Below are 115,343 nucleotides of genomic sequence, written 5' to 3'. Positions count from 1 at the left end.
CCGCCGTCAGGTCGTAAAAACGCACCAGCGCAGCCAATGCCAGGATCGGCAGCAGCCAGTGCTCCCGTGCCCATCGCAGCAAGCGGCGGGCAGCCGCCCACGAGCCCGGTGTCGCGTGCGGATCCTGAGTGTCACCCAGCGGTGTTTCTCTACGCGCCTCCATTGCCTCCCCTTGCCACCACCCAATGAATTGCGAAGTTTCTCAAGCACTGTAGGACAGGCTCAGGCCCGTCGTCGATGCTGGCTTTACGACGGACGACGTCCGGCAATCATTCCGATCAGCGTCTACGCTTTGGCGTGGCGTGACCCAGCCACGGAGATGAACGGAGTCGGCTGATCACTGCGATCCGCCCGGATAACCGGGCCTGCAATGTGACATATCAGACACTAACCTGAGGGATGAGGAACTATGGAAGTCTTCATGGGCACTATCCAACCTTTCGCCTTTAACTTCGCCCCCAACGGCTGGGCCCTGTGCTACGGCCAGACGCTGGCGATCTCGCAATACCAAGCGCTGTTCTCACTGCTGGGAACCTACTATGGAGGCAATGGCACCACCAATTTCATGCTGCCCAACCTGCAGGGCCGCATGCCGATTGCCCAGGGCAATGGCCTGGGCCTGACCCCGCGCGTCATCGGCGAAGTCTCCGGGACCGAGAACGTCACCGCGACCATCAATAACCTGCCCAACCACACCCACGCCCTGTCCGGGCTCACGGCCACCACCACCCTGCAACTGGCCAGCCCGGCGAGCAACCCGGTCACCAACCCGACCGCGACCAATTCGTACATCGGCGCCTCGGGTGGCGGGCCCGGCTCGGCGAGCATCTACTCCGATCAGCAAGGTGCCGCGGCCGTGCCGCTCAAGGGTGTAACCAGCACGGTGACGGGGGAAATCTCGTCCGCCGGCAATGGTTTACCCATGACGGTGATGAACCCGTTCCTGGTGCTCAACTTCAGCATCGCCCTGAACGGATTGTTCCCTTCGCGTAACTGATGGGCTGGCCGGGGGATGCACACCCCCCGGCCACTTTTGCTTGATGGAGGGATGCCATGCTGCAACAGGTTCAAAGCCACCATTTTCAAGCACTGCTGGGCAAGACCGGGACGCTGCGGCTGCCCGATGGCAGTGAATTACCGATCCATATCGACACCCTGAAAGAAACACCCCATTCACAGATGCCCAAAAGCGAGCGCATGCCCTTCAGCGTCGAGCTCAACAGCCTGCAACCCACCGACTTTGTCGATGGCTTGTGTGCGCTGGAGTTGCCGGAACTGGGCCAGGTGGAAAATATTTTCGTTTCGCGAGTACCGACCATGGGGCGGGATCCCGACGTGGGTTATTTCTACATCGCCTTCAACTGAGAACTTTGTGGGAGCGGGCTTGCTCGCGAAGGGGGCGTGTCAGTCGACAACCATATTGACTGACACGCCCCCTTCGCGAGCAAGCCCGCTCCCACAATAGATTGGAGGTGGATTCAACCCTGCGGGTACCACACCAACCGCTCCGCCGCCGGGTTGCGCTCTTCGACCTGAAACCCCAGCGCCAGGTAATGCTGGCGCGCATGGGAATTGTTGGCCCAGACCACCGTCGCCACCGGGCAACGGATTTGTTGCGCGGCTTTTTGCACGCCTTGCAGCACCGTCCGCCCGTAACCCCGGCCTCGGGCCTGGGGGATGAACGCCAGGTACAGCACGCGAATTTCATTGGGACCGAAGTCGGTGGTCAGCGCGCCGATGGCCGTGTCGAGTTTCTCGATCACGTAATGCATGGCGTTGGGAAAGTTCTCCCCCAGCCCTTGTTCCTGCACATTGAATTGCTGGGCAACCACCTGTTGGACCGCTTCCTGCTCGCCGTCGATCCATTGCAGATCCGGCCGCGCCGCCTGGTAAAGGCTGTGCAGAAAAGGTCCATCGCTGGCCCGCGAAGGCCTGACCACCAAGCCGTCCGCTGCCACTGATTCGGTTTTCGCCATCGCTGTTCTCCCTTAGAAACCGCTTTCCCTGACCCCCAGGGCCGCCAGGCGCCGCCAGGCAACGCCCAGCAACGATTCGCCGCTGCCCTGCAACACCACAATGCCGCGCAAAGGTTGCACCGGCGTCGGCGTCTCTTCGAGGATCCCCAGCCGCGCGCCGTACTGTGCCTGCACCGGCTCGGCGCGCTGATGCTGATCCCGGCGCACGGCAATCGGCCCATGGTGATCGGAAGTCAGCGCCTCTTGATCGACATAAGCCGCGCCGTTGGTATCGATTTCGCTTAATTGCACGGCGATCGCCGGGTGCATCGGGTCATCGGCGATGAAACGCCCGCGAGCACCCGGAGTGACACGCCAGAGCTCGGCTTCGGCCAGATAACCGCGCAACCGCGCGCCGTCTTCGACCACCCGAGCCAACGGATCTTTGGTCGAAAGCCAGCGCCCGACCGTCAACTGTGGCAGCAGATCGCGTACCTTGCCGGCGTGAGGCGCACGCAACAGCAGCCGCTCGCGCTGGGCGACCAGGCCTCGGTATTCAGCCACTGCTTCCGCCAGGCGCTGCTCGACGATTCCGGCGTCGGCCGCGGTTTCGCTGCGACCGGCCTGACGACGCATCTGTAATTGCTGAATCTGGATCTCGCGACGGACGATGGCCTGGCGTGAGTCCAGGTCCGGTGACTCCAGCTCGATCAGCACTTCGCCCTGGGCGACAACCTGGCCGTCATGCACATTCACCGTTTTGACCCGCGCCGCCACTGGCGCGTGCAGAGCGCTGGCGCGCCCGGCCTCCAGCATCGTCGGCAACTCCACCGCGCTGCGCCACGGCACCGCCAGCAGCAACAACAGCCCAAGCAAGGTCAAACCGCTAAGCAGCACCCGAGGCGCATGTGCTTGTTCGCGACGGCTCCACCATTGCCGCCACTCGCTCAGGATCGGCAGAAAGATGAACCACACCAGTTCCACCAGCATCAGGAAGATCCCCAACACCTTGAAGAACAGGTGATAGACCGCCAGCGCAATCCCGAAAAACAACGCCGCGCGCCACAGCCACGAGCCGTATCCCCAGATCAATAAACGCCGCTGCATCTTCGATGACCACGGCTCCGGCGCCGGGGCCCCGTAGCCGAACAGAAATTCGCGCAGCCGCCAGCGACACAAGGCAAAGGCCCGGCCCTGAAGGTTGTCCACTTCCCAGTAATCGCTGAGCAAGAAGTAGCCATCGAAGCGCATGAACGGGTTGAGGTTGATCACCAACGTGGTGATCCAGGTCGCACTGGCGAGCATGAACGCCGCCGTGCGCCCGGGGCCATCGGGCAGCAGTGACCAGGCAAGCAGCGCGATACACGCCAACACCAGTTCCGCCAATACCCCGCCGGCACCGATCAGCAACCGCGCTCGTCGATCATTGACGCGCCAGGCATCACTGACATCGGTGTAGAACATCGGCAGCAGCACCATGAACGCCACGCCCATGCTCTGCACCCGACAACCGGCGCGCTTAGCCATGAAGGCGTGGCCGAACTCATGGCACAGCTTGGCGAAAAAAAGCGCCACGGCGAACGCCAACGCACCGCCGAGGCTGAACAGGTGCGGAAAGGTGGCGATGAATCGCTGCCAGTCCCGCGACACCAGAAACACTCCGAGCCCCAGTGTCGCGGGCAATCCGTAGCGCAACGCGCGCGGGCCGAAACGCTCCAGCCACGGCCAGGCGCGATTGAGAAAAGCGTCCGGTCGCCACAGCGGAATCCGGAAAAACAGGTATTGATGCAGCAGGATTTTCCACAGGCTCTGGCGCTGAGCCGCGGCCTTCAGGCTGTAACTGGCACGCTGCGATGGGTCGAGGGCGCTGATCAGGTCGTGGCCGCGCAAAAACTCCAGCAATTGCTCAAGCGCCGCGCCGTCCAGTGGCAGCCCTGGCTCGCGGTTGGCGGCACGTAGCACCTGCTCGGGATCACCCAGGGACCAATGACGCAGCAAGCGCATCGCCGCCGCGCCGAGTTTGAAGTAACGCCCACGCACCGGATCGGCCAGGGTCCAGCACGGTGACCCGTCGAGGGCAGGCGCCGCCGTCGACAATTGCAGGTCTGCCCGCAGGCTCGGCAGGCTCATCTAAAAGCCCACACTCTGACGCAACCCGGCCAGCGGTCGACGCAACAGGTACAGCGCCAGTGGCGCACGGTCGCCGAAGACCTTCGCGGTGCCACGCAAACCGATGCGCGGCGGTGCGCCGTCGAACGTCGCATCCAGTCGATAAGCCAATTGCCCGGCAGCCGTTGGCTGCGCTTCATAGGCCGAACGTTCGAGTCTGGCCTGGTGCCGCTGCAGCGGATCGCTGTCGAGAAACAGTGCGACCTGCGCCCCCGGCTCCAAGGCAATCGCATCGCCGACGGCCAATTCGATGCGCAACTCGGCCTGATTCGGGTCGGCGAGCTCCATCAGCCGCTCGCCAGTCTGCACCGGTTTGCCGGTCCAGCGCTCGGCGTCGGCGAACACCGCGATGCCGTCCCGCTCGGCACGCACTTCGCTGCGCTTGAGCAGTTCACGGGCGTAATCCCGTTCGGCGCGTTTCTGCTCCACGCGAGCCGCCAGCAGATCGATTTTCGAACTGGATTCGGCATCGGCGAAGGAGCGTTGAGAATTGGCCTTGAGTTCCGCCTCGGCGACGCCCAAGGCGCGCTCGGCCACATCGGCCTGAGCCTTGAGCGTGGTGCTTTCGAAGCGCAGCAGCAGATCACCGGTTTTCACCGTCTGGTTGGGTTTGACTAGGAACTCGGCGATCACCCCGTCCAGCGGCGCCGCGACCACCCGGCCGCCCAACGGGACGACTTCGGCGGGTGCCAGCACCGATTGGCGCACCGGAATCAGCAATCCGAGCAACAACACGGCGACCAGTGCCACCTGACGCTTGCGCGTCCAGCGCAGTCGCCAGGGCTTGCGCGGTTGCAGCGCCAGCCAGGCATGGCTGTAGGTGTCGCCGAGTTGCGACAGCAATACTTGCTCGGACGGGTTCCACGGCACATCCCGCGCCAGCCACAGCCCGCCGAAAATCTCGCCTTGATGATCAATCAGTGGCAACCAGAACACCTGAGCGGCCGACAGACTTTGCCAATCGGCCTGAATCGCTTCGCCAAGCAAATCGGGCGCGATCACCCGCGCCTGTTTCAGCACATCGAGCTTGAACAGCTGCGCGACCGCTTGCTCGACAAACGCCACGAACGGCGCATTCGGCTCCACCGCACTGACACCGGTCACCGCCTGCACCTTGCCGGCGATTAACAACGCGGCATGGCGAAAACCGAACAGCGCCTGGCCGTCATTGACCAGGCTGTAAGCCAGTTGCGCAGGATTGCGAGCGGCGCGGGTCTGGCGTTCGAGGTCGAGAAATCTGGCGAATACCTGCTCGGGGCCGCCCGTCACCGGCGCGTTCATTTGAGCTCCGCGAAACGCGCCGTTCCGCTCATGCCGGCCAACAGGCCGCTGGCGTTGGGCAGCGTCGCCACCAGCAGCAAGGTCTGGCTGCCTTCGTCGATCCGCGCGCCGAGGCGCTTGACCGTGGCATCCAGCGGCCGACCGGTTTCATCGGGGACAAAACTGAACGTCTGGCCGGGCTTGAGCTTGCCCATCCAGCGTGACGGCACCAACAGATGAATTTCCAGGGTGCGGTTATCGACCACGTCCAGCAACGGCGTGCCGGCGGCAACGCTTTCATAGCGCTTGACCTTGCGTTCGACGACCTGGCCATCAAACGGCGCGACCACGCTGCAACGCTTGACCTGAACCTGATAAACCTGAGATTGCGCCTGGGTTTCGCTGACCTTGGCCTCGGCCCGCGCCACTTCAAAGCGCCCCACCGAATTCAGCGCCGCCAGTTGCCGATTATGGGCCAACTCCTCACCGGCACCACGGTTGGCGGCCTGAGCCGCGTTGAGCTGAGCCTGATAAGCCGAACAGTCAAACCGCGCCAGGGTGTCGCCCTTTTTGAACGACTCGCCCTCACTGAATGGCAACTCGACAATCCGCCCGGACAACTCACTGGCGAGCACCGCCTGATCCCGGGCTCGCAACACACCACGGGCCTCACTGCTGGCTGACGCGTTACCGCCGACCGCGTTGCTTTCCAGCAACGGATCGTCTGGCGCAGGCGTTTGCGCCTGTACTACGCACGTTACAAAGGTTAATCCCGCAACCCAAATACGAAAACGCCGCATAACCGTAACTCCCTGACGGATGAGCGGAGTCTACGACAGCGGGGGGGCGCGTCAAGCGGATGGCCATCATTGGTTGGAGCGCGCGTTGGCGGATAGGTATTAATTTCCATACAAATCATCCATATCAACGCTGCGCCATCTCCGCCACCGGATACACCGACTCCCATCCCCCACCCAACGCCTTGTACAACCCGACCATCGCCAACGACACCCCGGTCGAGCTCTCGACCCACTGCTGCTGGGTCGCCAGCAATTCGCCTTGCACGGTCAGGACGTTGACGAAATCCACCACTCCTTCGACGTATTGCTGTTGCGCGGTGCGCAGGGCGATCTGGTTCTGGCGCACAGCTTCGGCGAGGCTGTCGCGGCGCAATTGGCTGGCGTTGTAGGCGGTGAGTTGATTGTCGATTTCATGCCAGGCCCGCAGCACGGTTTGCTGGTAAGCCAGGGCCGCTTCCTGTTGTTGGGCTTCGCGCAGGTGCAACACGCCCCGCAGCCGACCGCCGTCGAACAGCGGCAGGCTCAATTGCGGACCGATGCTGAACGAGCGCGAGCCCCAGGAGCCGAAATCGCTCAGTTGCAGGGCTTGCGAGCCGATGTTGCCCGACAGGGTGATCCGCGGATAGAAGTCGCCTTTGGCCACGCCGATGCTGGCGGTAGCGGCATGCAGTCGGGCTTCGGCCTGGCGGATATCCGGGCGGCGCTCGGCCAATTGCGACGGCAAGCCGATGGCAACCTGGCGCGGGGTTTGCGGCACGGGAGCGTCTGTGGATAACTCGGCGGACAACGCTTGCGGCGGTTCGCCCATCAACAGGCTCAGCGCATTGATCAGTTGCGACTGACGCTGCTCCAGCGCGGGTAAACGTGATTCGATGGCCGCGACTTGCGCAGCGGCTTCGGCAATGTCCAGATCCGTCGCAACACCATCGGCCAGGCGCAGTTGCGAGAGTTTCAAACTGTGCCGGGCGACGTCGAGGTTCTGCTCGGTGACGGCACGGGTGCTTTGTACGCCGCGCAGCTGAATATAGTCCTGAGCGGTTTCGGCGAGCACCGACAGCAGTACGCCACGGCGATCGTTTTCCGCCATTTCCAGGGTGGCATTGGCGGCTTCGGTTTCGCGGCGCACCCGGCCCCAGAAATCCAGTTCCCAAGAGGCGGAAAAACCGGCGTCCCACAGGTTGTACGCCGAGTCGCCGTTGTTGCCCGACGGATCGTTCAGGCCTTCCCCGCTGTTGCGTTTGCGCCCGTAGCTGCCGGTGGCGGCGGTGTTGGGATAGCGCTCGGCGGTGATCACCTGGCGTGCGGCGCGGCTTTGCTGCAGGCGGCTGCTGGCGAGTTTCAGGTCAAGGTTGTCGGTCAGGGCGCGTTGGGTCAGGGCCGAGAGTTTCGGATCGTGAAACACTTCCCACCAGCGTTCGTCCATTTCGGCGGGAGCGACCTGACTGGCGGCGGCTTTGGTTGGTTTGGACCATTGGGCCACTTGTTGCGGCTGAGGTTTTTGGAAGTCCGGGCCGACGGTGCAAGCCGAAAGGCTCATGACCAGCAAGGCATAAAGGGGGATGTGAGGCCACTGGCCTCTTCGCGAGCAAGCCCGCTCCCACACTGGATCTCCTTTCGAGCATAAAGCCTGGGCACCCAGCAGATCGACTGTGGGAGCGGGCTTGCTCGCGAAGACGTCAGCCCTATCAACAAAAATCTTCATCGTTGCGCAACCTCATGCTCGCCAGCGCTGGCAGTATCAATACTCGCCTCCACCGACATCCCCACCCGCAACCGCTCGGCCAACGGTTGCCCCGGCTCCAGAACGATTTTCACCGGAATCCGTTGCACCACCTTGGTGAAGTTGCCGGTGGCGTTGTCCGGTTTGACCGAGGCGAAGGTCACGCCGGTGGCCGGTGCGATGCTCTCGACGCGGCCCTGCAGGGCTTCGCCACCAAGGCTGTCGACACGCACCTGCACGTCCTGCCCCGGCTGTACGTCGGTCAGTTGGGTTTCCTGAAAATTGGCGACCACATACGCCCGTTCCAACGGCACCACGGCCAGCATCTTGCTGCCTGGTGTGACATAGGCGCCGACCCGCACCGCACGCTCGCCGACCATGCCGTCCTGGGGGGCAACGATGCGCGTATAGGACAGTTCATAACTGGCTATTTCCAGCGCCGCTTGCGCTCGTTTCAGTCCACCTTCGGCGGCATCGCGCTGGGCAGTCAGGATCTCCACTTGTTTGCGCTCCGCCGCCAGCACCGCTGTGGCATGGGCCAACCGAGCGGTGGCCTGATCGATGCGCGTGCGCGCCTGCTGGGCATTCTGCACCGTGCCGGCGCCCACCCCGGCGAGGTGGTTGTAGCGGTTCAGTTCATGCTCGGCGAAAGCCATTTCCGCCTTCTCCGAGACTACCGTAGCCTGGGCCTGCGCGATCACCGACGCCTGGCGCTCCAGGGTCGCCCGGGCGTTCTGCAGCTGTGCCCTGGCCACCAGAGTTTGCGCGTCGGCAGCCTCGGCGGCGGCGCGCAGGTCGCGGTCGTCGATCAACGCCAGCAACTGCCCGGCCTTGACCTGTTGGTTGTCCTCCACCAGCACTTCCTTGATGAACCCCGCTACGCGCGGCGCCACCAGGGTGAAGTCCGCCGAAACGAATGCATCGTTGGTGTTCTGCTGCGTGCGTTTGCCGAACACGCCCGGCGCCAGCAGATAAATCAACACGCCGACCGCCATCGCCGCGGCAATGCCAACAGCCATTTTTTGCCTGGATTGAATCGTCATAAAAACCTTCTGTTTCAGTGAAGCGTTCAAGTTGGCGCGCGCGGTGGATAGATCCGCGTCGGCAGCCAGAAAATCAGCAGGATCAGCGCCACAACGACACCGGCCATGCACAGATAAAGATCGGAAGAGGTCAGCACCACGGCTTGCTGATGCAGTCGATGAGCAAGACTCGCGCTGGCGTCATCAACCAGAGGCGAGTTACCGAGGTTGTCCACCAGCATGCTCGAGTGAAAATGCAGCCTTGCGGTGGTCAGTGCCTCGATTACACCAGTGGCGATCACCGCCGCCAGGCCTTTTACGGTGTTGAACCAGGCCGAAGCGAACGGCCCTTCCATCGGCGTGATGCTGCCGGTGGAGAGCATCAGCAGCGGCAGCACGGCCATGGGCTGACCGAAAATCTGCAGCCATTGCAGGACGTAGAAATCGTCGCGAATCCAAACCGATGTCAGTTGCGAGCCACCGAGGCAAGACAGCGCCAGCATGCTCAAGCCAATCCCCAGCACCCAGCGGCAATCGACCCAACGCAGGTTGCACAGCGCCGCCACCAACGGCAGCGCAATCAACTGAGGCAACGCCGCCAACAGCATGATTGGCGCCGTCTGTATGGGGCGATATCCCTGGACCTGAGCCAGGTAACTGGAGGGAATGATGACCACCGCGAGCAACACCACCAACACGCCGGCCAGGGTCAACAATGCGAACGACAGGTTGCGGATGCCGAGCATTTGCAACTTGAAGAACGGAATCGGTTGTGACCACTCATTGATCAGGAACAGCACCAGCAACAGCAGCCCGCCACCCAGCAGCGCGCAGATCAGGCTCGACTCGAACCAGTCCAGCCGATTGCCTTGCAGGATGCCAATCACCAGCATGCAGATCGCCGCAAACCCCAGCAGCAAGCCACGCCAGTTGAATGACTTGAAGCGCTCCAGACGCAGCGGATCCTGGGGCAAACCGTAAGCCACCGCTGCCATGGCAATCAGGCACGGCACGATGATTTGCCAGAAGGTCCATTGCCAACCGACGTACTCGGTCCACAACCCGGCCAGCGGTGTGCCGAGACCGGGGCCGAAGGTCGCCGTCAGGGCATAACCGGCCAGGCCGTAGAGTTTCACGTTGGCCGGCAGGAATCGCAGGGCAACGGTCATCAGCATCGGCGGCAGCGCGCCGCCGGCCAGCCCTTGCAGGGTGCGCATGACCAGCAGGCTTTCGTAATTCGGGGCAAACGGGCACAGCACGCCTAACAGGGTGAAGACGCTGATGGCGCACAGGGTGAAGCGCCGCAACGAGAATGTCACCGAACACCAAGGCGCAAACGCCATGGCGGCCACCGAGGTCGCGGTGTAACTGGCGACCAGCCAGGTGCCTTCGTCGTAACCGATGGCCAACGCACCGCGAATGTCGGCCAGGGCGACCTTGGTCACCATCTCGTTCAAGCCCGACACCAACACCGCCAGCAACACGCCCACCAGGCCGATGATGATGCGCGGACCGAAGACCGGGGGCGTGATGGCGATCGCTGGTTTGGCCGCAGCGAGAGGCGCCGTGACCGTGAGGGAAGTCATGTACTGCACACTCCGGAAGGGGGATACCGAAGCATTTTATGAAGCGCGATGCCTTACGAAAATTGACTTATTGGCAGCTTATAAGTGTGTTTCATGCAGCAATTAGATCTGGGAAAGCAATACAGATCCCTGTGGGAGCGGGCTTGCTCGCGAAGGGGCCATCACCCTCAACATCAACGCTGACTGACACACCGCTTTCGCGAGCAAGCCCGCTCCCACAGGGTCAGTGTTCAACCTCAGGTGGGCTGTGCGGCCAGCCAAGTCTCATCACAACAGGCCTTGAGCGTTTCGCGCATCCAGCGGTGCGCCGGATCCTTGTCGAAACGCGGGTGCCAGGCCTGGGTCAGCATCAGGGTCGGCAGCGGGATCGGCAGGGTGAACGAGCGCAGCTTCAAGCCCAGGCGTCGCACACTCAGCAATGCTTCTTTGGGCACCGGCAGGATCAGGTCGGAATCCGGCAAGGCGAACATCGCCGCATGGAAACTCGGCGCAATCACCGCCACCCGCCGCTCCAGCCCCAAGGCGTTGAGCGCCGTGTCGATCGGCCCGCGGGCGATCCCGCGACGGGACATGCTGATATGGGAAAAGCCGGCATAACGTTCGGCGGTGATCTCGTCATCGAACAGCGGGTGATCCTCGCGCACCAGGCCGACAAAGTGGGTGGAGAACAGGTTCTGCACCTTCACTTCCGGCATCAGCGGTCGATTGTTGCTGACGCTCAGATCGATGCGCCCTTCGCGCAAGGCTTCATCGTCCCCGTCGCCCTCGGGGACAAAGCGCAGTTCGCAATGCGGAGCCTGGCGCTCCATCGTGTCGAACAGCTTGCCGCCGTAGACGCCCACAAAAAAATCATTGGCGCGAATGCTGAACCGCCGGCGCAAGCTGCCCAGGTCCACGTCATCGGCGGAGCGGAACAGCAAGGCGGCCTGCTCCACCAGGTCCCGCACCTGCTCGCGCAACTCCAGCGCCTTGGGTGTCGGCACTAGGCCACGGCCGGCACGTACCAGAATCGGATCGCCGATGGCCTCGCGGATCCGCGTCAGCGTCCGGCTCATTGCCGCCGGGCTGAGGTTCATCCGCCGCGCGGCGCCCACCACACTGCCCTCGTCGAGCAAGGCGTCAAGGGCGACCAACAGGTTCATGTCCGGGAGTTGCATGCTGAGCACTCATGACTGATCTGGATTGATTCAGACGCAATGCTAGCAAACATCCCTGGATGAGGTGGTGATCGGGCCGGCCTCTTCGCGAGCAAGCCCGCTCCCACATTGGTTCGTTGTCGTGCACATAATCTGCAGCCACTGAAGATCAACTGTGGGAGCGGGCTTGCTCGCGAAGAGGCCAGATCAGACACCGCGAAACTCAGCGCTGCATCCCCCACCGCTTCACCGTCACCCGCTCCAACGTATCGAACACCAGATTCTCCACCAGCAACCCAATCAGAATCACCACCGCCAACCCGGCAAACACCTTGTCGGTGTACAGCTCATTACGGTTCTGGAAGATGTACCAGCCTAAACCGCCTTTACCGCTGGTAGCGCCGAATACCAATTCGGCGGCGATCAATGTGCGCCAGGCGAAAGCCCAGCCGATTTTCAACCCGGCGAGGATCGACGGCAACGCGGCCGGGATCAGAATGAACAATACGAAACGCATGCCCTTGAGGCCGTAATTGCGCCCGGCCATGCGCAGGGTTTCCGAAACGCCAAGAAACCCGGCGTAGGTGTTCAACGCCAACGCCCAGAGCACCGAATGCACCAGTACAAAAATCAGGCTGTTCTGCCCCAGCCCGAACCACAGCAGCGCCAGCGGTAACAGGGCGATGGCCGGCAACGGGTTGAACATCGAGGTCAGCGTGCTCAGCAGATCGCGACCCAATTGTGTCGACACCGCCAACGTGGTCAGGGCAAACGCCAGCACAATCCCGATCAGATACCCCTTCAACAACACCACCAGCGAAATCCACACTTTGCCCAGCAGTTCACCGCTGAGCAGGCCGTTGTACAGCGCGCTGGCGGTTTGCAGAAAACTCGGCAGCAGCAGGTCGTTATTCTGGTAACGGGCAACGGTTTCCCAGAGCACCGCGAGCAAAATCAGGATCAGGCTTTTGCGCAGCCAGCCCTGCTGCCAAAGACGCTGGCCGAGGGGTAGTTCGCGCTCCAGCGGGACGCTCGTCAGCGGCTGCAAAACGGTTTCAAATTCTTGACGCGCAGAGGGTAACTGGCTCATCGAGCACTCCTTTCAATGTCTCAATAAGCGATGCGAATATCGGCGAAGTCCAGCTCACGGGCGGTTTCCGGGGACTGGCCTTCATCGAACAACAGCCGATGAATCCGCCGCGCCGATTCCTGGAACGCCACACCGCCAAGACTGTGCAAATCATATTGATGGCTGTGGACTTCGGCTCGTACCCGCCCCGGATGAGGCGACAGCAGCAGAATCCGGTTGCCCACCACCAACGCCTCTTCGATGGAGTGAGTGACGAACAGCAGCGTGAAACGCACCTCTTCCCAGAGCAGCAGCAACTCTTCCTGCATCTTGCGCCGGGTCAGAGCGTCGAGGGCGGCGAAGGGTTCATCCATCAACAGAATTTTCGGTTGCATCGCCAACGCCCGGGCAATCGCCACCCGAGCTTTCATGCCGCCAGACAAGGTATGCGGATAGGCATCGGCAAACGCCGCCAGACCAACCTTGTCCAGATAGTGCAGCGCCCGCTCTTCAGCCTCTTTACGCTTGAGGGTTTTGGACGCGAGCAGCGGAAACATCACGTTCTGTTTGACGGTTTTCCACGGCGGCAGCTGATCGAACTCCTGGAACACCACGATCCGGTCCGGCCCCGGCGCATCGACCCGCTGGCCTTGCAGGCAAATCTCGCCCTCACAGGGCTGGATGAACCCGGCGACCGCCTTGAGCAACGTCGATTTGCCGCAGCCGGACGGACCGAGCAATACAAAGCGGTCCGCCGGATCGACCTCGAAACTGACCTGATGGGTCGCTCGAACCACACGTGCCGGCGTGCGGTATTCCAGGCTGACCTGGTCGACCGACAGCAGCGCTTGTGCGGCCGCGATCGGATTGCTGGCCGTGTGGCCTTGCAAGGGGGCGTTCATGTCGGTCAGCTCCCTTGCAGCGGTTTGGTGTCCTGGAAGAAGTAATCCTTCCACGAATCCGGTTTGTTTTTGATCGCGCCGACGCGGTAGAGGAACTCGGCCAGCGGGTAAGTGTTTTTCGGCGTGACGGTAAATTCGAACTGCGGGTTGTCGATGATTTTCAGCAACGCCGCGCGATCGATTTTTGCCTTGGTGACGCGGATGTAAGTGTCGGCCGCCGCACCTTTATCGTTCTGAGCGAACTCGGCCGCTTCAGTCAGCGCCGCGATGAAGGCTTTATAGGTTTTCGGGTTTTCGTTACGGAATTTCTCGGTGGCGAACAACACGGTCGGCGAGTTCGGGCCGAGCAGGTCATAGGTGTTCAGCACCACGTGCACGCTAGGGTTTTCCAGCGCCTGATCCTGGAATGGCGGGTTGGAGAAGTGCCCGGTCAACTCGGTGCCGCCAGCGATCAGTGCCGCAGTGGCATCCGGGTGCGGAACGGCGATGGTGTACTTGTCGAGGCGATTGAACTCTTTGTCGCCCCATTGCTTGGCTGCTGCGTATTGCAGGAAGCGCGACTGCACCGACACCCCGACCGCCGGCACCGCAATGCGGTCCTTTTCGGTGAAGTCAGCGATGGTTTTGACCTTTGGATTATTACTCACCAGGTAGTAAGGGAAGTTTCCCAGGGAAGCCACGGCCTTGACGTTCTGTTTGCCGTGAGTGCGGTCCCAGATGGTCAGCAGCGGCCCGACGCCGGCACCGGCAATGTCGATGGAGCCGGAGAGCAACGCATCGTTGACCGCCGAGCCGCCGGAGAGCTGGGTCCAGTCGACCTTGATGTCGATGCCTTCCTGCTTGCCGTACTTCTCGATCAGGTTCTGATCGCGCACCACGTTGAGCAGCAGATAAACGATGCCGAATTGTTCGGCGATACGAATTTCACCCTCGGCGTGGGCTACGGTCGGCGCCAACAGGCTGCCGGCGAGCAGGCTGAAACCCAGGCCGATAGCGGCGGCCAACGGTGCAAATGGAAGACGTTTGGACATGAGGGTTCTCCGAAATCAGAAAGGCGCGTCGCCCTGGATGGTGGTGCGATACAACTTGCGGCGCAGATGGCTGGGGCATCCGGCGGCGAGGTGAATCAGCGAGCGGTTGTCCCAGAACACCAGGTCGTGGGCCTGCCATTGATGGCGGTAAATGTTTTGCGGCAACACGCTGTGGGCGTAGAGCTCGTCGAGCAATTGTTTGCTCTCGTCTTCCGGCAAACCGACGATGCGGGTGGTGAAGCCCTCGCTGACGAACAACGCCTTGCGACCGTTTTCCGGGTGGGTGCGGACGATCGGATGAACAACTTCAGCGACCTGAGCCAGTTGCTCCGGCGTCAGGGTCGGACGCCAGTTGCCCTCGAATTTGCTCTCGCTGTAGCGCGCCGTGTAGGAATGCGCGGCCGAACGACCTTCGACGGCTTTACGCAGCGCCTCGGGCAGGCTGTCCCAGGCTTTGTGCATGTCGGCGAACAGCGTGTCGCCGCCTTCGGACGGCAGCTCCTGGGCATGCAGCATCGAGCCCAGGCTCGGCAGTTCTTTATAAGAAAGATCGGAGTGCCAGAACTTGCCGGCATCACCGAGGCCGATGGATTGGCCGTTTTCGATGATGTTGGAAACGATGAGGATTTCCGGATGCCCGGCCAGCAGGAATTGCTTGAGTACATGGATCTGCAACACGCCGAAACGGCGGCTGAAGGCGATCTGCTGTTCGGGGGTTATGCGTTGGTCGCGGAACACCACCACGTGATGATCCAGGTGCGCACGATGGACGCGGGCGAAGTCCTGGTCATTGATTGGGCGGGACAAGTCCAGACCGATGATTTCGGCACCGACGGCGCCACTGAACGGGCGGACTTCGAAGGTTTGCGACGCGAGGGTGGCGGCGCTTGCTGATGCAGGCTTTGGAGAAAAAGAGACGGCTGACATAAAAATCACTCCCACGCACGGCGCGCTCAAGGGCGCGCGTCGATCAGAAACTCACGGAGGTCCCGTGTTGGTTCGTGTCGTGCGGCGCGCCGATTGGTCGGCAGGTACGCAGGAAAGTGACTTTATAGGTATAAGAATTTAAATTTAAATACCGTTAATGAATAACGATATGGCTTTTGGCGTGCAGCGTCTTTGAGGCCGCCTTCGCGGGCAAGCCCGCTCCCACATTGGATTTGTGTCGACCACAAAGCCCCCTGTGGGAGCGGGCTTGCCCGCGAAGAGGCCATCAGCCTCGCCCGAGAATTACCGCTCGTGCAACGCCTCCGCCCGAGCCCGGATAATCGGCTTGAGCAAATAACTGAGCACGGTCTTCTTGCCGGTAATGATGTCCACCGACGCCACCATCCCCGGGATGATCAGCAACGGCTTTTCATCCGTACCCAGATGGCTGCGCTCGGTGCGCAGTTTGATGATGTAGTAAGTGGTCTTCTTGTCTTCGTCGGTGATGGTGTCGGCGCCGATCTGTTCCAGCTTGGCCTTCAGCCCACCATAAATGGTGTAGTCGTAAGCCGTGAACTTCACCGTGGCGTCTTGCCCCGGATGCAGGAAGGCGATGTCTTGCGGGCGAATCTTGGCCTCCACCAGCAAGGTGTCGTCCAGCGGCACGATTTCCACCAGGTCGCTGCCCGGCTGGATCACGCCACCGATGGTGTTCACCAGCAACTTGTTGACGATGCCGCGCACCGGCGATGTCACCAGTGTCCGGCTGACCCGGTCTTCCAGCGCCTTGCCGGTGGCCTGGGCCTTGTTCAGATCGGTGCGCGCTTCGTTGAGTTGGGTCAGGGCTTCGCTGCGGAATTTGCCGCGAGTCTCATCGATCTTGCGCTGCACTTCCTTGATCGCCGATTCCGCGCGCGGGATCGCCAGGGTGGTGGCGTCCAGTTGGCCGCGGGTTTCGACTTCGGCACGCTTGAGTCGCAAAACCTCAACCGGGGACACCGCGCCCTGAGCCACCAATGGCTCGGACATGGCGATTTCCTGACGCTGCAATGACAGACCGCTGCGGTACTGGGCCTGTTTGGAGGTGAACTCGCGCAGCTCCTGCTGCTTCTGGATCAACTGCTCCTGCAAGCCACCGATCTCATCGTGCAGTTGCTGACGACGACTGATATACAACGACTGTTCGCTGGCGGCCTGGCCGGGCACGGCTTTGAGCACATCGGCGGGGAAATTCAACGGACGGTCATCGACCTCGGCGCTCAAGCGCTCCACGCGCAACAGCATCGACAGCCGATCGGCCTCGGTTTCGCCAACATTGGAGGCGAACCGTGTGTCGTCCAGACGGATCAGCGGCGCGCCAGCCTCGACGATTTGCCCTTCCTTGACGAACAACTCGGAAACGATGCCGCCCTCAAGGTTCTGGATTTTCTGGATCTTCGACGACGGAATCGCCTTGCCGTCGCCCTTGGTGACTTCATCGATCACCGCAAAATTGGCCCACAGCATCAGGAACACGAAGAAGCCGATGATCGCCCAGATCGTCAACCGCACCACGCGCGGGGCGTCTTCGATCAGCGCTTTGTTGACCTCGGGAAGGGGCTGGCCTTGCAGCGACGCGGAGCCTTTGAAGTAGCGGCGGATGGATTCTTTGACCCCGGACTTAAGCAACACTGATCTGCCCCTTTTTCAACGCTTCCATCACGGCGGCTTTCGGGCCATCGGCGAGAATCTGCCCGCGATCGATCACCAGCAGGCGATCCACCAGCGACAACAGCGAAGCCCGGTGCGTCACCAGCACCACAGTCTTGTTTTCCACTACGGCAGCGAGACGTTGCTTCAGGCGTTCTTCGCCGGTGTTGTCCATGGCGCTGGTGGGTTCGTCCAGCAACAGGATCGGCGGGTTGAGCAGCAGCGCTCGGGCCAGGGCGACGTTCTGGCGCTGACCGCCGGACAGGTTCTGCCCACGCTCACCGACTTGCAGCTCATAACCTTGCGGATGCAGGCGGGCGAACTCGTGGACACCGGCCAGTTCCGCGGCTTGCAGCACCAGTTCGTCTTCGACATAGCGCGCGCCCGACACCAGGTTGTCGCGCAACGTACCGGCGAGCAACTGGATGTCCTGGGGCACATAGCCGATGTTGTGGCGCAGCTCGCTGACGTCGATCTGGCGGATATCCACCCCATCGACCAGCAGCGCGCCGTCGTCCGGTTGATAGAGGCCCACCAGCAGTTTGGCCAGGGAGCTTTTGCCCGAGCCGCTGCGACCGATGATGCCGATCTTCTCGCCGGGCTTGATGGTCAGGTTGATGCCCTTCAGCGCGGCGTTCTGCTGATTCGGATAGGTGAAGGTCAGCTGACGGCATTCAATGGCGCCTTGCAGGACCTTGCGGCTCAGCGGGCGCTCGTCGAAATTGCGCTCCTGGGGCAGCTCCATCATCTGATCGACCGAGGTCATGGTCACCCGCGCCTGCTGGTAACGGGTCAACAGCCCCGACAGCGAAGCCAACGGGCTGAGGGCACGACCGCTGAGCATGTAGCACGCGATCAAACCGCCCATGCTCAAGTTACCGGCGATGATCTGGTACACACCGAAGACGATCATGATCACCCCGGCCAGTTGCTGGATCAGCAAGGTGATGTTCATCGCCAGGCCGGACAGCATTTTCACCCGCAACTCGAGGCGGCTGAGGGTGCCGATGGTCTGTTCCCATTGATACTGGCGTTCGCTTTCGGCGTTGTTGACCTTTACCGCATCAAGGCCGGCGAGGGTTTCGATCAGGCTCGACTGGCGTTCGGCGCCCAGGGCCATGGTTCGCTCCATGGTCGCCACCAGCGGCTTCTGCAAGGCATAACCGATCAGCAGCGCAATCGGGAACGCCAGCACCGGAATCCACACCAGATGCCCACCGAGGATCGCGATGACCAGGAAGATCAACAGCGTAAACGGCAGGTCGATCAGGCTGGTGAGGGTGAGCGACGCAAGGAAGTCGCGCAGGCTCTGAAACTCATGAATGTTCTGGGCGAAGCTGCCGACTCGCGCCGGACGGTACTTCATGGCCATGCCGACGATGCGCTCGAACAGCGTGGCCGAGATGATCAGGTCGGTTTTCTTGCCGGCCAGGTCCAGGCACAGACTGCGCAGGCTCTTGAGAATCAGGTCGAACACATAAGCGCCGGTGATGCCGATGGCCAGCACCCAAAGGGTCGACTCGGCCTGGTTCGGCACCACGCGGTCGTAGACATTCATCACGAACAGCGGCGCGGCCATGGCGATGATGTTGATCAGTAGACTGGCGGCGATGGCGTCGGCGTACAACCAGCGGGAACGCTTGAGGGTGTCGCGAAACCATGAACGCGCGCGCGGGATCAGCGTGCCATGGTTAACGTCGAATTTGTGCTGGGGTTGGGCAAAGAACACTTTGCCGATGTAGTCGTCGGCGAGCAGTTCACGACTGACGCAGACTTCACCGCCATCGCTTTCGCTGAGCAGCAGGCGGGCCTGGTCTTCACCTTGCCAACCGAGCAGCACCGCACTGCGCCCGTCCTTGAGCAGCAACAGCGCCGGCATGGCAATCGCCGGAATCTGCTCCAGCTTGCGTTGCAGCACCCGCCCCTGCAGCCCGGCGCGAGCAGCCGCGCGGGGCAGCAGCTCGACACTCAGACGCTGCTTGGGCAACGGCAGGCCAGTGGTCAGCATCGCCGCGCTGGCCGGCTTCTGGTGCAATGTGCAAAGGGCTAGCAAGCCATCCAGTAATGGATCGTCATGCAGCGCGCGTGGATCATGAATGAGTTGAACTCGACTGACTTCTGATTCCACGCTCGACACTCTTGGCTAACAGTTGAAATGGGGCAGGACTCAATTCATCCCAGGCAGCTGGACCTTGGGCTTCACGTCATTTTGCACAACGGATGCCAACGGTGCGACTACGCCCTGACTTTTGAGCAATTCGCCCATGGTCGCCTTGATTCGGTACTGAGTAAATAACTGAATGTTTTTGATCTCGACCAGCCGACGGGAAGCGGTGAACAGCTCGTTTTCACTGTCGAGCAGGTCAAGCAGTGTCCGCTCGCCGAGGCTGAATTGCTTCTGATACGCGCCGCGCACGCTGGCGCTGCGATCGACATATTGCTGGGCGATCGGCACCTGGGCGTTGGCGTTGTTCAGGGCATTCCAGGCCAGGCCCAGTTCTTCATTCAACACGCGCAGGGCGTTGTTGCGAATATCCAGCGCCTGGTTCGACAGGTAGGACTTGGATTCCAGATCGGCCTTGTTGCTGCCACCGGCGAACAAATTGAAGCGCATGCGCAGCATGGCCTGCCATTCGTTGTTGTGCCCGTTCTGCCCATCAAGGTCGTTGTCGGCGGTGCGGCCCAGCTCGGCATCGAAGCGCGGATAGAAGCTCGACTTGGCGGCTTCGTACTGTTTCTCGGCAGCAGCGATATCGGATTCGGCGGAACGCAGGATCGGGCTGTTTTCCAGCATCTGCGCCCGTGCCTCATTCAGGTTGGCCGGCAACAGCGCCATGAAATCGGCAGGCCGCTCCAGTTGATCGGGCATCTGGCCGACGGCGCTGAGGAAGTTGGTCTCGGCGTCAGCCAGGTTGGTCTGCTCGGTAATCAGGTTGTTGCGGGCCTGGGCCATACGCGCTTCGGCCTGATCGAGGTCGGCGCCGCTGCCCACGCCGCGCTGGGTGCGCAACTTGATCTGATCAAAAATCCGTTCGTGGTTTTTCAGGTTGTCTTCGGCCAGACGCACGAATTCGCGGCGGGTCAGCACGTCGAGATAGACCTGCGCGACAGTCAGCGCGGTGCGTTCCGAAGTGCCCAGCAAGGAATAAGCGCGGGAATTAACGGTGGCTTGTTGACGCCCGACTTCACTGGACGTCGCAAAACCGTCAAAAACCATTTGCGACAGACGTAAACTTGACTCGCTACGGTTCAGCGTTTCCCAGTGATTGCTGTTGCCAGCGGCACGGGTGGTAACGCTGTCGGTGCCTTCACGACCATAACCGCCCAGCAGGTCGACCTTTGGCAGGTATCCACCTTTTGCAGCCTTTAATTGATAATCCGCGGCCAGCCGACTGTTGACCGCTGCCTGGATTTCCGGGTGGACATCCAGTGCCTGTTGCATGGCCTGCGGAAGGGTTTGCGCCTGAACAACGCTGGCGGCAAAGGCGAAGGGTAGAACCTTGAACAGGTGCAAACGCATAGTTGGAATTTCCCGGGACTTCTTGTCTTGAATCACTGCAGAACATGGCGCTGCATCGCATGATGGCAACCGGAATGACCGTATGTCGGAAAGTTCAAAATCGGAACTGGATCACACGCTGTAGGACAGGTCGCCGCTTAAATATCAATGTGACATTACCTGGACGATTGTTTAGGATGGCTCCCATAAGGTCAATAGTTTGGCATAAAGTTAATTTCGAAAAAATATAGCCAAATTATTGACAGTTTTATCGTCAAAGTTATGTATCGAATTTTGTAAGAACGTCCAGCCCGATCGGCGAACCCGCCCGAGCGGTTCATGGAAGTCAACTGAACGTGACACCCGGAGAGTCTTCAATGAGCAGTGTTGTTGCCGTCGTCAAAAGCATTGTTGGTCAGGTTTTCGCGGTGTCCCCAGAGGGCATCCGCCGCGTACTCGTTGAAGGCGACCGATTGTTTGTGGGCGACCAGGTGGACACCGGTGCCGCCGGCGCCATCACCCTCGAACTGGCTGACGGCCGGACCCTGGACCTGGGCCGCGACACTCAGTGGAGCGGCAGCAATCCGGACTCCAGCACCGACCTTGCGCAAGCCACCGCACAAGCGGCGCCATCGGTTGACGAACTGCAGCAAGCCATCGCCGCCGGCGCCGACCCGACCACCGCGCTTGAAGCCACCGCAGCCGGCCCGACCGCCGCGAGCGCGGGCGGCGCTGCCGGTGGCGGCCACAGCTTCGTGGCCCTGGAGGCAACCGCTGCCCGGGTTGACCCGACCATTGGCTTCCCGACCGCAGGCCTCGCCACTGCGGCTTCGGCAACACAAAACACTACCGGCGGCCAGACGGCCGATACCAGCACCAATGCCCTGCGTGAATCAACCCTGAGCCTGAGCGCCACGCCGACCATCACCGAGGCCGGTGGCGTGCTGGTTTACACTGCGACCCTGACCCAGGCGCCGCTGACCGACCTGACCATCACCCTGTCCAACGGCGCGGTGATCGTGATCACCGCTGGCCAGACCACCGGCACCGTCAACGTTCCGCTGGCGCCGAACGACACTGTTTATAACGATCCGACCCAGATCGACGTGACCGTCACCGGCACCACGGGCGGCAGCGGTATCGTGGTCACCCCGCCGACCGTTCCGGCCGTGACCCAGGTTACCGACACCGTCGACACCACCACCGTCACACTGACAGCGGGCGCAAACGTCACTGAAGGTGGCCAGATCACCTACACCGCCACCCTGACCAATCCGGCGCAAACGCCGGTTACCGTCACCTTGTCCAACGGCTCGATCATCACCATCGCCGCTGGCAACACCACCGGCAGCGTGAACGTTCCGACGCCGGCCAATGACGTCTACAACAACGGCAGCACCGTCAGCACCACGATCACCGGCGCTACCGGCGGCAACTTCGAGAACCTGGTGCCGAACCCGACGCCGGCGGTCACCACCATTACCGACTCGGTCGACAGTACCGGCCTGACCCTGACCGCCACCGGCAGCGTCACTGAAGGCGGCCAGATCACCTACACCGCCACCCTGACCAACCCGGCGCAGACGCCAGTCACCGTCACCCTGTCCAATGGTTCGACCATCACCATCGAAGCCGGAAAAACCACCGGCTCCGTGAACGTCGAAACCCCGGCCAATGACGTCTACAACAACGGCAGCACCGTCAGCACCACGATCACCGGTGCGACCGGTGGCAACTTCGAGAACCTCGTACCGAGCACCACGCCGGCCGTCACCACCATTACCGACTCGATCGACAACACCGGCCTGAGCCTCAGCGCCACCGGCAGCGTTGTCGAAGGCGGCCAGATCACTTACACCGCTACCCTGACCAACCCGGCTGGCACGCCGATGACCGTGACCTTGAGCAATGGCTCGGTCATTACCATCGAAGCGGGCAAGACCACCGGCAGCGTGACCGTCGATACCCCGGCCAACGACGTCTATAACAACGGCAGCACCGTCAGCACCACGATCACCGGCACCACCGGCGGCAACTTCGAGAACCTCGTACCGAGCACCACGCCGGCCGTCACCACCATTACCGACTCGATCGACAACACCGGCCTGAGCCTCAGCGCCACTGGCAGCGTTGTCGAAGGCGGCCAGATCACCTACACCGCCACCCTGACCAATCCGGCCGGCACACCGATGACCGTGACCTTGAGCAATGGCTCGGTCATTACCATCGAAGCGGGCAAGACCACCGGCAGCGTGACAGTCGATACCCCGGCCAACGACGTCTACAACAATGGCAGCACCGTCAGCACCACGATCACCGGCACCACCGGCGGTAATTTCGAGCAACTGACCCCGAGCACCGAGCCGGCACTCACCACCATCACCGATTCGAAAGACGACACCGGCCTGAGCCTGTCGGCGTCCACCGAAGTGGCCGAAGGTGGTCAGATTCTGTACACCGCGACCCTGACCAATCCGGCGGGCACGCCAGTCACCGTGACCTTGAGCAACGGGGCCGTGATCACCATCGCTGCAGGTGCGACTACTGGCAGCGTGAGCGTCGCCGCCCCTGCCGATGACGTTTATAAAGATGCCGGCCAGGTTGAAGTAACGATCAAGGATGCGACGGGCGGCAATTTCGAGAATCTGGTGCCTAGCACTGCCCCGGCAGTCACCACCGTCACCGATACCATCGACACCAGCACCGTTTCGCTGACTGCGACCGCGAACGTGGCTGAAGGCGGCACCGTGGTGTACACCGCGTCCGTCACTGCTCCGGTGACTGGTTCGCCAGTGGTTGTGACCCTGTCCAACGGCCAGACCATTACCATTCCGGTCGGCGCCAGCAGCGGCTCTGTCAATTTTGTTGCACCCAACGATGCGTTGGCCGGTGGCGGCTCCTTGAGCGTCAAGATCGACGACGCCAAGGGCGGCAACTACGAGAAGCTGGAAGTCGACGGCAAGTCGGCGGATACCTCGGTGACTGATACCCCGGACACCACTAACCTGTCGCTCACTGCGACCGGCACTGTAGATGAAGGCGGTCAGATCACCTATACGGCGACCCTGACCAATGCCGCCGGCACACCGGTCACCGTGACCCTGAGCAATGGCGCCGTGATCACCATCGACGCCGGCAAAACCACCGGTTCCGTAACCGTCGATGCGCCGAAGGACGACGTCTATAAAGATGCCGGAACCGTTGAAGCGACCATCAAAGACGCAACCGGTGGCAACTTCGAGAACCTGGTAACCAGCAATACGCCTGCGGTCACTACCGTCAACGACACCATCGATACCAGCACCGTTTCGCTGACTGCGACTGCGAACGTCGCCGAAGGCGGCACCGTGGTGTACACAGCGTCCGTATCGGCACCGGTCACCGGTTCGCCAGTCGTCGTGACCCTGTCGAACGGCCAGACCATCACCATTCCGGTCGGCGCGAGCAGCGGCTCTGTTAACTTTGTTGCACCCAACGATGCCCTTGCCGGTGGCGGTTCGCTGAGCGTCAAGATCGACGATGCCAAGGGCGGCAACTACGAGAAGCTGGAAGTCGACGGCAAGTCGGCGGATACCTCGGTGACCGACACCCCGGACACCACGACCCTCAGCTTGTCGGCGACCGATTCGGTCGCCGAAGGCGGTTCCATCGTTTACACCGCTACCCTGACCAACGCCGCCGGCACACCGGTCACCGTGACCTTGAGCAACGGTGCCGTGATCACCATCGCTGCTGGCGCCACCAGCGGCAGCGTGACCGTCGATGCACCGAAGGATGACGTCTATAAAGACGCCGGAACCGTTGAAGCGACCATCAAAGACGCAACCGGTGGCAACTTCGAGAACCTGGTGCCAAGCACCACCCCGGCAGTCACCACCGTCACCGATACCATCGACACTTCGACCGTGAACCTGACCGCAACGTCTGCCGTTGCTGAAGGCGGCACCGTGGTGTACACCGCGTCCGTGTCGGCACCGGTCACCGGTTCGCCAGTCGTCGTGACCCTGTCCAACGGCCAGACCATCACCATTCCGGTCGGCGCGAGCAGCGGTTCTGTCAATTTCGTTGCACCCAACGATGCGTTGGCCGGTGGCGGTTCCTTGAGCGTCAAGATTGACGATGCCAAGGGCGGTAACTACGAGAAGCTGGAAGTCGACGGCAAGTCGGCCGATACCTCAGTAACTGATACCCCGGACACCACCACCCTCAGCCTGAGCGCCACCAACTCGGTCGCCGAAGGTGGCCAGATCACTTACACCGCGACCCTGACCAACGCCGCCGGCACACCGGTCACCGTGACCTTGAGCAACGGCGCCGTGATCACCATCGACGCCGGTAAAACCACTGGCACCGTGACCGTCCCGGCTCCATCTGATGACGTTTACAAAGACGCGGGCACGGTCCAGGCGACCATCTCCACCGCCACCGGTGGCAATTTCGAAAACCTGGTGCCGAGCACTACCCCGGCAGTCACCACTGTCACCGATACCATCGACACCAGCACCGTTTCGCTGAGTGCCACGGCGAACGTCGCTGAAGGCGGCACCGTGGTGTACACCGCGTCCGTCACTGCTCCGGTGACTGGTTCGCCAGTGGTTGTGACCCTGTCGAATGGCCAGACCATTACCATTCCGGTCGGCGCGAGCAGCGCCAGCGTCAATTTCACCGCGCCGAACGATGCGTTGGCCGGTGGCGGTTCCTTGAGCGTCAAGATTGACGATGCCAAGGGCGGTAACTACGAGAAACTGGAAGTCGACGGCAAGTCGGCGGATACCTCGGTGACCGACACCCCGGACACCACCACCCTCAGCCTGTCGGCGACCGACTCGGTCGCCGAAGGCGGTTCCATCGTTTACACCGCGACCCTGACCAACGCCGCCGGCACACCGGTCACCGTCACGCTGAGCAACGGTGCCGTGATCACCATCGCTGCTGGCGCCACCAGCGGCAGCGTGACCGTCCCAGCTCCATCTGATGACGTTTACAAAGACGCGGGCACGGTCCAGGCGACCATCTCCACCGCCACCGGTGGCAACTTCGAGAACCTGGTGCCGAGCACCACCCCGGCAGTCACCACCGTCACCGATACCATCGACACCAGCACCGTTTCGCTGACTGCCACGGCGAACGTCGCTGAAGGCGGCACCGTGGTGTACACCGCGTCCGTCACTGCTCCGGTGACTGGTTCGCCAGTGGTTGTGACCCTGTCGAATGGCCAGACCATTACCATTCCGGTCGGCGCGAGCAGCGCCAGCGTCAATTTCACCGCGCCGAACGATGCGTTGGCCGGTGGCGGTTCCTTGAGCGTCAAGATTGACGATGCCAAGGGCGGTAACTACGAGAAACTGGAAGTCGACGGCAAGTCGGCGGATACCTCGGTGACCGACACCCCGGACACCACCACCCTCAGCCTGTCGGCGACCGACTCGGTCGCCGAAGGCGGTTCCATCGTTTACACCGCGACCCTGACCAACGCCGCCGGCACACCGGTCACCGTCACGCTGAGCAACGGTGCCGTGATCACCATCGCTGCTGGCGCCACCAGCGGCAGCGTGACCGTCCCAGCTCCATCTGATGACGTTTACAAAGACGCGGGCACGGTCCAGGCGACCATCTCCACCGCCACCGGTGGCAACTTCGAGAACCTGGTGCCGAGCACCACCCCGGCAGTCACCACCGTCACCGATACCATCGACACCAGCACCGTTTCGCTGACTGCCACGGCGAACGTCGCTGAAGGCGGCACCGTAGTGTACACCGCGTCCGTCACTGCTCCGGTGACTGGTTCGCCAGTGGTTGTGACCCTGTCGAATGGCCAGACCATTACCATTCCGGTCGGCGCGAGCAGCGCCAGCGTCAATTTCACCGCGCCGAACGATGCGTTGGCCGGTGGCGGTTCCTTGAGCGTCAAGATTGACGATGCCAAGGGCGGTAACTACGAGAAACTGGAAGTCGACGGCAAGTCGGCGGATACCTCGGTGACCGACACCCCGGACACCACGACCCTCAGCTTGTCGGCAACCGACTCGGTAGCCGAAGGTGGCCAGATCACTTACACCGCGACCCTGACCAACGCCGCCGGCACACCGGTCACCGTGACCTTGTCGAACGGCGCCGTGATCACCATCGACGCCGGCAAAACCACTGGCACGGTGACCGTTCCGGCTCCATCCGATGACGTTTACAACGACGCGGGCACTGTCCAGGCGACCATCTCCACCGCCACCGGTGGCAATTTCGAAAACCTGGTACCGAGCACTGCCCCGGCAGTCACCACCGTCACCGATACCATCGACACCTCGACCGTCACCCTGAACGCCACCGCTTCGGCGGCGGAAGGCGGCACCGTCACTTACACCGCGACCGTCGGCGCGCCGGTGACTGGCAGCCCGGTCACCGTGTCCCTGGCCAACGGCCAGACGATCACCATCGACGTCGGTAAAACCACCGGTACCGTGACCACCGCCGCGCCGAACGACGCATTGACCGGCCATGCTCCACTGACCAACTCGATCACCAACGTCAGCGGCGGCAACTACGAAAATCTGGTGGCAGACAAAACGCCGGTCAGCACCACCGTGACCGACACCGTCGACACCACCAACCTCAGCCTGAGCGCCACCAACTCGGTCGCCGAAGGCGGTCAGATCACTTACACCGCAACCCTGACCAACGCTGCCGGTACACCGGTCACCGTGACGTTGAGCAACGGCGCCGTGATCACCATCGATGCCGGTAAAACCACCGGCACGGTGACCGTCCCGGCTCCATCTGATGACGTTTACAAAGATGCGGGCACGGTCCAGGCCACCATCTCTACCGCCACCGGTGGCAATTTCGAGAACCTGGTGCCGAGCATTGCCCCGGCAGTCACCACTGTCACCGATACCATCGACACCAGCACCGTTTCGCTGAGTGCCACGGCGAACGTCGCCGAAGGCGGCACCGTGGTGTACACCGCTTCGGTCACTGCTCCGGTGACTGGCTCGCCAGTGGTTGTGACCCTGTCCAATGGCCAGACCATTACCATTCCGGTCGGCGCGAGCAGCGGCTCTGTTAATTTTGTTGCACCCAACGACGCGTTGGCCGGCGGCAACTCCCTGAGCGTCAAGATCGACGATGCCAAGGGCGGCAACTACGAGAAGTTGGAAGTCGACGGCAAGTCGGCGGACACCTCGGTGACCGACACTGCTGACACCACCAACCTCAGCCTGAGCGCCACCAACTCGGTAGCCGAAGGTGGCCAGATCACTTACACCGCGACCCTGACCAATGCCGCCGGTACGCCAGTGACCGTCACGCTGAGCAATGGCGCCGTGATCACTATCGACGCCGGTAAAACCACCGGCACCGTCACCGTCCCGGCTCCGTCCGATGACGTTTACAAAGATGCGGGCACGGTCCAGGCGACCATCTCCACCGCCACCGGTGGCAATTTCGAGAATCTAGTGCCGAGCACTGCCCCGGCGGTCACCACCGTTACCGACACGATCGACACCAGTACCGTTTCGCTGACTGCAACCGCGAACGTCGCCGAAGGCGGCACCGTCACTTACACCGCAACCGTCGGTGCACCAGTGACCGGTAGCCCGGTCACTGTGTCCCTGGCCAACGGCCAGACGATCACCATCGATGTCGGCAAAACCACCGGTACCGTGACCACCGCCGCGCCGAACGACGCGTTGACCGGCCATGCTCCGCTGACCAACTCGATCACCAACGTCAGCGGCGGCAACTACGAGAACCTGGTAGCGGACAAAACGCCGGTCAGCACCACTGTGACCGACACACCGGACACCACCACTCTCAGCCTGAGCGCGACCGACTCGGTGGCTGAAGGCGGTTCCATCGTTTACACCGCGACCCTGACCAATGCCGCCGGCACACCGGTCACCGTGACCCTGTCGAACGGCGCAGTGATCACCATCGCCGCCGGCGCCACCAGTGGCAGCGTGACTGTCGATGCACCAAAGGACGACGTCTACAAGGACGCTGGGCAAGTCGAAGTCACGATCAAGGATGCCGCAGGCGGCAACTTTGAAAACCTGGCCACCAGCCCAGCGGCAGCGGTCACCACCGTTACCGATACCATCGACACCAGCACCGTTTCGCTGACTGCGACCGCGAACGTGGCCGAAGGCGGCACCGTGGTGTACACCGCGTCCGTGTCGGCACCGGTGACTGGCTCGCCGGTGGTTGTGACCCTGTCCAACGGCCAGACCATTACCATTCCGGTCGGCGCGAGCAGCGGTTCTGTCAATTTCGTTGCACCCAACGATGCGTTGGCCGGTGGCGGTTCCTTGAGCGTCAAGATTGACGATGCCAAGGGCGGTAACTACGAGAAGCTGGAAGTCGACGGCAAGTCGGCGGATACCTCGGTGACCGACACCCCGGACACCACGACCCTCAGCTTGTCGGCAACCGACTCGGTAGCCGAAGGCGGCTCGATTGTTTACACCGCAACCTTGACCAATCCGGCGGGCACGCCAGTGACCGTGACGCTGAGCAACGGCGCCGTGATCACCATCGACGCCGGCAAAACCACCGGCACCGTCACCGTCCCGGCTCCATCCGATGACGTTTACAAAGATGCGGGCACGGTCCAGGCGACCATCTCCACCGCCACCGGTGGCAATTTCGAGAATCTGGTGCCGAGCACTGCCCCGGCGGTCACCACCGTTACCGACACGATCGACACCAGTACCGTTTCGCTGACTGCAACCGCGAACGTCGCCGAAGGCGGCACCGTCACTTACACCGCGACCGTCGGTGCACCAGTGACCGGTAGCCCGGTCACTGTGTCCCTGGCCAACGGCCAGACGATCACCATCGACGTCGGCAAAACCACCGGTACCGTGACCACCGCCGCGCCGAACGACGCATTGACCGGCCATGCTCCACTGACCAACTCGATCACCAACGTCAGCGGTGGCAATTACGAGAACCTGGTGGCGGACAAAACGCCGGTCAGCACCACCGTGACCGACACCGTCGACACCACCAACCTCAGCCTGAGCGCATCCAACTCGGTAGCCGAAGGCGGTTCGATCGTTTACACCGCAACCCTGACCAACGCTGCCGGCACACCGGTCACCGTGACCTTGTCGAACGGCGCCGTGATCACCATCGACGCCGGCAAAACCACTGGCACGGTGACCGTTCCGGCTCCATCCGATGACGTTTACAACGACGCGGGTACTGTCCAGGCGACCATCTCCACCGCCACCGGTGGCAATTTCGAAAACCTGGTACCGAGCACTGCCCCGGCGGTTACCACCGTCACCGATACCATCGACAAAACCGAAGTCAGCATCAGCGGCAGTACCTCGGTGACCGAAGGCCAGACCGCCAGTTACACCGTCAGCCTGACCCACCCGGCGCAGACCGAAGTGACCCTGAAAATCGTCTACAGCGGCACCGCCGCCGACGGTTCGGACTTCACCGGCGTGTACACCGTGAAGATCCCGGCCGGCGCCAGTAGCGCGAGCTTCAACGTCGCGACGCTGGACGACAAGCTCACCGAGGGCACCGAAAACTTTGTGGTCAAGATCGACTCGGCCACCGGCGGCAACTTCGAAAACCTCGCGGTCAGCAGCACCAACGGCAGCGTCAGCACCTCGATCATCGACAACGATGCCGCGCCGGTTCTCGACCTGGACGCCAACAACTCCAGCGGCGCCACCGGGGCCAACTACAACGTGACCTTCACCGAAGGCACCACCGGCCAGGGCGTCTCGATCGGCGACACCGACCTGAGCATCACCGACCCGGACAGCACCATGCTGACCGGCGCCACCATCGTGCTGACCAACCGTCAGCCGGGCGATGCGCTGAACCTGGGCAACAGCGTCAATGGCATCAGCATCAACGCCAATAGCCAGAACGGCACGGTCACCCTGACGCTGTCGGGCAACGCGACGCTGGCCGACTACATGCAGCAGATCAAAAACATCAGCTTCACCAACAGCAGTGAGGATCCGAGCACCGTGCCGCGGATCATCACCGTGACGGTGACCGATGGCAGCAATTACTCCAACACCGCGACCACCACCGTCAACGTGGTGGCCGTGAATGACGCACCGACCGCCGCGCCGGTTAACGTCACCGGCACCGAAGACACACCGTTGATCCTCGGCTGGTCGACCTTCGGCGTCAGCGATGTCGACAGCCCGACCGCCAACCTGGGGGTGAAAATCACTCAGCTGCCGGGCGACGGCAAATTGCAGTACCTGGACGGTGCGACCTGGAAAGATGTAACGACCAACCAGACCATCAGCAAGGCCGACATCGACGCCGGCAAGTTGCGCTTCACGCCGGATGCCAACGAATCGGGTGTTGATGGCTATAACGGCAGCGGCGTGGGCAATAACCAGGCGGACTACGCGCAGATCAAGTTCCAGCCCACCGACGGTCAACTGTTGGGCAACACCGGCACGGTGAAAATCGACATCACACCGGTTGCCGACGCGCCATCCCTGAGCGTCGCGGATAACAGCGTCAAGTCCACCGGCCTGATCAAGGAAGTCTGGACCGGCCTGTCAGGCCTGGGCACCGATGGTAGTGGCGCGCCGTCCGGCACGCTGAAATCGGTCATCGACGCCGCAGGCACTCCGAACTCCACCGGCACCGTGACCAACGTCCAGTCCGACGGCGGCGTCACCGCCGGCACGGCCTCGAAAACATCCGGCCTGATCTACCTGGAAGCCGGCAAGACGTACACCTTCAGCGGTACCGGCGATGACAGCCTGTTGGTGACCATCGGTGGCCAGAACGTGGCCGCGACGACTTGGGGTGCAGGTGGCAAGCTGAATGGTTCGTTCACCCCGACCACCAGCGGTTACTACACCCTGGACATCTACCACCACAACCAGAGCGGCCCCGGCAGCTATGACGTCAACCTGTCGGTCAACGGCGGTACAGCGGTCGACCTGAGCAGCGCCGGCGTGCCGCTGTACACCGGCGTCGCGGATCTGGCCGCCTCTGGCGTGACGGTTTCCGACCTGCACGGCACCAATGGCGAAGGCTACTACAACGGCTACAAGCTCAACGAAGGCGCCGAAGGCACCAGCGTTCACCTGTCCGCGATCAAGACCGCACTGACCGACACCGACGGCTCTGAAAGCCTGAACGTGAAGATCAGCGGCATGCCGGCGGGCTCCGTGCTCAGCGATGGCGCGGGCCACACCTTCACCACCACCAACGGCGAAGCCAACGTTACCGGCTGGAACCTCGGCAGCCTGACCGTCACCCCGCCGCCGTACTACAACGGCCAGTTCACCCTGACCGTGACCTCGACGTCCACCGAAGCACTCGGCGGTTCGGCACTGAGCACCGCGCAGATTCCGGTCACGGTATACCCGGCGGTCTACAACGCCGTGACCGCCACGGCGGCCGACGACACGGTCACCGGCACCGACGGCAACGACATCATGGTCGCCGACATCGGCGGGCTGACCGTGGTGCCGGGCACCAATTACAACATCGCGTTCATGGTCGACAGCTCGGGCAGCATGAGCAGCACGTCGATCAACGCCGCCAAGGATTCGCTGACGGCGGTGTTCAACACCCTCAAGCAAAGCCTGGGCGGCAACTCCGGGACCGTGAATATTTTCCTGGTGGACTTCGATACCCAGGTCAACAAATCGGTGTCGGTGAACCTGAACGACCCGAACGCGCTGACCTTGCTCAAATCCGTTCTGGATTCGATGTCGTCCGGCGGCGGCACCAACTACGAGGACGTGTTCAAAACCACGGCCAACTGGTTCCAGAGTGCCGACGCCCTTGCCAACACCGGTGCGAAGAACCTCACGTACTTCATCACCGACGGCAAGCCGACCTACTACCAGAGCGGTGAGCAGACCAACCCGACCTTGTATGGCAACGTGAAGCTCGATGACGTCGTCACCACCACCAACTACAAGTTGGGGCAGACCTATTCCAACTACCTGGACAGCACTCACTACCTGAGCATCGACAGCGCCGGCAACGTCACGCTGCAGACGCTGAAAAATTCGGGGCGTTGGAGCAGTTCTGAACTGGGCACCCTGCATGCCGAGGGTAACGGTACGTACGAACTGTCCTACCGCGATGGCACCGGCGGCAGCACCGATTCCACTACCATCGACAACTCCAGCAGCAGCTTCACGTTGCTGAGCAACGTGTCGACGGTGGAGGCCATCGGCCTGAACAAGGACGTCACCCTCACCGACCTCAAACCGTACGACTCGGATCAAACGCCACAAACCAACATCGACCCCAAAGACCTGGCCAACTCGATCATCGGCCATACTGAAGCGACAATGCCGGGTGCCGATACGGTCAGCGGCGGTGACGGCAACGACATCCTGTTCGGCGATCTGGTGAGCTTCAATGGCATTGCCGGCGAGGGTTATCAGGCGATGCAGGCGTTCGTCGCCCAGCAAACCGGCGTCGACGTCAGCAAAGTCACCACCAGCAACGTGCACCAGTACATCACCGAGCACTACACCGCGTTCGACGTGTCTGGCGCCCACGATGGTAACGACACGCTGCTGGGTGGCGCGGGCAATGACATTCTCTTCGGCCAGGGCGGCAACGACCTCCTCGACGGCGGCAAGGGCAATGACATCCTGCTCGGCGGCACCGGCAATGACTCGCTGATCGGCGGTCAAGGCAACGACATCCTGATCGGCGGCTCGGGTGCCGACACCTTCATCTGGAAGGCTGGCGACACCGGCAGCGACGTGATCAAGGACTTCAAGGCCAGCGAAGGCGACCGCATCGACCTGCGTGATTTGTTGCAGGGTGAAAGCGGCAGCACCATCGACCACTTCCTGAAGATCACCACCGTGGACGGCGTGTCGTCCCTGCAAGTCAGCTCCGCCGGTAAGTTCAACGGCGCCGACGCCGCAGCGGCCACCCCGGATGTGACGATCAAACTGGAAGGTAACAATTGGTCCAGCGCCAGCATCAACTCGCTGATTGCCGGCAGTGACCCGACCATCAAGATCGATCACAACAACAGCTGATATGCAGGCTGACGGCCGCCCATACCGGGCGGTCGTCAAGTATGCGCACACCTCACGGGTGACGATTTCGTCGTCGCACCGCATACTCGCCTGCGTTGGCCTATGCTGCTGACAGCACGACGCTGGTCCATTTCCGAGGGATGCTCAATGTTTTACGTGCAACGCGATGCGCAAGGTCAGTTAGTGCGCGTGGAAGCCACGGCCTACGCCGAGGCCACGGAAACGCTGCCGGCCGACCACCATGAAATCCAGGCCTGGTTTGCCCACGAAGTGGTGGAAACCAGCCTCAAGCAGCTCAAACAGAGCGACCTGGAAATGATCCGGGTACTCGACGACTTGATTCAGGTGCTGACCCAAAAAGGCGTGATCCGCGTCACCGACCTCCCGGCCGCCGCGCAGGCCAAGCTCATGGACCGAACCCAGGCCCGTGAAGCGCTGGGTGGGTTGAGCCAGTTGATCGATGATGATGAGACGGGGTTGATCTAACGCCCCTTCGTCGGCGCCTGCACTGGCGTCTTCGCGAGCAAGCCCGCTCCCACATGGGTTCTGTGTTGATCGCATGATTGCGGTTCGACATAAATCCAGTGTGGGAGCGGGCTTGCTCGCGAAGGCGATCTTCAACTCACCACCGCTCTAACCTGCTAAACCTCGGCCCGAGGCTGCATCGGCGGCGATTCAAGGTGATCCAGCGCCCGCTCCACCAATAACTGCACCCCATCGGCCATGCGGCTGAGCGCCAGGGCTATTGAGCGCCGTGAACCTTCCACATCGTCCGCCAGGTCGGCGGCGATGGCGCTGATGGACAGCAGATCTTCGGAGGCATTGGCGAGAAGGGCTTCGGTGTCGATGTCGGGGGAGACGGTGAAGAGGTGGCCTTTGCGGGGAGAAGGCGGATTCGGCGTTACTTTGAACATAAGAAATACCCTAAACAGTAAGTTGGAGCCGTCACCGTTCGCTTGCACGCGAATAGGGTGGCGGCCGTGCGCAGGTGTGCAAGACCGGGACTGTTTAGGACACCCAGCAGATCCGAGGATCTCCTGCGCGCAGCCGCCATAAAGCAGTAAGCATCGAAATGCTTATTGAGAGGAATGGCAGCACGCTACCTAAACAGTTTGGTCGGACTTGCACGTCCGTGTCACCGATTATTCAGTGACAAAGCCAGACTAGCCCTGAGTTTCGGCCGGAACAAGTTCACCAAAACCGCTACAACTTGAAGGAAATCTCCTAGGACTTTGCCATCAGATTTATCCGGCGCCTGTGCTGACGTCTTCGCGAGCAAGCCCGCTCCCACAATTGATCGGGGCTGACCGCAGAATTGTGGTACGACACAAGTCCAATGTGGGAGCGGGCTTGCTCGCGAAGACGGGCTGACTGGCACCTCTGCACTAAAACCCTACTGCCAAGGCCTAGGCTCACCAAAGAGTTGCCCCTGAACCCCATACAACCCCATCTCACGAATCACCGCCAACTCCCCTTCGGTCTCGACCCGCTCGGCAATCAACGGCAAATCAATGCTGTGCGCCGCCCGCTGGATCGCTTCGATGAACAGGCGCTTGTCGCTCTCCTGATCAATCGCCCGAATGTAACTGCCGTCGATCTTCAGGTACGCCAGCCCCAGCCGCGCCAGGTTGCCGATCATGCTGAAGCGCCCACCAAAACGCTGCAGGCTCAGCGAGAACCCAAGCTCATGCAGACGCCGTGTCAGCTGTTCCAGCACCGCTTGTTCGGGCAGTTGTTCTTCGCCGATTTCCAGGGTCAGTCGTTCCCCGAGATTCGAATGAGAACGCAGGATTTCAAAAACCTTGTTCAGCGCCTGCGGATCCGCCAACGTCGCTGAAGACAGGTTCAGCGCCAGCGACTCCTCATGATCGGCCATCTGTTCGAGCACCAACTCCAGCATCAAAAGGTCCAGCCGCGCGGTCCAGCCGAAACGCTCGAGCCACGGCAGGAAACGCCCGGCGGCAATGGTCTGGCCTTGCTCGTCGAGCAGGCGCGACAGCACTTTGTAATGCAGTACCAACTGCGTGTCCTGGCTGGCCACCACCGGCTGGAAGTACAGCTCGAAACGCTGCTGATCCAACGCCTTATCCAGCAACGTGTGCCAGGCATGGTGATCGTCGCCAACCCGGGCCGACGCACTGTGCTCAAGGCACGCCCAGCTCGGTTCGCCCTGGCTTTCCGCCTGGGCCAGAGCCTGATCCGCCAACCCGATCACCGCTTGCGGCGAGTCGCCATGAGCAAACGGCGCCAGCCCGATTGAAGCCACCGAAGCCACGTCCGTGGCGCCCGTGGCATACAGGCTCACCAGGGCACTCTCGAGGTTGCTCGCCAGTTGCAGCGCTTCTTCGCGCACCAGTCCCGGCGCCAGTACGGCGAATTCACCGCCACGGATGCGCGTCACGAGGTTCTGGGTTTCCGGGTATTTGGCGCACTCGCGGGACAACTGCTCGCCCACCGCTTTGAGCAACTCATCAGTGCGCTGACCGCCCAGCCGCTGGTTCAACCCGGCCAGATCTTTCACCCGCAATAGCAACAGATAACCCGAGCTGGCCTGCTCCGGGTTGCTCACTCGTGCGTTCAATTGCATTTCGAAATAGCGCCGGTTGGCGAGGCCGGTCAAGTTGTCCTGATAGGATTCGGCTCGCAGCTTTTCACTGCGTTCGGCCTGTTCCTGGAACAGCGCCTTGAGCTTCTCGACCATCTGGTTCATGGCCTGCACCACGCGACGCAGTTCGGGGGTGCGCGGCAGCTCCGGCAGGCTGAGAAATTCCCGGCGAGCAATGGCATGGGATTGCTTGACCATGTAGTCCAGCGGCTTGAGTTGCCGACGCAGCAACAAGGCGCCCAGCACCGCACTCACCGCGCCGCAGATCAGCAACCAGCCGAGGCTGCCCAATGCGCTCTGCCACAGCTTGGCCAACGCGAACATCGGATGGCTGACCACCTCGACCCGCGCGGCCTGCTCCCACCCACGGCTGACAATCGCATCGCCACCGGCCGGTTCCAGGCCGATCAGTTTGACGAACCAGTCCGGCACGTTGGTGACCGCCGGGATGCCGCTGCGCTCGACAATTGTCTTGTCGTTGGCCAGATCAACCACGCGGATGCTCGCGTAATAACCGCTATCGAAGATCGAACTGACCAGCAACTCGACCATCGCCGGGTCGTCGATGTTCGGCGTCAGGGACAACGCCAATGCCGTCGCGGCGTCCTGGGCATGGGAGCGCAACTGGTTGACGTACTGGGTGCGCGAGCTTTCCAGACTGACCATGAAGCTGCCGGTGAAGGCGACCACCAGGAACAGACAGATAGCGATCAACAGCTGTTTGAACAAAGACATCTGAGCGCGTGCTCCTAGTTAGTCGTCTCGACCGGGAATCCTTCGGCCTGCATTTTCTTCAATACATCCTGCCAGCGGGACAGGCGTTTGGTATCTCCGACCTTCTTGTTGCCTTTGGCGCCCGGCAACCACAACCCTTCGGCATTGAAAGAGTAGACCGGCAGCAAATCAGTTCGCTGGTTCGCAGGCTTGATCGCGTCGACCAGGCTGTCGAGTACCAAAGGCATGGCCTCCGGGCTTGAGTAGTAGGTCAGCACCATGTGCGCACGGTTCAAGCGTAAAGCCTTGACGTAGGTAATGCGCAGCTTGTCACTGGAGACACCGAGATGGCGCAGGCTGAAATACTTGGCGATAGCGTAGTCTTCGCAATCGCCGGCGCCCTTCCACAAGGCTTCGATCGGAGTTTCCCAATAATCGACCTCGTGCCACAGGTCGATGTCTTCTTCATAACGCATCTGCTTGTTGAAGAACCGGTTGACCACGTTGAGCTGTTCCAGCTCGCCAACCTGCTTTTGCGTGGCCAGCAATTGCTGCCAGGCATCGATGCGCTGCCGCCCTTCACCCAAAGGCCCGTACAATGCCTGCGCGCGACGGCTGATCAGCGAAAAATCCCAGTCGGCATGCAGCCCGCCCAGCATGACACCGGCCAGCAGCAGTGCGCAGCCTAGCCAGCGCAAAGTCCGAGGGATCGCGAAACGTATCGCCAATGCGAGGTATCCAGGTCAGGCAGATGGAAATCTGCTTGATGGTGAAGGTTAGTCTGCTAAAAGACAATGGCACGGTGAGATCACCGGCGACGCGCTAGACTTTGAATGGCGGGAGCAATAAAAAGATCGTAGGAGCTGCCGAAGGCAGCGATCTTTCGACTTTTGTCTGTTTGACAACCCGTCAGGCAGTCTCTAGTGTCCATTTGGATCCAAATATTTCAGCCAATCAGGGTGCGTTTGTCGTGACACAGAAGCCCAACCCCCTCAGCAGTATCAAGGTCAACGGGCCGATTCCCGCTCACCAGGCACGCTCGGTGATCGAAGAAACCCTGCGTGCGGCCATTCTCGACGGTCGTATTCCTTGCGGCATCGCCCTGCGCCAGCAAGACCTCGCTGACCTGTTCGGCGTCAGCCGCATGCCGGTACGCGAAGCCTTGCGCCAACTCGAAGCGCAAGCGCTGCTCAATGTAGTCGCCCATAAAGGTGCGGTGGTCGCTCCACTGGTTCAGGGCGATGCAACAGAAACCTACGAGCTGCGGATCCTGCTGGAGTCTGAAGCCCTGCGTCGGTCGATTCCCCTGCTCGAAGCCGCCGATTTCAAACAGGCTGCGGACTATATCGAGGAGCTGGAAACGCAACACGACTACACCGAGATCGGCCGGCTCAATCGGCTGTTCCACATGGCGCTTTACAACAAGGCCCCCAACAAGCGGCTGCTGAGACTGGTCGAAGACGGGTTGAACGAAGAGGAACGCTTCCTGCGTTTCAACCTGGAAGCCATGGGCCTGGGCAAACTGTCCCAGGAAGATCACCGAGCGTTGTTGCGAGCCGCCGAAGAGCGAGATGTCGAGCGCGGGGTAACGCTGCTCGAAAACCACCTCAACCGGGGTGTCGAAGTCATCACACGCTACCTCGCAAGCCCTGAGGCGCAGCGCCGAAAACTCTCGAAGTAAATCGCGGCGACAGCCCCGAGCGAGCCTATTGAACGATCCGCTTTCGTTTGCCGCGTTTTCGAGCTGATCCGCACCGGGATTACTCCACGAACAAATCTGCTTACAAATCCCCTTTCGCTCATACCGGACTGGTGTGCGGCGACTTCATGCCCTCTCCCCAAAGCCCTGCCATCCTCAAGCCCGATAATTGCACCTATCAGATCATGCAGGGGTGATAGCGACTGCCGTGAATTACGCTCACTCTTGAGCTGCCAACGAATAATGACGGGCGACGCACCGCACCCGCGGAGCAGTCACCCGCACCAAGAACCAATGGAAGGAGTCTTGTCACGGGAAAGGAAGAACCGGCGTCGTTCCCAGCCCACTTCCACCCCCTCAGATCACATTAAAGATCCAAGTAGAAAGTTGCTCTGAGTGAGGCATTCACTCTTTATTTTAATTTTGGCGAATATAAGCCGAAAGGAGCAACTACGCCCAAATAAAACTTTATATAAAAGTCTTATTGGAACTTGTCGCGCCCAACAAAGTTAAACTTTAAATTAATTAAAAAATGACTTGCCGGAAACTTTATTCGTGTATTAGTTTTTCTCCGCCGCCCATAAATACAGGGCAACCAGGCACTACTTGGCGATTGCACAAACCTGAAAATCATCAATTCAATTGAGGCCCACTTTCGCCAATAGAAAACTTCAAGCAACCGTTAATTATTGATCGACACCACCCTCAACGGTATTCCGGATCACTCTTATAGGCTCGCTCATGAAACCGACTAAAGACCGTCTTAATCAGAAGAAAGCAGAACTTAGTGCGCACCCGATCTTCTCTGAAATACATTCGTTATCGGTCCTTCAACGCTTCATGGAAACCCATGTGTTTGCGGTGTGGGATTTCATGTCGTTGACCAAGCGCCTGCAGCAGGAACTGACGTGCGTTCAGTTGCCCTGGCTGCCGCCGCGAGATCCGCAGGCCGCCCGCCTGATCAACGAAATCGTGCTCGGTGAAGAGTCCGACGATCGCCCCGCCCAAGGTCACTACAGCCATTTCGAGTTGTACCTGGATGCGATGCGCGAAGTCGGTGCAAGCACGGTCGCCGTCGAGCGGTTCGTGACGCTGCAAAAAGAAGGCGTGAGCTACGACGTGGCGTTGCAAAGCGTGGACGTCGACCCGGCGGCCGCGCAGTTCGTGCGTCACACCTTGCACACCGCGTTGCATGCGCCGGGGCACAGTGTGGCGGCGGCGTTTCTGCACGGTCGCGAGAGTGTCATCCCGCAGATGTTCCAGCGAATTCTCGACGACTGGGGCATTGGCATTGAACAGGCGCCGACCTTCCGTTACTACCTGGAGCGGCACATCGAAGTCGACTCCGAAGACCATGGCCCGGCGGCAGAAAAACTCCTCGCCCGCCTGGTCGATGGCGATCCGCAGCGTGAAGAAGACGTTTATGCCAGCGCCATCGCCGCCGTGGAAAGTCGCATCGCCCTGTGGGACGGCTTGCGCCTGAGCATGAGCGAACCGGTTGCCGAGGTGAATGCATGAACGCCGCCGACTACCAATCCTTTGCCGACGCCTGGGAAAGCCGCGCAACCATTCGCACCCGCCCCCGGCGCGTGCTGGAGAACGACGACAAGCTGATCTATCCGCTGAGCCGGCAGCCACTGGTGCTGAGTGAAACCTTCCTGCGCGAGTGCCCGGAACAACGTGACTTCGCCCTGGTGCAGACGCTGTACAAGTTCATCAACGACGTGGTGATTTTCGAAACCGAGATCGTCGACAAGACCGCCCGCAGCATCGCTAAAAACCGCTTCAGCGTGGCGTTCCCGTTCGCCTGTCGCTACGACGCCATGACCGTGGTGGTGGACGAGGATTATCACGCCCTGGTGGCCATGGACTTCATGCAGCAGACGGTCGCCATGACCGGCATTGCGCCGATCGAATTGCCCGATGAAATCGAACTGAGCCGCGCCATCCCGGCGGCCGTGGCGCTTGCACCGGAGCACCTGCGCAGCGCCGTCGAGCTGATCTGCGTGGCCATCGCCGAGAACACCGTGACCGGCGATGTGGCGGCGTTCGCCAAGGACGACACAGTCAAGCAGTCGATCAAGGGCCTGATGGCCGACCACTTGCTCGACGAGGGTCGTCATTCCGGGTTCTGGTCGCGGCTGGTGCGCATCTATTGGCACACCGCAAGCGAAGACGATCGCCAGTGCATCGCGCACATCCTGCCGGTGTTCATCAGCCATTACCTGACCAACGACATCCAGAAGTCCTTCGACTTCCACCTGATCGACGCCTTGCAGATCAGCGACGTGGCGCGTCAGGCCCTCAAGAGCGAAGTGTCGGGGCTGGCCTTCCCGATCAATCGCCATCACCCGCTGGTCGCCAACATCGTGCGGTTTTTCCGCAGCAGTTCGCTGCTCGATTCACCGTGCGTGCAAAGCGCCCTGAGCGACTACCTGGTTTAACGAGGAGAACATCATGAGACGTCTCGATATTTTGCTCATCGGGCAAAGCCAGGCCCTGACCGAACTGGCGCAGGAACTCGAACAACACGGTCATTCACTGGCACGGATTTCGAATCCGGTGGAACAGCCGCCGGGCACGTTTGATTTGCTGATCGATGATACGAGCCTGCCATTTCGGGACTTCGGCAGTGCACCGCACCTGCTGCTGCAGGTGGGTGTCGGGCTGCCGGGAGCCTGTGGCCTGCCGCCGCTGGACCTGCTGTGCACGTACAACTCGACGCAGTTGACTCGCGTGCCGGTCGCCGAAGAGTTGTCCGGCAACGGCCAGGCATTGCGCCTGCGGGCAGTGACCGAGCTGGTCGATCATGTGGCGCTGCTGGTCAGCCGCTTCTCCCGGGATGCCGAGTATTTCCTGCAGGCCGAGCCGACGATTTCCGCGCACTTCGAACAGGTGGAAAACCTGCTGTTTTTAGAGCACCTGGCCTTCGTCCATCGGTTCAACACCACGGCTGAACCACGGCTGCTGCAACTCGGGCAGATCCCGATGATCGAGCGGCTCGAACAGCGCTTCATTCAGTCTGCCGAGCGTGCGGCGCTGAACATCGCCGGCACGTCGCTGAGCTATCGAGAACTGCACGCCCATAGCCGCGCCATCCAGCAGCGTTTGCAACCATTGCTCGATCAGCATCAAGGACCATTGGTGGTCGGGATCTGCCTGCCAAAATGCAGCGCGCTGTATGCGGGAATTCTGGCGATCCTGGGCAGCGGCGCGGTGTACCTGCCGCTGGAGCCAAGTCACCCGCTGCAGCGTCAGCAGTACATTCTGGAAAACGCCGGGGCGGTGTTGCTGCTGCATGACGGAGAACACCCGCTCAGCGACGCGATGCCGGGGCTGGACATCAGCGCTAGCGACATCAACGACGTAAATATCGATCAACCCTTGATGCGCCAGCGACCCGCTCTCGATGCGCCATGCATGGCGCTCTATACCTCGGGTACCACGGGTCATCCCAAAGGCGTGTTGCTCAGCCAGGCCAACCTCGCGCACTTCACCGCGTGGTACGCCGACTACGTACAGCTGACCGAACAGAGCCGGGTGTTGCAGTTTTCATCGTTGAGTTTCGACTCGTCGCTGATCGATATTTTCCCGACGTTGCTGCAGGGCGCCGAGCTGATCGTGCCCAACGAGGACCAACGTCGCGACCCGCTGCAACTGGTCGAGCTGATCCGTCATCAGCAACTCAGTCACGCCTTTTTGCCGCCGGCCCTGTTGAGCATTCTGCCGCTGGATCAGTTGCAGGTCCTTGACCACGTGATGACCGGCGGCGATGTCTGCGAACCCTATGTCATCCAGCAACTGACCCGCCAAGGCAATCTCTACAACCTCTATGGCCCGACCGAAGCCACGGTGCTGATCACCGCGCGGCAACTGCGTACCGGCGACAGCAACCGGACCCTCGGCGCACCGATTGCCAACAGTCAGGTGCTGATCCTCGATGAGGACTTGCAACCGGTGACCGAGCACACCGTCGGTGAGTTGTACATCGTCGGTCCGGGGGTTTGCCTGGGTTACCTGAACAACCCGCAACAGACAGCCGAACGCTATCTGAACCTGAGCCTGCCGAACGGCCAGAGTTTGCGTGCCTACCGCTCCGGCGACATGGCCAAGTGGACCGCCGACGGTATCGAGCTATGCGGACGGCGAGACAATCAGGTGAAGATTCGCGGCTTTCGGGTCGAGCCGGAAGAGATCGAACGCTGCCTGCGCGACAGTCAGCTGTACCGTCAGGTGGCGGTGGTCATCGACCGCCATCGACGGATTCTGGCCTTTCTCGCCCAACCTCAGGAAGCGCAACCCGGCGCCGCTCGCGAAGCCTTGAAGGCCCACGCGATGCAGTTTCTGCCGGACTACATGCAGCCGAGCGCCTGGACCGAACTGGCGAGCATGCCGTTCGCCAGCAACGGCAAGGTCGACCGTAAAGCGCTGCTGGAACTGCCCGTCAACGTGACCGAAAACAGCCCACGGCGTTTGCCCACCAGCGCCGATGAAGCGCTGTTGCTGGAGATCTGGGCCGAGCTGCTGGAACTGCCCGCCAGCGCCATCTCCACCGACGAAAGTTTCTTCAACCTCGGCGGGCACTCGATCCTGCTGTCGCGCATGCTCCTGCGTTTGCGTGAAGAGTTCGGCCGCAGCATCTCGATCAATCGCTTCATCGAGCTGCCGACGATTGCGAAGCTGGCGACGTTGGTGCGCGGCTCCGGGACCGAGGAAGTGCTGAGCGAAAAAGCCCTGACCGATGCCTTTCGCGAATTGGACATCGAGCCATTGCCGGTCAGCCGAATGGGCGATGTACACAAGGTGATCGTCACCGGTGCCAACAGCTTTGTCGGAGTGCATATCGTCGAGGCGCTGCTGGCCTGGGGCGCCAGCGAAGTGGCGTGCCTGGTGCGCGATGGCGGTGGGCAATCGGCGGCGCAACGCTTCACGGATGCGTTGCGGGAAAACCGTCTGGAACATCTGGACCTGAGCCGGGTGCGGGTTTACGCAGCAGACATCACGCGCCCGCAACTGGGGCTCAGCGAAGCGGTTTACGAACGGCTGGATCGAGAGTTCGGCGCACTGGTGCACAACGCCGCCAACGTCAATCACGTCCTTGATTACGAGTCGTTGGCGCGGGACAACGTCGAGCCGATTTTCGAGTGCCTGCGCCTGTGTGAAGGACGTAGCAAGAAGATCTTCAACTTCGTCTCGACGCTCTCGGCGTCCAGCACGATTTCCGAGGATGGCCGGGTGCTGGAATTGCCCGCTGCGCAGACGCCGCCGATCTACATCAAGAACGGCTACAACCTGTCCAAATGGGTCGGCGAGCGGATTCTCGAAAGGGCGCGGGAACGTGGGGTGCGGGTCAACCTTTACCGCCCCGGCAACATCAGCTTCAACAGCCTCACCGGCGTCTGCCAGCCCCACAAGAATCGCCTGATGCTAATGCTCAAGGGCTCGATCCAGCTCGGCCAGGTGCCAGAGTTCGCACTGAATTTCGACCTGATGCCGGTGGATTTTCTCGCCCGTTTCATCGCCTTTCATGCCAGCCGTTACCAGGCCGAAAAAGCGGTGTTCAACCTGCACAACCCCGAACCCCTGAGCTGGGACACCTACGTGGCGTCCTTTCGCGAAGCCGGTCGGGAATTCTCGATGGTCAGCGTCGCCGACTGGCAGCAGCAACTGGGCCGGGTCGACAGCGATAACGCGCTGTTTGGCGTACTGGGTTTCTACCTCAACGGCTTTGAGGAAGACATCGGCGACATCTCGATGATCGGCCACGACAACGCTCAGGCGGGCGTGCGGCAGATGGGCGCGCACTACCCGGAAAAATCCCCGGCGCTGCTGCGACGCGGCTGCGACTACCTCAAAGAAATCAACTTCATCTGATTCACCTAACCAAGCACGGAGCAAAAACCATGAACACTCTGCAACCCGATACCCTGATCAAAAACCCTCAAGGCTGTCATGTTGTGTCTTCGGTGAACGTACCGGCTGACGCAGCGCAAGTCTGGGCGGTGGTCGGTAACTTTTCCGGCTTCGACAAATTCATTCCGGCGCTGTCGCACATCGAGATGACGGGTGAAGGCGTATCGTCGCTGCGCAAGAAATTCTTCAAGGACGGCAACCTGGTGGTCGAGCAGCTCAACTCCCGGGATGACCAGGCGCTGAACATGACTTGGACTACCATCTACAACACCTTGGGCGTGGCCAATTTGTGGGCGGCGATGAATGTGGAATCCCTGGGCGCAGACAAGTCGCGGGCAACCTGGACCATCATCGCCGAACCGGCCCAGGGCGGGGCCGAGGCCCTGCCGGGGTTCAAGGATTTCGTTCAGGGGTTTGCCGATGATGCGATGGGGAATGTGGTGAAGCTGTTTGTTTAAGGCTTCGGTTTGGCGGTGACTGATCTACCGCTTTCGCGGGCAAGCCCGCTCCCACAGGGAATGTGTGTACGACACAGACCATGTGGGAGCGGGTTTGCCCGCGATTCAACGATAACGCGGTTCAACTGACCTCAATCAGATCTTGAAGCTATCAACCAGTTGCTTCAACCGATTGGCCTGCTGGGACAGCGCATCGCAATCCTTCAATGTTTCATTGAGGTTGGCCACGCTCTGCTGGTTCAGCAGGTTGATCTGGCTGACGTCGACATTGAGGGTTTCCACCACGGCGGTCTGCTCTTCGGTCGCCGCAGCCACCGATTGGTTCATACCGTCGATTTCGCCGATGCGCTGGGTCACGCTGACCAGCCGCAGGCCGGCCTGGTTCGCGACTTCTACGCTCTGCTCGCTGGATGCCTGACTGGCGTTCATGGTGGTCACCGCTTCGCGAGAACCGATCTGCAGCGAGCTGATCATCTTGTGGATCTCTTCCGCCGATTCCTGGGTGCGATGAGCAAGGTTGCGCACCTCGTCCGCCACCACCGCAAAACCACGACCGGCCTCACCGGCACGGGCCGCTTCGATGGCCGCGTTGAGCGCCAGCAAATTGGTCTGTTGGGAGATGCCTTTGATCACGTCCAGAATGTGGCCGATGTTGTCGGTGCTCGCGTTCAGGGTTTCGATCTGCGTGCAGGACAGGCTGATTTTCTGCGACAGTTCGGTCATGGCCAGAATGGTTTGTTCCACCACCTGACGGCCGTCATCGGCCTGCTCGCTCGCGCCGCTGGCGTGCTGCGAAGCATCGGCGGCGTTGCGGGCGATTTCCTGGGTGGCGGCACCCAATTGGTTGATCGCCGCGGCCACGCTGTTGGTGCGGGCGCTTTGTTCGTCGGATCCGATGATCGAGGCGTTGGACGATGCCATCACCCGTTGCGACAGGTCATGAACCTGGCGGGTCGCCGAGGACACTTCGCAAATCGACGCGTGAATCCGCTCCACGAACTGGTTGAAGGAACCGCCCAACTCGCCGAACTCATCTTTGCTTTCCACGACCAGACGCCGGGTCAGGTCGCCCTCGCCCTGAGCGATGTCCTGCATTGCACGGCCCATCGTGGTCAGCGGACGCATCAACACGTTGATCAGCAGACTCAGCAGCACTGCAATGGCGGTTACGGCAATGAACATCGCGATCAGCGCCGAAGTGCGGAACTGGCTCAGTGGCGCGTAGGCCTTGGCCTTGTCGATCGACAGACCGACGTACCACTCGGCATTCGGCAATCCACTCACTGGCGTGAACGAGAGGATGCGATCCTGCTTGTTCAGTTCGACTTCCTGGTTGCCCTTTTCGATGCGGACGCTGGAACCCGGATAGATGTCTTTCAGGTTCTTCATCACCTGATCCTTGTCCGGGCTGACGATCACCTGACCGTCGGCGCTGACGAGGAATGCGTGACCGATGCCACCGAAATCCACCGAGTTGATGATCTTCACCAGGGTTTCCAGGCTCAGGTCACCACCGACAACGCCCAGCAGTTCGCCGTTCTTTTTCACCGGCATCGCGATGGTCACTACCAGCCCGCCGACCGCGGCCATGTAAGGCGGGGTCAGCATGGTCTTGTCGGCGACCACGGCTTGTTTGTACCAGGGGCGCTGGCGCGGATCGTAGCCATCCGGCATCTTCGCGTCCGGGCGTTGGGTGAACACGCCATTGGCCTGCCCGACGTAGGTGAACTGGAAGTTCGTGGTCAGTGCCGGTTGATCGACCAGTCCCGGCAGATCGGCATTGGCACCTTGATGGGCGACGTTCTGCGCGAGATTTTCCAGGACCAGCACGCGGCCGCTCATCCAGTTCTGCACGCTGCTGGCGGTCAGGTCGCCGGCTTGCTCAACGGAGGATTCGAGGTTTTGCCGGATGGTGTTTCGCTGCAGATAGTCGTTGTACAAAGTGAACAACGCAAAAGCCAGCACCACGACGCCTGAAGCGGCTAGCAGGATTTTATGGCTGAACTTGAGATTCATTTCATGGGACTTCTTATGCCAAAAGTGGGGATGCGTTCCGGGTTGCAACATTCCATGTAACAGCGCAGATGGCATTTTTAAGCCGCTCTACTTTGGTGCACGCATGTGTCACCAGTCTTTCGGCACGAGCGGGAGAAAACTTAGGGATTTGTACGAAACCCGTCAGATACCCGCCGAACGGCGTGCTAGAGAGAACGGATTACTGGGCGTTGGTCTGTATCTGGTGTTGCTGGCTCGACAGAGTAGCGAGGCATGCAGACGTGGGATCTGACCCGCTTCGGACTTGAATTTCTATAAGCCCAGAAAGACAAAACCCCTGTCTGCATACGCAGACAGGGGTTTCGGAATTCAATCTTGACGATGACCTACTCTCACATGGGGAAACCCCACACTACCATCGGCGATGCATCGTTTCACTGCTGAGTTCGGGATGGGATCAGGTGGTTCCAATGCTCTATGGTCGTCAAGAAATTCTGTGACCAGCCCGTTACAGCGGTAACGTGCCAGCAAAATCGGTGACTTCTACTAAAACAAAACCCCTACCTGCATATGCAGATAGGGGTTTCGGAATTTAATCTTGACGATGACCTACTCTCACATGGGGAAACCCCACACTACCATCGGCGATGCATCGTTTCACTGCTGAGTTCGGGATGGGATCAGGTGGTTCCAATGCTCTATGGTCGTCAAGAAATTCGGGTACCGAACCGTCTTTCGACGCTTCAGCAAATTGGGTATGCGATAGTTTGTGTGTTTGCTTCTCGAACTTTCGGTTCATTGCGTCTTCACACACCGCAATCTGGCTCTTTAAGCGCAAATTGCTTGGGTGTTATATGGTCAAGCCTCACGGGCAATTAGTATTGGTTAGCTCAACGCCTCACAGCGCTTACACACCCAACCTATCAACGTCGTAGTCTTCGACGGCCCTTCAGGGGACTCAAGGTCCCAGTGAGATCTCATCTTGAGGCTAGTTTCCCGCTTAGATGCTTTCAGCGGTTATCTATTCCGAACATAGCTACCCGGCAATGCCACTGGCGTGACAACCGGAACACCAGAGGTTCGTCCACTCCGGTCCTCTCGTACTAGGAGCAGCCCCTCTCAAATCTCAAACGTCCACGGCAGATAGGGACCGAACTGTCTCACGACGTTCTAAACCCAGCTCGCGTACCACTTTAAATGGCGAACAGCCATACCCTTGGGACCGGCTTCAGCCCCAGGATGTGATGAGCCGACATCGAGGTGCCAAACACCGCCGTCGATATGAACTCTTGGGCGGTATCAGCCTGTTATCCCCGGAGTACCTTTTATCCGTTGAGCGATGGCCCTTCCATACAGAACCACCGGATCACTAAGACCTACTTTCGTACCTGCTCGACGTGTCTGTCTCGCAGTCAAGCGCGCTTTTGCCTTTATACTCTACGACCGATTTCCGACCGGTCTGAGCGCACCTTCGTACTCCTCCGTTACTCTTTAGGAGGAGACCGCCCCAGTCAAACTACCCACCATACACTGTCCTCGATCCGGATAACGGACCTGAGTTAGAACCTCAAAGTTGCCAGGGTGGTATTTCAAGGATGGCTCCACGCGAACTGGCGTCCACGCTTCAAAGCCTCCCACCTATCCTACACAAGCAAATTCAAAGTCCAGTGCAAAGCTATAGTAAAGGTTCACGGGGTCTTTCCGTCTAGCCGCGGATACACTGCATCTTCACAGCGATTTCAATTTCACTGAGTCTCGGGTGGAGACAGCGCCGCCATCGTTACGCCATTCGTGCAGGTCGGAACTTACCCGACAAGGAATTTCGCTACCTTAGGACCGTTATAGTTACGGCCGCCGTTTACCGGGGCTTCGATCAAGAGCTTCGCGTTAGCTAACCCCATCAATTAACCTTCCGGCACCGGGCAGGCGTCACACCCTATACGTCCACTTTCGTGTTTGCAGAGTGCTGTGTTTTTAATAAACAGTCGCAGCGGCCTGGTATCTTCGACCGGCGTGGGCTTACGCAGTAAATGCTTCACCCTCACCGGCGCACCTTCTCCCGAAGTTACGGTGCCATTTTGCCTAGTTCCTTCACCCGAGTTCTCTCAAGCGCCTTGGTATTCTCTACCCAACCACCTGTGTCGGTTTGGGGTACGGTTCCTGGTTACCTGAAGCTTAGAAGCTTTTCTTGGAAGCATGGCATCAACCACTTCGTGTTCTAAAAGAACACTCGTCATCAGCTCTCGGCCTTAGAATCCCGGATTTACCTAAGATTCCAGCCTACCACCTTAAACTTGGACAACCAACGCCAAGCTGGCCTAGCCTTCTCCGTCCCTCCATCGCAATAACCAGAAGTACAGGAATATTAACCTGTTTTCCATCGACTACGCTTTTCAGCCTCGCCTTAGGGACCGACTAACCCTGCGTCGATTAACGTTGCGCAGGAAACCTTGGTCTTTCGGCGTGGGTGTTTTTCACACCCATTGTCGTTACTCATGTCAGCATTCGCACTTCTGATACCTCCAGCAAGCTTCTCAACTCACCTTCACAGGCTTACAGAACGCTCCTCTACCGCATCACCTAAGTGATACCGTAGCTTCGGTGTATGGTTTGAGCCCCGTTACATCTTCCGCGCAGGCCGACTCGACTAGTGAGCTATTACGCTTTCTTTAAAGGGTGGCTGCTTCTAAGCCAACCTCCTAGCTGTCTAAGCCTTCCCACATCGTTTCCCACTTAACCATAACTTTGGGACCTTAGCTGACGGTCTGGGTTGTTTCCCTTTTCACGACGGACGTTAGCACCCGCCGTGTGTCTCCCATGCTCGGCACTTGTAGGTATTCGGAGTTTGCATCGGTTTGGTAAGTCGGGATGACCCCCTAGCCGAAACAGTGCTCTACCCCCTACAGTGATACATGAGGCGCTACCTAAATAGCTTTCGAGGAGAACCAGCTATCTCCGAGCTTGATTAGCCTTTCACTCCGATCCACAGGTCATCCGCTAACTTTTCAACGGTAGTCGGTTCGGTCCTCCAGTCAGTGTTACCTAACCTTCAACCTGCCCATGGATAGATCGCCCGGTTTCGGGTCTATTCCCAGCGACTAGACGCCCTATTAAGACTCGCTTTCGCTACGCCTCCCCTATTCGGTTAAGCTCGCCACTGAAAATAAGTCGCTGACCCATTATACAAAAGGTACGCAGTCACCCAACAAAGTGGGCTCCCACTGCTTGTACGCATACGGTTTCAGGATCTATTTCACTCCCCTCTCCGGGGTTCTTTTCGCCTTTCCCTCACGGTACTAGTTCACTATCGGTCAGTCAGTAGTATTTAGCCTTGGAGGATGGTCCCCCCATATTCAGACAAAGTTTCTCGTGCTCCGTCCTACTCGATTTCATGATAAGAGATTTTCGCGTACAGGGCTATCACCCACTATGGCCGCACTTTCCAGAGCGTTCCGCTAATCTCAAATCACTTAAGGGCTAGTCCCCGTTCGCTCGCCACTACTAAGGGAATCTCGGTTGATTTCTTTTCCTCAGGGTACTTAGATGTTTCAGTTCCCCTGGTTCGCCTCTTAAGCCTATGTATTCAGCTTAAGATAACCATCTTATGATGGCTGGGTTCCCCCATTCAGACATCTCCGGATCAAAGTCTGTTTGCCGACTCCCCGAAGCTTTTCGCAGGCTACCACGTCTTTCATCGCCTCTGACTGCCAAGGCATCCACCGTATGCGCTTCTTCACTTGACCATATAACCCCAAGCAATCTGGTTATACTGTGAAGACGACATTCGCCGAAAATTCGCGATTAAACTCACAAATTTTACCTTAGCCTGATCCGTTACCAGTGAAAGTAACGTTCAGTCTATCTTTCTATCACATACCCAAATTTTTAAAGAACGATCTAGCCAAAGACTAGAAATCAACATTCACCATCATCACAATGGAATGCTCATTTCTAAGCTTTCAACAACAGAAGCAGTAGTGGTGGAGCCAAACGGGATCGAACCGTTGACCTCCTGCGTGCAAGGCAGGCGCTCTCCCAGCTGAGCTATGGCCCGTATTTCTACAGGTTTCCCACACAAAATTGGTGGGTCTGGGCAGATTCGAACTGCCGACCTCACCCTTATCAGGGGTGCGCTCTAACCAACTGAGCTACAGACCCAATTTCGGGCTGCTTCTTATCGCCTTCTTCAATGAATCAAGCAATTCGTGTGGGAACTTATGGAGCAGCTGATGTCGTCGATTAAGGAGGTGATCCAGCCGCAGGTTCCCCTACGGCTACCTTGTTACGACTTCACCCCAGTCATGAATCACACCGTGGTAACCGTCCTCCCGAAGGTTAGACTAGCTACTTCTGGTGCAACCCACTCCCATGGTGTGACGGGCGGTGTGTACAAGGCCCGGGAACGTATTCACCGCGACATTCTGATTCGCGATTACTAGCGATTCCGACTTCACGCAGTCGAGTTGCAGACTGCGATCCGGACTACGATCGGTTTTGTGGGATTAGCTCCACCTCGCGGCTTGGCAACCCTCTGTACCGACCATTGTAGCACGTGTGTAGCCCAGGCCGTAAGGGCCATGATGACTTGACGTCATCCCCACCTTCCTCCGGTTTGTCACCGGCAGTCTCCTTAGAGTGCCCACCATTACGTGCTGGTAACTAAGGACAAGGGTTGCGCTCGTTACGGGACTTAACCCAACATCTCACGACACGAGCTGACGACAGCCATGCAGCACCTGTCTCAATGTTCCCGAAGGCACCAATCCATCTCTGGAAAGTTCATTGGATGTCAAGGCCTGGTAAGGTTCTTCGCGTTGCTTCGAATTAAACCACATGCTCCACCGCTTGTGCGGGCCCCCGTCAATTCATTTGAGTTTTAACCTTGCGGCCGTACTCCCCAGGCGGTCAACTTAATGCGTTAGCTGCGCCACTAAGAGCTCAAGGCTCCCAACGGCTAGTTGACATCGTTTACGGCGTGGACTACCAGGGTATCTAATCCTGTTTGCTCCCCACGCTTTCGCACCTCAGTGTCAGTATCAGTCCAGGTGGTCGCCTTCGCCACTGGTGTTCCTTCCTATATCTACGCATTTCACCGCTACACAGGAAATTCCACCACCCTCTACCATACTCTAGCTCGACAGTTTTGAATGCAGTTCCCAGGTTGAGCCCGGGGATTTCACATCCAACTTAACGAACCACCTACGCGCGCTTTACGCCCAGTAATTCCGATTAACGCTTGCACCCTCTGTATTACCGCGGCTGCTGGCACAGAGTTAGCCGGTGCTTATTCTGTCGGTAACGTCAAAACAATTACGTATTAGGTAACTGCCCTTCCTCCCAACTTAAAGTGCTTTACAATCCGAAGACCTTCTTCACACACGCGGCATGGCTGGATCAGGCTTTCGCCCATTGTCCAATATTCCCCACTGCTGCCTCCCGTAGGAGTCTGGACCGTGTCTCAGTTCCAGTGTGACTGATCATCCTCTCAGACCAGTTACGGATCGTCGCCTTGGTGAGCCATTACCTCACCAACTAGCTAATCCGACCTAGGCTCATCTGATAGCGCAAGGCCCGAAGGTCCCCTGCTTTCTCCCGTAGGACGTATGCGGTATTAGCGTCCGTTTCCGAGCGTTATCCCCCACTACCAGGCAGATTCCTAGGCATTACTCACCCGTCCGCCGCTCGCCACCAGGTACAAGTACCCGTGCTGCCGCTCGACTTGCATGTGTTAGGCCTGCCGCCAGCGTTCAATCTGAGCCATGATCAAACTCTTCAGTTCAAACATCTTTGGGTTTTTAAGAAACCCTAAACTTGGCTCAGCAATCGTTGGTTACATCTTTGATTTCTCGCGGAGTAACTTGTGATGCTGATAATCTTGTTGACTATCAGTCTGACTCCACAAGCACCCACACGAATTGCTTGATTCAGTTGTTAAAGAGCGGTTGGTTAAGAGCTTTCGTCTCAACCGAGGCGCGCATTCTACAGCAGCCTCTGTTACTGTCAAGCGGTTATTTTTCGAAGTTTTCAAAGTTTCCTTTGCAACTTCAACCACTTGCGCTTCCGATCTCTCGTTAGCGGGAGGCGAATTCTACAGCGTTAGTCGCTGCTGTCAACACCTCTTTTTCTCCGCTTTCGACCGAGAAGATCGAACCGTCAATAAGGCGATAACACACTGCCTTACCAACTCCTTCCGGCCTCGATGAACTGAAGCGTAACCGCTGCCGAAAACTGCGTAACTCATTGTTTACCAAGGAGTTTTCCGTTTCGACTGCGCCGGAAGTGGGGCGAATTATAGACGTCCAGAATCTGCCGTCAACCTTTAATTTTGCGTTTCTATCAATAGCTTGCGGAAAGCCGGAAAACCGCCCACCTCCCGTCTATATAGGTAAGCAAAACCATCCCATCTATATAGAAGAGAACCTTAGAGGACCCCAGCCACTTTGAAAGCAGCCACTGTGTCGGCATCCAGGCCCAACACCCGTTGCAGAACCTCCAGCGTGTGCTCACCCAATAGAGGAGGTGCACTGCGGTATTCCACTGGCGTATTGGACAGGCGTATCGGGCTCGCAACCTGCGGAACTATCCCGGCCAAAACATGAGGCAGCTCAATGGCCAACCCACGCGCCTGAACCTGAGGATCGGCAAACACCTGGGCCAGATCATTGATCGGCCCACACGGCACGCCTGCTTGCTCAAGCTGCGCGACCCATTCAGCAGTGGTCTTGAACACGGTCGCCTGGCGGATCAGCGGAATCAATACCGCTCGATTGGCCACTCTCAGCTTGTTAGTCGCGAAACGTGGATCATCCGCCCACTGCGGCTGCCCAGCCACTTCTGCAAACTTGCGGAACTGACCATCATTACCCACGGTGAGAATGAAGTCGCCATCGGCCGTAGGAAAGTCCTGATAAGGCACAATATTCGGGTGAGCATTGCCCAGGCGTTTAGGCGCAATGCCTGTAGTCAGGTAGTTCATCGCCTGATTGGCCAGACAAGCCACCTGAACATCCAGCAAGGCCATATCAATGTGCTGACCGCCGCCCCCTTGATCCCGATGAGCCAGGGCCGCAAGGATTGCTACCGTTGAATAGAGGCCGGTCAAAATATCTGTCAGCGCCACGCCGACTTTCACCGGACCCGCCCCCTCATCCCCCTCGGGGCGACCGGTCAAACTCATCAGGCCGCCCAAGCCCTGAATCATGAAGTCATAACCTGCACGCTTGGCATACGGACCGGTTTGACCAAACCCGGTGATGGAGCAATAGATCAGCTTCGGATTAATGCCCTTGAGCGACTCGTAGTCCAACCCATAAGCCGCGAGACCTCCAACCTTGAAGTTCTCGATGAGGATGTCCGACTTTGCCGCCAACTCACGCACCAGCTGCTGCCCTTCGGGCCGCGTAAAGTCGATGGTCACCGATTGCTTATTGCGATTGGCGGACAAGTAATAGGCCGCCTCGCTGGTGTTCTCTCCATAGGCGTCCTTAAGGAACGGAGGCCCCCAGGCGCGCGTGTCATCGCCATTGCCCGGGCGCTCGACCTTGATGACTTCAGCGCCAAGGTCCGCCAGGATCTGCCCGGCCCAAGGCCCGGCGAGCACCCGCGATAAATCCAGTACCCGTAGATGCGAAAGCGCGCCCATGGCCGTTCTCCTATTAATAGAACGCCTGGATGCCGGTCTGCGCGCGACCGAGGATCAATGCATGGACATCGTGGGTACCTTCATAGGTATTCACCACTTCCAGGTTGACCAGGTGGCGAGCCACACCGAACTCATCGGAGATACCATTGCCACCCAGCATGTCGCGAGCCATGCGAGCGATGTCGAGGGACTTGCCGCAAGAGTTGCGCTTCATCATCGACGTGATCTCGACCGCAGCAGTGCCTTCATCTTTCATACGCCCCAGACGCAGGCAGCCTTGCAGCGCCAGAGTGATTTCGGTCTGCATGTCGGCCAGCTTCTTCTGAATCAACTGAGTGGCTGCCAATGGTCGACCAAACTGCTGACGATCAAGGGTGTACTGGCGAGCGGTATGCCAGCAGAACTCGGCGGCGCCCAGTGCGCCCCAGGAAATGCCGTACCGTGCCGAGTTAAGGCAGGTAAAAGGACCTTTCAAACCGCGGACATCCGGAAAGATGTTCTCCTCAGGGACAAATACGTTGTCCATGACGATCTCGCCGGTGATGGATGCGCGCAAGCCCACCTTGCCGTGAATCGCGGGAGCGCTCAGGCCTTTCCAGCCTTTCTCCAATACAAAGCCGCGAATATCGCCCGCATCGTCCTTGGCCCAAACCACGAAAACATCAGCGATCGGGCTGTTGGTGATCCACATCTTGCTGCCGGTGAGGCTATAGCCACCTTCCACTTTGCGTGCACGAGTGATCATCGCACCTGGATCGGAACCGTGGTTGGGCTCGGTCAGACCGAAGCAACCGATCCATTCGCCTGTAGCCAGTTTTGGCAGGTACTTCTGCTTTTGGGCTTCGGTACCGAATTCGTTGATCGGCACCATGACCAGCGAGGACTGCACGCTCATCATCGAGCGATAGCCGGAGTCGACACGCTCGACCTCACGGGCAATCAGGCCGTAGCTGACGTAGTTCAGGCCACTGCCACCGTATTGCTCTGGGATGGTCGCCCCCAGCAGACCCACTTCACCCATCTCACGGAAGATCGCCGGGTCAGTCTTCTCATGACGGAAAGCTTCGAGAACACGCGGTGCGAGCTTCTGCTGAGCGAATTGCTGAGCCGTATCGCGAATCATGCGTTCTTCTTCAGTGAGCTGTTGATCCAGCAGCAGGGGATCGATCCAGTTGAAGCTAGCTTTACCGCCCATGAGTGAGTCCTCTCGAATCGGGTCAAATAACGTGGATTGATCCTAGGCCCGGTTCGGCGTCACGGCAAACGAGGATTTTGCATAGTGTTGTGCTAATTTCTCACTTCGAAACATCGCAAAATAGCCTTTATGCGATGTATTAGTGAGGTTGACGTACATGCGCAGGAAGATTCCCAGTACAACGGCCCTGATCAGCTTTGAAGCTGCAGCACGCCACGAGAGTTTTACCAAGGCAGCCCTGGAGCTTTCTCTCACCCAGGGAGCGATTTGCCGACAGATCGCCAGCCTCGAGGAGTTCCTCAGCGTCGAATTGTTCCGACGCTCGCGGCGTGGAGTGAAACTGACGGAAGCCGGGCTTTCCTACAGCCGCCGGGTGGCCACCCAACTCGACGCGGTTGAACGGGACACCTTGTCGGTGATGGGCCAGCAAGGCGCCAACATGATCGAGCTGGCAGTGGTTCCGACCTTCGGCACTCAATGGCTGCTGCCCCGCCTCAAGGACTTTCAGCACAAACACCCGGAAGTGACGGTAAACCTCACCAACCGCACGCGTCCCTTTCTGTTTGCCGACACAGACTTCGATGCCGCGATCTATTTCGGTGACGCCGACTGGCCAGGTACCGAGTCCCACAGGCTAATGGGCGAAAACCCGATGCCGGTGTGCAGCCCCACACTGCTGGGCCAAAAAACGAAGCTGAGCCCCGGCGAAATCGCCGAGCTGCCGTTGCTGCAACAGACCACGCGCCCTTATGCCTGGCGCCAATGGTTCAACTCCCAGAACCTGAATATCCCGCGAGACATGACAGGACCGCGTTACGAGCTATTCTCCATGCTCGCCCAAGCGGCGATGCACGACATGGGGATCGCACTGATTCCACCGTTTCTGATTCAGCGCGAATTGGCGGAGAAGCGCCTGGTCATCGCCAATGCCCAAGCACTATCGAGCATTAAGGCCTATTACCTGATGATTCCCGAACGAAAGGTCGAATCCGCCTCTTTAAAAGCATTTCGCGATTGGCTGGTGAACCAGGCACACAGTTACAACCTAGAAGGATAAAGACCCACACCATTAACTGACTTCGTAGTCAGCAAAACAAAAGCACTACAGATGTAAGTATTTGTCGCATATTGACAGACTGTATCGACAAACAGCACAAACGTCCCACAAGCGTTTGAATACGTGGCTTTGAGCCTCTATTGGCAAACAATGACAACCTATTCACCGTACAGATGTGTAAATTCTTGAATTTTGGCGAAAATCCTTAGAAGCCACGGCCTGCAAGGGATTTAACCGGGCGGTGCGACATTCGGTCACGGGGTGACTTGTAGTTAATTTTCCGTCACCCGTCATAATCCCTTGAAGGGCACAAAGTTCGCCTGCAAAATGCCGCGCCCCGCCCTGATTTGGCGGGATCGTGCTGATCGGCCGCCCCAGCCGCACCATCCGAAGTGCCTGGGTTTACTCAATAAGATCACGCAGGAGATTTGACGTGCACATTGGTGTTCCTCTCGAAACCCAGACGGGTGAAACACGGGTTGCTGCAACCCCGGAAACCATCAAGAAGCTGATCGGCCAGGGTCATAAGGTCACTGTACAAAGCGGCGCCGGCATTAATGCCAGCGTTGTCGACAGTGCCTATGAAGCAGCAGGCGCAACCATTGGCAGCGCCAATGATGCGTTTGGTGCCGAGCTGATTCTCAAAGTGGTCGCCCCCAGCGACAGCGAACTGACGCTGATCAAGAGCGGCACCGTAGTGGTCGGCATGCTCAACCCGTTCAGCAATGAAACCATCGCCAAACTGGCCGAATGCGGCATTACCGCGTTTGCGCTGGAAGCTGCGCCACGCACCTCCCGCGCCCAGAGCCTGGATGTGCTGTCCTCCCAAGCGAACATCGCCGGTTATAAATCCGTGTTGCTGGCCGCTCACTACTACCCACGCTTCATGCCAATGCTGATGACTGCCGCGGGTACCGTGAAAGCGGCGCGCGTGCTGATTCTCGGCGCCGGCGTGGCCGGTTTGCAGGCGATCGCCACGGCGAAACGTCTGGGTGCAGTGATCGAGGCTTCCGATGTGCGTCCTGCGGTGAAGGAACAAATCGAATCCCTGGGTGCGAAATTCGTCGATGTGCCGTATGAAACCGATGAAGAGCGCGAATGCGCCGTCGGGGTTGGCGGTTATGCGCGCCCAATGCCGGCCAGCTGGATGCAGCGCCAAGCCTTGGCCGTACATGAGCGCGCCAAGCAGGCTGACATTGTCATCACTACTGCACTGATTCCGGGCCGCAAGGCGCCGACGCTGCTCAGCGCCGAAACCGTGGCGCAGATGAAGCCAGGCTCGGTGGTCATCGACCTCGCCGCAGCCCAGGGCGGCAACTGCCCGTTGACCGTGGCGGATCAGGTCGTGGTCTCCAATGGCGTGACCATTGTAGGCCCGACCAATCTGGCCGGCGCGGTCGCGGCAGACGCTTCGGCACTGTACGCGCGCAACCTGCTGGACTTCCTGAAGCTGGTCTTCAACAAAGAAGGCCAGTTCGAAGTGAACCTCGAAGACGACATCGTCGCCGCGTGCCTGATGTGCCGCGACGGCCAAGTCATCCGCAAAAACGCCTAAGCAGGGATTCAGACGATGGAAGAGCTTATCTCCCCCGGTATCTACAACCTGATCATCTTCGTGCTGGCGATTTATGTCGGTTATCACGTGGTCTGGAACGTTACACCTGCACTGCACACGCCGTTGATGGCGGTGACCAACGCCATTTCGGCGATTGTGATCGTCGGCGCCATGCTGGCGGCCGCTTTGACTGTGACGCCACTGGGCAAGACCATGGGCACCCTGGCGGTGGCCCTGGCAGCGGTGAACGTGTTCGGTGGTTTCCTGGTAACCCGCCGCATGCTTGAGATGTTCAAGAAAAAAGCCCCGAAAGCCGTAAAAGAAGAGGCGCCCAAGTAATGAGCATGAATCTGGTAACGACGCTGTACCTGATCGCGTCGATCTGCTTCATCCAGGCCCTCAAAGGCCTGTCGCACCCGACCACGTCGCGGCGCGGCAACGCGTACGGCATGCTCGGCATGGCCCTGGCGATCCTCACCACGATCGGCCTCATTTATAAGCTAGGAGCAGAGCTCGCTACAGCCGGCATCGGCTACGTCATCATCGGTTTGCTGGTCGGCGGCACTGCCGGTTCGATCATGGCCAAGCGCGTTGAAATGACCAAGATGCCGGAGCTGGTCGCTTTCATGCACAGCATGATCGGTATGGCCGCAGTGTTCATCGCTATCGCGGCAGTGGTCGAACCGCAGTCCCTGGGTATCGTTAAACATCTGGGAGATTCGATTCCGGCGGGCAACCGTCTGGAGCTGTTCCTCGGCGCGGCCATCGGTGCAATCACCTTCTCCGGTTCGGTGATCGCATTCGGCAAGCTGTCGGGCAAGTACAAGTTCCGCCTGTTCCAGGGCGCACCAGTACAGTTTAGCGGTCAACACAAGCTGAACCTGCTGTTGGGCCTGGCGACGCTGGCATTGGGCATCACCTTCATGCTGACCGGCAATCTCAGCGCGTTTGTTCTGATGCTGGCCCTGGCCTTCGTGATGGGTGTACTGATCATCATCCCGATCGGCGGCGCCGACATGCCCGTCGTGGTGTCGATGCTCAACAGTTACTCCGGCTGGGCGGCAGCGGGTATCGGCTTCTCGCTGAACAACTCGATGTTGATCATTGCCGGCTCGCTGGTGGGTTCGTCTGGTGCGATCCTCTCGTACATCATGTGCAAGGCGATGAACCGTTCATTCTTCAACGTGCTGCTCGGCGGTTTCGGCAACACCGCGGATGCTGCAGGCCCGGCGAGCTCCAAAGAAGCCCGTCCAGTGAAATCCGGTTCGGCTGACGACGCCACCTTCCTGCTCACCAACGCCGATACCGTGATCATCGTTCCAGGCTATGGCCTGGCGGTAGCTCGCGCGCAGCATGCGTTGAAAGAGCTGACCGAGAAGCTGACCCACCGCGGCGTGACGGTGAAGTATGCGATCCACCCGGTTGCCGGTCGCATGCCTGGCCACATGAACGTATTGCTGGCCGAGGCCGAAGTGCCTTACGACCAGGTGTTCGAGATGGAAGACATCAACTCCGAGTTCGGCCAGGCCGACGTGGTGCTGGTGCTCGGCGCCAACGACGTGGTGAACCCGGCAGCCAAGAACGACCCGAAATCGCCGATTGCCGGCATGCCGATTCTCGAAGCCTTCAAGGCCAAGACCATCATCGTCAACAAGCGCTCGATGGCCAGCGGCTATGCCGGCCTGGACAACGAGTTGTTCTATCTGGACAAAACCATGATGGTTTTCGGCGACGCGAAGAAAGTCATCGAGGACATGGTCAAAGCCGTCGAATAAACCCCTCGGCAATCTGAACGCCCCGACTCGTCGGGGCGTTTTTGTTTGTGTCTGTTACCGATCCGGTAATAGTGTTTTGTTTGAAAACACCGGAATAGACGGCTCGAATGCGACCTTGGTAGCGGGACGGGCGCCGCTCAAATTCACTAGACTGCGCTCCTTGCTTCCGTTTCCCGAGATAACAATTATGTACCGTGACCGTATTCGCTTGCCTTCATTGTTGGACAAGGTGATGAGCGCCGCCGACGCTGCCGCTCTGATTCAAGACGGGATGACCGTCGGTATGAGCGGCTTTACCCGAGCCGGCGAAGCCAAGGCTGTGCCTCATGCACTCGCCGAACGCGCCAAGGTCACGCCACTGAAAATAAGCTTGATGACCGGTGCCAGCCTGGGCAACGACCTCGACAAGCAATTGACTGAAGCTGGCGTACTGTCGCGGCGCATGCCGTTCCAGGTGGACAGCACCCTACGCAAAGCGATCAATGCCGGTGAAGTCATGTTCATCGACCAGCACCTGTCGGAAACCGTCGAACAACTGCGCAATCAGCAACTCAAGCTACCGGACATCGCGGTCATCGAAGCCGTGGCAATCACTGAGCAGGGCCATATCGTGCCCACTACCTCGGTAGGCAACTCGGCCAGCTTCGCGATTTTCGCCAAGCATGTGATTGTCGAGATCAACCTGGCGCACAACCCGAATCTCGAAGGCCTGCACGACATCTATATCCCCACCTACCGCCCGACCCGCACGCCGATTCCGCTGGTGAAGGTCGACGATCGCATTGGCAGCACCGCCATTCCTATCCCACCGGAAAAGATCGTGGCGATCGTGATCACCAATCAGTCTGACTCACCGTCTACCGTACTGCCGCCAGATGTGGACACCCAGGCCATCGCCGATCACCTCATCGACTTCTTCAAACAAGAAGTGGCTGCCGGGCGCATGACCAACAAGCTCGGCCCGCTGCAAGCCGGGATCGGCACCATCGCCAATTCGGTGATGTGCGGCTTGATCGACTCGCCATTTGAAGACCTGACCATGTACTCCGAAGTGTTGCAGGATTCGACATTCGATCTGATCGATGCCGGCAAGCTGAGCTTTGCTTCGGGCAGTTCGATCACCCTGTCTAGCCGGCGAAATGCCGATGTGTTCGGGAATCTGGAGCGCTATAAGGACAAGCTGGTGTTGCGCCCTCAGGAAATCTCCAATCACCCTGAAGTGGTACGACGCCTGGGCATCATCGGCATCAACACCGCGCTGGAATTCGACTTGTACGGCAACGTCAACTCCACCCACGTCTGCGGCACGCGGATGATGAATGGTATCGGCGGCTCAGGCGACTTTGCGCGCAATGCGCACCTGGCGATCTTTGTCACCAAGTCGATCGCCAAGGGCGGCGCCATTTCCAGCGTGGTCCCCATGGTCAGCCACGTCGATCACACCGAGCATGACGTCGATATCCTCGTGACCGAGATCGGCCTGGCCGACCTCCGTGGCCTGGCTCCGCGTGAGCGTGCCCGCGTCATCATCGACCACTGTGTTCACCCCGACTATCGCCCGGCCTTGAATGACTACTTCACCGCCGCTTGTGCAGTCGGCGGACACACCCCGCACATCCTGCGCGATGCCCTGAGTTGGCACATCAACCTGGAAGAAACCGGGCGCATGCTGGCGGTGTAATAGATCCAGATAACAGCTGACGCAAACACAGTTTCGTCAGCTCGCTATCGAAGAACCATTTTCAATCAAAAACTGTACTGCTGTACCGGTCTTTTCCTACCGAAATTGCCTACCTTTTTCATCAAAACACCAACAAATGCACTATATTGGTGCTCATAGGTACAGTTGCCTCAATTTTGACCAGTACACCATCGTTTAACAGTTAACTGGTCTCTCACAATACAGATGAACTGTATCTACAGTGACTGGCCAAACGAGAGGATCATTGGCATCAGTTAAACCACTACCTAATCCCGCCATAAGCGGAAGGATGTCAACCATGGAACGTACACTCAGTTCCGAACTGTTCTTCGAAGACACTGCTGCTAAAACCCAGGCTTCCCTGCCTCTGCGCGTTATCGCCAACCTGATGCTATGGCAGCGCCGCATCACCAGCCGCCATCAACTGGCTCGTCTGGATTCGCGTCTGCTGGCCGATGCCGGGATTAGCGAAGCACAACGCTACGAAGAGCTGAGCAAGCCGTTCTGGCGCTAAGTTAGCGTCGCTGGCTCTGACCCACCGGGTCCACCGCCAGCAACCCGAATTGAACAAACAAAACCCGTCGTGGGAAACCACGACGGGTTTTGTCGTTTTGGGCTTCATATCAAGGTCTACAGAGGAGATAACCATCAACAGGTACAGTTTGTAATTTACACATACTTAACCAGTACAATTTTATCTGCGCTTGCCTGTACCTGGAGGTGCAACGGGAGTCATCAGTGATCCCGACCCATTGGCGAAAGGACTGCCTGATGAAAAACTTACTAAATATTTCTGTCATCACGCCTCGCCCGGACAAACTGCGACGATTGCTAAAGGCGCTCACCGACAGCCTGGAAAGGGTCCGAACCCTGCGTTTACTGGCCCAACTCAACGATCAGCAGCTATCGGATCTGGGCATCAGTCGTTGCGACCGACTCAACGAATTGGACAAACCATTCTGGCGCCAGCTTTCTGCATGAACAGACGGGACTTTTCTAACCCATATGCTCGGGCCTAATATCCAGACAGAACGTGGCAAACGCTTTACGACAGGCGTCTGATTCTGTGCCACCTCTCAATCGGTTTATCCAAAGGAGTTACCTCATGTCCCGCCTTCGTCTGCTCAGCGCTGCCGCCCTGCTTGCCATGGCAGCCAATGCCCACGCCACCAGCTTTATCGTGACCACCGATTCCATTGTTGGTGGACTGAAGGCTTCCTCCGACGCGACTTCGGATGTTTCGTCCTCCTTTCGCGACGACAAAATCGTCCGTGCTGCCCGTGACGACGCCGCCAGCTTCGTCGCCAGTGAAGGCGCCATCCGTGGTGTGAAACTGGAAAGCGCACTTGACCATATCCGCCAACAGGCTCCGCAACTGAATGCGACCGACGCACAATTGGCCCAAGCCATCCTGACGATCTAAGCAACAGCTCTGACGCGCAAGCCATGTGGAAGGGGGCTTGCTCGCGAAGGCGTCAGCACATCCAACATTGATGGCGCCTGACACACTGCTTTCGCGAGCAAGCCCGCTCCCACAGGTGTCCCGATGTTTCGGCGCTGGCTCTGGTCCGGGCATTACGCTAGCCTTGAGACTCGCTTTCAGCTATCGAGTCTCATGCGTTTTCTTCCAAGCCTGTTGATCACTCCGGTTTTTCTCGCGGTCTGCTGGTCGGATACGGCGGATGCCTTCGACGCCTTCAACCTGTCTACCCAAGGCACCGTTGCCAGTGGTTACGCCACCAGCATGGTGACCTCCGCCCCCTTCGACCATAAACTGCTGATCGCCGCCCGGGATGACGCTGCAGCGTTCATTGCCAGTGACGGCCAACTACGAGGAGCACAACTGGAGTCCGCCCTGATTTACCTGCGTCGGGCCCAGCCAAAACTTCATGCCAGTGACCTTGAACTGGCACAGGCAATTCTCGTCCAATAGTTATCCCTTGTTCCTCCGGAGTCGTTCCATGCGTAGCCCACTGATTGCTGCCACCCTTGGCTTGCTGTTGTTGGCCGATGTGGCCCAGGCGCACACCCTGGTAGCCACCAGCAACATGATCATTCGCGCCACCCAGCGCACACTTGATTTCACCTCCGATACCACCACGTCCATTCGCGATTCGAAGATCGTCCGTGAAGCCCACGACGATGCAGCCAGTTTCGTCGCCACCAACGGTGAAATCCGTGGCGCACACCTGGAAGCGGCCTTCGGCACCTTGCGCACCCGCGTACCGGAAGCCCGCGATGCCAGTGATCAGGTTCTCGCCGAAGCCATCCTCGCACTGTGAAGTCACTAGGCACCTGGCTGCTGGCCGGGGTCGTGTTGCTGCTCGGCAACACGGCTCAGGCCAGCCTGCAATTACGACTCAAGACCGACGGCCTGAGCCCCGCGCAACAGCAGGCCAGTCAGGCGCTGCTCGATGAAGCCCTGCAGGCGTTACCGCCACGCTTCATCGAGCAACTGGACCGGCGCATCGATGTCGGCTGGACCGACAACATGCCAAGCAATGCCTATGGCCAGGCATCGCTGGTGTCCGAGCTCGACCTGAATCGCAATCTGCTCGCCAGCCTCACCGACGGCAGCGCCGCGACCAAAAAAACCTATCGTCCCCACGGCACCGTGCGCCAAGAAATGCTCGCCACGGTGTTGCACGAACTCACCCATATTTATGACCGCGCACGCCTGTGGCCAGACGCCGAGCGCACACTGATCCAGCGCTGCACGCAACGCAACAGCAGCTCCGGGCCGATCGGCATCCCGGATCAGTGCCGCGGGCAGACCGAACGACGCTGGACCCTCAGCGACGACCCTCGCCTGCTTGACCTCGCCGGCTGGCCGCAATACGTCGGGCGGCGCGGCGAGCGCGAACAGCACAACCGGCAGATTGCCCGCAGCCCGGACATTTACGAGACGAGTAGTCCGAAGGAGTTCGTCGCGGTCAACATGGAGTACTTCCTCCTCGACCCAAGCTATGCCTGCCGCCGCCCTGCGCTGTATCGCTACTACAAAGAACACTTCGGCTGGGCGCCTGCCGCCAAAGACACCTGCGCCCAATCATTCGCCTTCCTCAATGCGGGTAACGATTTCGCCAAGCAGCCCTTGGGTCAGGTCGATCCGGAGCGGGTGTATGCCGTCGACTATCTGCTGGCAGAAGCCAACCAGAACTGGGTCAGCCGCTGGGGCCACAGCATGCTGCGACTGGTGATCTGTGCACCGGGTCGGCCTCGCGGGCCGGACTGCCGCCTCGATCTGGACCAGCACCTGGTGCTGTCCTACCGCGCCTTCGTCGGCGATGTACAGCTGTCGAGCTGGGATGGGCTGGTGGGCAAATATCCGTCGCGACTGTTTGTTCTGCCGTTGGCCCAGGTAATCGACGAATACACCAAGACCGAACTGCGCAGTCTGGCCTCAGTGCCGCTGAACCTGTCGCGCAACGAGATCGAAGACGTGGTGGAACATGCCGCCGAGATGCACTGGAGTTACGACGGCAACTACTTCTTCCTGTCCAACAACTGCGCCGTGGAAAGCCTGAAGCTGCTGCGCAGTGGCAGCAATAATGCCCAACTGACAGGGCTCGACAGCATCATGCCCAATGGCCTGCTGGAAGTGCTCAAGGGCCGTGGGCTGGCAGACACCAGTGTGCTCGACGACCCTCGCGAAGCATTACGCCTGGGCTATCGCTTCGACTCCTTCCGCGATCGCTACCAAGCGATGTTCGAGGTGCTGAAAAAGCATTTGCCGATCAAGCAGGAAAAGGTCGAAGACTGGCTGGCATTGAAAGCGGATGAGCGCCGCAAATGGATTGACCAGGCTGACTTGCGCACCAGCGCGGCATTGCTGCTGCTGGAACAAGCCAGTTTTCGCCAACAAATAGTGTTGGCCCAGGACGAAGTGAAACAACGCTACCTGGGCGCTCGGGAGTTGAACAACGGCGGCATGGATAAAGCCAACGCGACCTTGCAGCAGATTCTCGCCAACAGCGGCTTCCTCAGCCGTCCGGCCGAACTGCTTGGCACTGGTGGTTATGGCTTGCCGCAGCCGAGCGAGTGGACGCGCCTGGAATCAGAAAGCAGCTTGCGCCAGAAACAGCTTCAAGCGCTGACCGGGGACCTCGACAAGGAAGTGCGGGCGCTACTCGATCCGAGCCGCGCTGCTGAAATGGCCGCCAACGAAGAGAACCTGAAACAGGTTGGCGAACATTTGAGAACGTTGCACAAGGCAGCGGGTGGATTGGAGCTGCCCTGAAAGCAAAAGATCGCAGCCTCCACCAGCTCCTACACGGGAATGCGGGCTGCCGCATCGAGTCCTTCCTCACCGCACATACAGCAAAAAGGGCTTCAGAACGTAGTCCTGAAGCCCTTTTTAGTCTGTGCGATGAGGCGCTAATTCCTCTGCATCAGGAACTTTACCCTCAGCTGACCCGCGCTTTACGCACGCCGTCGGACAAGGCCGCGCACAGACTGAGTACGCCCTCCACAGCCTGATCCGGCGTCGAGGCATTGGCGATGTGATCGATCAGCGCCGACCCCACCACCACACCATCGGCCAGACGTGCGATGGCCGCAGCCTGTTCCGGTGTGCGAATACCGAAGCCGATGCTGATCGGCAGATCGGTATGGCGACGCAGACGGGTGACGGCTTCTTCGACATGTTCCAGAGTCGCCGCGCCCGCACCGGTCACACCCGCCACCGATACGTAATAAACAAAACCGGAACTGCCGTTCAGAACGGTCGGCAGACGCACATCGTCAGTCGTTGGAGTGGTCAGACGGATGAAGTCCAGCCCCGCTGCCTGCGCCGGGTCGCACAATTCAGCGTTATGCTCCGGCGGCATGTCGACCACGATCAGGCCATCGACACCGGCCTCTTTGGCTTCGGCGATGAAACGCGGCACGCCGTACATGTGAATCGGGTTGAAGTAACCCATCAGCACCAGCGGCGTCTCGCTGTTGCCTTCGCGGAACTCGCGAACCATTTGCAGGGTTTTCGCCAGGTTCTGCTTGGCACCCAAGGCACGAATGTTGGCCAGTTGAATCGCCGGACCATCGGCCATCGGATCGGTGAAAGGCATGCCCAACTCGATCACGTCGGCACCCGCACCGGGCAAGCCTTTGAGGATCGCCAGGGACGTGTCATAGCTCGGGTCGCCGGCGGTCACGAAGGTCACCAGGGCGGCACGGTTCTGTTCCTTGAGTTCGGCAAAGCGCGTTTGCAGGCGGCTCATCAGTGTTTCTCCTGCTTGGATTGCTCTTGTTGAGAGTGTTCCATGTGGTGCATCACAGTTTGCATGTCTTTGTCGCCACGGCCGGACAGGTTGACCACCATCAGGTGATCTTTGGGCAGGGTCGGTGCGCGCTTGAATACTTCGGCCAAGGCATGGGCGCTTTCCAGTGCAGGAATAATCCCTTCCAGGCGGCAGCATTTGTGGAATGCATCGAGGGCTTCGTCGTCGGTCACCGAGGTGTACTGGGCGCGGCCGATGTCATGCAACCAGGCGTGTTCCGGGCCAATGCCCGGATAGTCGAGGCCGGCAGAAATCGAGTGGGCGTCGATGATCTGGCCGTCATCGTCCTGCAACAGGAACGTACGGTTGCCGTGCAGCACGCCCGGTACGCCGCCGTTCAGGCTGGCCGCGTGCTTGCCGGTTTCGATGCCATAACCGGCCGCTTCGACGCCAATGATCTCGACGCTCTTGTCATCGAGGAACGGGTGGAACAAGCCCATGGCGTTGGAACCACCGCCGATGCACGCCACCAGGCTGTCGGGCAGACGACCTTCCTGGGCTTGCAACTGCTCGCGGGTTTCCTTGCCGATAACGGACTGGAAGTCGCGAACCATGGCCGGGTACGGATGCGGGCCGGCCACGGTGCCGATCAGGTAGAAAGTGCTGTCGACGTTGGTCACCCAGTCACGCAGGGCTTCGTTCATTGCGTCCTTGAGGGTGCCGGTGCCAGCGACCACCGGGATCACTTCGGCGCCCAGCAGCTTCATGCGGAACACGTTGGCTTGCTGACGCTCGATGTCGGTGGTGCCCATATAGATCACGCAATCGAGGCCGAAACGCGCGGCCACGGTGGCGGTCGCCACGCCGTGCATGCCGGCGCCGGTCTCAGCGATGATGCGTTTCTTGCCCATGCGCCGCGCCAGCAGGATCTGGCCGATGCAGTTGTTGATCTTGTGCGCGCCGGTGTGGTTCAGCTCTTCACGCTTGAGGTAAATCTTCGCGCCACCGCAGAACTCTGTCAGGCGCTCGGCGAAATACAGTGGGCTTGGACGTCCGACATAATCACGCTGGAAGTAGGCCAATTCTTCTTTGAATGCCGGATCTTCCTTGGCCGCTTCGTATTCGCGAGCCAGATCGAGGATCAACGGCATCAGGGTTTCGGCGACGTAACGGCCACCGAACGCGCCGAACAGGCCGTTGGCGTCGGGGCCGTTGCGCAGATTAGTCTGGGTCATGGGTCGCTCCAGTTGTATTCGAGAGGTGACGATGGGGTTCACTCTACCCCTGACGTCCTACGCTGAAAACCGATAAGATCGCCACAACCTGTCAGGAAAACTCACAGATACCATGAGCCATGACCTCCCCCCGTTGAACGCTCTTCGTGCCTTCGAAGCCACGGCCCGCCTGAACAGCGTCAGCCAGGCCGCCGAACAGCTGCACGTCACTCATGGCGCGGTCAGCCGGCAACTCAAGGTGCTGGAGGAGCACCTCGGCGTGAGTCTGTTCACCAAGGATGGACGCGGCTTGAAACTCACAGATGCCGGTATTCGCTTACGCGATGTCAGCGGCGAAGCCTTCGAGCGCTTGCGTAGCGTTTGCGCCGAATTGACCCAAAGCACCGCCGATGCGCCGTTCGTGCTCGGTTGCTCGGGCAGCCTGCTGGCACGCTGGTTCATTCCGCGTCTGGGGCGACTCAATGCGGACCTGCCGGATCTGCGCTTGCACCTGTCGGCTGGCGAAGGCGATCTCGACCCTCGGCGGCCCGGCCTGGACGCCTTGCTGGTGTTTGCCGAGCCGCCATGGCCGGCAGACATGCAGGTCTATGAATTGGCCAGCGAACGCATCGGCCCGGTCATGAGCCCGCGATTCGTCGGCTACGAAAGGCTGCAAAACGCACCGGCAAATGCACTGTTGACCGAACCCTTGCTGCACACCACCTCACGGCCGCAAGCCTGGCCGAGTTGGGCACAGCAAAGCGGCCTCGACGCCAAGGCGCTGAAGTACGGTCAGGGTTTCGAGCATTTGTATTATCTACTGGAGGCGGCAGTGGCCGGGCTCGGCGTGGCCATCGCACCCGAGCCGCTGGTGGCCGAAGACTTGAAGGCCGGTCGCCTGGTTGCGCCATGGGGCTTCCGTGAAACCCCGGCGCAACTGGCGTTGTGGCTACCCAAGCGCGCCGCCGACGGGCGCGCTCGGCAACTGGCGCAATGGCTTAAAAACGAACTGCGCCAGACACCTTAATGACCGCGCCTGACCAATAAGTAGGCCGCAAGAAGGCCCAATGCACCGACGGCGACACCGGCTGTAGTCCAAGGATGTTCCTGAGCGTAGTCACGTGTTGCGATCCCGGTTTCGCGGGTTTTGACCTTGACCTCTTCGTAGGCATCGGCGAGCAGGTGGCGCGAATGTTTCAGCGCGTTCTCGGCGTTGCTTTTCAGCGTTTTCAGGGTTTTACGCGACTCGTCCGAGGCGTCGTCCTTCAGGCTTTCCAACGATTTAAGCAGACTCTCGATCTCGGCTTCCATGCTTTGCAATGAGGCTTTGCGTAACGAGGTGTTGGCCATGATGGCTCTCCTGCATTGTTGATGAGTGGCGTGTGTTGGTTGGGACTTCAGGGGTTCGAGAAAGTGCAGTAAATCTGAACTTAAGCCGAGGATTGGTCGACAGAAGTAATCAGAAAAATCACTGCTAGGCTGTATTTCACACCTCAAGGAGAACGCCATGACTGACCATCACACCTACAAAAAAGTCGAGCTGGTCGGCTCGTCTACCTCCAGCATCGAAGACGCCATCAACAACGCCCTGGCCGAGGCCAGTAAAAGCCTCAAGTACATGGAATGGTTTGAAGTGACCGAAACTCGCGGGCACATCAAGGACGGCAAAGCGGCGCACTTTCAGGTAACGCTTAAAGTCGGATTCCGGATAGCCAGCAGCTGAGTTTGAGCCAGTCTTCTGAACTTGCGCGCCGGCCTAATGCCATAGGGAATGGCAAAGCGCTGCATGGTGAGCGCATCCGGTCGATCGCCGGATGCCCTCACCCTATTGATCCGACCAGGGAGTGCAACCCATGAAGAAGTTTATTTTGGCGGTAGGTTTGTTGAGCCTTGCGGGAACAGCCTTTGCCCAAGGCAAGTCGTGCGACGCGCTGAAAGCCGAAATCGCAGCGAAACTCGATGCCAGGGGTGTTTCCAATTACACACTGGAGATCATCGACAAAGGCGCTGCCGCTGACGGAAAAGTCGTCGGCACCTGTGAAAAAGGCTCCAGGCAAATCGTCTACAAGCAGGGCTGACCGTCCTCGAAAATGAAAAAGCCGACGCAATGGCGTCGGCTTTTTTGTGGGTGCGGTTTGCGCCTCAGCCCTTCATGACCTGTGCCAGCAATTCATAAGAGTGCAGGCGATCGGCATGTTCGTACAGGTCACAGGTAAAAATCAGTTCATCCGCCTGGGTCTGTTCGATCAGCACCTCAAGCTTGGCGCGGATTTTCTGCGGACTGCCGACCATGGCCAGCCCCAGGAAATCACCGACCGCTTCTTTCTCATGGGGCAGCCACAAGCCGTCCATGGTCTTCACTGGCGGGCGTTGCACCAGGCTCTGGCCACGCATCAATGCGAGAATCCGCTGGTAGACCGAAGTGGCCAGGTAATCGGCCTGCTCGTCGGTGTCTGCGGCCACCAGTGGCACACCGAGCATCACGTAAGGCTTATCCAATACGGCTGAAGGCTTGAAGTGGTTGCGGTAGACGCGAATCGCCTCATGCATGAAGCGCGGTGCGAAATGTGAGGCGAAGGCGTAAGGCAAACCGCGCTCACCGGCCAGCTGAGCACTGAACAGGCTCGAACCCAGCAACCAGACCGGGACATTGGTGCCGGTGCCCGGCATGGCAATGATCCGCTGATCCGGTGTACGCGGGCCGAGGTAGCGCATCAGTTCAGCTACGTCTTCCGGGAAGTCGTCGGCACTGCCGGAACGCTCACGGCGCAAGGCACGGGCGGTCATCTGGTCGGAGCCGGGTGCGCGACCCAGGCCCAGGTCGATCCGGCCTGGATACAGGCTTTCAAGGGTGCCGAACTGCTCGGCGATCACCAGCGGCGCATGGTTGGGCAGCATCACGCCTCCCGAACCGACGCGAATGGTCGAAGTGCCGCCGGCCAGATAGCCCAGCAGGACCGAGGTCGCCGAACTGGCGATCCCGTCCATATTGTGGTGTTCGGCGACCCAGAAGCGGTTGTAGCCGAATTTTTCGACGTGCTGGGCCAGGTCCAGGGAATTGCGTAGAGATTGGGCCGCACTGCCGTTCTCACGCACGGGCACCAGGTCGAGGGTCGAAAACTTGATCTCAGACAGTCGTTTCATAAACCTGCTTCTCCAATGGGTAAGCAGGTTTTTCACCAACGAAAACCTGCCGAGTCTATAAGCGTGTTCTATGCAATGAGGGCATATACCCGAGTTTCAATAGACGAGACAAAATTCCTACACGATTAGAGGACTGATCAGATGAGATGAACTTTGCCTGACGGTCTATCCTCAGAACCCTGGTAACCGAAAACCACGAAGGCGCGACGTTTCGCGCCGGATCTTGAGGAGGCAGACATGGCTATCACAAAGAAAGCATCGGCTCATTGGGAAGGTGATCTGAAAACCGGTATCGGCTCGATTTCCACGGAAACCGGCGTACTCAGAGACGCGCCCTACGGCTTCAAGGCCCGTTTCGAAGGCGGTAAAGGCACCAATCCGGAAGAGTTGATCGGTGCGGCCCACGCGGGCTGTTTCTCCATGGCATTTTCAATGATTCTCGGCGATGCCGGCCTCAAGGCCGACAGCATCGACACCAACGCCGAAGTGACCCTGGACCAGGTGGACGGCGGCTTTGCAATCACCGCGGTGAAACTGATCCTCAAGGCGAAAATCCCCGGGGCGACCCAGGCGCAATTCGAGGAACTGAGCAACAAGGCCAAAGAAGGCTGCCCGGTGTCCAAGGTGTTGAATGCGAAAATCAGCCTGGATGCGACGTTGGTCAGCTAAACCGATAAAAGATCGCAGCCTTCGGCAGCGCCTACAGGTCAACCGATGTAGGCGCTGCCGAAGGTTGCGATCCTTTTTTTGCGCTGAAACAAAACCTGGCTGGCGTAATTGTGGTCGAATAAATGACAGCAGCTTTAGCGCATCACCATGCGCGCTGCCTCAAGGGAGCTTCAACCATGAAACGTTTTGCCTTGGCGGTTATCTGTTGCACGCTGGCCACATCGGCCCTCGCGGCACCGAAATCCTGTGAGGAACTCAAGGCCGAGATCGAAGCCAAGATCCAGGCCAATAACGTCTCGTCCTACACTCTGGAAATCGTCACCAACGACGAAGTGCATGATCAGAACATGGTCGTGGGCTCATGCGAATACGGCACCAAGAAAATCATCTACCAAAAAAATGACAGTTGATTCGCCTCACATGACGCAGTAGGTCTCGCGATCTTCGGCGACAATCTCCCGCTTGGCGTTGTACAGCCGGGCGCTGGGGGTGAACGCAATGGCACGAGCTTCCAGCAGATAACGCTGTCCAGCTTCGAAATGCTCGTAATTAATGGTCAGGTAGCATATTCGCTCCAGAGGAGCGTTCAGCAAACCCGGCCCACCACCAAACACTTCAAAATCGAAACGCACCTTCAGCTCATGGCTACCCGGGGTGACCTGAAAGTAACGGCCATCGCTCAATCGCTGGTTGTCCAGACGATCGGCCATCAGCAATTTCCCGCCGGGAACCGGCGTAGCGAAGTCGACCCAGGCCATCTGCGGATTGACCGCCGGCAACGGACTCGTGCAGCCGACAAAGGCACCTGCAGCGAGCAACAGCAACAACCTGCGCATGATGAATATCCCAAGGACTGGTTATTCAGCATAGCGCCGATCAGGTACGTTGGCAGCCTGCCGGTTTGCCCTGGCCAATCACTTTTCGCTGCTGATCATAAAGCTTTGCCCACGGCCGAAAACCGATATTGCCTGCTTGCAGCTGATACCGCTGCCCGGCGTTGAAGTCCTTGAACTTCACATTCAGCTGGCAATCGCGCCACAGCGGCTCGGCGTCGGGGCCAATGTTGGTCGGCTGGACCGCAAACAAATAGCGAACCTTCAGCTCATGGCTGCCGGGCTGTACCTCGAAGTAACGCTTGTCGACGGAAGCCTGGTCATCGACTTTCAGCGCTTGCAGCGCGGTGTCTTGCTGCAGTGAATCCAGATCGATCCAGGCCTGCGAAGGATCAGGAGTGGGCAATCCGGCACAACCGGCCAGCATCAGCAGGCCTCCCGTCAGCATCAACTTGCGCATAGCGGAGCTCCAATAGGCGGGATAGTCTTGCGGGCAGACTTTCCAGGGATGTTTTTTATTTTGATCAGGCCGCGTCCAAGCCTTGGGTTACTTGATCGCGTTTTACGCATTTTGTTTCCGGGTGTGATTCTTTTGTTGCTCAACGGCTGTTCAAGCGTCAGCTATTACGGCCAATTGGCCAGTGGTCAGCTGCATCTGCTATGGGCACGGGAGCCGGTTGCCAGCGTGATTGCCGATCCCGACCGCGATCGGCAATTGCGTGCGCGTCTGGCCCAATCACAAAAGGCGCGAATGTTCGCCAGCCAGCACCTGCATCTGCCGGACAATCAGAGCTACCGCTTGTACGCCGACATTGGCCGGCCGTTTGTAGTCTGGAACGTCTTTGCCACGCCGGAGTTTTCGCTGAAGCCGCAAAATCATTGTTTCCCCGTCGCTGGATGCGTCGCCTATCGCGGGTATTACAGCCAGAGCGCTGCCCGTGGAGAGGCGGCCTTGCAGCGTCTGCAAGGTATGGACGTGTCGATTGGCGGCGTCGAGGCCTATTCGACGCTCGGTTGGTTCAATGACCCGATCATTAGCTCAATGATGAGTTGGGGCGACGAACGGTTGGCCACGCTGATTTTTCACGAGCTCACTCATCAACGCTTCTATATAAAGGACGACTCTGAGTTCAACGAGTCTTTCGCCACGTTTGTCGAACAGGAAGGCACTCGCCAATGGCGCGCATTCCAAGGCCTGCCACCGGACGATGGCGCGTTGGCCCGGCAGCAAGAACAGTTTATCCAGTTGCTTCTGGGCACCCGCACCAGACTCGAACGGCTTTACGCCCTGCCGCTTTCTATCGACCAGATGCGCGAGCGGAAAGCGGCAGCGTTCGAACAATTGCGCCGTGAATACCGGACGCTGCGCGACAGCCAATGGGCGGGTAACAAACGCTACGACGCCTGGATCAACGCCCCCATGAACAACGCCCGATTACTGCCGTTTGGTTTGTATAACCAGTGGGTCCCAGCGTTTTCCGTATTGTTCAGGCAGGTCGATGGGGATTGGGTGAAGTTTTATGCGGCCGTGGAGAAGCTGGGCGCGTTGCCGATGGAGGAGCGTAAGGCGGCATTGAAAGCGTTGGCAGGATCAGCGAGTTCCGGTGACTGAGCGGGCCTCTTCGCGGGCAAGCCCGCTCCCACAGTGGATCTGCGAACACAGGTCCATCGTGGGAGCGGGCTTGCTCGCGAATGGTTTTGATCAACTCCGCAAAAACGCCTGATGCAACTCATCCAGTGTCTCGAAGTGATACACCGGTGCTTCGGCGCTCAACTCTTCCCGGCTGCCAAACCCATAACCCACCGCCGCCGCGTCCAGCCCATTGCTGCGAGCCCCGATCAGGTCGTGTTTGCGGTCGCCGATCATCAGGGTATTGGCCGGGTCCAGGCCTTCTTCGGCCATCAAATGCGCAATCAGCTCCACTTTGTTGGTCCGCGTGCCGTCCAGCTCACTGCCGTAAATCATCTTGAAATGTTTGGCGAAGTCGAAGTGCCGGGCGATTTCCCGGGCGAAAACCCATGGTTTGGAGGTCGCGATGTACAGCTGTCGCCCTTGCCCACCGAGGGTTTCCAGCAGCGGCGTGACGCCGTCGAACACGCGGTTTTCATACAGGCCGGTGACCTTGAAACGCTCGCGATAGAAGTTCACCGCTTTCCAGGCCTTGGGCTCGTCGAAGTTGTAGAACTGCATGAACGCCTGCAATAACGGCGGGCCGATGAAGTGCTCAAGCCTGGTCAGGTCCGGCTCATCGATGCCCAATTTGCCCAGGGCGAACTGGATGGAGCGGGTGATGCCTTCGCGCGGGTCGGTCAACGTGCCATCAAGGTCGAACAGTACGGTTTGGTAATGCATGAAAATTCCTGGGCAATAGCGAGACGCTTACCGTATTCAAAGAAGGCTTAGAGCTGGTCGTAGCCTTCGGCCAGATGCAGATCCTTGAGCTTCACGTAGTTCGCCGCGCTGTAGGTGAAAAAGGCTTTTTCCTTTTCGGTGAGCGGCCGGATCTGTTTCACCGGGCTGCCGACGTAGAGGAAACCGCTTTCCAGGCGCTTGCCCGGTGGCACCAGGCTACCGGCGCCGATGATCACATCGTCCTCGACCACCGCACCGTCCATGACGATGCTGCCCATGCCGATCAGAATCCGGTTGCCCACGGCGCAACCATGCAGCATGACTTTGTGCGCGATGGTCACATCGTCACCGATCAGTAATGGAAAGCCATCGGGGTTGAATGGCCCGGCGTGAGTAATGTGCAACACGCAGCCATCCTGCACGCTGGTGCGCGCACCGATTCGGATGCGGTGCATGTCACCGCGGATCACCGTCAGTGGCCAGACGGAGCTGTCTTCGCCGATTTCGACGTCGCCGATCACCACTGCCGAGCCGTCGACAAAGGCGCCTTTCCCCAGCAGTGGCGTGTGATTCTGATACTTGCGAAGGGTCACGATAGGGTTTCTCTCTGTTGCCGATAGCTGCGGTGAGCGTCGATTGTAATTAAGATGGGCGCATGTTTCTTCCCGCATGTTTTCCAGCCAAGGTGCCAACCGTGAGCGTGAACAACCCTCTTCTGCAGTCCTACGACCTGCCGCCGTTCTCGGCGATCCGTGCCGAACACGTGCAACCGGCCATTGAAAAGATCCTGGCTGACAACCGCGCCGCCATTGTCGAAATCCTCAAGACCCAGGGCAAACAACCGACCTGGGCCGGCCTTGTGCTGGCGATGGACGAACTCAACGATCGTCTGGGCGCCGCCTGGAGCCCGGTCAGCCACCTCAATGCCGTGTGCAACAGCGCTGAGTTGCGCGAGGCCTACGAGTCCTGCCTGCCGGCCCTGAGCGCCTACGCCACCGAGCTGGGCCAGAACCGTGAACTGTTCCAGGCCTATGAAGCGCTGGCCAACAGTCCCGAGGCCGCCGGTTTCGACGTGGCGCAGAAAACCATCCTGGAACACGCCCTGCGTGACTTCCGCCTGTCGGGTATCGACCTGCCTGAAGCCGAACAAAAACGTTACGCCGACGTGCAGAGCAAACTGTCGGAGCTGGGCAGTCGCTTCTCCAACCAGTTGCTCGACGCCACCCAGGCCTGGACCAAGCACATCACTGACGAAGCCGCCCTCGCCGGCCTGACCGATTCGGCCAAGGCGCAGATGGCCGCCGCTGCGCAAGCCAAAGACCTCGACGGCTGGCTGATCACCCTGGAATTCCCGAGTTACTACGCGGTGATGACCTACGCCCAGGACCGTGCCCTGCGCGAAGAAGTCTACGCCGCCTACTGCACCCGTGCGTCGGACCAAGGCCCGAATGCCGGTCAGAACGATAACGGCCCGGTCATGGAAGAAATCCTCGACCTGCGTCAGGAACTGGCAAAACTGTTGGGTTTCACCAGCTTCTCGGAGCTGAGCCTGGCCACCAAAATGGCCGAATCCAGCGATCAGGTTCTCAGCTTCCTGCGCGACCTGGCCAAGCGCAGCAAGCCGTTCGCCGTCCGGGATCTGGAGCAGCTCAAGGCCTACGCCGCCGAACAGGGTTGCCCGGACCTGCAAAGCTGGGACAGCGGTTTCTACGGTGAAAAACTTCGCGAGCAACGCTACAGCGTCGCCCAGGAAACCCTTCGCGCCTACTTCCCGATCGACAAGGTTCTGGGTGGGCTGTTCGCCATTGTCCAACGCCTGTACGGCATCGAGATCGCCGAGCTGAAAGGCTTCGATGCCTGGCACCCGGACGTCCGCCTGTTCGAAATCAAGGAAAACGGCCAGCACGTCGGCCGCTTCTTCTTCGACCTGTATGCCCGCGCCAACAAGCGTGGCGGCGCCTGGATGGACGGCGCCCGCGATCATCGCCGCACGATCAATGGCGTGCTGCAAAGCCCGGTGGCGAACCTGGTGTGCAACTTCACCCCGGCCGACAGCGGTAAACCAGCCCTGCTGACCCACGACGAAGTGACCACCCTGTTCCATGAATTCGGTCACGGCCTGCATCACCTGCTGACCCGCGTCGAGCACGCTGGCGTGTCCGGCATCAACGGTGTGGCCTGGGATGCGGTCGAGCTGCCAAGTCAGTTCATGGAAAACTGGTGCTGGGAGCCTGAAGGTCTGGCACTGATTTCCGGTCACTACGAAACCGGCGAGCCGCTGCCTCAGGATTTGTTGGAGAAAATGCTCGCGGCGAAGAACTTCCAGTCCGGCCTGATGATGGTCCGCCAACTGGAATTCTCGCTGTTCGACTTCGAACTGCACGCCACCCACGGTGACGGTCGCAATGTGCTGCAAGTGCTTGAAGGCGTGCGTGATGAGGTTTCGGTCATGCGTCCACCGGCCTACAACCGTTTCCCCAACAGCTTCGCCCACATCTTTGCCGGTGGTTACGCGGCGGGTTACTACAGCTATAAGTGGGCAGAAGTATTGTCAGCCGATGCCTTCTCGAAGTTCGAAGAAGACGGCGTGCTCAATGCCGAGACCGGTCGTGCCTTCCGCGAAGCGATCCTGGCTCGCGGCGGTTCTCAGGAGCCAATGGTGCTGTTCGTCGACTTCCGTGGCCGTGCGCCGTCGATTGACGCACTCTTGCGCCACAGCGGCCTGACCGAGGACGCGGCAGCATGAGTGAGGGTCCAGTGATTACCAAAAAGCGCTTTATCGCCGGGGCGGTCTGCCCGGCCTGCAGCGAGCCGGACAAATTGATGATGTGGAACGAAGATACCGTTCCGCATCGCGAGTGCGTGGCCTGCGGTTATTCCGACACGCTGAATGAACAAGGTCTGTCGGTGCCCAAGGAATTGGGCACCCGGGTCAATACTTCGGCACTCAAGGTGCCGGACGCCAAGGTTCAGGCCGTGCAGTTCTTTCCGAACCCGAAGTTGAAGAAAAAACCTGACGAGCAAAACTGACTGGAACACCACCTTTCACTCCCGTGGAAGGTGGTATCTATCTACCACCTTTCCCCTGCGCTTCCTTTTAGGCTGGCCACATTCAGCCTCCAGCCAAGGAAGACACCATGTCCGATACCAATCCGCTTCTGCAGCACTGGGACCTGCCGCCCTATTCAGACGTTCGCGCCGAGCATCTCGTGCCGGCCATCGAAAAAATCATCAGTGACAACCGCCAGGCCATTTCCGACATCATCGCCAGCCAATCAATATTCCCGACCTGGGATGACCTTGTGCTGGCGGTCGATGAAACCGATGCTCGCCTGGATGAAGCCATGGGTATCATCGAGACCCTCGCCATGGTGAAGCACGACGGTGATACCTGGGAGTTGGCAAGCGGTGCATGCCGTAATGCCGTGGCGCAGTACAAAACCGAAAAAATGAGCAATCAGGCGCTATTCCGGGCCTATCAAAAGCTTGCACAAAGCCCGATCGCAGCAAGTTTCGATGAGTCTCGCAAAGCCGTGCTGAACAAGACTCTGCGCAGGTTTCATTTCTCCGGAATCGAACTACCCCTCGATCAACAGCAGCAACTCGCTCACCTGAATCGCGAAATCAGAGCGCTCGAGAGCCTGTTCCTAAGGCACCTGGAGAATGCAAGCTCGGCCTGGAGCAAGCGGATCGACAACATCGCTCAACTCAACGGTTTACCCCTGGCGACCAAAGATCGCCTGGCACTCAACGCACGGCAGGCAGGGCATACGGGCTGGCTGATAACCCTGGATCAGGACACCTACAATAAAGTCATGTCCTATGCCGAAGACCGTTCCCTGCGAGAAGAGTATTTCGTTGCCTTCAGCACGCGAGCCTCCGATCAGGGCCCGCACGCCGGACAATTCGATAATGGACCGGTATTGAAATCGCTGTTGGTTCAGCGTCATCGCAAAGCCCAACTGCTAGGGTATGAGAACTTTGCCCAATTGAGCCTGGCGAACCGGATGACGGACTCAACCGCACAGGTCTGCGGATTCCTGCGTCGACAAGTGGCGCTGAAAACACCGAGCTTCGAGGAGGATGCGCAAGCGCTCAAGGCTTTCGCGGCCAGCCAGGGTATTGCTGAGGTAGAGCCCTGGGACCACGAGTTTCTCGCCGAGAAGCTGCGCCAGCAATACCTTGATACGCCCCTGAAAAGCCTGCGCGATTATTTTCCGCTGGACGCTACCCTGCGCCGAATCTTCCTGTTCAGCGAGCGTATGTTCGGAATCCGGATCGTTGAGCAAACAACGTTCAGTCGCTGGCATGACAGCGTCCGTCTGTTTGAAGTCAGCGAGCACGGGCAGGTGGTCGGGCATATTTACCTCGACCCGTTCCATCGCAAGGAGGCCCCTGACTTTCCATGGACCGCAACACCGCGCAACCGGCGAGTGGACGCCGAAGGCCGATTGACCCTGCCAATTGCCGTTATTCATGCCAACTTCACTGAGGTTTTGGCTGATCAACCTTGCTTGCTGACACATCTGGATCTGCGGGTGCTTTTCCATGAGTTTGGCCACTGCCTGCACCACACTCTGACTCGTTCACCGCATTACACTCTTTCCGGCATCTCCCAGCAGGGACGCGACACGGCGGAATTTGCCGGGCAACTATTCGAGCGCTGGTGCTTTTCACGAGAGTTTCTACTGTGGCTGGCGGCCCACTACCGCACCGGTGAACGCTTGACCGAGGCTCAAATCGATAAAGCGCTGACATCGCTTCAAGCCCATAGCAGCTGGCAGTCAGCCAGATTGCTGATGGCTGGCTTGTTTGATTTCCAATTGCACAGCTCTCAAGGTGATGGCCGTAGCGTTCAGCGGGTATTCGAAGACGTACAGCGGGAAATTCCTCACTTGAAACTGTCTTCCTATAGCCGACTCGCCAACAGTTTCGATTATATGGTGACCGGTTACGGCGCCTCGGTTTACGCCTACAACTGGTCAGAGGTACTCGCTACCGAAGCCTTCAAACGCTTTGAGCGGGATTGGGTTTTCAATATCCAAACAGGTAAGGCCTTTCGCGAAGCCGTTTTTTCTCCTGGGGATTCACACTCTCTGTTGTTATCGCTAGAGGCGTTTCTGGAACGGCCGCTTGCCGAGGATCTTTTCCCCGTCGCAGTGGGTAGCTGAGACCCGCTTACTCGATGTGAGCCGATTTGAACCAGTTCTTCATCGAGCAACTGGCAAACGGACTGGTGCTGCAATCACCATTGGCCAGCGCCGTACGAAGTTTGTCGACATCGGCCTGCATCATGTAGCGAATGCCGTCCTTGAAGTGGGTGCTGTCGCCAAAACCGCCCTGGGTCATTTCACTCAGTGCATCTTCCTTGCTCCAGCCCTGCACCACCACCCGGTACATCGCCGCCATCAGGCCGGTACGGTCCGAGCCGTGTTTGCAATGCATGAGCACAGGCCCTTTGGCCTCGGCGGTCTGAATCGTGCGAAGGGCCTTGAGCACATCACTGTCATCCACGTGATTGGTGCGATAGGGCAGCTGTATCTGGGCGATTCCGGGTGTGGACAACCAGCTAGAGTCCGGTTCAGGCAGGAAGTTGATGACGGTGGCAACCTTGAGTTTTTCCAGCAACGGCACCGCCCCCTTGTCCGGCAACGCACTGCGATAGAGGGTCGGGGACATCTGATAGAGGTTGTACTGAACCTCCACCGATTGAGCCCACTCCGCAGGCCGAGCCAGTGGCGTATCGTCGGCCCAGACCAGTGGAAGAGTAAAGAACGCAACCAACGACAGACAAATCGCAGGAAAAAGGCGGAATTGGGACATGCTCAGGCGACCGTATGGGAAGAGACAGCTGGATGACACCCAGATTGAGCCTCGAGCAGTCAAAGTCCCGTGAGCCTCCTGTCAAAGAATCGTGAATATGCCGATCCGCGATAGGGGAAGTCACGGATATCGTCCGGGGTCGACCAGGCGCCCAGTGGCACTAGTCATATGAACGACGCCCCTATACTGTATATAAAAACAGTACAGAGACGTTTTCATGTCCAGCCCTCTCCCCCCGCGTGGCCGCGGCACCGCCACCAACCCGCACAACCGCTTCGCACCGAACCGTTCGGTGGCCGAGGATGACGGCTGGTATCAGGAAGCGCCGATCACCCAAGGCACCGAGGTGCGCATCGAGACGGCGAAAACCATCATTACCCGCAACAACTCGCCGGACTTGCCCTTCGACCGCTCGATTAATCCCTATCGTGGCTGCGAGCATGGCTGTATCTATTGCTACGCGCGACCAAGCCACGCTTATTGGGACATGTCGCCGGGGCTGGATTTCGAAACCAGACTGATCGCCAAGACCAACGCCGCCGATGTGCTGGAAGAACAACTGTCCAAACGCGGCTATCAATGCGCGCCGATCAACCTGGGCTCCAACACCGACCCTTATCAGCCGATCGAGCGTGAATACAGAATCACCCGCAAAACTCTGGAAGTGCTGCTGCGCTACCGCCATCCGGTGACCATCATCACCAAGGGCTCGCTGATTCTGCGCGATCTGGACCTGCTGGCCGAACTCGCCGAACAAAGGCTGGTGGCGGTGATGATCAGCCTCACCACTCTGGACGATGAGCTCAAACGCATCCTCGAACCCCGTACGGCTGCGCCCAAGGCACGGCTGCGGGCGATCCGGGTGATGCGTGAAGCGGGGATTCCGGTGGGAGTTTTGTGTTCACCGATGATTCCGATGATCAACGACAGCGAACTCGAAAGCCTGCTGACTGAGGCCCATGCGGCCGGAGCGCAAAGTGCGGCTTACATGATGTTGCGCCTGCCGCTGGAAGTGGCGCCGTTGTTCGAAGAGTGGCTGGCGGCCCACTATCCTCAGCGTGCGGCTCATGTGTTGAGCCTGATCCGCCAGAGCCGTGGTGGCGAGCTTTACGACAGTCGGTTTGGCGCCCGTATGCGCGGTGAAGGACCGTTTGCCGACCTGTTGGCGCAACGCTTTGCCAAAACCATCAAGCGCCTGGGGCTCAACCGTCGGGAAGGTTTCGATCTGGACTGCAAAGCCTTTTGTCCGCCGGGTCGCCAGATGTCATTGATTTAAGGACAATTGGCCCTATGGTTGAGTAGAGAAAACGCGGTATCGCGTTTAAGCTGGTCATGTTTTTTGTGACCTGGAACACTCGTTCTAGAGCGCTCCATTCAGTTTGAGTTAAGTTTCGACGGCTACCTTGTTCATCGAGTGACTGATGGGTCGGGATTCTTGACCTGGATGTTTTTTAAACAGCCACTGGCTTCACATCGGACAAAACGGGAACATTCCCTGACTCCGCCAAAGAGGATGAATCATGAGTGACAAGGATAAACAGTCGTTGGCTGCGTCGGCTTCAGCCCAACCGGAGGCGGAAACCGCCGATGCAGCGCTGCAGCATATCGTTGACGGCTTTTTGCATTTTCATCACGAGATCTTTCCGCAGCAGGAAGAACTCTTCAAAAAACTCGCCACGGCCCAGCGGCCTCGGGCGATGTTCATCGCGTGCGCCGACTCGCGCATTGTTCCCGAGCTGATCACCCAAAGCGCCCCTGGCGACCTGTTCGTGACCCGTAACGTCGGCAACGTCGTGCCGCCTTATGGGCAAATGAACGGCGGTGTTTCCACAGCCATCGAATACGCGGTGCTGGCGCTCGGCGTGCAGCACATCATCATCTGCGGTCACTCCGACTGTGGCGCCATGCGCGCGGTACTCAACCCGCAGAGCCTGGAAAAGATGCCGACGGTCAAAGCCTGGCTGCGCCATGCGGAAGTGGCGAAAACCATGGTTCAGGACAACTGCCATTGCTCGAATGAAAGCGAGAGCATGCACATTCTCACCGAAGAGAATGTGATCGCTCAGTTGCAGCATTTACGCACGCACCCGTCGGTGGCCTCGCGCATGGCCAACGGTCAGCTGTTTATCCATGGTTGGGTCTACAACATCGAAACCAGCGAAATCCAGGCTTACGACGCGGATCAGGGTTGTTTCCTACCGCTCGATGGCAGTCATCCGATTCCGGTGGCGACGCCCAAAGCGCGCTTCTAAATCCTCTTCGTAGCCTGTCTCTCACCACTACGTTTGCGAGACAGGCCACCAGATCCCTGTGTGGTTTAGCCGAGGTTGCTGATCGGGCAGCCCGGCTTTGCCACGCCTGAAGAAAACTTCGGGAGAGTCACCATGCGTGCCGCTCAATTAAAAGCTGTTCTGCCACGGGAGCTGCTGGCTTCGGTGGTTGTGTTTCTGGTTGCCCTGCCCTTGTGCATGGGCATCGCCATCGCCTCGGGGTTGCCACCGGCCAAAGGCCTGATCACCGGCATCATCGGTGGGCTGGTGGTCGGCTGGCTCGCCGGTTCACCGCTGCAAGTCAGCGGTCCGGCGGCAGGCCTGGCGGTATTGGTGTTCGAACTGGTGCGCCAGCATGGTATCGCCATGCTCGGGCCGATCCTGCTGCTGGCGGGTTTTCTGCAACTGGTGGCCGGGCGTTTGAAACTGGGTTGCTGGTTTCGGGTCACGGCGCCAGCCGTGGTGTACGGCATGCTCGCCGGTATCGGGGTGTTGATCGTGCTGTCACAGGTGCACGTGATGCTCGATGCCGTGCCCAAGCCCTCGGGACTGGATAATCTGGCGGCCTTCCCCGCAGCAGTGATGCAGGCTGTGCCTTCGTTTGGCTGGCAGGCGGGTTTGCTCGGGTTGTCGACCATTGCCGTAATGTGGCTGTGGGAGAAATTCCGCCCGCATTCCCTGCGCTTCGTTCCCGGTGCATTGCTCGGGGTCGGTCTGGCAACAGTCGCCAGCCTGGCGCTCGCCTTGCAAGTCAAACGCGTGGAGGTTCCGGCCAACCTGGCGGAGGCTATCGATTGGCTGCGCCCGGCGGATCTGCTCAACCTGGCTGACCCAACCCTGCTGATCGCCGCCTTCGCCGTGGCCTTTATCGCCAGCGCCGAAACCCTGCTCTCGGCCGCCGCCGTGGATCGCATGCACAGCGGTCAACGTTCGGACTTCGACCGCGAACTGTCGGCACAAGGTGTGGGCAACATGTTGTGTGGCCTGCTTGGCGCGCTGCCGATGACCGGAGTGATCGTGCGCAGCTCGGCCAACGTTCAGGCCGGCGCCACCACCCGCCTGTCGACGGTGTTCCATGGCCTATGGTTGCTGGCTTTCGTGTTGCTGCTGTCGAGTGTGCTGCACAGCATTCCGGTGGCGAGCCTGGCGGGTGTCCTGGTTTACACCGGTTTCAAACTGGTGGACCTCAAAGCCTTCCGTGGCCTGGGCCGTTATGGCCGGATGCCGATGTTTACTTATGCGGCGACCGCACTGGCGATCATCTTCACCGACCTGCTGACGGGCGTGCTGATCGGCTTCGGCCTGACGCTGGCCAAACTGGCCTGGAAGGCGTCGCGCCTGAAAATCAGCCTGATCGATCTGCCGGCGGACGGCGAGATGGAGCTGCGACTGGTGGGGGCGGCAACCTTCCTCAAGGTGCCGGCGTTGACTCAAGTACTGGGGAGCATTCCCGCGGGCGCGACGGTGCATGTGCCGCTCAATAACCTGAGCTACATCGATCACTCATGCCTTGAGTTGCTGGAGGAATGGGGCCGGGCCAATGCGGCCAAGGGTTCGAAGCTGTTGATTGAAGCACGGGGGTTGAAGCGCAGGCTTGAAGGACGGTTGCGTACTACGACCGGAGTAGGTTCAGCCGGTTAAAAACAATGTGGGAACGGGCTTGCTCGCGAAAGCGGCGGGTCAGTCGACATTAATGTTGAATGATTGACCGCATTCGCGAGCAAGCCCGCTCCCACAGGTGTTCGATTCCTACCGATAAATTATGCCGCTGGTTGATCCAGTTCCAGCTCCACGCCCAACTGGCGCGACAGGCACGGCCAGCGCCTCCATGCGGCGCCGGTGTCCGGGCTGCTGAGTTTGTCGCGGTAGGCCTCTACCGATTCCAGCGCGAAACTTTCATCGTTCAGCATCTCGTCCACGGCGTGATGCACCGCCTCATCCAGTTGATTGGCAAATTCTTCGCCGATCAGTTGGTGGGCGATCAGGTTGGCAACCGTCGTGTCCAAGGGGATCAATGGCTGACCAAAATGCTTGATGTACAGGTCATTGACCTCTTCAACCAAACGGTGCGCCAGATAGGCTTCATCCAGCAGGCTGTCCAGGCCGATATGACCAGCCATGATGGCCGGCGGCTGGAGGAAGAACTGCTCGGCGATTGTCAGCACCGGCTTGATCTGTGATTCGATGCCCGCTTCCCTGGCGACTTCATTGGCTGCGTCCAGCAGGTCCGGCACTTGTTCTATATACGCGGCCACAAAACGCGTCATCACGCCGTTGGCGTCGACATCCGGCAATTGGATGGCGGAGTGAAGGTGCGGCAGTTGGGTTTCCAGCTGACGAGTCAGCAGGCCGGTCTCGGCCTCATGTTGTTTGGCTTTTTGGATCTGCTCGCGCAATGCGGCGGTGTTCATGAAAACTCCAGGAAACAAAGGCAATGAAATAGGGAAGACATAACTTAGCTGGCTTAAGAAAAATGCTAAGACGCATTTGTCATAATTATTTCATCCTTGAGGCATCGAGGTTATATCGATTTGCCACCACTCGTCTGCATCCTTCTCCATTCGTGACCTGGAACGCAAGTCCAACCTGTTTCAGCTGATTTACCCCATCGCGTTGCGAGGTGGCAGTCGCTGTCTATACTCGGTTCTGAATGGAGTTAGCTGATGACACCCGACTGCATAGGCAGCAAGGCTCGGCGATTCAAGTTCGTGGTCTGAAAAAGCCGCTCCCTTGCCGCAGGCGTTACGCCTACGGGATAACAAGAACGATAAGGGGAACCCGCAATGATGCGACATCCACATGTCTGGATGGGCCTCCTGTTGTGGTCGATTTTCAGTCAGGCGCAAGCGGCCTGGACTGTCAATATGGCGCCTGGAGCGACTGAGATCAGTCACGCAGTATTCGATCTGCACATGACCATTTTCTGGATCTGTGTAGTGATCGGCATCATCGTCTTCGGCGCCATGTTCTGGTCGATGATGCTCCACCGCCGCTCGACCGGGCAGGTGGCCGCAAAATTTCATGAAAGCACCACCGTTGAAATCCTCTGGACCATCGTGCCCCTGCTTATTCTGGTGGCCATGGCGGTTCCCGCAACTGCCACGCTGATCAAGATGTACGACAACACTGAGCCGGATATCGATATCCAGGTCACCGGATATCAGTGGAAGTGGCACTACAAATACCTGGGTCAGGATGTCGAGTTTTTCAGCAACCTGACCACCCCCGCCGATCAGATCCACAACAAGGAAGCCAAGGGCGAGCATTACTTGCTGGAGGTCGACAAGCCATTGGTGCTGCCGATCGGTGCCAAGGTGCGTTTTCTGGTGACCTCCGCCGATGTCATCCACTCCTGGTGGGTGCCGGCCTTTGCGGTCAAACGCGATGCGATTCCTGGCTTCGTCAATGAATCCTGGACCCGTGTCGAAAAGCCCGGCATCTACCGTGGCCAGTGCGCCGAGTTGTGCGGCAAGGACCACGGCTTCATGCCGATCGTGGTCGAGGTCAAGGAAAAGGCCGACTACGAAAAATGGCTGGGCGAGCGCAAGGCGGAAGCCGCGCAACTCAAAGAACTGACCAGCAAGGAATGGACCCTCGACGAGCTCAAAGAGCGCGGCGACAAGATCTATCACACCACATGCGTGGCCTGTCACCAGGCCGAAGGTCAGGGCTTGCCGCCGATGTTCCCGGCACTCAAGGGCTCGAAAGTCGCCACCGGACCAATCAAGGATCACCTGAGCCTCGTCTTCCACGGCAAACCCGGCACCGCCATGGCGGCGTTCGGCAAGCAGCTCTCGGAAGTCGATATTGCAGCGGTCGTGACCTACGAACGTAACGCCTGGGGCAACAACAAAGGCGACATGGTCACCCCTAAAGAAGTGCTGGAGCTGAAACAGGCGGAAAGCAAATGACCCGGTCTATTGCGTACTCAAGGAATCGGTCGGGGCATGACGCCCCGCCCCGCCCAGCCCATCCGTTTGCAGGAGACAGGACATGACTGCTGTAGTCGATGACCATGTTCATACCGGCACCGCCCATGCCCACGGCCCCGCCAAAGGCCTGATGCGCTGGGTGCTGACCACCAACCACAAGGATATCGGCACGCTGTACCTGTGGTTTGCATTCACCATGTTTCTGCTTGGCGGCTCGTTCGCGATGGTGATTCGCGCCGAGCTGTTCCAGCCGGGGCTGCAAATCGTCCAGCCTGAGTTCTTCAACCAGATGACCACCATGCACGGCTTGGTGATGGTCTTCGGTGCGGTGATGCCGGCCTTCGTCGGCCTCGCCAACTGGATGATCCCGTTGATGATCGGCGCGCCGGACATGGCCCTGCCACGGATGAACAACTTCAGCTTCTGGCTGTTGCCGGCCGCGTTCCTGCTGCTGGTATCGACCCTGTTCACCCCCGGTGGCGGGCCGAACTTCGGCTGGACCTTCTACGCACCGCTGTCGACCACCTACGCCCCGGAAAGCGTGACGTTTTTCATCTTCGCCATCCACTTGATGGGGATCAGTTCGATCATGGGCGCGATCAATGTGATCGCGACCATCCTCAACCTGCGCGCCCCCGGCATGACGCTGATGAAAATGCCGCTGTTCGTCTGGACCTGGCTGATCACCGCGTTCCTGCTGATCGCGGTGATGCCGGTGCTGGCCGGCTGCGTGACCATGATGCTGATGGACATCCACTTCGGCACCAGTTTCTTCAGTGCCGCCGGTGGCGGTGATCCGGTGCTGTTCCAGCATGTGTTCTGGTTCTTCGGTCATCCCGAGGTGTACATCATGATCCTGCCGGCCTTCGGTGCCGTCAGCTCGATCATTCCGGCCTTTTCGCGCAAGCCGCTGTTTGGCTACACCTCGATGGTCTATGCCACGGCCAGTATTGCCTTCCTGTCATTCATCGTCTGGGCGCACCACATGTTCGTGGTCGGCATTCCGCTGGTGGGCGAGTTGTTCTTCATGTACGCCACGCTGCTGATCGCAGTGCCGACCGGCGTGAAGGTGTTCAACTGGGCCAGTACCATGTGGCAAGGCTCGCTGACCTTCGAAACACCGATGCTGTTCGCCGTAGCGTTCGTGATCCTGTTCTCCATTGGCGGCTTCTCCGGGTTGATGCTGGCCATCGCCCCGGCGGACTTCCAGTACCAGGACACCTATTTCGTGGTCGCGCACTTCCACTACGTGCTGGTACCGGGGGCGATCTTCGGGATCTTCGCCTCGGCGTACTTCTGGCTGCCGAAATGGACCGGCCACATGTACGACGAAACCCTTGGCAAGCTGCACTTCTGGCTATCGTTCATCGGCATGAACATGGCGTTCTTCCCGATGCACTTCGTGGGTCTGGCGGGCATGCCGCGGCGGATTCCGGACTACAACCTGCAATTCGCCGACTTCAACATGGTGTCGTCGATCGGCGCGTTCATGTTTGGTGCCACGCAGATCTTCTTCCTGTTCATCGTGATCAAGACCATCCGTGGCGGCGAGCCGGCACCGGCCAAGCCCTGGGATGGCGCCGAAGGCCTGGAATGGAGTGTTCCGTCGCCCGCGCCGTATCACACCTTCACCACACCGCCGGAAGTGAAATGAACGCACTAGCCTTTGTGGGAGCGGGCTTGCTCGCGAAGAACGATGACGCGGTGTTCCAGTTACACCGCAGCGCCTGCTTCGCGAGCAAGCCCGCTCCCACATGGGTTTGTGTGGGGGGCTTGCATCGTGGCTGATTCGATTTCGATGAAGAAACTGGTCACCCGCCTGTTGCTGGTGGTGGCGGCAATGTTTGTCTTCGGCTTTGCCCTGGTGCCGATCTACGACGTGATGTGCAAGGCATTCGGCATCAATGGCAAAACCGCAGGGCAATATGAAGGCGAACAAACGGTCGACGCTTCGCGGCAGGTTCGCGTGCAGTTTCTGTCGACCAACGCTGCTGACATGCCCTGGGATTTTTATCCCAAGAGTGATGAGTTGACCGCTCACCCGGGGGCGGTGAACGAGATGATTTTTATCGCCCACAACCCCACCGACCGGCCGATGAGTGCCCAGGCCGTGCCGAGCATCGCCCCGAGCGCAGCCGCCGCGTACTTCCACAAGACCGAATGTTTCTGCTTTACCCAGCAAGTGCTGCAGCCCGGTCAACGCATCGAGATGCCGGTACGGTTCATCGTTGACCGCGACATGCCCAAGGATGTGAAGCACCTGACGCTGTCCTACACGCTGTTCGATATCACCGCACGTCATCCGCCGGCGGCTGTTGCAGCCAACACCGGTGGCTAGACGTTAAAGCGTGCCCGATAAGGAGAACAATAAATGGCAACTCATGAACATTATTACGTTCCAGCCCAGAGCAAATGGCCGATCATCGCCACGATCGGCATGCTGGTCACGGTGTTCGGCCTGGGCACCTGGTTCAACGACCTGAAGGCTGCGCGGCCGGAATCCCACGGCCCGCTGATCTTTTTCGTCGGCGGACTGTTATTGGCTTACATGCTGTTCGGCTGGTTCGGGACGGTGGTCAAGGAGAGTCGCGCGGGGTTGTACAGCCCGCAGCTCGATCGCTCGTTTCGCTGGGGCATGAGCTGGTTCATTTTCTCGGAGGTGATGTTCTTCCTCGCCTTTTTCGGCGCGCTGTTTTATGTGCGCAACATCGCGGGCCCGGCACTGGGCGGTGAAGGCACCAAAGGCATCGCCCACATGCTGTGGCCAACGTTCGAGTTCGCCTGGCCGCTGCTGAACAACCCGGACCCGAAACTTTTCCCCCCGCCCAAGGAAGTCATCGGTCCCTGGGGCCTGCCGCTGCTCAACACCGTGATTTTGGTGAGTTCCAGCGTCACCATCACGATTGCTCACCACGCCTTGAAGAAAGGCCATCGCGGCGTACTGAAAATCTGGCTGGCACTGACCGTGTTGCTCGGTTGCACGTTCCTCGGTTTCCAGGCCAAAGAATACCTGCATGCCTATCACGAACTGGGCCTGACCCTGGGTTCCGGCATCTACGGCGCAACGTTCTTCATGCTCACCGGCTTCCACGGCGCCCACGTGACCATCGGCACTATCATCCTGTTCGTGATGCTGATGCGCATTCTGCGGGGGCACTTCGACGCCGACCACCATTTCGGCTTCGAGGCGGCGGCTTGGTATTGGCACTTTGTGGACGTGGTGTGGATCGGTCTGTTCGTTTTCGTCTACGTGATCTGAGCCTTGGCGCTCATGACTACCAAGGCACGTGAGACACCAGCTGGCCGCTGAAAAAACCCCAGGCGATCAAGCCGACAGTGATGGCGGCCAGCGCAACACGAACACTCAAGGCGATGACCAGGCGATTCGAGCTGCTGTCGTCCTTGACCAGAAAAAACAGGCCGCTGAACAGGCTGACAACCGTGGCAATCAGCATCAGGACGATGGCTGCTTTGAGCATGGTGACACTCCGGGGGACAGGCGATGCATTTGAGTATAGCTATCGCGAAGACCGACTTTCTGGCGACGCCATGAAGCGTTTCCGGCCGGGCCTCGTGCCGACGCTGGTGGTCGCGGCGCTACTGCCCTTGCTGGTATCGCTCGGGTTCTGGCAATTGAGCCGGGGCGCGGAGAAAAGCGCACTGTTGCAAAGCTATGCCGAACGCCGGGCGGCCGAACCGATGGCCAGCACCGAACTGCAACACACCGAAGATCCGGCCTTCCGCCGGGTTCGCCTGCACGGCCAGTTCGATGCCGAACACAGCCTGCTGCTGGATAACCGTCAGCGTGACGGCAAGGTCGGGGTCGAGCTGCTGCAACCGTTTCAGGATCAGGCAAGCGGGCTCTGGCTCCTGGTCAATCGTGGCTGGCTGCCGTGGCCGGATCGGCGCACACCGCCGTCATTCACCACCCCGACTCAGGTGTTGAGCCTCGATGCCTGGGTCTACGTCTCCCCCGGCGCAACGTTCCAGTTGCACGCCGACCCAACCACCACGACCTGGCCACAACTGATCACCGCCGTTGAACCGGCCAGGTTGTGGACGGCGCTTGAACGTGACGGTTTCGCCTACGAATTACGCGCGCAAAGCGGCTCCGCAACCTACCAGGCCGATTGGCCGGTGGTGGCCATGGGGCCGGAAAAGCACCTGGCTTACGCCGTGCAGTGGTTCGCCCTGGCGATCGCCCTGCTCGGCCTTTACCTCTATCTCGGCTGGCACAACGCAAAGGAGAACAATAATGGGAGTGGCCATGAATCCACCCGGCATGTCTGAGGCGAAAGCACCGGTGAATCGGCGACGCGGACGCTTGCAGTTGTTGCTGATTTTATTGGGGGTGATCGGTCCGATGATCCTCGCCACCGGCATGTACAAGTTGCAGTTCTGGGTGCCCGAAGGCCGCAGTTATCACGGCGAACTGATCGGCAACGGCCAGACCCGTGCCGACATCGGCGTACAGGCGCAGGAAGACCGCTGGCAGTTGCTGGTGACAGCGCCCAAGGATTGCTCGGTGGACTGCCAGCAGCTGGTTTATCTGGCGCGGCAGATCCAGATCGGCCTCGGCCGCGATGCTGCCCGCGCCAGCCATGCGCTGGCCATCGCGCAGCCGCTGAACAGCGATTACGCGACTAAACTTCAACGCGAGTACCCACAGTTGCAACGCTACTCACTGGACCTGCCGGCCTACACCAAAGGCGCCCAGGGCAATGACACGCCGCACCTGTGGATCATCGACCCTCACGGCAATCTGGTGCTGCGTTACGACCCGACGGTGAAGGGCAAGGACCTGCTCAACGACCTGCGCCACCTGCTGAAACTGTCGAACATCGGATAAGGGCATCGTCATGGCCAAACCAGGATTTCGCCTCGCGCTGTTTGCCACCTTGCTGGCACTGATTGTGGTGTTGCTCGGCGCTTACACACGCCTGACCCACGCCGGCCTCGGTTGCCCGGACTGGCCCGGCTGCTACGGTTTTATCAGCGTGCCGCAAAGCGAAGCCCAGCTGGCTCATGCCGAACTGCACTTTCCAGACACCCCGGTGGAAGCCCACAAGGGCTGGAACGAAATGGTCCATCGCTACTTCGCCGGCACGCTGGGGCTGCTGATCGCGGTGCTGGCGGGCCGCGCCTGGGTCCATCGTCATCATCCGGGGCAGCCGGTGAAGTTGCCGCTGTTCTTGCTGGCGTTGGTCATTGGCCAAGCGGCTTTCGGCATGTGGACGGTGACGCTCAAGCTTTGGCCGCAAGTGGTCACCGGGCATTTGCTCGGTGGTTTTGCGACCTTGAGCCTGTTGTTCCTCCTGACGTTGCGCCTGTCCGGCGTATTGCCGGCGCTGACCGTGCCTCGTCGCTTGCAATACTGGGCGACAGCCGGGTTGCTGCTGGTGATCCTGCAAATTGCTCTCGGTGGCTGGGTCAGCTCCAATTACGCGGCGGTAGCCTGCATCGACTTTCCGACCTGCCACGGCCAATGGCTGCCACCGGCTGATTTCGCCAACGGCTTTCACCTGACCCAACACATCGGCCCGAATTATCTGGGCGGGCAGCTGGACAGCGATGCCCGTACCGCGATTCACCTGACTCACCGGATCGGCGCGCTACTGGTCACCCTCGTTCTGCTCGGCCTGGCCTGGCAACTGAAGGTCGTCGGCATGACGCGTCTGGCCGCCATGGTGCTGATCGCTCTGGCAGCCCAAATCACCCTGGGCATCAGCAACGTAGTGCTCCACTTGCCGCTGCCGGTGGCCGTCGCCCACAACGCCGGCGGTGCAGCGCTGTTGCTGACGATGGTGCTGGTCAATTATCACGCGCGAACCAGCCTGGTTCGGGTCAAGCATCAGCCCCCTGTACGCTGGCGCCTCAGCCCGCGTAAACACTCGGCCGGGCCCATCACAAAATAAAGGAGAGATGCCATGGCGACTCTGATCGGCGAACGTCACAGTCAGGCAATCTGGCGGGATTACCTGGAGCTGACCAAGCCGAAAGTGGTGGTGCTGATGCTCATCACCTCGCTGGTCGGCATGTTCCTCGCGACCCGCGCCGGGGTGCCATGGACGGTGCTGGTGTTCGGCAATCTGGGAATTGCCCTGTGTGCCGGCGGGGCAGCGGCGGTGAACCATGTGGTGGACCGGCGCATCGACGCGGTCATGGCCCGGACCCACAAACGACCCTTGGCCGAAGGCCGGGTATCGCCGGCCGCCGCACTGACGTTCGCCCTGGTGCTGGCGATGCTCGGCCAGGCCTTGCTGCTGACTTTCACCAACCCGTTGACCGCGTGGCTGACCCTCGCGTCGTTGCTCGGTTATGCCGTGGTCTACACCGGTTTCCTGAAACGCGCGACACCGCAGAACATCGTCATCGGCGGTCTCGCCGGCGCCGCCCCGCCGCTGCTCGGCTGGACCGCCGCCACCGGTCATGTCAGTGCCGAGCCGTTGTTGCTGGTGCTGATCATCTTCGCCTGGACCCCGCCGCATTTCTGGGCGTTGGCGATTCACCGCAAGGAGGAATACGCCAAGGCTGACATTCCGATGCTGCCGGTGACCCATGGCGAGCACTACACCAAAGTCCACATCCTGCTTTATACCTTTGCGTTGCTGGCCGTCAGCCTGATGCCCTACGTGATCCACATGAGCGGTGTACTCTACCTGACCTGTGCGCTCTTGCTGGGCGCGAGGTTTCTGCAATGGGCCGTGGTGCTGTACCGTGGCACTCGGCCGCACGCGGCGATCAACACGTTCAAGTACTCTATTTACTACTTGTTCCTGCTGTTTATCGCGCTGCTCGTAGACCACTACTTACTGTTGATCCTATGACTCGAACCCAGAAAACCGTCTTCATCCTCGTTGCCCTGATCGCGCTGATTCTGGGCCTGACCATCAATAAAGTACTGACCGGGAAAAACCAGGGTGACCCGACGGCACTGATCGATGCGGGAATCATCCTGTTGCCCCAAAGCCGTAACTTGCCGGATGTGAAGATGGCCGATCAGGACGGCAAGCCGGTGGCGGTCAATGAGTTGAAGGGCAAGTGGAGTTTGCTGTTCTTCGGCTACACCTTCTGCCCGGACATCTGCCCGACCACTCTCGCCCAGTTGCGGCAGATCAAGAGCGAACTGCCGGCGGATGCGGTGGACAAGTTGCAGGTCATCCTGGTCAGCGTCGACCCGAACCGCGACACGCCCAAGCAACTCAAGCAGTACCTGGGCTACTTCGATCCGCAATTCATCGGGTTGACCGCATCTTCGGTCGCAGACATTCAGAAACTGGCCAATGCGGTGAGCATTCCGTTCATTCCGGCGGACACCAGCAAGCCCAATTACACCGTTGATCACAGTGGCAACCTGGCGGTGATCGGGCCGGACGGGACTCAACGCGGGTTCATTCGCGCACCGTTGAACAACCAGAAACTGGTGGCGCAGCTGCCGGTGATGCTCAAGCGCGAATAGCCGACACGAAACCTGTGGGAGCGGGCTTGCCCGCGAAGGGGCCATAACATCCAACATCAATGTTGGCTGTGACACCGCTTTCGCGGGCAAGCCCGCTCCCACAGGTACGGTGTTTCAGGCAAAAAAATGGGGCGCATTCAATGCGCCCCATTTTCGTTACGTCAACTGATCAGAACGCCGGCAATACCGCGCCTTTGTACTTCTCGAGAATGAAGGCTTTCACTTCCGGGCTGTGCAGGGCAGCAACCAGTTTCTGCATCGCCGCGCTGTCCTTGTCGTCCGGACGGGCAACGAGGATATTCACGTATGGCGAGTCGCTGCCTTCGATGACCAGCGCGTCCTTGGATGGATCGAGCTTGGCTTCCAGCGCGTAGTTGGTGTTGATCAGCGCCAGGTCGACCTGAGTCAGCACACGCGGGATGGTCGCGGCTTCCAGTTCACGGAATTTCAGGTCCTTGGTGTTCTCGGTGATGTCCTTGACGGTCGACAGGATGTTGTTCGAATCCTTCAACTTGATCAGGCCAGCCTTCGCCAGCAGCAACAGCGCACGGCCGCCGTTGGTGGCGTCGTTCGGGATCACCACGTTGGCGCCGCCCGGCAGCTCTTCCAGTTTCTTGTACTTGCTGGAGTAAGCGCCCAGCGGCTCCAGGTGCACGCCGGCAACGGCAACCAGATTGGTGCCCTTGGCTTTGTTGAACTCATCCAGGTACGGCTGGTGCTGGAAGAAGTTGGCGTCCAGACGCTTCTCGGCTACCTGCACGTTCGGCTGGATGTAGTCGGTGAAGACTTTGACCTTCAGGTCCACGCCTTCTTTGGCCAGGGCCGGTTTAACGAACTCGAGGATTTCCGCATGAGGCACCGGAGTGGCCGCAACGGTCAGCGTATCGGCAGCATGGGCGGAAAAGGCTGCAACGGCAGCGAATGCGACGAGTAGTTTTTTCATTCAGCTAACTCCTTGTGAGGCGCCAGTCTTCGGCGCCTGCCAGCGAATGGCCGGCTCATGTCTTAAGTGACGAAAACTGTTTATTTGCGGGAGAAATGAACCACCAGCTTGTCGCCGACGGTTTGCAGCACTTGAACCAGCACCAGCAACAACACCACGGTGACCACCATCACGTCGGTCTGGAAACGCTGGTAACCGAAACGGATCGCCAGGTCGCCCAAGCCGCCAGCGCCGACCACACCGGCCATCGCTGTGTAGGACACCAGTGTAATCGCTGTCACCGTAATCGCCGCGAAGATGCCCGGGCGGGCTTCCGGCAACAAGGCGTTGGTGATGATCTGACGTGTCGTCGCGCCCATGGCCTGGGTCGCTTCGATGATGCCGCGATCCACTTCACGCAGGGCGGTTTCCACCAGTCGCGCGAAGAACGGCGTAGCGCCCACCACCAGGGGTGGAATCGCACCCGCGACACCCAGGGAGGTACCGGTAATCAACACGGTGAACGGAATCATCACGATCAGCAGAATAATGAACGGCAGCGAACGCAAAATGTTCACCACCAGCGACAGCATTGCGTAGACCCCTTTGGCTTCCAGCAACTGGCGCGGGCTGCACAGGAACAACAGCACGCCCAGCGGCAGGCCCAACAGTACGGTGAACAACAGCGAACCGCCGAGCATCAGCAGGGTGTCGCCCGTGGCCAGCCAGATTTCGTACCAGTCGATATTGGAAAAGAAACTCATCAGGACTTCCATCAGCGCAGCACCTCCATATGGACATCAGCTGCGGTGAAGTGAGCAAACGCCGCTTCCATGTCGCCACCGGTAACGGCCAGGGTCAATTGGCCGTAGGGAACCTCTTTGATGCGATCGATACGACCGGCCAGGATGCTGTAGTCCACCCCCGTTTCCCGGGCGACGGTACCCAGCAATGGTGCGTAGGTCGCTTCGCCCTGGAAGGTCAGACGCACGATGCGGCCCGGTACATGAGCGAAGTCGTCGCGCTGTTCGTTCTCGTCGATCTGCTCGTCTTCCTGCACGAAGCGCTTGGTGGTCGGGTGCTTGGGGTGCAGGAACACCTCGGCCACCGAACCTTGCTCGACGATCACACCGGCATCCATCACCGCCACCTGATCGCAGACTCGACGAATCACATCCATCTCGTGGGTGATCAGGACAATGGTCAGCTTCAGCTCGCGGTTGATCTCGGCCAGCAATTGCAAAACCGACGCCGTGGTCTGTGGGTCCAGGGCACTGGTGGCTTCGTCGCACAGCAGAATTTTCGGCTTGGTTGCCAGGGCGCGGGCGATGCCGACACGCTGCTTCTGACCACCGGACAGTTGCGCCGGGTATTTTTTCGCATGGTCGGCCAGGCCAACCCGTGCCAGCAATTGCGCCACACGCTGGTCGATTTCGCTGCGCGACAGCTCATCGGCGAGGGTCAGCGGCAGCGCGACGTTGTCGGCCACGGTCTTGGACGCCAGCAAGTTGAAGTGCTGGAAAATCATTCCGACCTGCTGACGGAAACGCCGCAGGCCATTGGCATCCAGCGCCGTGACTTCTTCGCCATCGACGATGATCTTGCCGCCACTGGAGTTCTCCAGGCGATTGATCAGGCGCAGCAGGGTACTTTTTCCCGCACCGGAATGGCCGATCAGGCCAAAGACCTGACCGTTCTCAATCGTCAGACTGGTCGGATGCAGGGCGGGAATATCCTTACCGGCGACGCGGTAAGTTTTGTGGACGTTTTGAAACTCGATCACGTAGCGAACCTTGTGGGGCGCGTTAGAAAAGGATCAGCGGTTAGCCGGGCGCGCATTTTAGCCTGTCCGTATAGAGGTTCTTAGCATTTATTTCGCTTTCAACCAGCGATTTGGCAATAACGCGATCAAAGGTCAGAAAAAAGGAACGGCGCCAGCGCCTCATCAGTCACTCATTAAGCAACTCGAAAAAGCCCGGGCAATGCTAATGAGCCCTGACCACGACGGGAATCGCAACGAGGAGTCTACGTCTGATGAGTACTAAAAAGCCTGCCGCCACCAGCGCACTGGCCGGGACCGATACCCTGGACCGCAGCAACACCAATCCCAAGCTCGACAGCCTGGAGCAATTCCGCTCCGATGCCACCGAGCAGGCCCTGCGCACCAACCAGGGCGTGAAAGTCGCGGACAATCAGAACACGTTGAAGGCCGGCGCCCGTGGGCCGTCATTGCTGGAAGACTTCATCATGCGTGAAAAGATCACGCATTTTGACCATGAACGTATTCCTGAGCGCATCGTTCATGCCCGCGGCACTGGCGCCCACGGTTACTTCCAGGCCTACGAGCCCCATTCCGTGCTGACCAAGGCCGCATTCCTACAAGATCCACATCAAAAAACTCCGGTTTTTGTGCGCTTTTCCACGGTGCAAGGCCCGCGCGGGTCGGGCGATACCGTGCGCGACGTACGCGGTTTCGCGGTGAAGTTTTTCACCGACGAAGGCAACTTCGACCTCGTGGGCAACAACATGCCGGTGTTCTTCATTCAGGATGCGATCAAGTTTCCTGACTTCGTGCACGCGGTAAAACCCGAGCCCCACAACGAGATTCCTACCGGCGGTTCGGCCCACGACACCTTTTGGGACTTTGTTTCTTTGGTGCCGGAGTCCGCGCACATGGTGATCTGGACCATGTCCGACCGGGCAATCCCCAAAAGCCTGCGCAGCATGCAAGGCTTCGGCGTGCATACCTTCCGCATGATCAATGCCGAGGGCAAATCGCGTTTCGTCAAATTCCACTGGCGCCCCGTTGCTGGTACCTGCTCATTAGTGTGGGATGAAGCGCAGAAGCTCGCCGGGAAAGACACCGACTTCCATCGCCGTGATCTCTGGGAGTCCATCGAGACCGGGGACTATCCAGAGTGGGAATTGGGCGTACAGGTCATCGAGGAGGAAAGCGAACACGCCTTCGATTTCGACATCCTTGATCCGACCAAGCTCATCCCCGAGGAACTCGTACCGATCACTCCCTTGGGCAAGATGATGCTCAACCGCAACCCGGACAACTTCTTCGCCGAGACCGAGCAGGTTGCCTTCTGCCCAGGGCATATCGTGCCCGGAATCGATTTTTCGAATGATCCGCTGCTACAAGGCCGGCTGTTTTCCTACACCGATACGCAGATCAGCCGACTTGGCGGACCGAACTTTCACGAGATCCCGATCAACCGCCCACTGGCACCGTTCCATAACGGTCAACGGGATGCACAGCACCGCACCACCATCGACAAGGGCCGTGCTTCCTACGAGCCGAACTCCATCGACAGTGGCTGGCCGAAGGAGACCCTGCCCGCAGCGCAGGATGGCGGCTTCGAGAGTTACCCGGAGCGCATCGACGCCGCCAAGATCCGCCAGCGCAGCGAGTCGTTCAGCGACCACTTCTCCCAGGCTCGGCTGTTTTTCCACAGCATGAGCAAGCACGAGCAGGAGCACATCATTGCCGCCTACAGCTTTGAGTTGGGCAAGGTCGAACGCGAGTCTATTCGGGTGCGTCAGGTCAATGAGATCCTGGCCAATATCGATCTGGAACTGGCCAAACGCGTGGCGCAGAACCTGGGCTTGCCGGTTCCGAAGGCTGGAACGGTCAAGGTGCGTAACACTTCACTGGATCACTCCCCTGCCCTGAGCCAGGCCAACTTGTTGCCCGAAGACATCAAAACCCGAAAAGTCGCGATCCTGGCGGCCAACGGTGTCGATGGCGCGGCGATTGATGCCATGAAGAAAGCGCTGAAGGCCGAAGGTGCTCACGCCAAACTGCTCGGTCCGACCTCGGCCCCCGTGACGACCGCCAATGGCAAAGCACTGCCAGTGGATGCGTCGATGGAAGGTTTACCGTCCGTGGCCTTCGACGCGGTGTTCGTGCCGGGTGGCGCGGCGTCGGTCAAGGCACTCAGCACCGATGGTGTGGCGCTGCATTACCTGTTGGAGGCATACAAGCACCTGAAGGCGATCGCCTTGCATGGCGAAGCGAAGCAGTTGCTGGATGTATTGAAACTGGAGGCGGACACGGGGTTGATCGTGGGTACGGATGCCAAGCTGTTCGAGGCGTTTTTTGCCGCGATCGGTCAGCATCGGGTATGGGACAGGGAGCCTAAGGCCAAGGCGATTCCGGCTTAAAGCTGTATTGCTGAAGAGGACGCCATCGCGGGCAAGCCCGCTCCCACAGTTTTTTGGGGTGACCACAGATTTGTGGCCATTCCTCATCCTATGTGGGAGCGGGCTTGCCCGCGATGCTTTTAGGGCTTGCGAGGGCTCAAAACCATCTGCGCCGGAATATTGCGCAGAATCTGTTTCTGCAGCTTCAGATCAAACCCCGAATCCAGCTTCTTCACCCGTTTGGTCAGCAACGTGGCCAGCCAAGGGTAATCCTGGGTGCGGGGAACCTGAATGCTCACGTCGCACTGATAATTCACCACATCGGCGGCGATGGCATCGAGTTGACGACGAAGCTTGCTCATATCGGTGAGGTTCAACGCCACCGTCGTGCTTTCAGCCGTCGGGTCGATGACTTTGGCCGCAGGTTTGGCTTCGGCAGCCTTGAGGGCCGCCTCGGCTTTATCCAGTTCAGCCTTGCGTGCATGAACGATTGCATTGTTGACGCCACCGGTCAGCGCCGGGGCCTTGGGCATCAACACCCTGGCACGGCTGAGCGCGGTGGCCGCGGCATTCACATCACCTTTTTGCAGCACGATCTGGCTACGCAGCAAATAGGCTTCGGCCAATTGCCGCTGGTATTGCTCAAGGGATTGATCGTTGGGCGACTCGGCCTGCAAGGCCGCCAATTGGTCCTCGGCAGTGGCCAGCTCACTGCTGGCCAGACTTTGTTCCAGTTGTGCAATAGCCGCGGCCCGCGCATCGGGGGCCTCGGTGGCCGCCGGTGGCGTGCTTTGGCAAGCACCCAGCAGCAGCGAAAATGCGACAAGGAGCAGATAACGGGAGGCGAACAGCTTCATTCCTGCGACTCTCTATTTGCGCAAAAAACGAGCAAGTCTACACCCCTCGACGGGGCAGGACAAAACTCAGCAGAAACAACGCAGCGGCCGTCACCACAATCGACGGGCCGGCCGGGGTGTCCTTGAACCAGGACAACGCCAACCCGCCACACACCGCAAGCATGCCCAGCAGGCTCGCACCCAGTGCCATCTGCTCCGGCGAACGGGCGTGACGCTGTGCCGCAGCCGCCGGAATAATCAGTAACGAAGTAATCAGCAACACACCGACGATTTTCATCGCCACCGCGATCACCACAGCGATCAGCAGCATCAGGGCCAGACGCAAGGCTGCCACGGGCAAACCTTCCACTTTGGCCAGTTCTTCATGCACCGTGATCGCCAGCAAGGGTCGCCACAGTGTGACAAGCAATGCCAGCACCCCTGCGCTACCGCCGAGGATCCACGCCAGATCAGTCGGGCTGATCGCCAGCAGGTCGCCGAACAGATAGGCCATCAGGTCGATCCGCACTTCATGCATGAAGCTTAGTACCACCAGGCCCAGAGAGAGCGTGCTGGGTGCGAGAATTCCCAACAGCGTGTCAGACGCCAATGGCTGTCGTTGTTGCAACGTCACCAGTAATACCGCCAGCAACAGGCAGCCTACGGTGACGGCCACGGTCGGGCTGACATCCAGCAGAAAACCCAGCGCCACACCCAGCAGCGCAGCATGGGACAAGGTGTCGCCGAAATAAGCCATGCGCCGCCAGACCACGAACGAACCCAACGGGCCCGCGACCAGCGCCAGGGCCAGGCCTGCAAGCAGGGCGAAGAGCAGAAAATCAGCCATGCTTGCAGCTATCTCCATGAACGTGGATATGGGCCGACGGGGCCGCGCTGACCACCGAGCCATGCAGGTCGTGAGCATGATCGTGGTGGTGGTGATAAATCGCCAGGCTTTGTGCGTTTTTACCGAACAGCTCGACGAACGCCGGGTCGCCGCTGACCTGCTCGGGATGCCCGGAACAGCAGACGTGGCGATTCAGGCACACCACCTGGTCGGTGGTGCTCATCACCAGATGCAAATCGTGAGAGACCATCAATACGCCGCAACCATGACGATCGCGCAGGCGTGTGATCAGGCTGTACAGCTCGGCTTGCCCGGCCACATCAACGCCTTGCACCGGCTCATCGAGCACCAGCAACTCGGGCTCGCGCAACAATGCCCGGGCCAGCAGCACCCGCTGCATTTCGCCACCGGAAACGCTTTGCACCGGGCTGTCGATCACTTGCTCGGCGCCAACTTCCTTGAGTGCCGCCAAGGCCCGAGTGCGATCCACGCCAGGGACCAGACGCAAGAAGCGCAACACCGACAGCGGCAGGGTCGGATCGACATGGAGTTTTTGCGGCATGTAACCGACGCGCAACTTCGGCTTGCGCCAGACACTGCCGCTGTCCGGTTTCAGCAGGCCGAGCACCGCGCGCACCAGCGTGGTCTTGCCGGCGCCATTGGGGCCGATCAGGGTAACGATCTGCCCCGGCTCGACGCTCAGTTCGATGTTATCCAGCACGTTTTGCCCGGCAAAGGTGACGGCCACCTGCTCGAGGCGAATCAGCGCGTTGCTCATCAAGCCCCCTGGCAACCCGAGCAGAGCCCGACGACTTCAACGGTCTGGGCCTCGACGATAAATCCGACATCCTTGGCGCTACCGATGATCGCGTCGCTGATGGACTTCTGTTCGAGCTCGATGGCGGCGTGGCATTGGCGGCAAATCAGGAACTGGCCCTGGTGAGCGTGTTCCGGGTGATTGCAGCCGACAAAGGCGTTCAGCGAAGAGATGCGGTGCACCAGGCCGTTATCCAAGAGGAAATCCAGCGCGCGGTACACAGTCGGCGGGGCGGCGCGACGGCCGTCCTGCTCGCTGAGCACCGCCAGAATGTCGTAGGCACCCAGCGGCTTATGGCTTTGCCATACCAGTTCCAGCACCCGCCGGCGCAAGGCGGTCAGGCGTAATCCCTGACGTGCGCACAAGGCATCGGCCTCAGACAATGCGCTATGAACGCAATGAGAGTGGTCGTGGGGACGGCTGGCAATCGGTGTTTTCGGCATGGGCGGCGACGAGTGTTGTGAGAGACGTTATTATGTTACCCGTTCTCGCCTCTTCGAGTGGTCATCGTGTCCCGACTTTTTTCTATCTTTGTCGCATTTGTCGCAACTTTTCTGTTGACCGGTACAGCCCAGGCCGAAGTCAAAGTCCTTACCAGCATCAAGCCGCTACAGTTGATTGCCGCTGCGGTGCAGGAGGGTGTGGCGATTCCGGAAGTGTTGCTGCCGCCCGGGGCATCACCGCACAACTATGCCTTGCGCCCATCCGACGTACGGAAGGTGCAGTCGGTGGATCTGGTTTACTGGATTGGTCCGGACATGGAAGGTTTCCTGCCTCGCGTACTGAAAGGTCGTACGCTGCCCAGCGTCGCGGTGCAGGATTTGCCTGGTCTGAAACTGCGACGTTTCGCCGAAGATAGCCACTCTCACGCCGAAGAAGCCGACGAGCATGACCACGATCACCGTCCCGGCAGCCTGGATGCGCATTTGTGGTTGTCACCGCTCAACGCCCGCGTGATCGCCAGCAAAATGGCCACCGATCTGAGTGCAGTCGATCCGGCCAACGCGGCGCGCTATCAGAGCAACCTCCAAGCCTTCGATGAGCGCCTGGATGCCTTGGACGTGCGGCTGAAGGCTCGCCTGGCAGGCATCGCTGGCAAGCCTTACTTCGTGTTCCACGAAGCCTTCGACTACTTCGAAGACGCCTACGGCCTCAAGCACACCGGCGTGTTCAGTGTCGCCGCCGAAGTGCAACCCGGTGCCCAGCATGTCTCGGCGATGCGCACGCGGTTGCAGGAAGTGGGCAAGACTTGCGTGTTCAGCGAACCGCCGCTGCGCCCGCGCCTGGCAGAAACCCTGGTGGCCGGGCTGCCGGTGAAACTGGCGGAGCTGGATGCCCTGGGCGGGTACACGCCAGCGACCGCTCAGGGGTATGAGCAGGTGCTGGAAAAGTTGGGGAATGATTTGGCCGGGTGCCTGGAGTCGTTGTAACTCCAGCATCGGTGTCGCTCCCACAAGGATCACCGCGAACCCTGTGGGAGCGGGCTTGCCCGCGATGCTTTTAGAGGGCGAAAGGCAACGGCGTGTCGACCTTCTGCCGCTGCGCCAGCCGCAGCTGAAACTCCATCGGATCGTGAATCAACACGTCCTGCCCGGCGAAAGATTCCGCCGCAATCAAGCGCGACAGCCAGAACCGTACGCACGCTACGCGCAACATGGTCGGCCACAGCTCGGCTTCGGCGGCAGTGAACGGTCGCAGCGCGGCATAAGCGCCCAATAGCGCCCGCGCCCGAGCCCCATCGATCTGCCCTTGCTCATCCGAGCACCAATCATTCAAGGCAATCGCCACGTCATAGAGCATCGGCCCTGAACAGGCGTTGTAGAAGTCGATCAACCCGGTCAGGTGCGTGCCTTCGAACATCGCGTTGTCGCGGAACAGATCCGCGTGGATGTTGGCCCGCGGCAGCGCGAGGATTTTCGTCTTCTGCCGGGTGATTTCGTCCAGGGCACGTTGCAGCAAATCGCTTTGTTCGGCATTCAGGTGCGAGAGCAACTGCGTGCCCTCCTCCAGCATCCAGTCCAGGCCACGATCGGTTTTGCGCTTGATCATGTTGGCCTGGGTTGCCAGGTGCAGATGAGCCAGCAGCTCGCCGACCTGGGCGCAATGCTGTGCATTGGCTTCCTTGATGTGCTTGCCCGCCAGACGTGGCTGCAACAGTGCAGGTTTACCGGCCAATTCGCGCAAGGCAATGCCGTCGGTGGTACGCAGCGCATAAGGCACCGGCAGATCGGCGTCATGCAGCACGTCGAGCAGTTCGATGAAGAATGGCATTTCCTGCACCGGCCCGCGCTCGACCAGGGTCAGGACGAACTCGCCCTGTTCCAGGCTGATAAAGAAATTGGTGTTTTCGCTACCGGCGGCAATCCCCTGGAAATCAAGCAGGCGGCCGAGCCCGTAAGGGGCGAGAAAGGTTTCCAGCTCGGGCCGAGCCAGCGGGGTGAACACAGACATGGTTAAAACTGCCAGTACGGGCGCCGCGGTTGAGCCAGCGCCGATTAAAGTTAAGAACGGTTTACCACTTAAAGATTTCCCACGCAGGAATCAGCATATCCGGCTGATCCGAGCGAATGTAGTTTCCGTCCGAGCCATCAGCGCGTATCAGAAAGTACGGTTTTCCGACCTTCGGGGTGACCTTGATCGCGTACACAAAGCCGTTCTGGCGATACTCCTGAATGGTTTTATCGCCTTCCGTGCGGATCGTTACTTCCGGGTCCGCCGAGGGTTTGTCATCCGCCGCCATGACAGCCAATGGAGTGATTGCAAACAAGCCAGCCAGCAACAAGCGATTTAGTGTGCGCATGATAACCTTGTCCCTTTGTCGTCAACGGTCCCGCTATTCTAGCGCCGGACCCGCCGAAAAGGTTGATCCTGCTCATGAGCCAAGCCCCCCTCGTCCTGGTGGACGGTTCTTCTTATCTGTACCGCGCCTTTCACGCGCTGCCACCGCTGACCACGTCCAAAGGCCTGCCGACCGGAGCGGTCAAAGGCGTGTTGAACATGCTCAAGAGTCTGCGCAAGCAGTACCCGGACAGCCCGTTCGCCGTGGTGTTCGACGCCAAGGGCGGGACATTCCGCGACGCGATGTTCGCCCAATACAAGGCCAATCGCCCGAGCATGCCCGATGACATGCGGGTCCAGATCGAACCGCTGCACGCCAGCGTCAAGGCCTTGGGCTTTCCATTGCTGTGCGTGGACAACGTCGAAGCGGACGATGTGATCGGCACCCTGGCCCGCAGCAGTGCGGCCGCCGACCGTCCGGTGATTATCTCCACGGGCGACAAGGACATGGCGCAGTTGGTCGACGGGCACATTACCTTGGTCAATACGATGACCGGTAGCACGCTGGACGTTGAGGGCGTGAAGGAGAAATTCGGCGTCGCTCCCGAGCAGATCATCGATTATCTGGCGCTGATGGGCGATTCGTCCGACAACATTCCAGGCGTTCCGGGGATTGGCCCGAAAACCGCGTCCGGCCTGCTGGTCGGCGTGAACGGCGGCCTGGCCGAGCTCTATGCAAAGCTGGATATCGTCCCGACCCTGCCGATTCGCGGCGCCAAGACCCTGCCGGCCAAGCTCGAAGAACATAAGGAGATGGCGTTCCTCTCCTATCAACTGGCAACCATCAAGATCGACGTACCGCTGGACTTCGGCCTCGACGACCTGCATATGGGGCCACCGGATCACGACAAACTCGCCGAGCTGTATTCCCTGCTGGAGTTCAAGAGCTGGTTCGAAGAGAACCAGCGCGATGCCAAGCGCGCGGGTCAGGACATTGTTGAAGTCATCCAGGAACAACCGGGAGCCGCCGAAGCGAAGTACGAAACCATCCTCGACCGGGCGCGTTTCGAGGTTTGGCTGGACAAGCTCGACAAGGCGCCGCTGATCGCCTTCGTCACCGAAACCAATGGCACCGATCCCCAGCACGCGCAACTGGTGGGGCTGTCGTTTTCTGTCGCGGCCAACGAAGCGGCCTACATTCCGCTGACCCACTCCTACATGGGCGTGCCAGAGCAACTGGACCGCGACACTGTGCTGCTGGCGTTGAAACCGCTACTGGAAAATCCGAATAAGCTGAAAGTCGGCCAACACGCCAAATTTGATACCAATATCCTCGCCAATTGCGCCATCGGTGGCGATCAGAGCAACGGGATTACTGTTCAGGGGATTGCCTACGACACCATGCTCGAGTCCTACGTCCTGGATTCGACGGCCACCCGCCACGACATGGACAGCCTGGCACTCAAGTACCTGGGCCAAAGCAAGACCGATATTCAGGAAATTGCAGGCAAAGGCGTCAAACAACTGACCTTCGACCAGATTTCCCTTGAACTGGCGGGCCCCTATGCCGCCGAAGACGCGGACGTCACCTTCCGCCTGCATATGGCCCTGCAGGAAAAACTGGCAGCGACACCAAGCCTGTGCAAAGTACTCAACGAGATTGAAATGCCGCTGATGCCGGTTCTGGCCCGTATCGAGCGCCAGGGCGCGCTCGTGGATGCCAACCTGCTGGGCATTCAGAGCGTCGAGCTGGGTGAGAAACTGGTCGCCCTTGAGCGTGAGGCCTTTGCCATCGCCGGCGAAGAGTTCAACCTCGGCTCGCCGAAGCAACTGGGCGTGATTCTCTACGAAAAGCTCGGTTTGCCTGTACTCAGCAAAACCGCCAAGGGTCAGGCTTCGACTGCCGAAGCCGTACTGGCAGAGTTGGCCGAACAGGACTACCCGCTGCCCAAGGTGCTGATGCAATACCGCTCGCTGAGCAAGCTCAAAAGCACCTACACCGACCGTTTGCCAGAGCAGATCAACGCTCGTACCGGGCGTATTCATACGTCTTACCAGCAAGCCGTCGCGGCCACCGGGCGTTTGTCGTCCATCGACCCGAACCTGCAGAACATCCCCATCCGCACCGCCGAAGGTCGCCGGATTCGGCAGGCGTTCATCGCGCCCAAAGGCTACAAGCTGCTGGCCGCGGACTACTCGCAAATCGAACTGCGGATCATGGCGCACCTGGCCAAGGACGAGGGTTTGCTGCACGCCTTCCGCAACAACCTCGATGTCCACCGGGCCACGGCCGCAGAGGTGTTTGGCGTCGAGCTGGACGCGGTCACCAACGATCAGCGTCGTAGCGCGAAAGCCATCAACTTCGGTTTGATCTACGGCATGAGCGCGTTTGGCCTGGCCAAGCAGATCGGCGTTGACCGCAAACAATCCCAAGCCTACATCGACCGTTACTTCGCCCGTTATCCCGGCGTGCTGCAATACATGGAACGCACCCGCGCCCAGGCCGCCGAGCAAGGATTCGTCGAAACCATCTTCGGTCGTCGTCTGTACCTGCCGGAAATCAATTCGAAAAACCAGGCCCTGCGCAAAGCGGCCGAACGCACGGCGATCAACGCCCCGATGCAAGGCACCGCCGCGGACATCATCAAGAAAGCCATGGTGGCGGTGGACAACTGGCTGACATCGTCAGGCCTGGACGCCAAAGTCATCCTGCAGGTGCACGATGAATTGGTGCTCGAAGTGCGCGAGGATCTGATCGATCAGGTGCGCGAGGAGATTCGCGCGCACATGAGCAACGCCGCACAGCTGGATGTACCGCTTCTGGTCGAAGTGGGCGTAGGCAATAACTGGGATGAGGCTCACTGAGCCGTTGTGCTGCGGCACTTTGCCGCCGCACAAAATGACGAAGGACTATAGAGCGGAAAATAACGAGGATTATTTCCAATGGTTTTTGAAAATAGTCTGAACTAAATCCGTAAACCGCCACTCAGAGATACTGAATGGCTGGTGAAGCCCTTCGATGCTCCTATGTTGTGTTAAGTGTTGGCAGATATCTGGACCCCGCCCTAGCGGTCCGGAACTTGAACCCCGGAACTTCTCCCTCCCCATACGAAGTCCGGGGTTTTTTTTGCCTGTCGATTTGTCTCGACAGCTTTACTCGGCAGCCTCGGCGCCCTTGTCCGCCAATTCCATCCAGCCCGCCAGTACGGTGTAGGCGTCTTCCAGCCCCATGCGCTTGGGTGCCGAAAACAGCTGGATAGTGACCGAATCGCCCCAACCCTTGCGGATTTCCGACTGAACCTTGAGCAGTGTGTTTTTTGCCGCGCCGTAGGTCAGTTTGTCGGCTTTGGTCAGCAGGATATGCATCGGCATGCCGCTGGCGACAGCCCAATCGAGCATCAACAGGTCGAAGTCGGTCATTGGATGACGGATGTCCATCATCAGAATCAAACCTTTCAGGCTCTCGCGACCGCCCAGATAGGCTTCCAGGTGACGCTGCCAGTGCATCTTCAACGGGATCGGTACTTTCGCATAACCGTAACCCGGCAGGTCGACCAGACGGCGTTCATCGTCTAGCTTGAAGAAGTTCAACAGCTGCGTACGACCTGGCGTTTTCGAGGTCCGCGCGAGGCTGGCGTGCGTCAGAGTGTTCAACGCACTGGATTTGCCGGCGTTGGAACGCCCGGCGAAAGCCACTTCAAAGCCTTCATCGTCAGGACATTGGTCGACTTTGGCGGCACTGAGCATGAAGGTGGACTGTTGGCACAGGCCGAGGATGGGGTTCTTGAGTTGCATGGGATTTCCGATGTGGGCGGCGCCGGGAATGGACGCGGCAAGCAGTGTCGTTTCCGTTTCAGTGACGCCAGTATATAATGCCGCAGATTTTGTGTGCGCTTTGTCCCAGCGTAGGATGAAGTTCACGAGAGCGATTGACCTTGATTGCGCACTAGAACGCAGCACGCTCTCAACCCTGAAAAGGTCGTTTTATGACGAAATGGCTGCTAGCTGCCGGTGTCGTGATGCCGCTTTACAGCGCTCAGGCTACACAGGATCCGGAAGCTGTGTACAACCGTGTTTGTGGTGCCTGTCATTCCGGCCAACTACCCATGGCGCCCCGCAAGGGCGATCAGGAAACTTGGACGCCGAGGTTGGCGAAAGGTATGGAGACGCTGGTGCAACACGTGACCCAGGGTTTCAAGGCGATGCCGCCGCGTGGTTTGTGCATGGACTGCAGTGCCGAGGATTACCGAGCCATCATCCAGTGGATGAGCGAGTAAACCCGGTCCATAACTCTTTAACCCTTAGCCGTAGTTGGATTAGCTGATGAACAAATTGATCGTGAGTCTGCTGTTGACCGTGGGGATCTCCGGCATTGCCCATGCTGCAGGTGATGCGACTGCTGGTCAGGCGAAAGCCGCAGTATGTGGCGCCTGTCATGGCCCGGATGGCAATAGCATGGCGCCTAACTTTCCGAAACTGGCAGGCCAGGGCGAGCGTTATCTGAACAAGCAGCTGCACGACATCAAGTCCGGCAAGCGCCAGGTCCTGGAAATGACCGGCCTGCTGACCAACCTGAGCGATCAGGACCTGGCTGATATCGCTGCCTACTTCGCCAGCCAGAAAGGCAGCGTCGGCGCCGCCGACCCGAAAGTCGTGGCTCGCGGTGAAGCACTGTTCCGTGGTGGCGACCTGGCCAAAGGGCTGCCAGCGTGCACCGGTTGCCACTCGCCGAATGGCGCCGGCAACGCAGCTGCCGGCTTCCCACACCTGGGCGGCCAGCATGCTCAGTACGTCGGCAAACAACTGACCGACTTCAGAAAAGAAGAAGGTGGCCGGACCAACGACGGCGATACCAAACCGATGCAAAGCATCGCCAAAAAGCTGAGCGACGAAGATATCGCTGCAGTCTCCAGCTATATTCAAGGCTTGCACTGAGACCTGCGATCGAGCGTTGCGAGTGATGTACATCTCTTGCAACGTTAACACTCGATTAATCCGTCGATGCAAACATAAAAAGGGTGGCTTTGGCTGCCCTTTTTTGTGGCCGCTGCCGTTACACTACAGAACTCAAGCCCGCCGGAATCTGTCTTAAAACAGGTCGCGCGAGGCGACCCAATTGTCCAGGAGTAAAGCATGCGTAATCTGATCATCAGCGCCGCACTCGTCGCTGCCAGCCTGTTTGGCATGACTGCCCAAGCCGCCGAAAAACCTGAAGCGCCCTATGTCGAACTGAGCAACCCGGTCCCGGTGGCCGTGCCTGGCAAGATCGAAGTCGTGGAGCTGTTCTGGTACGGCTGCCCGCACTGCTATGCCTTTGAACCCGTCATTAACCCTTGGATTGAAAAACTGCCTTCAGACGTGAATTTCGTGCGTATTCCAGCCATGTTCGGCGGCCCTTGGGATGCTCACGGCCAGATGTTCCTGACACTTGAAGCCATGGGCGTCGAGAGCAAGGTTCACGCCGCTGTGTTCAACGCGATCCAGAAAGAACACAAGAAGCTGACTGACAAAGAAGACATGGCGGACTTCCTGGCGACACAAGGTGTAGACAAGGACAAGTTCCTGGCCACCTTCGACTCCTTCGCCATCAAGGGCCAGATCAACAAAGCCAAGGAACTCGCAAAGAAATATGAAATCACCGGCGTGCCGACCATGATCGTCAACGGCAAGTATCGCTTTGACATCGGCTCTGCCGGCGGTGCCGAACAAGCGCTGAAACTGGCCGACCAATTGGTCGCCAAAGAGCGAGCGGCAACCAAGGCCGCCGCCAACTAAGCGCGGCGACCGCCATGCGCCGCTGGGGAACTGAACGCGTCGTTGGCCTGCATGACCCGCGGGTCAACGAGCATCACCTGGAATCAACGGGGTTGCCCGTGGACAGCCGTCTGCGTTTGCTCAGTTTCAATATCCAGGTCGGCATCAGTACCGAGCGTTATCGGCACTATCTGACCCGCGGCTGGCAGCATCTGTTGCCGCACACCGGGCGTGCCGACAATCTGCAAAAAATCGGCAATCTGCTGGGCGACTTCGACCTGGTCGCCTTGCAGGAAGCCGATGGCGGTAGCCTGCGATCAGGCTACGTCAATCAGGTCGAACACCTGGCGCAACTCGGCGCCTTCCCCTACTGGTATCAACAACTCAATCGCAATCTCGGTCGCCTCGGCCAGCACAGCAATGGCGTGCTCAGTCGCCTGCGCCCGTGGGCGATTGAAGATCATCCGCTGCCGGGGCCCAAGGGTCGCGGGGCCATTCTGGTGCGCTTCGGCGAAGGTCCGGAGGCGCTCGTGGTGGTGATGATGCACTTGGCGCTGGGCGCTCGCGCCCGTAGCATGCAACTGGCTTACATCCGCGAGCTGATCGGCGGTTATAAACACCAGGTGCTGATGGGCGATATGAATACCCATGCCAGTGACTTGCTGCAGAATTCCCCGCTGCGTGATTTAGGCCTGCTCGCACCACAACTGGAAGCGACCTTTCCCAGCTGGCGGCCACAGCGCTGCCTGGACCATATTCTGCTCAGCCCCACCCTGACCCTCGAAAAGGTCGAGGTGCTGGCACAACCCATTTCCGATCACCTGCCGGTCGCGGTAGAGATTCGTCTGCCGGGCTCGCTCACGGCCGATGCATTCCCCGCGTTGAGTCCTGTCTGAATGAGCGACGAAGCACAGCGCTGGAAAGAGAAATACCTCAAAAGCATCGAACAACAGGAGAAGCTCGAACGTCGATGGGACGCCCGGCTCGACCTGCTGCGCCGCGGGCTGGTGCGCAGCACCCTGGCTGCAGAGGGTACCGATCGCGCCGTTGACCAATGCATGAAGGAAATGCGCGAAGTCGTACGCACGGACGACATGGACGCCGGCCTGGCGGCCTTGCTGCCACGCCTGGAAAAAGCCGTGCTCGACTCCGAGCAGCGCCGGGAAACCCGGGTTGATCAAGTCAGCGCCGCACTGACAGCGCTGGTCTCTCAGTTACAAGCGTTGCCGCTGCCACGGGAAGTGAGCCGGCCACTGAAGAATTTCGCCAAACAGCTGGACGGACGCGTCGGCCAGGCTCGCGAAATCCCGCTGCTGCTCAGCGAACTGAGCGGCTTGCAAGGCAAAGCCTTGAGCCTGCTGGAGAACCCGGTAGAGCCCGGTCGCCCGGGTTTGCTGCAGCGCCTGTTCGGTAACCGGGAAGCGGATGAGATCGCGCCACAGATTGCCACCCATGAATTGCCAATGCCTGCCCCGAAACCCGTCGAACCAGTTGCAGTACCGCTGGCCGCGCGCCCACACGCAACAGTCGATCTCGCGCCAGTGGCGGATGCCCCCCAAGGGGTGATGCCAACCGTTGAAGCCACCCTGCCTGCTATTGCGTCCCCTGAGCCAGTGGAAACTCCGGCACCCACTTCAGCAACGGTCACCCCAGCTGAAATCGTGGCATTCGAACCGCCCGTGCCGGAGCCAGAAACGACGAGTGGCCACACCCCAGAGCTACACATCCCGTCGAACATTGAACAACTGCAAGAGCCGGCTCCATCATTCGCCATACCCGCCACTCAGGCTCCGCCGGCAATCAACCCAGACGAACTGATCCCGGCAGCCGTCGATCCGCAACTGCCTGAACACGACATTCTGTATGCCCTGCCGGACTCGCCTGAACCGTCCTACAGCTCTGTGGCCAAACACATCGAAGATACCCTTCTGGGCCTTCTCGACGACCTGACGCTGCCCGAACGCCATCGACCGCAAGCCGAAACAATGCGCCATCGTCTCCAAAACGGCTTGAACTGGTATGAACTGCTGCCCATCCTCGATGATCTGGCAACATTGATGCTGGCCATTACCGACAGCGGCCAGCACGAATTCGAAGCGTATCTACAGCACCTCAACGAGCGCCTCGAGTCATTTCAGAGCAATCTGCAGGCCGCCAGCGAAGGCCACGCCGACAACAGCTCTGCCGCGCGCGCGATGGACACGCAGATTCGCGAGCAAGTCGACGGCTTGCAAAGCAGCATGCAGGAGGCAGCGGACCTTGATGATCTCAAGCATATGCTGGAAAACCATCTCGAAGGCCTGCTCGGTACGATGGATCAGCACCAGAAGCAACGCGACGAACGTGAGAAGGAAGTAGCCGCCCGCCTGCAAAGCCTGGCCGAAAGAGTGGCCCACATGGAACAGGAAGCGCTGGGCTACCGCGAGCATCTCGAAGAGCAGCGCCAGAAGGCCTTGATCGATCCGTTGACCGGCCTGCCGAATCGAGCGGCCTGGAGCGAACGACTGGACCAGGAAATAGGCCAATGGCAGCAACACGGCAACACCCTGTTACTGGCGATGCTCGACCTCGACCATTTCAAACGCATCAATGATAACTATGGCCACCTTGCGGGCGACAAGGTGCTGAAAATCATCGCCAACGTGCTGCGCAAGCGTCTGCGCGGAACAGACTTCATTGCCCGGTTTGGCGGCGAGGAATTCGTGCTGCTGATGCCTGCCACGGCGCCGATGACCGGTGCGAAGCTGCTGGAAACCTTGCGCGCATCGATCGAAGCCTGCCCGTTCCACTTCAAGGGCGAGCGAGTCACCATCACCATTTCCATGGGACTGACCGCCTTCAGACCCGGTGAGCATAGCGACTTGGTGCTTAAAAGAGCCGATCAGGCGCTTTATCGCGCGAAAAATACCGGTCGCAATCGAGTCGAACTGGGTTGACTCTCAATTGTTCCATTTTGTTTAAAGGAGCGCTTTTGCCCTCAACGCGCGAGGCAATACGTTACACTGTTGCATTATTGTCTCGCGCGTATTGCCTCCCGCCATGAAATGTCTTGCTCTTATTGCGTCGCTGCTTCTATTAGCCGGCTGTGCCAGCGGCCCCCGGATTGATACCAGCCACCCTTCCGCCAATCACGACAGTCGCATTCAATTCGTGGTGATGCATTACACCTCCGCATCCCTGGAGAGCTCGCTGCAATTACTGACCCATGGCGAGGTCAGCAGTCATTACCTGATCGGCGACGACAAGCACGCCACCATCTATAAGCTGATGGATGAGAATCTACGAGCCTGGCACGCAGGCGAAAGCGAATGGCAAGGCCGGACCTGGCTGAATTCCAGCTCCATTGGCATCGAGATCGTCAATCCGGGCTTCCAGGACACCCCGACCGGGCGCCTCTGGTATCCCTACAGCGAAGCCCAGGTCCAATCGATGATCTTCCTGCTCAAGGACATCAGCAAACGCCATGGCATCACCCCCCGCCATATCATCGGCCATAGCGACATCGCCCCCATGCGCAAGCTCGACCCTGGCCCGCTGTTCCCCTGGAAACGCCTGGCTGCCGAAGGCCTGGGAATCTGGCCGAACGAGCAGGCCGTGGCGCGTCAGCAAGCGCAGTTCGCCGTGCAACTGCCAAGCATCAGCTGGTTTCAGGGACAGCTTGCCCGCCTGGGTTATGCCACGCCGCAAACCGGCGAACTGGATGTAGCGACACGCAATGTACTGGCGGCCTTTCAGCTGCATTTCCGCCCCTCCCGTTTCGACGGTACGCCGGACGCACAAACCGCGGCGCTTCTGCAGGTATTGAACCAGACAAAATAATGACGCCCGCCCGACGGTCAGGGTCTTTTCCTAATCAGCAGCTATAACTCATTGGTAATCCTTCGGATATTCCATGATGACGGCTGCTCGAGAGAGGCTGCGTAGCTGGTTCTATCGCCCCTGGTTTTTGGCGACGCTGGCGGCTGCCTTGAGTGCAACGCTCCTGATGACCGGCAGTCTGTTCGTGGCGATGCATCAGGTCGAGTACAACGAAAGTCAGGAAATGAACGCTCAGGGAGAGCGCTTCCTCGCCCGTCTGGAGCAGTTGTTCGGGCAACTGCGCGAAAGCCTCGATGACCTGGAAGCTCAACCACTGCGGGGCTGCGATGATGAAATGATCGCGACCTTGCAACAGGTCAGCTTCAACTACCGTTTCGTTTACGAAGCCGCTTACATGGATGCGTCACGCATCTGCTCCAATCG

The 115,343-nt window shown here is 59.5% G+C and carries 93 protein-coding genes, 1 tRNA gene, 4 rRNA genes and 1 pseudogene (2 of these 99 cut by a window edge); 51 read left to right on the top strand and 48 right to left on the bottom strand.

The genetic code is table 11. The features are described from left to right. Positions 1-163, bottom strand: the beginning of a protein-coding gene (locus PSH64_RS00745) for a glycosyltransferase family 39 protein (protein ID WP_305479607.1). 1,409 nt of this gene lie to the left of the window's left edge; 163 of the gene's 1,572 nt are visible here — the first part of the coding sequence; the start codon lies at positions 161-163; the stop codon falls past the left edge of the window. A gap of 246 nt (positions 164-409) precedes the next feature. On the opposite strand from PSH64_RS00745, the gene PSH64_RS00740 reads away from it, so the two are divergent. Beyond that, positions 410-997, top strand: coding sequence for a phage tail protein (locus tag PSH64_RS00740; protein ID WP_096481501.1), 588 nt, complete (start codon positions 410-412; stop codon positions 995-997). Positions 998-1,053: 56 nt separating this feature from the next. Then, on the top strand, positions 1,054-1,365 hold the full coding sequence (locus PSH64_RS00735) for a hypothetical protein (protein ID WP_019581666.1): 312 nt from the start codon (positions 1,054-1,056) through the stop codon (positions 1,363-1,365). Positions 1,366-1,478: 113 nt separating this feature from the next. Here PSH64_RS00735 and PSH64_RS00730 read toward each other — a convergent pair whose 3' ends face one another. The 15 genes from PSH64_RS00730 to PSH64_RS00660 form a co-directional block, all read right to left on the bottom strand. Further along, positions 1,479-1,976 carry a GNAT family N-acetyltransferase gene (locus PSH64_RS00730; RefSeq protein ID WP_305479604.1) on the bottom strand — a complete coding sequence of 166 codons (498 nt, stop codon included), beginning with the start codon at positions 1,974-1,976 and terminating at the stop codon, positions 1,479-1,481. 12 nt (positions 1,977-1,988) lie between these two features. Next, entirely contained in the window at positions 1,989-4,085 is a 2,097-nt protein-coding gene (locus tag PSH64_RS00725; protein ID WP_305479603.1) for an HlyD family efflux transporter periplasmic adaptor subunit, read from the bottom strand. After that, positions 4,086-5,405 (bottom strand): efflux RND transporter periplasmic adaptor subunit, encoded by a 1,320-nt coding sequence (locus PSH64_RS00720; RefSeq protein WP_305479601.1) that lies wholly within the window; start codon positions 5,403-5,405, stop codon positions 4,086-4,088. Beyond that, positions 5,402-6,184 (bottom strand): efflux RND transporter periplasmic adaptor subunit, encoded by a 783-nt coding sequence (locus PSH64_RS00715; protein ID WP_305479599.1) that lies wholly within the window; start codon positions 6,182-6,184, stop codon positions 5,402-5,404. Before PSH64_RS00715 ends, PSH64_RS00720 begins: the two co-directional genes overlap by 4 nt. A 124-nt stretch (positions 6,185-6,308) precedes the next feature. Next, complete coding sequence (locus tag PSH64_RS00710; RefSeq protein ID WP_305479598.1) at positions 6,309-7,886, bottom strand: efflux transporter outer membrane subunit; 1,578 nt, start codon at positions 7,884-7,886, stop codon at positions 6,309-6,311. Further along, positions 7,883-8,947 carry an HlyD family secretion protein gene (locus tag PSH64_RS00705; RefSeq protein ID WP_305479597.1) on the bottom strand — a complete coding sequence of 355 codons (1,065 nt, stop codon included), beginning with the start codon at positions 8,945-8,947 and terminating at the stop codon, positions 7,883-7,885. Before PSH64_RS00705 ends, PSH64_RS00710 begins: the two co-directional genes overlap by 4 nt. Before the next feature lie 26 nt (positions 8,948-8,973). Further along, a complete protein-coding gene (locus PSH64_RS00700) occupies positions 8,974-10,512 on the bottom strand; it encodes an MFS transporter (RefSeq protein WP_105347496.1) in 1,539 nt (512 codons plus the stop codon). 236 nt (positions 10,513-10,748) lie between these two features. Continuing rightward, on the bottom strand, positions 10,749-11,669 hold the full coding sequence (locus PSH64_RS00695) for a LysR family transcriptional regulator (protein ID WP_105347499.1): 921 nt from the start codon (positions 11,667-11,669) through the stop codon (positions 10,749-10,751). Between the two features lie 202 nt (positions 11,670-11,871). Further along, positions 11,872-12,738: an ABC transporter permease gene (locus tag PSH64_RS00690; RefSeq protein ID WP_305479594.1), complete on the bottom strand. Its 867-nt coding sequence runs from the start codon at positions 12,736-12,738 to the stop codon at positions 11,872-11,874. A gap of 20 nt (positions 12,739-12,758) precedes the next feature. After that, a complete protein-coding gene (locus PSH64_RS00685) occupies positions 12,759-13,619 on the bottom strand; it encodes an ABC transporter ATP-binding protein (RefSeq protein WP_105347505.1) in 861 nt (286 codons plus the stop codon). 5 nt (positions 13,620-13,624) lie between these two features. Continuing rightward, positions 13,625-14,650 carry an ABC transporter substrate-binding protein gene (locus PSH64_RS00680; protein WP_305479593.1) on the bottom strand — a complete coding sequence of 342 codons (1,026 nt, stop codon included), beginning with the start codon at positions 14,648-14,650 and terminating at the stop codon, positions 13,625-13,627. A 15-nt stretch (positions 14,651-14,665) separates the two neighbouring features. After that, complete coding sequence (locus PSH64_RS00675; protein WP_305479591.1) at positions 14,666-15,577, bottom strand: TauD/TfdA family dioxygenase; 912 nt, start codon at positions 15,575-15,577, stop codon at positions 14,666-14,668. Between the two features lie 303 nt (positions 15,578-15,880). Then, entirely contained in the window at positions 15,881-17,248 is a 1,368-nt protein-coding gene (locus PSH64_RS00670; RefSeq protein ID WP_305479589.1) for an HlyD family type I secretion periplasmic adaptor subunit, read from the bottom strand. After that, on the bottom strand, positions 17,238-19,394 hold the full coding sequence (locus tag PSH64_RS00665) for a type I secretion system permease/ATPase (protein WP_105347512.1): 2,157 nt from the start codon (positions 19,392-19,394) through the stop codon (positions 17,238-17,240). Before PSH64_RS00665 ends, PSH64_RS00670 begins: the two co-directional genes overlap by 11 nt. 39 nt (positions 19,395-19,433) lie before the next feature. Then, positions 19,434-20,786, bottom strand: a complete 1,353-nt coding sequence (locus PSH64_RS00660) for a TolC family outer membrane protein (RefSeq protein WP_105347515.1) — start codon at positions 20,784-20,786, stop codon at positions 19,434-19,436. A gap of 356 nt (positions 20,787-21,142) precedes the next feature. On the opposite strand from PSH64_RS00660, the gene PSH64_RS00655 reads away from it, so the two are divergent. Both PSH64_RS00655 and PSH64_RS00650 read left to right on the top strand, forming a co-directional pair. After that, positions 21,143-33,772 carry a retention module-containing protein gene (locus PSH64_RS00655; RefSeq protein ID WP_305479587.1) on the top strand — a complete coding sequence of 4,210 codons (12,630 nt, stop codon included), beginning with the start codon at positions 21,143-21,145 and terminating at the stop codon, positions 33,770-33,772. 147 nt (positions 33,773-33,919) lie between these two features. Next, the gene (locus PSH64_RS00650; RefSeq protein WP_007896114.1) at positions 33,920-34,258 is read left to right on the top strand and encodes a hypothetical protein; all 339 of its coding nucleotides are present in this window, start codon (positions 33,920-33,922) and stop codon (positions 34,256-34,258) included. Between the two features lie 155 nt (positions 34,259-34,413). Here the strand turns inward: PSH64_RS00650 and PSH64_RS00645 are convergent, their stop codons facing one another. The 3 genes from PSH64_RS00645 to lapG form a co-directional block, all read right to left on the bottom strand. Continuing rightward, entirely contained in the window at positions 34,414-34,740 is a 327-nt protein-coding gene (locus tag PSH64_RS00645; protein ID WP_370694467.1) for a DUF6124 family protein, read from the bottom strand. A gap of 425 nt (positions 34,741-35,165) precedes the next feature. Then, positions 35,166-37,112: a cyclic di-GMP receptor LapD gene (lapD, locus tag PSH64_RS00640; protein WP_305479585.1), complete on the bottom strand. Its 1,947-nt coding sequence runs from the start codon at positions 37,110-37,112 to the stop codon at positions 35,166-35,168. Positions 37,113-37,126: 14 nt separating this feature from the next. Continuing rightward, positions 37,127-37,819, bottom strand: coding sequence for a cysteine protease LapG (gene lapG / locus PSH64_RS00635; protein WP_105349110.1), 693 nt, complete (start codon positions 37,817-37,819; stop codon positions 37,127-37,129). A 242-nt stretch (positions 37,820-38,061) separates the two neighbouring features. On the opposite strand from lapG, the gene PSH64_RS00630 reads away from it, so the two are divergent. The 5 genes from PSH64_RS00630 (at position 38,062) to PSH64_RS00610 (ending at position 45,161) form a co-directional block, all read left to right on the top strand. Next, on the top strand, positions 38,062-38,772 hold the full coding sequence (locus tag PSH64_RS00630) for a GntR family transcriptional regulator (protein WP_105349107.1): 711 nt from the start codon (positions 38,062-38,064) through the stop codon (positions 38,770-38,772). Positions 38,773-39,531: 759 nt separating this feature from the next. Further along, positions 39,532-40,308: a DUF3050 domain-containing protein gene (locus PSH64_RS00625; RefSeq protein ID WP_105349105.1), complete on the top strand. Its 777-nt coding sequence runs from the start codon at positions 39,532-39,534 to the stop codon at positions 40,306-40,308. Beyond that, a complete protein-coding gene (locus PSH64_RS00620) occupies positions 40,305-41,234 on the top strand; it encodes a diiron oxygenase (RefSeq protein ID WP_105349102.1) in 930 nt (309 codons plus the stop codon). The genes PSH64_RS00625 and PSH64_RS00620 overlap by 4 nt, the downstream gene beginning before the upstream one ends. Before the next feature lie 13 nt (positions 41,235-41,247). Next, positions 41,248-44,664, top strand: a complete 3,417-nt coding sequence (locus PSH64_RS00615) for a non-ribosomal peptide synthetase (protein ID WP_305479583.1) — start codon at positions 41,248-41,250, stop codon at positions 44,662-44,664. Between the two features lie 29 nt (positions 44,665-44,693). After that, positions 44,694-45,161 carry an SRPBCC family protein gene (locus tag PSH64_RS00610; protein WP_305479581.1) on the top strand — a complete coding sequence of 156 codons (468 nt, stop codon included), beginning with the start codon at positions 44,694-44,696 and terminating at the stop codon, positions 45,159-45,161. A 135-nt stretch (positions 45,162-45,296) separates the two neighbouring features. Here the strand turns inward: PSH64_RS00610 and PSH64_RS00605 are convergent, their stop codons facing one another. From PSH64_RS00605 to PSH64_RS00570, 8 genes are all read right to left on the bottom strand, one after another. Further along, positions 45,297-47,177 (bottom strand): methyl-accepting chemotaxis protein, encoded by a 1,881-nt coding sequence (locus tag PSH64_RS00605; protein WP_105349095.1) that lies wholly within the window; start codon positions 47,175-47,177, stop codon positions 45,297-45,299. A 352-nt stretch (positions 47,178-47,529) separates the two neighbouring features. Beyond that, positions 47,530-47,645, bottom strand: a 5S ribosomal RNA gene (gene rrf, locus PSH64_RS00600). 107 nt (positions 47,646-47,752) lie between these two features. Continuing rightward, positions 47,753-47,868, bottom strand: a 5S ribosomal RNA gene (gene rrf / locus PSH64_RS00595). A 142-nt stretch (positions 47,869-48,010) separates the two neighbouring features. Beyond that, positions 48,011-50,899, bottom strand: a 23S ribosomal RNA gene (locus tag PSH64_RS00590). 338 nt (positions 50,900-51,237) lie between these two features. Next, a tRNA-Ile gene (locus PSH64_RS00585) sits at positions 51,238-51,314 on the bottom strand. Between the two features lie 82 nt (positions 51,315-51,396). Continuing rightward, positions 51,397-52,935, bottom strand: a 16S ribosomal RNA gene (locus PSH64_RS00580). Together the 16S, 23S and 5S rRNA genes with 1 tRNA gene alongside form the textbook arrangement of a ribosomal RNA operon. 642 nt (positions 52,936-53,577) lie before the next feature. Further along, entirely contained in the window at positions 53,578-54,798 is a 1,221-nt protein-coding gene (locus PSH64_RS00575) for a CaiB/BaiF CoA-transferase family protein (RefSeq protein WP_305479579.1), read from the bottom strand. A gap of 13 nt (positions 54,799-54,811) precedes the next feature. Beyond that, positions 54,812-55,993, bottom strand: coding sequence for an acyl-CoA dehydrogenase (locus PSH64_RS00570; RefSeq protein WP_105342770.1), 1,182 nt, complete (start codon positions 55,991-55,993; stop codon positions 54,812-54,814). Positions 55,994-56,150: 157 nt separating this feature from the next. Between PSH64_RS00570 and PSH64_RS00565 the strand changes: the two genes are divergently transcribed. From PSH64_RS00565 to PSH64_RS00515, 11 genes are all read left to right on the top strand, one after another. After that, complete coding sequence (locus PSH64_RS00565; protein ID WP_305479578.1) at positions 56,151-57,050, top strand: LysR family transcriptional regulator; 900 nt, start codon at positions 56,151-56,153, stop codon at positions 57,048-57,050. 433 nt (positions 57,051-57,483) lie between these two features. Beyond that, positions 57,484-58,605, top strand: coding sequence for a Re/Si-specific NAD(P)(+) transhydrogenase subunit alpha (locus PSH64_RS00560; protein WP_007940761.1), 1,122 nt, complete (start codon positions 57,484-57,486; stop codon positions 58,603-58,605). Between the two features lie 15 nt (positions 58,606-58,620). Further along, on the top strand, positions 58,621-58,944 hold the full coding sequence (locus PSH64_RS00555) for an NAD(P) transhydrogenase subunit alpha (protein ID WP_003187010.1): 324 nt from the start codon (positions 58,621-58,623) through the stop codon (positions 58,942-58,944). After that, positions 58,944-60,380 carry an NAD(P)(+) transhydrogenase (Re/Si-specific) subunit beta gene (locus PSH64_RS00550; RefSeq protein ID WP_305479576.1) on the top strand — a complete coding sequence of 479 codons (1,437 nt, stop codon included), beginning with the start codon at positions 58,944-58,946 and terminating at the stop codon, positions 60,378-60,380. The genes PSH64_RS00555 and PSH64_RS00550 overlap by 1 nt, the downstream gene beginning before the upstream one ends. Before the next feature lie 187 nt (positions 60,381-60,567). Continuing rightward, positions 60,568-62,061 (top strand): acetyl-CoA hydrolase/transferase family protein, encoded by a 1,494-nt coding sequence (locus PSH64_RS00545; protein WP_105342762.1) that lies wholly within the window; start codon positions 60,568-60,570, stop codon positions 62,059-62,061. A 319-nt stretch (positions 62,062-62,380) separates the two neighbouring features. After that, entirely contained in the window at positions 62,381-62,596 is a 216-nt protein-coding gene (locus PSH64_RS00540; RefSeq protein ID WP_008018491.1) for a DUF1127 domain-containing protein, read from the top strand. A 257-nt stretch (positions 62,597-62,853) separates the two neighbouring features. After that, on the top strand, positions 62,854-63,063 hold the full coding sequence (locus PSH64_RS00535; protein WP_105342760.1) for a DUF1127 domain-containing protein: 210 nt from the start codon (positions 62,854-62,856) through the stop codon (positions 63,061-63,063). A 124-nt stretch (positions 63,064-63,187) separates the two neighbouring features. Then, positions 63,188-63,505 (top strand): DUF2388 domain-containing protein, encoded by a 318-nt coding sequence (locus PSH64_RS00530; RefSeq protein WP_105342757.1) that lies wholly within the window; start codon positions 63,188-63,190, stop codon positions 63,503-63,505. Positions 63,506-63,697: 192 nt separating this feature from the next. Then, the gene (locus PSH64_RS00525; RefSeq protein WP_105342755.1) at positions 63,698-64,015 is read left to right on the top strand and encodes a DUF2388 domain-containing protein; all 318 of its coding nucleotides are present in this window, start codon (positions 63,698-63,700) and stop codon (positions 64,013-64,015) included. Positions 64,016-64,043: 28 nt separating this feature from the next. Then, entirely contained in the window at positions 64,044-64,364 is a 321-nt protein-coding gene (locus tag PSH64_RS00520) for a DUF2388 domain-containing protein (RefSeq protein WP_105342753.1), read from the top strand. Beyond that, positions 64,361-66,322: a DUF4105 domain-containing protein gene (locus tag PSH64_RS00515; protein WP_305479575.1), complete on the top strand. Its 1,962-nt coding sequence runs from the start codon at positions 64,361-64,363 to the stop codon at positions 66,320-66,322. Before PSH64_RS00520 ends, PSH64_RS00515 begins: the two co-directional genes overlap by 4 nt. Before the next feature lie 166 nt (positions 66,323-66,488). Here the strand turns inward: PSH64_RS00515 and trpA are convergent, their stop codons facing one another. Next, positions 66,489-67,301, bottom strand: coding sequence for a tryptophan synthase subunit alpha (gene trpA / locus PSH64_RS00510; protein WP_105342748.1), 813 nt, complete (start codon positions 67,299-67,301; stop codon positions 66,489-66,491). Continuing rightward, positions 67,301-68,536, bottom strand: coding sequence for a tryptophan synthase subunit beta (gene trpB / locus PSH64_RS00505; protein ID WP_105342746.1), 1,236 nt, complete (start codon positions 68,534-68,536; stop codon positions 67,301-67,303). Before trpB ends, trpA begins: the two co-directional genes overlap by 1 nt. 112 nt (positions 68,537-68,648) lie before the next feature. On the opposite strand from trpB, the gene PSH64_RS00500 reads away from it, so the two are divergent. Then, positions 68,649-69,542 (top strand): LysR family transcriptional regulator, encoded by an 894-nt coding sequence (locus PSH64_RS00500; RefSeq protein WP_105342743.1) that lies wholly within the window; start codon positions 68,649-68,651, stop codon positions 69,540-69,542. On the opposite strand, the gene PSH64_RS00495 is transcribed toward PSH64_RS00500, so the two are convergent. Next, entirely contained in the window at positions 69,539-69,865 is a 327-nt protein-coding gene (locus tag PSH64_RS00495) for a YqjD family protein (RefSeq protein WP_105342741.1), read from the bottom strand. The two genes, PSH64_RS00500 and PSH64_RS00495, sit on opposite strands and share 4 nt — an antisense overlap. Before the next feature lie 157 nt (positions 69,866-70,022). Between PSH64_RS00495 and PSH64_RS00490 the strand changes: the two genes are divergently transcribed. Then, positions 70,023-70,238, top strand: a complete 216-nt coding sequence (locus PSH64_RS00490) for a dodecin (protein ID WP_008027736.1) — start codon at positions 70,023-70,025, stop codon at positions 70,236-70,238. Between the two features lie 130 nt (positions 70,239-70,368). After that, positions 70,369-70,593 (top strand): DUF1161 domain-containing protein, encoded by a 225-nt coding sequence (locus tag PSH64_RS00485; protein ID WP_105342739.1) that lies wholly within the window; start codon positions 70,369-70,371, stop codon positions 70,591-70,593. Between the two features lie 64 nt (positions 70,594-70,657). Here the strand turns inward: PSH64_RS00485 and PSH64_RS00480 are convergent, their stop codons facing one another. Next, positions 70,658-71,659 (bottom strand): LLM class flavin-dependent oxidoreductase, encoded by a 1,002-nt coding sequence (locus PSH64_RS00480; RefSeq protein WP_105342737.1) that lies wholly within the window; start codon positions 71,657-71,659, stop codon positions 70,658-70,660. Positions 71,660-71,896: 237 nt separating this feature from the next. Between PSH64_RS00480 and PSH64_RS00475 the strand changes: the two genes are divergently transcribed. Then, on the top strand, positions 71,897-72,328 hold the full coding sequence (locus PSH64_RS00475) for an OsmC family protein (protein ID WP_105342735.1): 432 nt from the start codon (positions 71,897-71,899) through the stop codon (positions 72,326-72,328). A 176-nt stretch (positions 72,329-72,504) separates the two neighbouring features. Next, entirely contained in the window at positions 72,505-72,738 is a 234-nt protein-coding gene (locus tag PSH64_RS00470) for a DUF1161 domain-containing protein (RefSeq protein ID WP_105342732.1), read from the top strand. Between the two features lie 6 nt (positions 72,739-72,744). Here PSH64_RS00470 and PSH64_RS00465 read toward each other — a convergent pair whose 3' ends face one another. Further along, positions 72,745-73,164, bottom strand: a complete 420-nt coding sequence (locus PSH64_RS00465; RefSeq protein ID WP_105342730.1) for a hypothetical protein — start codon at positions 73,162-73,164, stop codon at positions 72,745-72,747. A 40-nt stretch (positions 73,165-73,204) separates the two neighbouring features. Beyond that, positions 73,205-73,621 carry a hypothetical protein gene (locus PSH64_RS00460; RefSeq protein WP_105342728.1) on the bottom strand — a complete coding sequence of 139 codons (417 nt, stop codon included), beginning with the start codon at positions 73,619-73,621 and terminating at the stop codon, positions 73,205-73,207. A gap of 60 nt (positions 73,622-73,681) precedes the next feature. On the opposite strand from PSH64_RS00460, the gene PSH64_RS00455 reads away from it, so the two are divergent. Beyond that, positions 73,682-74,773: an aminopeptidase gene (locus PSH64_RS00455; RefSeq protein ID WP_105342789.1), complete on the top strand. Its 1,092-nt coding sequence runs from the start codon at positions 73,682-73,684 to the stop codon at positions 74,771-74,773. Positions 74,774-74,863: 90 nt separating this feature from the next. Here PSH64_RS00455 and PSH64_RS00450 read toward each other — a convergent pair whose 3' ends face one another. Together PSH64_RS00450 and PSH64_RS00445 are read right to left on the bottom strand one after the other, a co-directional pair. Further along, entirely contained in the window at positions 74,864-75,514 is a 651-nt protein-coding gene (locus PSH64_RS00450) for an HAD family hydrolase (protein WP_305479570.1), read from the bottom strand. A gap of 47 nt (positions 75,515-75,561) precedes the next feature. After that, on the bottom strand, positions 75,562-76,107 hold the full coding sequence (locus PSH64_RS00445; RefSeq protein WP_105342724.1) for a gamma carbonic anhydrase family protein: 546 nt from the start codon (positions 76,105-76,107) through the stop codon (positions 75,562-75,564). 101 nt (positions 76,108-76,208) lie between these two features. Here PSH64_RS00445 and prlC point away from each other — a divergent pair, with 101 nt between their 5' ends. The 3 genes from prlC to PSH64_RS00430 all read left to right on the top strand — a co-directional run bounded on the left by prlC (position 76,209) and on the right by PSH64_RS00430 (position 80,685). Beyond that, positions 76,209-78,260 carry an oligopeptidase A gene (prlC, locus tag PSH64_RS00440; protein ID WP_105342722.1) on the top strand — a complete coding sequence of 684 codons (2,052 nt, stop codon included), beginning with the start codon at positions 76,209-76,211 and terminating at the stop codon, positions 78,258-78,260. Next, positions 78,257-78,544, top strand: coding sequence for a YheV family putative zinc ribbon protein (locus PSH64_RS00435; protein WP_019651191.1), 288 nt, complete (start codon positions 78,257-78,259; stop codon positions 78,542-78,544). The genes prlC and PSH64_RS00435 overlap by 4 nt, the downstream gene beginning before the upstream one ends. Before the next feature lie 107 nt (positions 78,545-78,651). Then, positions 78,652-80,685: a M3 family metallopeptidase gene (locus PSH64_RS00430; protein WP_305479568.1), complete on the top strand. Its 2,034-nt coding sequence runs from the start codon at positions 78,652-78,654 to the stop codon at positions 80,683-80,685. A 7-nt stretch (positions 80,686-80,692) separates the two neighbouring features. Here the strand turns inward: PSH64_RS00430 and PSH64_RS00425 are convergent, their stop codons facing one another. Next, positions 80,693-81,337: a dual specificity protein phosphatase family protein gene (locus PSH64_RS00425; protein WP_105342716.1), complete on the bottom strand. Its 645-nt coding sequence runs from the start codon at positions 81,335-81,337 to the stop codon at positions 80,693-80,695. Positions 81,338-81,554: 217 nt separating this feature from the next. Between PSH64_RS00425 and PSH64_RS00420 the strand changes: the two genes are divergently transcribed. From PSH64_RS00420 to PSH64_RS00410, 3 genes are all read left to right on the top strand, one after another. Next, entirely contained in the window at positions 81,555-82,613 is a 1,059-nt protein-coding gene (locus tag PSH64_RS00420; protein WP_305479566.1) for a PA0069 family radical SAM protein, read from the top strand. Positions 82,614-82,857: 244 nt separating this feature from the next. Continuing rightward, entirely contained in the window at positions 82,858-83,589 is a 732-nt protein-coding gene (locus PSH64_RS00415; protein ID WP_105342712.1) for a carbonic anhydrase, read from the top strand. A gap of 132 nt (positions 83,590-83,721) precedes the next feature. Beyond that, the gene (locus PSH64_RS00410) at positions 83,722-85,248 is read left to right on the top strand and encodes a SulP family inorganic anion transporter (protein ID WP_305479564.1); all 1,527 of its coding nucleotides are present in this window, start codon (positions 83,722-83,724) and stop codon (positions 85,246-85,248) included. Between the two features lie 119 nt (positions 85,249-85,367). Here the strand turns inward: PSH64_RS00410 and PSH64_RS00405 are convergent, their stop codons facing one another. After that, the gene (locus PSH64_RS00405; RefSeq protein ID WP_105342707.1) at positions 85,368-86,018 is read right to left on the bottom strand and encodes a hypothetical protein; all 651 of its coding nucleotides are present in this window, start codon (positions 86,016-86,018) and stop codon (positions 85,368-85,370) included. A 372-nt stretch (positions 86,019-86,390) separates the two neighbouring features. On the opposite strand from PSH64_RS00405, the gene coxB reads away from it, so the two are divergent. The 4 genes from coxB to PSH64_RS00385 all read left to right on the top strand — a co-directional run bounded on the left by coxB (position 86,391) and on the right by PSH64_RS00385 (position 90,798). Beyond that, a complete protein-coding gene (gene coxB / locus PSH64_RS00400) occupies positions 86,391-87,518 on the top strand; it encodes a cytochrome c oxidase subunit II (protein WP_305479562.1) in 1,128 nt (375 codons plus the stop codon). An 82-nt stretch (positions 87,519-87,600) separates the two neighbouring features. Then, complete coding sequence (gene ctaD / locus PSH64_RS00395) at positions 87,601-89,193, top strand: cytochrome c oxidase subunit I (protein WP_105342703.1); 1,593 nt, start codon at positions 87,601-87,603, stop codon at positions 89,191-89,193. Positions 89,194-89,319: 126 nt separating this feature from the next. Further along, positions 89,320-89,877, top strand: coding sequence for a cytochrome c oxidase assembly protein (locus PSH64_RS00390; protein WP_105342701.1), 558 nt, complete (start codon positions 89,320-89,322; stop codon positions 89,875-89,877). A gap of 33 nt (positions 89,878-89,910) precedes the next feature. Next, positions 89,911-90,798 (top strand): cytochrome c oxidase subunit 3, encoded by an 888-nt coding sequence (locus tag PSH64_RS00385; RefSeq protein ID WP_105342699.1) that lies wholly within the window; start codon positions 89,911-89,913, stop codon positions 90,796-90,798. A gap of 16 nt (positions 90,799-90,814) precedes the next feature. Here the strand turns inward: PSH64_RS00385 and PSH64_RS00380 are convergent, their stop codons facing one another. Further along, complete coding sequence (locus PSH64_RS00380; RefSeq protein ID WP_008152470.1) at positions 90,815-91,018, bottom strand: twin transmembrane helix small protein; 204 nt, start codon at positions 91,016-91,018, stop codon at positions 90,815-90,817. Between the two features lie 70 nt (positions 91,019-91,088). Between PSH64_RS00380 and PSH64_RS00375 the strand changes: the two genes are divergently transcribed. The 5 genes and pseudogenes from PSH64_RS00375 (at position 91,089) to PSH64_RS00355 (ending at position 94,998) form a co-directional block, all read left to right on the top strand. Next, entirely contained in the window at positions 91,089-91,829 is a 741-nt protein-coding gene (locus PSH64_RS00375; RefSeq protein ID WP_305479558.1) for an SURF1 family protein, read from the top strand. Continuing rightward, the gene (locus PSH64_RS00370; RefSeq protein ID WP_105342694.1) at positions 91,795-92,388 is read left to right on the top strand and encodes a hypothetical protein; all 594 of its coding nucleotides are present in this window, start codon (positions 91,795-91,797) and stop codon (positions 92,386-92,388) included. The genes PSH64_RS00375 and PSH64_RS00370 overlap by 35 nt, the downstream gene beginning before the upstream one ends. Before the next feature lie 10 nt (positions 92,389-92,398). Then, positions 92,399-93,479 (top strand): annotated as a pseudogene (locus PSH64_RS00365) (heme A synthase). Then, on the top strand, positions 93,467-94,366 hold the full coding sequence (cyoE, locus tag PSH64_RS00360) for a heme o synthase (protein WP_105342691.1): 900 nt from the start codon (positions 93,467-93,469) through the stop codon (positions 94,364-94,366). The pseudogene PSH64_RS00365 and the gene cyoE overlap by 13 nt, the downstream one beginning before the upstream one ends. Continuing rightward, a complete protein-coding gene (locus tag PSH64_RS00355) occupies positions 94,363-94,998 on the top strand; it encodes an SCO family protein (protein WP_105342689.1) in 636 nt (211 codons plus the stop codon). Before cyoE ends, PSH64_RS00355 begins: the two co-directional genes overlap by 4 nt. Before the next feature lie 169 nt (positions 94,999-95,167). On the opposite strand, the gene PSH64_RS00350 is transcribed toward PSH64_RS00355, so the two are convergent. The 3 genes from PSH64_RS00350 to PSH64_RS00340 all read right to left on the bottom strand — a co-directional run bounded on the left by PSH64_RS00350 (position 95,168) and on the right by PSH64_RS00340 (position 97,703). Then, positions 95,168-95,941 (bottom strand): MetQ/NlpA family ABC transporter substrate-binding protein, encoded by a 774-nt coding sequence (locus PSH64_RS00350; protein ID WP_105342687.1) that lies wholly within the window; start codon positions 95,939-95,941, stop codon positions 95,168-95,170. An 80-nt stretch (positions 95,942-96,021) separates the two neighbouring features. Next, positions 96,022-96,696: a methionine ABC transporter permease gene (locus tag PSH64_RS00345; RefSeq protein ID WP_018927268.1), complete on the bottom strand. Its 675-nt coding sequence runs from the start codon at positions 96,694-96,696 to the stop codon at positions 96,022-96,024. Further along, positions 96,696-97,703: a methionine ABC transporter ATP-binding protein gene (locus PSH64_RS00340; RefSeq protein ID WP_305479550.1), complete on the bottom strand. Its 1,008-nt coding sequence runs from the start codon at positions 97,701-97,703 to the stop codon at positions 96,696-96,698. Before PSH64_RS00340 ends, PSH64_RS00345 begins: the two co-directional genes overlap by 1 nt. 251 nt (positions 97,704-97,954) lie before the next feature. Here PSH64_RS00340 and katE point away from each other — a divergent pair, with 251 nt between their 5' ends. Next, positions 97,955-100,090 (top strand): catalase HPII, encoded by a 2,136-nt coding sequence (gene katE, locus PSH64_RS00335; RefSeq protein ID WP_305479548.1) that lies wholly within the window; start codon positions 97,955-97,957, stop codon positions 100,088-100,090. A 119-nt stretch (positions 100,091-100,209) separates the two neighbouring features. Here katE and PSH64_RS00330 read toward each other — a convergent pair whose 3' ends face one another. From PSH64_RS00330 to zur, 4 genes are read right to left on the bottom strand one after another with little or no spacing between them, the layout of a single operon-like run. After that, complete coding sequence (locus PSH64_RS00330; RefSeq protein ID WP_105342683.1) at positions 100,210-100,926, bottom strand: PA5502 family lipoprotein; 717 nt, start codon at positions 100,924-100,926, stop codon at positions 100,210-100,212. A 37-nt stretch (positions 100,927-100,963) separates the two neighbouring features. Beyond that, positions 100,964-101,752: a zinc ABC transporter permease subunit ZnuB gene (gene znuB, locus PSH64_RS00325; protein WP_105342680.1), complete on the bottom strand. Its 789-nt coding sequence runs from the start codon at positions 101,750-101,752 to the stop codon at positions 100,964-100,966. Next, positions 101,745-102,530 carry a zinc ABC transporter ATP-binding protein ZnuC gene (znuC, locus tag PSH64_RS00320; RefSeq protein ID WP_105342678.1) on the bottom strand — a complete coding sequence of 262 codons (786 nt, stop codon included), beginning with the start codon at positions 102,528-102,530 and terminating at the stop codon, positions 101,745-101,747. Before znuC ends, znuB begins: the two co-directional genes overlap by 8 nt. Further along, positions 102,530-103,012: a zinc uptake transcriptional repressor Zur gene (gene zur, locus PSH64_RS00315; protein WP_105342676.1), complete on the bottom strand. Its 483-nt coding sequence runs from the start codon at positions 103,010-103,012 to the stop codon at positions 102,530-102,532. Before zur ends, znuC begins: the two co-directional genes overlap by 1 nt. Before the next feature lie 66 nt (positions 103,013-103,078). Here zur and PSH64_RS00310 point away from each other — a divergent pair, with 66 nt between their 5' ends. Continuing rightward, on the top strand, positions 103,079-103,999 hold the full coding sequence (locus PSH64_RS00310) for a zinc ABC transporter substrate-binding protein (protein ID WP_305479544.1): 921 nt from the start codon (positions 103,079-103,081) through the stop codon (positions 103,997-103,999). Between the two features lie 70 nt (positions 104,000-104,069). Here the strand turns inward: PSH64_RS00310 and PSH64_RS00305 are convergent, their stop codons facing one another. After that, a complete protein-coding gene (locus PSH64_RS00305; protein ID WP_105342671.1) occupies positions 104,070-105,020 on the bottom strand; it encodes a homoserine kinase in 951 nt (316 codons plus the stop codon). A gap of 61 nt (positions 105,021-105,081) precedes the next feature. After that, positions 105,082-105,369, bottom strand: coding sequence for a DUF2782 domain-containing protein (locus PSH64_RS00300; protein ID WP_105342669.1), 288 nt, complete (start codon positions 105,367-105,369; stop codon positions 105,082-105,084). Between the two features lie 74 nt (positions 105,370-105,443). On the opposite strand from PSH64_RS00300, the gene polA reads away from it, so the two are divergent. Next, a complete protein-coding gene (gene polA, locus PSH64_RS00295) occupies positions 105,444-108,212 on the top strand; it encodes a DNA polymerase I (RefSeq protein WP_305479542.1) in 2,769 nt (922 codons plus the stop codon). A 288-nt stretch (positions 108,213-108,500) separates the two neighbouring features. Here polA and yihA read toward each other — a convergent pair whose 3' ends face one another. Beyond that, the gene (yihA, locus tag PSH64_RS00290) at positions 108,501-109,142 is read right to left on the bottom strand and encodes a ribosome biogenesis GTP-binding protein YihA/YsxC (RefSeq protein ID WP_105342665.1); all 642 of its coding nucleotides are present in this window, start codon (positions 109,140-109,142) and stop codon (positions 108,501-108,503) included. Positions 109,143-109,333: 191 nt separating this feature from the next. On the opposite strand from yihA, the gene PSH64_RS00285 reads away from it, so the two are divergent. From PSH64_RS00285 to PSH64_RS00255, 7 genes are all read left to right on the top strand, one after another. Beyond that, positions 109,334-109,624, top strand: coding sequence for a cytochrome c5 family protein (locus tag PSH64_RS00285; protein ID WP_305479540.1), 291 nt, complete (start codon positions 109,334-109,336; stop codon positions 109,622-109,624). A gap of 46 nt (positions 109,625-109,670) precedes the next feature. Then, positions 109,671-110,282 carry a cytochrome c4 gene (locus PSH64_RS00280; protein WP_105342661.1) on the top strand — a complete coding sequence of 204 codons (612 nt, stop codon included), beginning with the start codon at positions 109,671-109,673 and terminating at the stop codon, positions 110,280-110,282. A 198-nt stretch (positions 110,283-110,480) separates the two neighbouring features. Further along, positions 110,481-111,122: a thiol:disulfide interchange protein DsbA gene (gene dsbA, locus PSH64_RS00275; RefSeq protein WP_105342659.1), complete on the top strand. Its 642-nt coding sequence runs from the start codon at positions 110,481-110,483 to the stop codon at positions 111,120-111,122. Between the two features lie 14 nt (positions 111,123-111,136). Next, positions 111,137-111,997, top strand: a complete 861-nt coding sequence (locus tag PSH64_RS00270; protein ID WP_105342657.1) for an endonuclease/exonuclease/phosphatase family protein — start codon at positions 111,137-111,139, stop codon at positions 111,995-111,997. Then, positions 111,998-114,037: a diguanylate cyclase gene (locus PSH64_RS00265; RefSeq protein WP_305479537.1), complete on the top strand. Its 2,040-nt coding sequence runs from the start codon at positions 111,998-112,000 to the stop codon at positions 114,035-114,037. A 103-nt stretch (positions 114,038-114,140) separates the two neighbouring features. Then, complete coding sequence (locus tag PSH64_RS00260) at positions 114,141-114,920, top strand: N-acetylmuramoyl-L-alanine amidase (protein WP_105342654.1); 780 nt, start codon at positions 114,141-114,143, stop codon at positions 114,918-114,920. Positions 114,921-114,996: 76 nt separating this feature from the next. Next, positions 114,997-115,343, top strand: partial view of an EAL domain-containing protein gene (locus PSH64_RS00255; RefSeq protein WP_305481223.1) — the start only. It continues 1,267 nt past the right edge of the window; 347 of the gene's 1,614 nt are visible here — the first part of the coding sequence; it begins with the start codon at positions 114,997-114,999; the stop codon falls past the right edge of the window.

This window comes from Pseudomonas sp. FP1742, from assembly GCF_030687145.1.
Classification (GTDB): domain Bacteria; phylum Pseudomonadota; class Gammaproteobacteria; order Pseudomonadales; family Pseudomonadaceae; genus Aquipseudomonas; species Aquipseudomonas frederiksbergensis_D.
This window is presented reverse-complemented; position numbering and strand designations above follow the sequence as displayed.

What these genes read in the sequence shown, in the direction of transcription:
- PSH64_RS00500 (WP_105342743.1), top strand. Translation starts at nt 68,649, where the DNA reads ATGAGCCATGACCTCCCCCCGTTGAACGCTCTTCGTGCCTTCGAAGCC.
- PSH64_RS00650 (WP_007896114.1), top strand. Translation starts at nt 33,920, where the DNA reads ATGTTTTACGTGCAACGCGATGCGCAAGGTCAGTTAGTGCGCGTGGAA.
- PSH64_RS00415 (WP_105342712.1), top strand. Translation starts at nt 82,858, where the DNA reads ATGAGTGACAAGGATAAACAGTCGTTGGCTGCGTCGGCTTCAGCCCAA.
- PSH64_RS00625 (WP_105349105.1), top strand. Translation starts at nt 39,532, where the DNA reads ATGAAACCGACTAAAGACCGTCTTAATCAGAAGAAAGCAGAACTTAGT.
- PSH64_RS00705 (WP_305479597.1), bottom strand. Translation starts at nt 8,947, where the DNA reads ATGACGATTCAATCCAGGCAAAAAATGGCTGTTGGCATTGCCGCGGCG.
- PSH64_RS00555 (WP_003187010.1), top strand. Translation starts at nt 58,621, where the DNA reads ATGGAAGAGCTTATCTCCCCCGGTATCTACAACCTGATCATCTTCGTG.
- cyoE (WP_105342691.1), top strand. Translation starts at nt 93,467, where the DNA reads ATGGCGACTCTGATCGGCGAACGTCACAGTCAGGCAATCTGGCGGGAT.
- PSH64_RS00305 (WP_105342671.1), bottom strand. Translation starts at nt 105,020, where the DNA reads ATGTCTGTGTTCACCCCGCTGGCTCGGCCCGAGCTGGAAACCTTTCTC.
- PSH64_RS00680 (WP_305479593.1), bottom strand. Translation starts at nt 14,650, where the DNA reads ATGTCCAAACGTCTTCCATTTGCACCGTTGGCCGCCGCTATCGGCCTG.
- PSH64_RS00715 (WP_305479599.1), bottom strand. Translation starts at nt 6,184, where the DNA reads ATGCGGCGTTTTCGTATTTGGGTTGCGGGATTAACCTTTGTAACGTGC.
- PSH64_RS00690 (WP_305479594.1), bottom strand. Translation starts at nt 12,738, where the DNA reads ATGAGCCAGTTACCCTCTGCGCGTCAAGAATTTGAAACCGTTTTGCAG.
- zur (WP_105342676.1), bottom strand. Translation starts at nt 103,012, where the DNA reads ATGCCGAAAACACCGATTGCCAGCCGTCCCCACGACCACTCTCATTGC.
- PSH64_RS00575 (WP_305479579.1), bottom strand. Translation starts at nt 54,798, where the DNA reads ATGGGCGCGCTTTCGCATCTACGGGTACTGGATTTATCGCGGGTGCTC.
- PSH64_RS00700 (WP_105347496.1), bottom strand. Translation starts at nt 10,512, where the DNA reads ATGACTTCCCTCACGGTCACGGCGCCTCTCGCTGCGGCCAAACCAGCG.
- PSH64_RS00355 (WP_105342689.1), top strand. Translation starts at nt 94,363, where the DNA reads ATGACTCGAACCCAGAAAACCGTCTTCATCCTCGTTGCCCTGATCGCG.
- yihA (WP_105342665.1), bottom strand. Translation starts at nt 109,142, where the DNA reads ATGCAACTCAAGAACCCCATCCTCGGCCTGTGCCAACAGTCCACCTTC.
- PSH64_RS00420 (WP_305479566.1), top strand. Translation starts at nt 81,555, where the DNA reads ATGTCCAGCCCTCTCCCCCCGCGTGGCCGCGGCACCGCCACCAACCCG.
- PSH64_RS00480 (WP_105342737.1), bottom strand. Translation starts at nt 71,659, where the DNA reads ATGAAACGACTGTCTGAGATCAAGTTTTCGACCCTCGACCTGGTGCCC.
- PSH64_RS00605 (WP_105349095.1), bottom strand. Translation starts at nt 47,177, where the DNA reads ATGAATCTCAAGTTCAGCCATAAAATCCTGCTAGCCGCTTCAGGCGTC.
- PSH64_RS00540 (WP_008018491.1), top strand. Translation starts at nt 62,381, where the DNA reads ATGGAACGTACACTCAGTTCCGAACTGTTCTTCGAAGACACTGCTGCT.
- PSH64_RS00465 (WP_105342730.1), bottom strand. Translation starts at nt 73,164, where the DNA reads ATGCGCAGGTTGTTGCTGTTGCTCGCTGCAGGTGCCTTTGTCGGCTGC.
- PSH64_RS00725 (WP_305479603.1), bottom strand. Translation starts at nt 4,085, where the DNA reads ATGAGCCTGCCGAGCCTGCGGGCAGACCTGCAATTGTCGACGGCGGCG.
- PSH64_RS00430 (WP_305479568.1), top strand. Translation starts at nt 78,652, where the DNA reads ATGTCCGATACCAATCCGCTTCTGCAGCACTGGGACCTGCCGCCCTAT.
- trpA (WP_105342748.1), bottom strand. Translation starts at nt 67,301, where the DNA reads ATGAGCCGCCTGCAAACGCGCTTTGCCGAACTCAAGGAACAGAACCGT.
- PSH64_RS00655 (WP_305479587.1), top strand. Translation starts at nt 21,143, where the DNA reads ATGAGCAGTGTTGTTGCCGTCGTCAAAAGCATTGTTGGTCAGGTTTTC.
- PSH64_RS00425 (WP_105342716.1), bottom strand. Translation starts at nt 81,337, where the DNA reads ATGTCCCAATTCCGCCTTTTTCCTGCGATTTGTCTGTCGTTGGTTGCG.
- PSH64_RS00685 (WP_105347505.1), bottom strand. Translation starts at nt 13,619, where the DNA reads ATGAACGCCCCCTTGCAAGGCCACACGGCCAGCAATCCGATCGCGGCC.
- PSH64_RS00435 (WP_019651191.1), top strand. Translation starts at nt 78,257, where the DNA reads ATGAGTGAGGGTCCAGTGATTACCAAAAAGCGCTTTATCGCCGGGGCG.
- PSH64_RS00270 (WP_105342657.1), top strand. Translation starts at nt 111,137, where the DNA reads ATGCGCCGCTGGGGAACTGAACGCGTCGTTGGCCTGCATGACCCGCGG.
- PSH64_RS00405 (WP_105342707.1), bottom strand. Translation starts at nt 86,018, where the DNA reads ATGAACACCGCCGCATTGCGCGAGCAGATCCAAAAAGCCAAACAACAT.
- PSH64_RS00735 (WP_019581666.1), top strand. Translation starts at nt 1,054, where the DNA reads ATGCTGCAACAGGTTCAAAGCCACCATTTTCAAGCACTGCTGGGCAAG.
- znuC (WP_105342678.1), bottom strand. Translation starts at nt 102,530, where the DNA reads ATGAGCAACGCGCTGATTCGCCTCGAGCAGGTGGCCGTCACCTTTGCC.
- trpB (WP_105342746.1), bottom strand. Translation starts at nt 68,536, where the DNA reads ATGACCCAGACTAATCTGCGCAACGGCCCCGACGCCAACGGCCTGTTC.
- PSH64_RS00695 (WP_105347499.1), bottom strand. Translation starts at nt 11,669, where the DNA reads ATGCAACTCCCGGACATGAACCTGTTGGTCGCCCTTGACGCCTTGCTC.
- PSH64_RS00490 (WP_008027736.1), top strand. Translation starts at nt 70,023, where the DNA reads ATGACTGACCATCACACCTACAAAAAAGTCGAGCTGGTCGGCTCGTCT.
- PSH64_RS00615 (WP_305479583.1), top strand. Translation starts at nt 41,248, where the DNA reads ATGAGACGTCTCGATATTTTGCTCATCGGGCAAAGCCAGGCCCTGACC.
- coxB (WP_305479562.1), top strand. Translation starts at nt 86,391, where the DNA reads ATGATGCGACATCCACATGTCTGGATGGGCCTCCTGTTGTGGTCGATT.
- PSH64_RS00530 (WP_105342757.1), top strand. Translation starts at nt 63,188, where the DNA reads ATGTCCCGCCTTCGTCTGCTCAGCGCTGCCGCCCTGCTTGCCATGGCA.
- PSH64_RS00460 (WP_105342728.1), bottom strand. Translation starts at nt 73,621, where the DNA reads ATGCGCAAGTTGATGCTGACGGGAGGCCTGCTGATGCTGGCCGGTTGT.
- PSH64_RS00285 (WP_305479540.1), top strand. Translation starts at nt 109,334, where the DNA reads ATGACGAAATGGCTGCTAGCTGCCGGTGTCGTGATGCCGCTTTACAGC.
- PSH64_RS00350 (WP_105342687.1), bottom strand. Translation starts at nt 95,941, where the DNA reads ATGAAAAAACTACTCGTCGCATTCGCTGCCGTTGCAGCCTTTTCCGCC.
- PSH64_RS00300 (WP_105342669.1), bottom strand. Translation starts at nt 105,369, where the DNA reads ATGCGCACACTAAATCGCTTGTTGCTGGCTGGCTTGTTTGCAATCACT.
- PSH64_RS00370 (WP_105342694.1), top strand. Translation starts at nt 91,795, where the DNA reads ATGGGAGTGGCCATGAATCCACCCGGCATGTCTGAGGCGAAAGCACCG.
- PSH64_RS00550 (WP_305479576.1), top strand. Translation starts at nt 58,944, where the DNA reads ATGAGCATGAATCTGGTAACGACGCTGTACCTGATCGCGTCGATCTGC.
- ctaD (WP_105342703.1), top strand. Translation starts at nt 87,601, where the DNA reads ATGACTGCTGTAGTCGATGACCATGTTCATACCGGCACCGCCCATGCC.
- PSH64_RS00675 (WP_305479591.1), bottom strand. Translation starts at nt 15,577, where the DNA reads ATGTCAGCCGTCTCTTTTTCTCCAAAGCCTGCATCAGCAAGCGCCGCC.
- PSH64_RS00380 (WP_008152470.1), bottom strand. Translation starts at nt 91,018, where the DNA reads ATGCTCAAAGCAGCCATCGTCCTGATGCTGATTGCCACGGTTGTCAGC.
- PSH64_RS00470 (WP_105342732.1), top strand. Translation starts at nt 72,505, where the DNA reads ATGAAACGTTTTGCCTTGGCGGTTATCTGTTGCACGCTGGCCACATCG.
- PSH64_RS00520 (WP_105342753.1), top strand. Translation starts at nt 64,044, where the DNA reads ATGCGTAGCCCACTGATTGCTGCCACCCTTGGCTTGCTGTTGTTGGCC.
- PSH64_RS00345 (WP_018927268.1), bottom strand. Translation starts at nt 96,696, where the DNA reads ATGGAAGTCCTGATGAGTTTCTTTTCCAATATCGACTGGTACGAAATC.
- PSH64_RS00740 (WP_096481501.1), top strand. Translation starts at nt 410, where the DNA reads ATGGAAGTCTTCATGGGCACTATCCAACCTTTCGCCTTTAACTTCGCC.
- PSH64_RS00475 (WP_105342735.1), top strand. Translation starts at nt 71,897, where the DNA reads ATGGCTATCACAAAGAAAGCATCGGCTCATTGGGAAGGTGATCTGAAA.
- PSH64_RS00385 (WP_105342699.1), top strand. Translation starts at nt 89,911, where the DNA reads ATGGCAACTCATGAACATTATTACGTTCCAGCCCAGAGCAAATGGCCG.
- PSH64_RS00620 (WP_105349102.1), top strand. Translation starts at nt 40,305, where the DNA reads ATGAACGCCGCCGACTACCAATCCTTTGCCGACGCCTGGGAAAGCCGC.
- znuB (WP_105342680.1), bottom strand. Translation starts at nt 101,752, where the DNA reads ATGGCTGATTTTCTGCTCTTCGCCCTGCTTGCAGGCCTGGCCCTGGCG.
- lapD (WP_305479585.1), bottom strand. Translation starts at nt 37,112, where the DNA reads ATGTCTTTGTTCAAACAGCTGTTGATCGCTATCTGTCTGTTCCTGGTG.
- PSH64_RS00265 (WP_305479537.1), top strand. Translation starts at nt 111,998, where the DNA reads ATGAGCGACGAAGCACAGCGCTGGAAAGAGAAATACCTCAAAAGCATC.
- PSH64_RS00610 (WP_305479581.1), top strand. Translation starts at nt 44,694, where the DNA reads ATGAACACTCTGCAACCCGATACCCTGATCAAAAACCCTCAAGGCTGT.
- PSH64_RS00570 (WP_105342770.1), bottom strand. Translation starts at nt 55,993, where the DNA reads ATGGGCGGTAAAGCTAGCTTCAACTGGATCGATCCCCTGCTGCTGGAT.
- dsbA (WP_105342659.1), top strand. Translation starts at nt 110,481, where the DNA reads ATGCGTAATCTGATCATCAGCGCCGCACTCGTCGCTGCCAGCCTGTTT.
- PSH64_RS00485 (WP_105342739.1), top strand. Translation starts at nt 70,369, where the DNA reads ATGAAGAAGTTTATTTTGGCGGTAGGTTTGTTGAGCCTTGCGGGAACA.
- PSH64_RS00535 (WP_105342760.1), top strand. Translation starts at nt 62,854, where the DNA reads ATGAAAAACTTACTAAATATTTCTGTCATCACGCCTCGCCCGGACAAA.
- PSH64_RS00730 (WP_305479604.1), bottom strand. Translation starts at nt 1,976, where the DNA reads ATGGCGAAAACCGAATCAGTGGCAGCGGACGGCTTGGTGGTCAGGCCT.
- PSH64_RS00450 (WP_305479570.1), bottom strand. Translation starts at nt 75,514, where the DNA reads ATGCATTACCAAACCGTACTGTTCGACCTTGATGGCACGTTGACCGAC.
- PSH64_RS00495 (WP_105342741.1), bottom strand. Translation starts at nt 69,865, where the DNA reads ATGGCCAACACCTCGTTACGCAAAGCCTCATTGCAAAGCATGGAAGCC.
- katE (WP_305479548.1), top strand. Translation starts at nt 97,955, where the DNA reads ATGAGTACTAAAAAGCCTGCCGCCACCAGCGCACTGGCCGGGACCGAT.
- PSH64_RS00710 (WP_305479598.1), bottom strand. Translation starts at nt 7,886, where the DNA reads ATGAAGATTTTTGTTGATAGGGCTGACGTCTTCGCGAGCAAGCCCGCT.
- polA (WP_305479542.1), top strand. Translation starts at nt 105,444, where the DNA reads ATGAGCCAAGCCCCCCTCGTCCTGGTGGACGGTTCTTCTTATCTGTAC.
- PSH64_RS00660 (WP_105347515.1), bottom strand. Translation starts at nt 20,786, where the DNA reads ATGCGTTTGCACCTGTTCAAGGTTCTACCCTTCGCCTTTGCCGCCAGC.
- PSH64_RS00720 (WP_305479601.1), bottom strand. Translation starts at nt 5,405, where the DNA reads ATGAACGCGCCGGTGACGGGCGGCCCCGAGCAGGTATTCGCCAGATTT.
- PSH64_RS00280 (WP_105342661.1), top strand. Translation starts at nt 109,671, where the DNA reads ATGAACAAATTGATCGTGAGTCTGCTGTTGACCGTGGGGATCTCCGGC.
- PSH64_RS00410 (WP_305479564.1), top strand. Translation starts at nt 83,722, where the DNA reads ATGCGTGCCGCTCAATTAAAAGCTGTTCTGCCACGGGAGCTGCTGGCT.
- PSH64_RS00565 (WP_305479578.1), top strand. Translation starts at nt 56,151, where the DNA reads ATGCGCAGGAAGATTCCCAGTACAACGGCCCTGATCAGCTTTGAAGCT.
- PSH64_RS00545 (WP_105342762.1), top strand. Translation starts at nt 60,568, where the DNA reads ATGTACCGTGACCGTATTCGCTTGCCTTCATTGTTGGACAAGGTGATG.
- PSH64_RS00525 (WP_105342755.1), top strand. Translation starts at nt 63,698, where the DNA reads ATGCGTTTTCTTCCAAGCCTGTTGATCACTCCGGTTTTTCTCGCGGTC.
- PSH64_RS00260 (WP_105342654.1), top strand. Translation starts at nt 114,141, where the DNA reads ATGAAATGTCTTGCTCTTATTGCGTCGCTGCTTCTATTAGCCGGCTGT.
- PSH64_RS00330 (WP_105342683.1), bottom strand. Translation starts at nt 100,926, where the DNA reads ATGAAGCTGTTCGCCTCCCGTTATCTGCTCCTTGTCGCATTTTCGCTG.
- PSH64_RS00375 (WP_305479558.1), top strand. Translation starts at nt 91,089, where the DNA reads ATGAAGCGTTTCCGGCCGGGCCTCGTGCCGACGCTGGTGGTCGCGGCG.